The 109,024-nt window shown below is 70.5% G+C and carries 117 protein-coding genes, 1 tRNA gene and 2 pseudogenes (1 of these 120 only partly in view); 68 read left to right on the top strand and 52 right to left on the bottom strand.

The window, feature by feature from the left end; all coding sequences use genetic code 11:
• From KV102_RS09635 to KV102_RS09645, 3 genes are all read left to right on the top strand, one after another.
• A protein-coding gene (locus KV102_RS09635; protein WP_301021613.1) for a cell wall metabolism sensor histidine kinase WalK crosses the window boundary here: on the top strand, positions 1 to 203 show its final stretch. The gene continues 997 nt to the left of window position 1, outside the view; 203 of the gene's 1,200 nt are visible here — the last part of the coding sequence; its start codon lies beyond the left edge, outside the window; it ends in the stop codon at positions 201 to 203.
• Complete coding sequence (locus tag KV102_RS09640; protein WP_220343367.1) at positions 200 to 880, top strand: response regulator transcription factor; 681 nt, start codon at positions 200 to 202, stop codon at positions 878 to 880. The genes KV102_RS09635 and KV102_RS09640 overlap by 4 nt, the downstream gene beginning before the upstream one ends.
• A gap of 74 nt (positions 881 to 954) precedes the next feature.
• On the top strand, positions 955 to 1,752 hold the full coding sequence (locus KV102_RS09645) for a deoxyribonuclease IV (protein WP_220346042.1): 798 nt from the start codon (positions 955 to 957) through the stop codon (positions 1,750 to 1,752).
• Between the two features lie 10 nt (positions 1,753 to 1,762).
• Here KV102_RS09645 and KV102_RS09650 read toward each other — a convergent pair whose 3' ends face one another.
• Positions 1,763 to 2,344, bottom strand: coding sequence for a hypothetical protein (locus KV102_RS09650; RefSeq protein WP_220343369.1), 582 nt, complete (start codon positions 2,342 to 2,344; stop codon positions 1,763 to 1,765).
• A 228-nt stretch (positions 2,345 to 2,572) separates the two neighbouring features.
• Here KV102_RS09650 and KV102_RS09655 point away from each other — a divergent pair, with 228 nt between their 5' ends.
• Together KV102_RS09655 and KV102_RS09660 are read left to right on the top strand one after the other, a co-directional pair.
• Entirely contained in the window at positions 2,573 to 3,058 is a 486-nt protein-coding gene (locus tag KV102_RS09655) for a CarD family transcriptional regulator (RefSeq protein WP_220343370.1), read from the top strand.
• Positions 3,059 to 3,196: 138 nt separating this feature from the next.
• Complete coding sequence (locus KV102_RS09660) at positions 3,197 to 3,550, top strand: nitrite reductase (NAD(P)H) small subunit (protein WP_220343371.1); 354 nt, start codon at positions 3,197 to 3,199, stop codon at positions 3,548 to 3,550.
• On the opposite strand, the gene ispF is transcribed toward KV102_RS09660, so the two are convergent.
• From ispF to KV102_RS09675, 3 genes are all read right to left on the bottom strand, one after another.
• Positions 3,534 to 4,022 (bottom strand): 2-C-methyl-D-erythritol 2,4-cyclodiphosphate synthase, encoded by a 489-nt coding sequence (gene ispF / locus KV102_RS09665; protein WP_220343372.1) that lies wholly within the window; start codon positions 4,020 to 4,022, stop codon positions 3,534 to 3,536. The genes KV102_RS09660 and ispF overlap by 17 nt on opposite strands.
• Before the next feature lie 61 nt (positions 4,023 to 4,083).
• Entirely contained in the window at positions 4,084 to 4,302 is a 219-nt protein-coding gene (locus KV102_RS09670) for a hypothetical protein (RefSeq protein ID WP_220343373.1), read from the bottom strand.
• Between the two features lie 58 nt (positions 4,303 to 4,360).
• Entirely contained in the window at positions 4,361 to 5,608 is a 1,248-nt protein-coding gene (locus tag KV102_RS09675; protein ID WP_220346043.1) for a C39 family peptidase, read from the bottom strand.
• 46 nt (positions 5,609 to 5,654) lie between these two features.
• Here KV102_RS09675 and cysS point away from each other — a divergent pair, with 46 nt between their 5' ends.
• The 3 genes from cysS (at position 5,655) to KV102_RS09690 (ending at position 10,661) form a co-directional block, all read left to right on the top strand.
• A complete protein-coding gene (cysS, locus tag KV102_RS09680) occupies positions 5,655 to 7,115 on the top strand; it encodes a cysteine--tRNA ligase (RefSeq protein ID WP_220346044.1) in 1,461 nt (486 codons plus the stop codon).
• Positions 7,115 to 8,056 carry a 23S rRNA (guanosine(2251)-2'-O)-methyltransferase RlmB gene (gene rlmB / locus KV102_RS09685; RefSeq protein WP_220343376.1) on the top strand — a complete coding sequence of 314 codons (942 nt, stop codon included), beginning with the start codon at positions 7,115 to 7,117 and terminating at the stop codon, positions 8,054 to 8,056. The genes cysS and rlmB overlap by 1 nt, the downstream gene beginning before the upstream one ends.
• Before the next feature lie 61 nt (positions 8,057 to 8,117).
• A complete protein-coding gene (locus KV102_RS09690) occupies positions 8,118 to 10,661 on the top strand; it encodes a carboxylate--amine ligase/circularly permuted type 2 ATP-grasp protein (RefSeq protein WP_220346045.1) in 2,544 nt (847 codons plus the stop codon).
• An 87-nt stretch (positions 10,662 to 10,748) separates the two neighbouring features.
• Here the strand turns inward: KV102_RS09690 and KV102_RS09695 are convergent, their stop codons facing one another.
• Entirely contained in the window at positions 10,749 to 11,321 is a 573-nt protein-coding gene (locus KV102_RS09695) for a hypothetical protein (protein ID WP_220346046.1), read from the bottom strand.
• Between the two features lie 66 nt (positions 11,322 to 11,387).
• Between KV102_RS09695 and KV102_RS09700 the strand changes: the two genes are divergently transcribed.
• From KV102_RS09700 to KV102_RS09715, 4 genes are all read left to right on the top strand, one after another.
• A complete protein-coding gene (locus KV102_RS09700) occupies positions 11,388 to 12,326 on the top strand; it encodes an ABC transporter ATP-binding protein (protein WP_220346047.1) in 939 nt (312 codons plus the stop codon).
• Positions 12,323 to 13,114 carry an ABC transporter permease gene (locus KV102_RS09705; RefSeq protein ID WP_220346048.1) on the top strand — a complete coding sequence of 264 codons (792 nt, stop codon included), beginning with the start codon at positions 12,323 to 12,325 and terminating at the stop codon, positions 13,112 to 13,114. Before KV102_RS09700 ends, KV102_RS09705 begins: the two co-directional genes overlap by 4 nt.
• Positions 13,115 to 13,205: 91 nt before the next feature.
• Positions 13,206 to 13,622, top strand: coding sequence for a tetratricopeptide repeat protein (locus KV102_RS09710; protein WP_220343381.1), 417 nt, complete (start codon positions 13,206 to 13,208; stop codon positions 13,620 to 13,622).
• Between the two features lie 74 nt (positions 13,623 to 13,696).
• Positions 13,697 to 15,349 (top strand): FAD-binding dehydrogenase, encoded by a 1,653-nt coding sequence (locus KV102_RS09715; RefSeq protein WP_220343382.1) that lies wholly within the window; start codon positions 13,697 to 13,699, stop codon positions 15,347 to 15,349.
• On the opposite strand, the gene KV102_RS09720 is transcribed toward KV102_RS09715, so the two are convergent.
• Together KV102_RS09720 and KV102_RS09725 are read right to left on the bottom strand one after the other, a co-directional pair.
• On the bottom strand, positions 15,334 to 15,621 hold the full coding sequence (locus KV102_RS09720; RefSeq protein ID WP_220343383.1) for a hypothetical protein: 288 nt from the start codon (positions 15,619 to 15,621) through the stop codon (positions 15,334 to 15,336). The genes KV102_RS09715 and KV102_RS09720 overlap by 16 nt on opposite strands.
• Positions 15,622 to 15,701: 80 nt before the next feature.
• Complete coding sequence (locus KV102_RS09725; protein ID WP_220346049.1) at positions 15,702 to 16,925, bottom strand: DUF4032 domain-containing protein; 1,224 nt, start codon at positions 16,923 to 16,925, stop codon at positions 15,702 to 15,704.
• Positions 16,926 to 17,030: 105 nt separating this feature from the next.
• Between KV102_RS09725 and KV102_RS19565 the strand changes: the two genes are divergently transcribed.
• The 3 genes from KV102_RS19565 to KV102_RS09740 all read left to right on the top strand — a co-directional run bounded on the left by KV102_RS19565 (position 17,031) and on the right by KV102_RS09740 (position 20,976).
• Positions 17,031 to 18,917 (top strand): sensor histidine kinase, encoded by a 1,887-nt coding sequence (locus tag KV102_RS19565; RefSeq protein ID WP_220346050.1) that lies wholly within the window; start codon positions 17,031 to 17,033, stop codon positions 18,915 to 18,917.
• A complete protein-coding gene (locus KV102_RS09735) occupies positions 18,914 to 19,573 on the top strand; it encodes a response regulator transcription factor (RefSeq protein WP_220346051.1) in 660 nt (219 codons plus the stop codon). Before KV102_RS19565 ends, KV102_RS09735 begins: the two co-directional genes overlap by 4 nt.
• A 104-nt stretch (positions 19,574 to 19,677) precedes the next feature.
• On the top strand, positions 19,678 to 20,976 hold the full coding sequence (locus KV102_RS09740) for a hypothetical protein (RefSeq protein ID WP_220346052.1): 1,299 nt from the start codon (positions 19,678 to 19,680) through the stop codon (positions 20,974 to 20,976).
• A gap of 68 nt (positions 20,977 to 21,044) precedes the next feature.
• Here the strand turns inward: KV102_RS09740 and KV102_RS09745 are convergent, their stop codons facing one another.
• From KV102_RS09745 to KV102_RS09760, 4 genes are read right to left on the bottom strand one after another with little or no spacing between them, the layout of a single operon-like run.
• Positions 21,045 to 22,364, bottom strand: coding sequence for a D-arabinono-1,4-lactone oxidase (locus KV102_RS09745; RefSeq protein ID WP_220346053.1), 1,320 nt, complete (start codon positions 22,362 to 22,364; stop codon positions 21,045 to 21,047).
• Entirely contained in the window at positions 22,361 to 23,557 is a 1,197-nt protein-coding gene (locus tag KV102_RS09750) for an alanine racemase (RefSeq protein ID WP_308289440.1), read from the bottom strand. The genes KV102_RS09745 and KV102_RS09750 overlap by 4 nt, the downstream gene beginning before the upstream one ends.
• 59 nt (positions 23,558 to 23,616) lie before the next feature.
• A complete protein-coding gene (locus KV102_RS09755; protein WP_220343388.1) occupies positions 23,617 to 23,889 on the bottom strand; it encodes a DUF3618 domain-containing protein in 273 nt (90 codons plus the stop codon).
• Positions 23,879 to 24,289, bottom strand: a complete 411-nt coding sequence (locus KV102_RS09760) for a phage holin family protein (protein ID WP_220346054.1) — start codon at positions 24,287 to 24,289, stop codon at positions 23,879 to 23,881. Before KV102_RS09760 ends, KV102_RS09755 begins: the two co-directional genes overlap by 11 nt.
• Before the next feature lie 84 nt (positions 24,290 to 24,373).
• On the opposite strand from KV102_RS09760, the gene KV102_RS09765 reads away from it, so the two are divergent.
• Together KV102_RS09765 and KV102_RS09770 are read left to right on the top strand one after the other, a co-directional pair.
• Complete coding sequence (locus KV102_RS09765) at positions 24,374 to 24,913, top strand: DUF4203 domain-containing protein (RefSeq protein ID WP_220346055.1); 540 nt, start codon at positions 24,374 to 24,376, stop codon at positions 24,911 to 24,913.
• 122 nt (positions 24,914 to 25,035) lie between these two features.
• Positions 25,036 to 25,108 (top strand) — tRNA-Thr (locus KV102_RS09770).
• A 129-nt stretch (positions 25,109 to 25,237) separates the two neighbouring features.
• Here the strand turns inward: KV102_RS09770 and KV102_RS09775 are convergent.
• The 3 genes from KV102_RS09775 to KV102_RS09785 form a co-directional block, all read right to left on the bottom strand.
• On the bottom strand, positions 25,238 to 25,867 hold the full coding sequence (locus tag KV102_RS09775; protein ID WP_220346056.1) for a hypothetical protein: 630 nt from the start codon (positions 25,865 to 25,867) through the stop codon (positions 25,238 to 25,240).
• Positions 25,864 to 26,400, bottom strand: coding sequence for an RNA polymerase sigma factor (locus tag KV102_RS09780; RefSeq protein WP_220346057.1), 537 nt, complete (start codon positions 26,398 to 26,400; stop codon positions 25,864 to 25,866). Before KV102_RS09780 ends, KV102_RS09775 begins: the two co-directional genes overlap by 4 nt.
• Before the next feature lie 130 nt (positions 26,401 to 26,530).
• The gene (locus KV102_RS09785; RefSeq protein ID WP_308290285.1) at positions 26,531 to 26,911 is read right to left on the bottom strand and encodes an SRPBCC family protein; all 381 of its coding nucleotides are present in this window, start codon (positions 26,909 to 26,911) and stop codon (positions 26,531 to 26,533) included.
• Between the two features lie 221 nt (positions 26,912 to 27,132).
• Between KV102_RS09785 and KV102_RS09790 the strand changes: the two genes are divergently transcribed.
• The 5 genes from KV102_RS09790 to KV102_RS19110 all read left to right on the top strand — a co-directional run bounded on the left by KV102_RS09790 (position 27,133) and on the right by KV102_RS19110 (position 29,229).
• Positions 27,133 to 27,273 (top strand): hypothetical protein, encoded by a 141-nt coding sequence (locus KV102_RS09790; RefSeq protein ID WP_220346058.1) that lies wholly within the window; start codon positions 27,133 to 27,135, stop codon positions 27,271 to 27,273.
• 6 nt (positions 27,274 to 27,279) lie between these two features.
• The gene (locus KV102_RS09795) at positions 27,280 to 28,062 is read left to right on the top strand and encodes a polymorphic toxin-type HINT domain-containing protein (RefSeq protein WP_220346059.1); all 783 of its coding nucleotides are present in this window, start codon (positions 27,280 to 27,282) and stop codon (positions 28,060 to 28,062) included.
• Positions 28,059 to 28,334 carry a MafI family immunity protein gene (locus KV102_RS09800; RefSeq protein ID WP_220346060.1) on the top strand — a complete coding sequence of 92 codons (276 nt, stop codon included), beginning with the start codon at positions 28,059 to 28,061 and terminating at the stop codon, positions 28,332 to 28,334. The genes KV102_RS09795 and KV102_RS09800 overlap by 4 nt, the downstream gene beginning before the upstream one ends.
• A 158-nt stretch (positions 28,335 to 28,492) precedes the next feature.
• Positions 28,493 to 29,098: a colicin D domain-containing protein gene (locus KV102_RS19740; protein WP_374197356.1), complete on the top strand. Its 606-nt coding sequence runs from the start codon at positions 28,493 to 28,495 to the stop codon at positions 29,096 to 29,098.
• Positions 29,038 to 29,229, top strand: a complete 192-nt coding sequence (locus KV102_RS19110; RefSeq protein ID WP_255559651.1) for a hypothetical protein — start codon at positions 29,038 to 29,040, stop codon at positions 29,227 to 29,229. Before KV102_RS19740 ends, KV102_RS19110 begins: the two co-directional genes overlap by 61 nt.
• A gap of 12 nt (positions 29,230 to 29,241) precedes the next feature.
• Here the strand turns inward: KV102_RS19110 and KV102_RS19745 are convergent.
• A pseudogene (locus tag KV102_RS19745) lies at positions 29,242 to 29,346 on the bottom strand (helix-turn-helix domain-containing protein); the annotation flags it as partial.
• Between the two features lie 12 nt (positions 29,347 to 29,358).
• Positions 29,359 to 29,742 (bottom strand): annotated as a pseudogene (locus tag KV102_RS09815) (trypsin-like serine protease); the annotation flags it as partial.
• A 148-nt stretch (positions 29,743 to 29,890) separates the two neighbouring features.
• Between KV102_RS09815 and KV102_RS09820 the strand changes: the two are divergent.
• Complete coding sequence (locus KV102_RS09820) at positions 29,891 to 31,006, top strand: YbdK family carboxylate-amine ligase (protein WP_220346062.1); 1,116 nt, start codon at positions 29,891 to 29,893, stop codon at positions 31,004 to 31,006.
• 87 nt (positions 31,007 to 31,093) lie between these two features.
• On the opposite strand, the gene KV102_RS09825 is transcribed toward KV102_RS09820, so the two are convergent.
• Entirely contained in the window at positions 31,094 to 31,624 is a 531-nt protein-coding gene (locus KV102_RS09825; protein ID WP_220343410.1) for a hypothetical protein, read from the bottom strand.
• A gap of 121 nt (positions 31,625 to 31,745) precedes the next feature.
• On the opposite strand from KV102_RS09825, the gene KV102_RS09830 reads away from it, so the two are divergent.
• The 7 genes from KV102_RS09830 to KV102_RS09860 all read left to right on the top strand — a co-directional run bounded on the left by KV102_RS09830 (position 31,746) and on the right by KV102_RS09860 (position 38,271).
• The gene (locus KV102_RS09830) at positions 31,746 to 32,120 is read left to right on the top strand and encodes a hypothetical protein (protein ID WP_220346063.1); all 375 of its coding nucleotides are present in this window, start codon (positions 31,746 to 31,748) and stop codon (positions 32,118 to 32,120) included.
• A 149-nt stretch (positions 32,121 to 32,269) separates the two neighbouring features.
• Positions 32,270 to 33,580 carry an exo-beta-N-acetylmuramidase NamZ domain-containing protein gene (locus KV102_RS09835; protein WP_220346064.1) on the top strand — a complete coding sequence of 437 codons (1,311 nt, stop codon included), beginning with the start codon at positions 32,270 to 32,272 and terminating at the stop codon, positions 33,578 to 33,580.
• Between the two features lie 18 nt (positions 33,581 to 33,598).
• Positions 33,599 to 35,386 carry a serine hydrolase domain-containing protein gene (locus tag KV102_RS09840; protein ID WP_220346065.1) on the top strand — a complete coding sequence of 596 codons (1,788 nt, stop codon included), beginning with the start codon at positions 33,599 to 33,601 and terminating at the stop codon, positions 35,384 to 35,386.
• A gap of 351 nt (positions 35,387 to 35,737) precedes the next feature.
• The gene (locus tag KV102_RS09845) at positions 35,738 to 35,929 is read left to right on the top strand and encodes a hypothetical protein (protein ID WP_220346066.1); all 192 of its coding nucleotides are present in this window, start codon (positions 35,738 to 35,740) and stop codon (positions 35,927 to 35,929) included.
• A complete protein-coding gene (locus KV102_RS09850; protein ID WP_220346067.1) occupies positions 35,913 to 36,599 on the top strand; it encodes a molybdopterin-dependent oxidoreductase in 687 nt (228 codons plus the stop codon). Before KV102_RS09845 ends, KV102_RS09850 begins: the two co-directional genes overlap by 17 nt.
• Complete coding sequence (locus KV102_RS09855) at positions 36,592 to 37,227, top strand: cytochrome b/b6 domain-containing protein (RefSeq protein WP_308290286.1); 636 nt, start codon at positions 36,592 to 36,594, stop codon at positions 37,225 to 37,227. The genes KV102_RS09850 and KV102_RS09855 overlap by 8 nt, the downstream gene beginning before the upstream one ends.
• Before the next feature lie 42 nt (positions 37,228 to 37,269).
• The gene (locus tag KV102_RS09860) at positions 37,270 to 38,271 is read left to right on the top strand and encodes an alkaline phosphatase family protein (protein WP_220346068.1); all 1,002 of its coding nucleotides are present in this window, start codon (positions 37,270 to 37,272) and stop codon (positions 38,269 to 38,271) included.
• On the opposite strand, the gene KV102_RS09865 is transcribed toward KV102_RS09860, so the two are convergent.
• A complete protein-coding gene (locus KV102_RS09865; RefSeq protein ID WP_308290287.1) occupies positions 38,237 to 38,926 on the bottom strand; it encodes an HD domain-containing protein in 690 nt (229 codons plus the stop codon). The two genes, KV102_RS09860 and KV102_RS09865, sit on opposite strands and share 35 nt — an antisense overlap.
• An 86-nt stretch (positions 38,927 to 39,012) precedes the next feature.
• Between KV102_RS09865 and KV102_RS09870 the strand changes: the two genes are divergently transcribed.
• From KV102_RS09870 to KV102_RS09890, 5 genes are all read left to right on the top strand, one after another.
• Complete coding sequence (locus KV102_RS09870) at positions 39,013 to 40,344, top strand: FAD-binding oxidoreductase (RefSeq protein WP_220346070.1); 1,332 nt, start codon at positions 39,013 to 39,015, stop codon at positions 40,342 to 40,344.
• Between the two features lie 9 nt (positions 40,345 to 40,353).
• A complete protein-coding gene (locus KV102_RS09875) occupies positions 40,354 to 40,998 on the top strand; it encodes a bifunctional 2-polyprenyl-6-hydroxyphenol methylase/3-demethylubiquinol 3-O-methyltransferase UbiG (protein WP_220346071.1) in 645 nt (214 codons plus the stop codon).
• A gap of 118 nt (positions 40,999 to 41,116) precedes the next feature.
• Positions 41,117 to 42,496, top strand: a complete 1,380-nt coding sequence (locus KV102_RS09880; protein ID WP_255559649.1) for a glutamate decarboxylase — start codon at positions 41,117 to 41,119, stop codon at positions 42,494 to 42,496.
• Between the two features lie 8 nt (positions 42,497 to 42,504).
• The gene (locus KV102_RS09885) at positions 42,505 to 43,959 is read left to right on the top strand and encodes an amino acid permease (protein ID WP_255559648.1); all 1,455 of its coding nucleotides are present in this window, start codon (positions 42,505 to 42,507) and stop codon (positions 43,957 to 43,959) included.
• Complete coding sequence (locus tag KV102_RS09890; RefSeq protein ID WP_220346073.1) at positions 43,952 to 44,335, top strand: hypothetical protein; 384 nt, start codon at positions 43,952 to 43,954, stop codon at positions 44,333 to 44,335. Before KV102_RS09885 ends, KV102_RS09890 begins: the two co-directional genes overlap by 8 nt.
• On the opposite strand, the gene KV102_RS19570 is transcribed toward KV102_RS09890, so the two are convergent.
• Positions 44,320 to 45,537: an MFS transporter gene (locus KV102_RS19570; RefSeq protein WP_220346074.1), complete on the bottom strand. Its 1,218-nt coding sequence runs from the start codon at positions 45,535 to 45,537 to the stop codon at positions 44,320 to 44,322. The two genes, KV102_RS09890 and KV102_RS19570, sit on opposite strands and share 16 nt — an antisense overlap.
• Before the next feature lie 64 nt (positions 45,538 to 45,601).
• Complete coding sequence (locus tag KV102_RS19575) at positions 45,602 to 46,291, bottom strand: GlxA family transcriptional regulator (protein ID WP_220346075.1); 690 nt, start codon at positions 46,289 to 46,291, stop codon at positions 45,602 to 45,604.
• On the opposite strand from KV102_RS19575, the gene KV102_RS09905 reads away from it, so the two are divergent.
• Positions 46,250 to 46,411: a hypothetical protein gene (locus tag KV102_RS09905; protein WP_220346076.1), complete on the top strand. Its 162-nt coding sequence runs from the start codon at positions 46,250 to 46,252 to the stop codon at positions 46,409 to 46,411. The two genes, KV102_RS19575 and KV102_RS09905, sit on opposite strands and share 42 nt — an antisense overlap.
• 36 nt (positions 46,412 to 46,447) lie before the next feature.
• On the opposite strand, the gene KV102_RS09910 is transcribed toward KV102_RS09905, so the two are convergent.
• Positions 46,448 to 47,155 carry a sortase domain-bontaining protein gene (locus tag KV102_RS09910; RefSeq protein ID WP_220346077.1) on the bottom strand — a complete coding sequence of 236 codons (708 nt, stop codon included), beginning with the start codon at positions 47,153 to 47,155 and terminating at the stop codon, positions 46,448 to 46,450.
• Positions 47,156 to 47,191: 36 nt separating this feature from the next.
• Positions 47,192 to 50,647, bottom strand: a complete 3,456-nt coding sequence (locus KV102_RS09915) for a bifunctional proline dehydrogenase/L-glutamate gamma-semialdehyde dehydrogenase (RefSeq protein ID WP_220346078.1) — start codon at positions 50,645 to 50,647, stop codon at positions 47,192 to 47,194.
• Between the two features lie 121 nt (positions 50,648 to 50,768).
• On the opposite strand from KV102_RS09915, the gene KV102_RS09920 reads away from it, so the two are divergent.
• Positions 50,769 to 51,668: a LysR family transcriptional regulator gene (locus KV102_RS09920; RefSeq protein WP_220346079.1), complete on the top strand. Its 900-nt coding sequence runs from the start codon at positions 50,769 to 50,771 to the stop codon at positions 51,666 to 51,668.
• Between the two features lie 13 nt (positions 51,669 to 51,681).
• Here the strand turns inward: KV102_RS09920 and KV102_RS09925 are convergent, their stop codons facing one another.
• Positions 51,682 to 52,734, bottom strand: a complete 1,053-nt coding sequence (locus KV102_RS09925) for an ornithine cyclodeaminase (RefSeq protein WP_220343428.1) — start codon at positions 52,732 to 52,734, stop codon at positions 51,682 to 51,684.
• On the bottom strand, positions 52,731 to 53,600 hold the full coding sequence (gene ddaH, locus KV102_RS09930; protein ID WP_255560598.1) for a dimethylargininase: 870 nt from the start codon (positions 53,598 to 53,600) through the stop codon (positions 52,731 to 52,733). Before ddaH ends, KV102_RS09925 begins: the two co-directional genes overlap by 4 nt.
• Positions 53,601 to 53,880: 280 nt before the next feature.
• Here ddaH and KV102_RS09935 point away from each other — a divergent pair, with 280 nt between their 5' ends.
• From KV102_RS09935 to KV102_RS09945, 3 genes are all read left to right on the top strand, one after another.
• Positions 53,881 to 54,708 (top strand): hypothetical protein, encoded by an 828-nt coding sequence (locus tag KV102_RS09935; protein WP_220346080.1) that lies wholly within the window; start codon positions 53,881 to 53,883, stop codon positions 54,706 to 54,708.
• Between the two features lie 322 nt (positions 54,709 to 55,030).
• Positions 55,031 to 55,294: a hypothetical protein gene (locus KV102_RS09940; protein WP_220343430.1), complete on the top strand. Its 264-nt coding sequence runs from the start codon at positions 55,031 to 55,033 to the stop codon at positions 55,292 to 55,294.
• Between the two features lie 212 nt (positions 55,295 to 55,506).
• Positions 55,507 to 56,085, top strand: coding sequence for a hypothetical protein (locus tag KV102_RS09945; protein WP_220346081.1), 579 nt, complete (start codon positions 55,507 to 55,509; stop codon positions 56,083 to 56,085).
• A gap of 550 nt (positions 56,086 to 56,635) precedes the next feature.
• Here the strand turns inward: KV102_RS09945 and ppk2 are convergent.
• The 3 genes from ppk2 to KV102_RS09960 form a co-directional block, all read right to left on the bottom strand.
• Positions 56,636 to 57,529: a polyphosphate kinase 2 gene (ppk2, locus tag KV102_RS09950; RefSeq protein WP_220346082.1), complete on the bottom strand. Its 894-nt coding sequence runs from the start codon at positions 57,527 to 57,529 to the stop codon at positions 56,636 to 56,638.
• A gap of 22 nt (positions 57,530 to 57,551) precedes the next feature.
• The gene (locus tag KV102_RS09955; RefSeq protein ID WP_220346083.1) at positions 57,552 to 58,229 is read right to left on the bottom strand and encodes a GAF and ANTAR domain-containing protein; all 678 of its coding nucleotides are present in this window, start codon (positions 58,227 to 58,229) and stop codon (positions 57,552 to 57,554) included.
• Between the two features lie 61 nt (positions 58,230 to 58,290).
• Positions 58,291 to 59,493, bottom strand: a complete 1,203-nt coding sequence (locus KV102_RS09960) for an exonuclease domain-containing protein (protein ID WP_220346084.1) — start codon at positions 59,491 to 59,493, stop codon at positions 58,291 to 58,293.
• 114 nt (positions 59,494 to 59,607) lie between these two features.
• Between KV102_RS09960 and KV102_RS09965 the strand changes: the two genes are divergently transcribed.
• From KV102_RS09965 to KV102_RS09995, 7 genes are all read left to right on the top strand, one after another.
• A complete protein-coding gene (locus tag KV102_RS09965; RefSeq protein WP_220346085.1) occupies positions 59,608 to 61,410 on the top strand; it encodes an acyl-CoA dehydrogenase in 1,803 nt (600 codons plus the stop codon).
• Positions 61,411 to 61,454: 44 nt separating this feature from the next.
• Positions 61,455 to 62,093 (top strand): P1 family peptidase, encoded by a 639-nt coding sequence (locus KV102_RS09970; RefSeq protein WP_308290288.1) that lies wholly within the window; start codon positions 61,455 to 61,457, stop codon positions 62,091 to 62,093.
• 908 nt (positions 62,094 to 63,001) lie between these two features.
• Positions 63,002 to 63,982 (top strand): ABC transporter ATP-binding protein, encoded by a 981-nt coding sequence (locus tag KV102_RS09975; RefSeq protein WP_166138369.1) that lies wholly within the window; start codon positions 63,002 to 63,004, stop codon positions 63,980 to 63,982.
• Positions 63,979 to 64,788, top strand: a complete 810-nt coding sequence (locus KV102_RS09980; RefSeq protein WP_220343437.1) for an ABC transporter permease — start codon at positions 63,979 to 63,981, stop codon at positions 64,786 to 64,788. The genes KV102_RS09975 and KV102_RS09980 overlap by 4 nt, the downstream gene beginning before the upstream one ends.
• Before the next feature lie 17 nt (positions 64,789 to 64,805).
• Positions 64,806 to 65,885: a sensor histidine kinase gene (locus KV102_RS09985; protein WP_220346086.1), complete on the top strand. Its 1,080-nt coding sequence runs from the start codon at positions 64,806 to 64,808 to the stop codon at positions 65,883 to 65,885.
• Positions 65,882 to 66,556 carry a response regulator transcription factor gene (locus KV102_RS09990; protein WP_139105428.1) on the top strand — a complete coding sequence of 225 codons (675 nt, stop codon included), beginning with the start codon at positions 65,882 to 65,884 and terminating at the stop codon, positions 66,554 to 66,556. The genes KV102_RS09985 and KV102_RS09990 overlap by 4 nt, the downstream gene beginning before the upstream one ends.
• Before the next feature lie 330 nt (positions 66,557 to 66,886).
• A complete protein-coding gene (locus tag KV102_RS09995; protein WP_374197348.1) occupies positions 66,887 to 67,309 on the top strand; it encodes a P1 family peptidase in 423 nt (140 codons plus the stop codon).
• A gap of 6 nt (positions 67,310 to 67,315) precedes the next feature.
• Here KV102_RS09995 and KV102_RS10000 read toward each other — a convergent pair whose 3' ends face one another.
• Genes KV102_RS10000 through KV102_RS10010 form a run of 3 tightly spaced genes read right to left on the bottom strand, consistent with a single transcriptional unit; the run spans position 67,316 to position 69,029 of the window.
• A complete protein-coding gene (locus KV102_RS10000; protein WP_220343439.1) occupies positions 67,316 to 68,179 on the bottom strand; it encodes an SDR family oxidoreductase in 864 nt (287 codons plus the stop codon).
• A gap of 41 nt (positions 68,180 to 68,220) precedes the next feature.
• On the bottom strand, positions 68,221 to 68,562 hold the full coding sequence (locus KV102_RS10005; protein WP_220343440.1) for a hypothetical protein: 342 nt from the start codon (positions 68,560 to 68,562) through the stop codon (positions 68,221 to 68,223).
• A complete protein-coding gene (locus KV102_RS10010) occupies positions 68,559 to 69,029 on the bottom strand; it encodes a MarR family winged helix-turn-helix transcriptional regulator (protein WP_220343441.1) in 471 nt (156 codons plus the stop codon). The genes KV102_RS10005 and KV102_RS10010 overlap by 4 nt, the downstream gene beginning before the upstream one ends.
• A 146-nt stretch (positions 69,030 to 69,175) precedes the next feature.
• Here KV102_RS10010 and KV102_RS10015 point away from each other — a divergent pair, with 146 nt between their 5' ends.
• From KV102_RS10015 to KV102_RS10030, 4 genes are read left to right on the top strand one after another with little or no spacing between them, the layout of a single operon-like run.
• On the top strand, positions 69,176 to 70,108 hold the full coding sequence (locus KV102_RS10015) for a hypothetical protein (protein WP_220343442.1): 933 nt from the start codon (positions 69,176 to 69,178) through the stop codon (positions 70,106 to 70,108).
• Between the two features lie 14 nt (positions 70,109 to 70,122).
• Positions 70,123 to 70,284 carry a hypothetical protein gene (locus KV102_RS10020; RefSeq protein ID WP_220346088.1) on the top strand — a complete coding sequence of 54 codons (162 nt, stop codon included), beginning with the start codon at positions 70,123 to 70,125 and terminating at the stop codon, positions 70,282 to 70,284.
• Positions 70,281 to 70,442, top strand: coding sequence for a hypothetical protein (locus KV102_RS10025; protein WP_220343444.1), 162 nt, complete (start codon positions 70,281 to 70,283; stop codon positions 70,440 to 70,442). The genes KV102_RS10020 and KV102_RS10025 overlap by 4 nt, the downstream gene beginning before the upstream one ends.
• A complete protein-coding gene (locus tag KV102_RS10030) occupies positions 70,414 to 70,734 on the top strand; it encodes a hypothetical protein (RefSeq protein WP_220343445.1) in 321 nt (106 codons plus the stop codon). Before KV102_RS10025 ends, KV102_RS10030 begins: the two co-directional genes overlap by 29 nt.
• A 3-nt stretch (positions 70,735 to 70,737) precedes the next feature.
• On the opposite strand, the gene KV102_RS10035 is transcribed toward KV102_RS10030, so the two are convergent.
• The 5 genes from KV102_RS10035 to icmF form a co-directional block, all read right to left on the bottom strand.
• Entirely contained in the window at positions 70,738 to 72,081 is a 1,344-nt protein-coding gene (locus KV102_RS10035) for an anaerobic C4-dicarboxylate transporter family protein (protein WP_220343446.1), read from the bottom strand.
• 48 nt (positions 72,082 to 72,129) lie between these two features.
• Entirely contained in the window at positions 72,130 to 73,464 is a 1,335-nt protein-coding gene (locus KV102_RS10040) for a M20/M25/M40 family metallo-hydrolase (protein ID WP_220343447.1), read from the bottom strand.
• 58 nt (positions 73,465 to 73,522) lie between these two features.
• The gene (locus KV102_RS10045) at positions 73,523 to 74,317 is read right to left on the bottom strand and encodes a helical backbone metal receptor (protein ID WP_220346315.1); all 795 of its coding nucleotides are present in this window, start codon (positions 74,315 to 74,317) and stop codon (positions 73,523 to 73,525) included.
• Positions 74,314 to 75,063, bottom strand: a complete 750-nt coding sequence (locus KV102_RS10050; RefSeq protein ID WP_220346089.1) for an MSCRAMM family adhesin SdrC — start codon at positions 75,061 to 75,063, stop codon at positions 74,314 to 74,316. Before KV102_RS10050 ends, KV102_RS10045 begins: the two co-directional genes overlap by 4 nt.
• A 95-nt stretch (positions 75,064 to 75,158) precedes the next feature.
• The gene (gene icmF / locus KV102_RS10055) at positions 75,159 to 78,380 is read right to left on the bottom strand and encodes a fused isobutyryl-CoA mutase/GTPase IcmF (protein WP_220346090.1); all 3,222 of its coding nucleotides are present in this window, start codon (positions 78,378 to 78,380) and stop codon (positions 75,159 to 75,161) included.
• Between the two features lie 56 nt (positions 78,381 to 78,436).
• Between icmF and KV102_RS10060 the strand changes: the two genes are divergently transcribed.
• The 8 genes from KV102_RS10060 to KV102_RS10095 all read left to right on the top strand — a co-directional run bounded on the left by KV102_RS10060 (position 78,437) and on the right by KV102_RS10095 (position 83,489).
• Positions 78,437 to 78,970, top strand: coding sequence for a MarR family winged helix-turn-helix transcriptional regulator (locus tag KV102_RS10060; protein ID WP_220343450.1), 534 nt, complete (start codon positions 78,437 to 78,439; stop codon positions 78,968 to 78,970).
• Positions 78,971 to 79,132: 162 nt separating this feature from the next.
• Entirely contained in the window at positions 79,133 to 79,687 is a 555-nt protein-coding gene (locus KV102_RS10065) for a hypothetical protein (RefSeq protein WP_220343451.1), read from the top strand.
• A gap of 22 nt (positions 79,688 to 79,709) precedes the next feature.
• Positions 79,710 to 80,468 (top strand): MBL fold metallo-hydrolase, encoded by a 759-nt coding sequence (locus tag KV102_RS10070; protein ID WP_220346091.1) that lies wholly within the window; start codon positions 79,710 to 79,712, stop codon positions 80,466 to 80,468.
• 125 nt (positions 80,469 to 80,593) lie between these two features.
• A complete protein-coding gene (locus tag KV102_RS10075) occupies positions 80,594 to 81,409 on the top strand; it encodes a sigma-70 family RNA polymerase sigma factor (RefSeq protein ID WP_220346092.1) in 816 nt (271 codons plus the stop codon).
• Positions 81,410 to 81,420: 11 nt separating this feature from the next.
• On the top strand, positions 81,421 to 82,434 hold the full coding sequence (locus tag KV102_RS10080; protein ID WP_220346093.1) for a DNA topoisomerase IB: 1,014 nt from the start codon (positions 81,421 to 81,423) through the stop codon (positions 82,432 to 82,434).
• 24 nt (positions 82,435 to 82,458) lie between these two features.
• Positions 82,459 to 82,884, top strand: a complete 426-nt coding sequence (locus tag KV102_RS10085) for a ChaB family protein (RefSeq protein WP_220343455.1) — start codon at positions 82,459 to 82,461, stop codon at positions 82,882 to 82,884.
• Positions 82,885 to 82,923: 39 nt separating this feature from the next.
• Positions 82,924 to 83,214, top strand: a complete 291-nt coding sequence (locus KV102_RS10090; protein WP_220343456.1) for a hypothetical protein — start codon at positions 82,924 to 82,926, stop codon at positions 83,212 to 83,214.
• On the top strand, positions 83,214 to 83,489 hold the full coding sequence (locus KV102_RS10095; RefSeq protein ID WP_220343457.1) for a DUF4235 domain-containing protein: 276 nt from the start codon (positions 83,214 to 83,216) through the stop codon (positions 83,487 to 83,489). The genes KV102_RS10090 and KV102_RS10095 overlap by 1 nt, the downstream gene beginning before the upstream one ends.
• On the opposite strand, the gene KV102_RS10100 is transcribed toward KV102_RS10095, so the two are convergent.
• Both KV102_RS10100 and KV102_RS10105 read right to left on the bottom strand, forming a co-directional pair.
• Complete coding sequence (locus KV102_RS10100; RefSeq protein WP_220346094.1) at positions 83,464 to 84,447, bottom strand: glycosyltransferase; 984 nt, start codon at positions 84,445 to 84,447, stop codon at positions 83,464 to 83,466. The genes KV102_RS10095 and KV102_RS10100 overlap by 26 nt on opposite strands.
• Positions 84,435 to 85,739, bottom strand: coding sequence for a UDP-glucose/GDP-mannose dehydrogenase family protein (locus KV102_RS10105; RefSeq protein WP_220346095.1), 1,305 nt, complete (start codon positions 85,737 to 85,739; stop codon positions 84,435 to 84,437). The genes KV102_RS10100 and KV102_RS10105 overlap by 13 nt, the downstream gene beginning before the upstream one ends.
• 78 nt (positions 85,740 to 85,817) lie before the next feature.
• Here KV102_RS10105 and KV102_RS10110 point away from each other — a divergent pair, with 78 nt between their 5' ends.
• Complete coding sequence (locus KV102_RS10110) at positions 85,818 to 87,473, top strand: carbamoyltransferase C-terminal domain-containing protein (protein WP_220346096.1); 1,656 nt, start codon at positions 85,818 to 85,820, stop codon at positions 87,471 to 87,473.
• On the top strand, positions 87,470 to 89,011 hold the full coding sequence (locus tag KV102_RS19580) for an HAD-IIIA family hydrolase (RefSeq protein WP_308290289.1): 1,542 nt from the start codon (positions 87,470 to 87,472) through the stop codon (positions 89,009 to 89,011). The genes KV102_RS10110 and KV102_RS19580 overlap by 4 nt, the downstream gene beginning before the upstream one ends.
• On the opposite strand, the gene KV102_RS10120 is transcribed toward KV102_RS19580, so the two are convergent.
• From KV102_RS10120 to KV102_RS10150, 7 genes are read right to left on the bottom strand one after another with little or no spacing between them, the layout of a single operon-like run.
• Positions 88,914 to 89,990 (bottom strand): NAD-dependent epimerase/dehydratase family protein, encoded by a 1,077-nt coding sequence (locus tag KV102_RS10120; RefSeq protein ID WP_255560599.1) that lies wholly within the window; start codon positions 89,988 to 89,990, stop codon positions 88,914 to 88,916. The genes KV102_RS19580 and KV102_RS10120 overlap by 98 nt on opposite strands.
• Positions 89,987 to 90,988, bottom strand: a complete 1,002-nt coding sequence (locus KV102_RS10125) for a glycosyltransferase family 9 protein (RefSeq protein ID WP_220346097.1) — start codon at positions 90,986 to 90,988, stop codon at positions 89,987 to 89,989. Before KV102_RS10125 ends, KV102_RS10120 begins: the two co-directional genes overlap by 4 nt.
• Entirely contained in the window at positions 90,985 to 91,668 is a 684-nt protein-coding gene (locus tag KV102_RS10130) for an SDR family oxidoreductase (protein ID WP_220346098.1), read from the bottom strand. Before KV102_RS10130 ends, KV102_RS10125 begins: the two co-directional genes overlap by 4 nt.
• A gap of 36 nt (positions 91,669 to 91,704) precedes the next feature.
• Positions 91,705 to 93,090, bottom strand: a complete 1,386-nt coding sequence (locus tag KV102_RS10135) for a PfkB family carbohydrate kinase (protein WP_220346099.1) — start codon at positions 93,088 to 93,090, stop codon at positions 91,705 to 91,707.
• On the bottom strand, positions 93,087 to 93,686 hold the full coding sequence (locus KV102_RS10140; protein WP_220346100.1) for an SIS domain-containing protein: 600 nt from the start codon (positions 93,684 to 93,686) through the stop codon (positions 93,087 to 93,089). The genes KV102_RS10135 and KV102_RS10140 overlap by 4 nt, the downstream gene beginning before the upstream one ends.
• A complete protein-coding gene (locus KV102_RS10145; RefSeq protein WP_220346101.1) occupies positions 93,683 to 94,882 on the bottom strand; it encodes a glycosyltransferase in 1,200 nt (399 codons plus the stop codon). Before KV102_RS10145 ends, KV102_RS10140 begins: the two co-directional genes overlap by 4 nt.
• Positions 94,879 to 95,958 (bottom strand): glycosyltransferase family 9 protein, encoded by a 1,080-nt coding sequence (locus KV102_RS10150; RefSeq protein ID WP_220346102.1) that lies wholly within the window; start codon positions 95,956 to 95,958, stop codon positions 94,879 to 94,881. Before KV102_RS10150 ends, KV102_RS10145 begins: the two co-directional genes overlap by 4 nt.
• A 138-nt stretch (positions 95,959 to 96,096) precedes the next feature.
• Between KV102_RS10150 and KV102_RS10155 the strand changes: the two genes are divergently transcribed.
• Both KV102_RS10155 and KV102_RS10160 read left to right on the top strand, forming a co-directional pair.
• A complete protein-coding gene (locus tag KV102_RS10155) occupies positions 96,097 to 97,017 on the top strand; it encodes a glycosyltransferase family 2 protein (RefSeq protein ID WP_220343467.1) in 921 nt (306 codons plus the stop codon).
• Between the two features lie 102 nt (positions 97,018 to 97,119).
• Positions 97,120 to 97,854 carry a GAF and ANTAR domain-containing protein gene (locus KV102_RS10160; protein ID WP_220343468.1) on the top strand — a complete coding sequence of 245 codons (735 nt, stop codon included), beginning with the start codon at positions 97,120 to 97,122 and terminating at the stop codon, positions 97,852 to 97,854.
• Here the strand turns inward: KV102_RS10160 and KV102_RS10165 are convergent.
• The 5 genes from KV102_RS10165 to KV102_RS10185 all read right to left on the bottom strand — a co-directional run bounded on the left by KV102_RS10165 (position 97,810) and on the right by KV102_RS10185 (position 101,894).
• Positions 97,810 to 98,280 (bottom strand): DUF6328 family protein, encoded by a 471-nt coding sequence (locus KV102_RS10165; RefSeq protein ID WP_220343469.1) that lies wholly within the window; start codon positions 98,278 to 98,280, stop codon positions 97,810 to 97,812. The genes KV102_RS10160 and KV102_RS10165 overlap by 45 nt on opposite strands.
• A gap of 131 nt (positions 98,281 to 98,411) precedes the next feature.
• Positions 98,412 to 98,654: a CDGSH iron-sulfur domain-containing protein gene (locus tag KV102_RS10170; RefSeq protein ID WP_220343470.1), complete on the bottom strand. Its 243-nt coding sequence runs from the start codon at positions 98,652 to 98,654 to the stop codon at positions 98,412 to 98,414.
• Complete coding sequence (locus KV102_RS10175; RefSeq protein WP_220343471.1) at positions 98,651 to 99,679, bottom strand: iron-containing redox enzyme family protein; 1,029 nt, start codon at positions 99,677 to 99,679, stop codon at positions 98,651 to 98,653. The genes KV102_RS10170 and KV102_RS10175 overlap by 4 nt, the downstream gene beginning before the upstream one ends.
• 346 nt (positions 99,680 to 100,025) lie before the next feature.
• Positions 100,026 to 101,201 (bottom strand): AI-2E family transporter, encoded by a 1,176-nt coding sequence (locus KV102_RS10180; protein WP_220343472.1) that lies wholly within the window; start codon positions 101,199 to 101,201, stop codon positions 100,026 to 100,028.
• A gap of 18 nt (positions 101,202 to 101,219) precedes the next feature.
• Positions 101,220 to 101,894 carry a uracil-DNA glycosylase gene (locus KV102_RS10185; protein WP_308289437.1) on the bottom strand — a complete coding sequence of 225 codons (675 nt, stop codon included), beginning with the start codon at positions 101,892 to 101,894 and terminating at the stop codon, positions 101,220 to 101,222.
• A gap of 152 nt (positions 101,895 to 102,046) precedes the next feature.
• Between KV102_RS10185 and KV102_RS10190 the strand changes: the two genes are divergently transcribed.
• From KV102_RS10190 to KV102_RS10200, 3 genes are all read left to right on the top strand, one after another.
• Positions 102,047 to 102,553, top strand: coding sequence for an RNA polymerase sigma factor (locus KV102_RS10190; RefSeq protein WP_220343474.1), 507 nt, complete (start codon positions 102,047 to 102,049; stop codon positions 102,551 to 102,553).
• Complete coding sequence (locus tag KV102_RS10195; RefSeq protein ID WP_220343475.1) at positions 102,550 to 103,494, top strand: hypothetical protein; 945 nt, start codon at positions 102,550 to 102,552, stop codon at positions 103,492 to 103,494. The genes KV102_RS10190 and KV102_RS10195 overlap by 4 nt, the downstream gene beginning before the upstream one ends.
• A 98-nt stretch (positions 103,495 to 103,592) precedes the next feature.
• The gene (locus tag KV102_RS10200; RefSeq protein ID WP_220343476.1) at positions 103,593 to 104,801 is read left to right on the top strand and encodes an MFS transporter; all 1,209 of its coding nucleotides are present in this window, start codon (positions 103,593 to 103,595) and stop codon (positions 104,799 to 104,801) included.
• 4 nt (positions 104,802 to 104,805) lie between these two features.
• Here the strand turns inward: KV102_RS10200 and KV102_RS10205 are convergent, their stop codons facing one another.
• The 3 genes from KV102_RS10205 to KV102_RS10215 are packed head-to-tail and all read right to left on the bottom strand — an operon-like array spanning position 104,806 to position 107,994.
• Complete coding sequence (locus KV102_RS10205) at positions 104,806 to 105,396, bottom strand: GNAT family N-acetyltransferase (protein ID WP_220343477.1); 591 nt, start codon at positions 105,394 to 105,396, stop codon at positions 104,806 to 104,808.
• 52 nt (positions 105,397 to 105,448) lie between these two features.
• Positions 105,449 to 106,924: a trehalose-6-phosphate synthase gene (locus KV102_RS10210; protein ID WP_220343478.1), complete on the bottom strand. Its 1,476-nt coding sequence runs from the start codon at positions 106,922 to 106,924 to the stop codon at positions 105,449 to 105,451.
• Between the two features lie 53 nt (positions 106,925 to 106,977).
• Entirely contained in the window at positions 106,978 to 107,994 is a 1,017-nt protein-coding gene (locus KV102_RS10215; RefSeq protein ID WP_220343479.1) for a Gfo/Idh/MocA family protein, read from the bottom strand.
• A gap of 89 nt (positions 107,995 to 108,083) precedes the next feature.
• On the opposite strand from KV102_RS10215, the gene KV102_RS10220 reads away from it, so the two are divergent.
• Together KV102_RS10220 and KV102_RS10225 are read left to right on the top strand one after the other, a co-directional pair.
• Positions 108,084 to 108,437, top strand: a complete 354-nt coding sequence (locus tag KV102_RS10220) for a DUF3263 domain-containing protein (RefSeq protein WP_220343480.1) — start codon at positions 108,084 to 108,086, stop codon at positions 108,435 to 108,437.
• A 9-nt stretch (positions 108,438 to 108,446) separates the two neighbouring features.
• The gene (locus KV102_RS10225) at positions 108,447 to 108,995 is read left to right on the top strand and encodes a LytR C-terminal domain-containing protein (protein ID WP_220343481.1); all 549 of its coding nucleotides are present in this window, start codon (positions 108,447 to 108,449) and stop codon (positions 108,993 to 108,995) included.
• Positions 108,996 to 109,024 lie beyond the last annotated feature (29 nt).

The following is a 109,024-nucleotide window of genomic DNA, read 5'->3' on the forward strand; positions in this document are numbered from 1 at the left end:
CGGGGCTCGGCCTCTCGATCGTCAAGCACGTCGCCGCCAGCCACGCCGGTGCCGTCGAGGTGTGGAGCGAGCCCGGCCACGGCTCGTCGTTCACGCTGGTGCTCCCCGCCGCGGCCCGCACGCGCGACCTCGACGACGACGCATCCGCCTCGTCCGACGCCCAGACCCCGGTACGCCCGTCCGCCCAGGAGGCACGCCCATGACCCGAGTGCTCGTCGTCGAGGACGAGGAGAGCTACATCGATGCGCTGTCGTACGTGCTGCGCAAGGAGGGCTTCGAGGTGGCCGTCGCGACCGACGGCTACGCGGCGCTCGAGGAGTTCGACCGCACCGGAGCCGACATCGTCCTCCTCGACCTCATGCTCCCCGGCATCAGCGGGACCGAGGTGTGCCGCAAGCTCCGTGCGTCGTCGTCGGTGCCGGTGATCATGGTGAGCGCCAAGGACTCCGAGGTCGACAAGGTGGTCGGTCTCGAGCTCGGCGCCGACGACTACGTCACGAAGCCGTACAGCCCTCGCGAGCTGGTCGCCCGGATCCGGGCGGTCCTCCGCCGCGGCGCCGACCAGGGTGCCGCCGATGACACCGCCCTCGAGGTGGGCCGGGTCAGGATGGACGTCGACCGGCACGTGGTCACCGTCGACGGCGACGAGGTCCGGCTGCCCCTGAAGGAGTTCGAGCTGCTGGAGCTCTTTCTCCGCAACGTCGGGCGGGTGCTCACGCGGGGTCAGCTCATCGACCGCGTCTGGGGCTCGGACTACGTCGGCGACACCAAGACGCTCGACGTCCACGTCAAGCGGCTCCGCGCCAAGATCGAGCCCGATCCGTCACGCCCCTCGACGCTGGTGACGGTGCGAGGGCTGGGATACAAGTACGACGTCTAGGACGCCGATGGCCGGCGGCCGGCTGCTCTGCCGCACGAGGCGCGACGTCCGTGGTGGCCCCTAGGCTGATCGGCATGAAGACACGGATCGGGACCCACGTCGACCAGGCCCACCCCTTCGACGACGTCGACCGGGTCGGCGCCGACGTCGCCCAGATGTTCTTGGGCGACCCGCAGAGCTGGAAGTGGCCGAAGTACGAGTACGCCGGCGGCGCCGACGGGCTCCGTGACGACGCGGCGGCGCGAGACGTCCCGCTCTACGTCCACGCTCCCTACCTGCTCAACGTGGCGAGCCTCAACAACCGCGTGCGCATCCCCAGCCGCAAGCTCGTCCAGAACGCCGTCGACGGTGCCGCCGCGATCGGTGCCGCGGGGGTGATCCTCCACGGTGGCTACGTCGATTCCGAGGACGACCTCGACAAGGGGTTCGACAACTGGCGCAAGGCCGTCGAGGCGATCGACGCCAAGGTGCCGGTGCTCCTCGAGAACACCGCGGGGGGCGACTACTCGATGGCGCGACGGTTCGAGCGGATCGAGCGGACGTGGGAGGCGATCCAGGCCGGCGGTGCCGGAGACTCGTGGGGCTTCTGCCTCGACACCTGCCACGCCTGGGCGGGCGGCATCGAGCTCGAGGGCATCGTCGACCGGATCAAGGCGGTGACGGGCAGGATCGACCTCGTGCACTGCAACAACAGCCGCGACGCCTTCGACTCAGGAGCCGACCGCCACGCTCACCTGACGGCAGGGACGATCCCGCCGGAGCTGCTCGTGGACGTGGTCCGCTCGGCTGGTGCGCCGGTCATCATCGAGACCCACGCCGACGACCAGACCGGCGACGACATCGCGTGGCTCCGCGACCAGGTCGCGCAGTAGCGACCCGACCTCAGTCGGTGCCGGCGCCCTCGTCCTCTTCGCCGGGGGTGTCCTGGTCGACGGCCGAGGACGCCTTCGGCGTGGCGGGGCTGGTGGGGGTGCTCGCGCCCGGCTCGGCCACCGAGTCATACATCGGGATCCGGGTCACGATGGGGAGCTGCATGTCGACGTCACCGGCGTTGGCGAACGTGTAGGTGATCACGAGGAACTGGCCGGCGAAGAGCTCCGAGCCCTCGATGACCACCTGAGGCTTGGTGCCGAGCGTCTCCAGACGGCGGGCCGGGACCGGCACGGGACCGTCGAAGGTGACGTCGACCGGTGTGCCGTCGAGCGTGCTGACCTCGACCTCGACAAGCCGGTCGGCCTTCAGCGCCTGGTTGACCAGGCCGGCTGACAGCGTCCCGGAGCCGTCCTCGTTCTTCACGAAGAGCGCGTTGAGCACCTGGACGTCGCTCGAGCGGTCGTCGGTGCCGACGCTGGCCTCGTAGACGGAGTTGGTCTGTGCCTCGAAGCCGGTGCCACATCCTGCGAGGAGGACAGCGAGTCCGCCGACGACGGCGGTGGCGAGAGCACGGCGGGAGCGAGTGAGCACAGCCCGACCCTTTCTTCATTCCTACGAGCGCGACCAGGTGGTGCGCGGCGACGCACCCAGCGTATCCGCGGGCCGCCCGGGCCGTGCGACGAGGTCGTGCGGACACCCTCGACTGCCACTCCGGCGAGACTTTGTCAAGTCCCGATGAGGCTCCTGACCTGCAGAAACGATCCGGAGGGCTGTGGTTCCCCGTGTTACCCTAGTCACCTAAGAAAGGGCTATGGACATATGACTTTCACTGTTGGCGAAACGGTTGTCTACCCCAATCACGGTGCGGCGGTCATCGAGGACATCGAAGTCCGCACGATCAAGGGCGAAGAGCGTCAGTACCTCGTGCTGCGCATCGTCGCCCAGAACGATCTCGTCGTACGGGTGCCGGCGTGCAATCTCGACCTGGTCGGGGTGCGCGACGTGGTGGACAAGGAGGGGCTGGACCGGGTCTTCGGTGTGCTTCGGGCGGAGCACGCGGAGGAGCCGACCAACTGGTCCCGTCGTTACAAGGCCAATCTCGAGAAGCTGCACTCCGGTGACGTGATGAAGGTCGCCGAGGTCGTGCGTGACCTGTGGCGCCGCGAACGCGACCGGGGTCTCTCGGCAGGCGAGAAGCGGATGCTGGCCAAGGCGCGTCAGATCCTCGTCTCCGAGCTCGCGCTCGCCGAGAACACCAACGAGGACAAGGCCGAGACGCTGCTCGACGAGGTGCTCGCGTCCTGACCTGATCGTGGTCCTCGACCACTCGTGACGAAGCCGCTGCCGTGACTATGGCAGCGGCTTCGTCGTGCGACGGCGTTTCTTATTCCGGCTGTTGCGTGCCGTAACCGGTACGAAACCCGCGCTGCCTAGCGTCGCGGCATGGCGACGTCGGGCGGAGTGGCGACCTGGGTCAAGGTGTGCGACGCGGGAGAGCTCGTCGTGGGCATCGGTGTCTCCGCACTCGTCCGCGGCAAGCAGGTGGCGCTGTTCAAGACCGGTGAGCGAGAGCTTCGTGCCGTCGGCAACCGCGATCCCTACTCCGGGACCCAGACGATGGCCCGGGGCCTGGTCGTCGAGCGAGACGGGCGGACCCTCCTGGCCGCACCGGCGGGTCGAGAGCTGTTCGACCTCGAGACCGGCGTCTGCATCGACGACCCGATGACCAGACTCGCGCTCTATCCGGTGCGTCTCGTCAATGGATTTGCCGAGGTGTGCATCACCGTACGGGGATGACGATCGCCGTGGCGATCGCCGCGGCACCCTCTCCGCGCCCGGTGAGACCGAGCCCGTCGGTCGTCGTCCCGGACACGCTCACCGGCGCTCCGACGGCGTCCGAGAGCACCCGCTGCGCCTCGTCGCGCCGCGTCCCGACCTTGGGTCGGTTGCCGACGAGCTGGACGCTCACGTTGCCGATCGTGAACCCGGCGTCGACGACCCTGCGGGCGGTCTCGGTGACGAACGCGACGCCGGAGGCGCCGGCCCACTCCGGATCGGACGTCCCGTAGTTGCTCCCGAGGTCGCCGAGTCCCGACGCTGCGAGCAAGGCGTCGCACACGGCGTGAGCGACCACGTCGGCGTCGGAGTGCCCCGCGAGTCCTGCCGGTTCGTCGGGCCACAGCAGTCCGGCGCACCACATGGGTCGTCCGGCCTCGTACGCGTGGACGTCGGTGCCGGTGCCGACGCGGGGGATCGGGGAGTGCGCCATGGGGCCATCATCGCGCGCCGTCCGGTCGAGCGGGCGACCGGCGGGCCGCGCGCCCCTCGGGTCAGCCGGCCGAGAGGACCTCGGCCGCCGAGACCGCCCCGTGACGGTCCTGGATGACGTCGGCGAGACGCCGGATCTCGTCGTCGCTGATCTCGACGCCGACCTCCTCGACGCCGCGGCGCAGCTCGTCCTCGACCGTGCCCTCGGTCGCGCCGTCCTGCCACGAGGTCACGCGGTCGACGACGGCCTGGATGGCGGTGATCCTGTCCTGTTCAGTCATGGCCGATCGTTACCCACGCCGGCCGGCGCCATGCCCGTCGCGTCGTACCGGCTCGTCCTCACCAGCGGTGACCGGTGATCGTCGGCAGCGCCCTGCCCGTCCGGATCACGTAAGCCGTGCCGCCGCTGCCGCGCAGCCACGCCCGCTCGAGCTGGGCCCGGCGATACACGCGCCGGACGCTCGAGACCCGGGGAGCGGCAGGGTCGTTGACGATGACGTCACCCGTGGCGGTGAACCCGCGGATCACGAAGAGGTGGCCGGCGGTGGAGCGGATCGGCGCACCGGTCAGACCGCCACGGCCGAAGGCGACCGACACCACCAACGGGATCCCCGCCCTCACGAACGCCTCGGCGTCGCGCAGCGAGGACAGTCGCGCGACGAACGCGTCGGCACCCCGGGTGCCGGCATAAGCGGTGTTGAAGCCCCAGTTGCCCGTGCCCCCGTAGCGGACGTCGTACGTCCGGCGGGCGCCGTGCACGACGAAGCGTTGCCTGATCCCGCGTCGGACCCACGCGTACTGCGCCTTCGTCGGCCCTCTGCCCAGACTGCGCAGGACCATCGTGGTCGAGGTGGGGGAGCACCACGCGGCTCCGCCTCCGTCGTACTGGCGGTACTGACCGCGGTGCACCATCTGCGAGTACCGCGGGACGGCGAGCTCGACCGTCCGCCTCATCGTGGTCGCCGACACCGGTCTCGCCGACCTCGCCGCGGCCGACGCGACGGCGCCGACCGAGAGCAGGCGAGGCTTCGCCCTCGACCTCACCGGGCGGAGCAGGGTGACGCGCACCTGCCAGGCCGCGACGCGCGCGCTCCCGTTCGCCCGGACGGCATCGGTCACGACACGGGCGACGTCGTCGGACTGGGCCGGCCCCGACGTGCGGCGGACCGTGCTCTCCTTCTCTGCCCACCGTCCGAGGGTGTCCCAGCTCCCGGTGCGCCCGTTCGTCGTCCGCACCCGCACGGAGACGATCAGGGCGGACCTGCCGGGGGTGCGCGCGTTCCAGGACGGCACCACCTCGTCGGCACCGAAACCGGTCGACGACCAGGCCGAGGTCCAGCGGGCCTTCTCGTAGGTGCGCCCGGCGAGCCTGGTGCGGCCGGTTGCACGCGAGAACCGCACTGCGCCACCGCTGACGCTCGTGCCGGCGGTGCTCCCGGACGACAGCTGCCCCGAGGTCGTCCACCGCTGCGAGGCGATGCGCGGGGCCGCGGCCTGCGCCGCGGCGGTCATGGTGCCCGCCACCAGGCCGGCACTGGTCAGGGCGCCGGCGAGGACGAGCGAGGTACGAACCGTACGGTTGCGCATTGATCGATGCTAAGTCGGATCAGGGCAAGCCACTACTCTGGTCAGCGTGACCGTGCGCCTCTACGACTCTGCGACCATGCAGACCAACGCCCTCGAGCCCCTCGTCCCCGGACGGGTCGGCATCTATCACTGTGGGCTCACGGTCCAGGGCCCGCCACACCTCGGCCACATCCGCAAGGAGGTGGCCTTCGACGTGCTGCGGCGCTGGCTGACCCACGAGGGCCTCGAGGTCACGCTGGTCGCCAACGTCACCGACATCGACGACAAGATCCTCGTCAAGGGCGCCGAGCAGGACCGGCCGTGGTGGGCCGTCGCCTACGAGAACGAGCGCGCCCTGCACGCCGCCTACGACGTGCTGGGCTGCCTCCCGCCGACGTACGAGCCCCGCGCGACCGGGCACGTCCCCGAGATCATCGAGCTCGTGGAGACCCTGATCGACCGCGGCCACGCCTACGCCGCGCCAGACGGCTCGGGCGACGTCTACTTCGACGTGCGCTCGTGGCCCGACTACGGCGAGCTGTCGCACCAGAAGCTCGACGACATGCGCGACGCCGAGGACGCCGACCCGCGCGGCAAGCGCGACCCGCGCGACTTCGCGCTCTGGAAGGGGCACAAGGAGGGGGAGCCGGAGACGGCGTCGTGGCCCTCGCCGTGGGGTCGTGGCCGCCCCGGCTGGCACATCGAGTGCTCGGCGATGGCCACGAAGTACCTCGGCCCCGAGTTCGACATCCACGGTGGCGGCATCGACCTGCGCTTCCCCCACCACGAGAACGAGCTCGCTCAGGCCCGAGCGGCCGGCATGCCGTTCTCCCGGTCCTGGATGCACAACCAGCTCGTCCGCATCGGGGGCGAGAAGATGAGCAAGTCGGTCGGCAACTCCCTGCTGGTGAGCGAGGTGGTCAAGCGCTTCCGGCCGGTCGACGTGCGCTACTACCTGGTGGCCGCGCACTACCGCTCCGAGATCGACTACACCGAGGAGTCGCTCGCCGACGCTGCGACGACCTACCAGCGCATCGAGGGTTTCGTCCGCCGGGCGACCGAGGCGACAGGGGCCAGCACCGACCTGCGCGAGCTCGGCGGTGCGGTCACGCCGGGCTTCGCGGAGGCGATGGACGACGACCTGGCGGTGCCCGCAGCGCTCGCCCAGGTCCAGGAGCTGGTCCGCGACGGCAACAAGCAGCTCGCGGCCGGCGACGAGCAGCGCTATGCCCTGGTGAGCACGCTCTCGGCGGTACGGCGCATGCTTGACGTGCTGGGGCTCGACCCGTACGCGTCGCAGTGGGACGACGGCGGAGACGGCGCCGGTGCGGCTCACGCCGCACTCGGGACGCTCGTCGAGGCGCTGCTGGAGCAGCGGGCGACCGCCCGGACAGAGAAGGACTTCGTCACCGCGGACCGTGTCCGCGACCAGCTGAAGGCAGCTGGGGTCGAGGTCGAGGACACCCCCGCAGGACCACGCTGGTCCGTCGGCGGGGACCACGCGACGAACAAGGGACCAGTGAGCTGATGGCCGGGAACAGCCAGCGCCGGGGCGCGATCAACAAGGGCAAGAAGGGTGCGTCGGTCGGGACCGGCGGCCACCGCCGCCGGGGTCTTGAGGGCAAGGGGCCGACCCCAAAGGCCGAGGAGCGACCCAACCACAAGAAGTACAAGATGGCGCGCGCCGCCGACAAGCGCCGTCAGCCCGCACCCCGCAAGCGCGGGGACTCCAGCGAGTGGGCAGCCGGACGCAACTCCGTGGTCGAGCTGCTGCGCGCCGACGTGCCGGTGAGCACGCTCTATGTCGCCGAGGGCATCGACCGCGACGACCGCATCACCGAGATCCTCGCGCTCGCCGTCGACAAGCGCCTGTCGATCCTGGACGCGACCAAGGCCGAGCTCGACCGGTTCACCGAAGGCGCGGTGCACCAGGGCGTCGCGGCCAAGCTCCCGCCCTACGAGTACGCGCACCCCGACGACCTGCTCGCCGCCGCCGAGGAGGCAGGTGAGGTGCCGCTGATCATCGTCGTCGACGGCATCACAGACCCGCGCAACCTGGGAGCGGTGATCCGCAGCGCCGCCGGCTTCGGCGCACACGGGGTGGTGATCCCGGAGCGGCGCACAGCATCCATGACGGCCTCGGCATGGAAGACGTCCGCCGGTGCCGCGGCAAGGGTGCCGGTGGCCCGGGCGACCAATCTCACACGGCAGCTCAAGGCGTACGCCGAGCAAGGCCTGATGATCGCCGGTCTCTCGGCCGACGGCGACGTCTCCCTGCCCGATCTCGACCTCGCCGACGGCCCGCTCGTCCTGGTGGTCGGGAGCGAGGGCAAGGGCCTCTCCCGCTTGGTGTCGGAGACGTGCGACGTGCTCGTGTCGATCCCGATGGCGTCGTCGCTGGAGTCGCTGAACGCGGGCGTCGCAGCCGGCATCGCGTTGTACGCGATCGACCAGCGTCGGCAGGTTTAGCGACGGTCCGCTCGGGCAACGGCAATCGTTGTCGCTCGTCTGGAACCCGTACGTTTAAGGGATGACTGCTGAGCTGACACTAGGGGCCGAAGAAGAGCTTCATCTGATCGACCGCGAGAGCCGGACGCTGTCGCCATCCGCGCCGCGGCTGCTGTCCCGGCTGCCGGGTGAGAACTTCTCGGCCGAGCTCCAGCGGTCGACGATCGAGACCAACACCAACGTGGTGACGGGTCTCGCCGGGCTTCGCGAGGAGCTCATCTCCTTGCGCAAGCAGCTGATCACGGTCGCCGAGTCAGAGGGAATCGGCGTCGCCGCCGTCGGCACGGCCCCGCGGTCCTCCTACGACGAGGACTTCGGGCTGACCGCCACCGGCCGGTTCGGCCGGATGCAGCAGGAGTACCGGTTGCTCGTCAACGAGCAGCTCATCTGCGGGACGCAGATCCACGTCGGCGTCTCCGACCGTGACGTCGCCATCGACATCGCGCAGCGGATCGGCCGCGACCTGCCGACCCTGCTCGCGCTCTCGGCCAGCTCGCCCTACTGGAACGAGCAGGACACCGGCTACGCGAGCATGCGCACGATCCTCTGGGGGCGCTGGCCCACCACCGGGGCCCTGCCACCGCTCGGGTCGGCGAAGGAGTACGAGGCGCTCCTCAACGACCTGGTCGCGAGCGGCGTGATCGCCGACGCCAAGATGGCCTACTTCGACGTCCGTCCGTCGTCGCACGCGCCGACGCTCGAGCTGCGGGTGGCCGACGCGTGCCCGGTGGTGGACGACGCGATCTTGATCGCCGGTCTCTTCCGCGCGATGGTGCGGGCCGCCGAGCTCGACATCGAGCGCGGTGTTCCGTACACGCCGGTGCCAGCGCCGTTGCAGCGCGCGGCAACCTGGCAGGCTGCCCGCGCGGGCCTGGCGGGCAGCCTGCTCGATCCGAGCACGCACGCCGAGCGGGTCCCCGCCCCGGGCGTGGTCCGGTCGCTGATCGAGCGACTGCGCCCGGCGCTGGAGGAGCTCGGCGACTACGACGAGGTCTCCGAGCTCGCCGCGCGGACCCTGGCGCAGGGCACCTCGGCGGACCGTCAGCGTGCCGCCTTCGCCGAGAGCGGGTCGCTGGACGACGTCATGGACCAGGTCGTCGCCGAGACGCACGGTCCGCCGTCGGGGCTGCCGCCGGAGGTTCCGGCACTGCGGTCCTACCCGGCCCGTGCCGGTGACGAGGTGATCGGGCTCGGGTCGCGTCCGCGGCCCGTCTACAGCGACGTGATGGCCTACATCCGCGACCGGAGCCGCGAGGACCTCGAGAAGCTCCAGCACCAGCGCGACACCTGGTCGGACGACGAGGGCCTCACGGTCGTCCTCGACGGCGAGACCAACCGGTTCGAGGTCGACCTGGTGCCGCGGATCATCAACGCCCACGAGTGGGAGATGCTCAGCGAGGGCCTCGAGCAGCGCGCTCGCGCACTGGAGATGTTCCTCCAGGACGTGTACGGCCCGGGTCGGGCGCTCGCTCACGGCGTCGTGACCGAAGCCGATCTCCACTCCTGCCCGGGGTGGCGCGAGGACGGGACCCGGTTGCCGCAGGCGGTGGTGCGGGCGCCGATCATGGGCTTCGACCTGGTGCGCAACGACCGCGGCGAATGGCAGGTGCTCGAGGACAACCTGCGCAACCCCAGCGGCCTGGCCTATGCGGCCGCGGCGCGGGAGATGCTCGACACGGTGGTCCCGGACATGCCGCGACCGGCCGGCCTCGTCGATCCTCGTGCGTCGCTGCCGATGGTCGGCCAGACGTTGCGGACCTGCGTCGAGCGTGCCGGTGTCGGCGCGGGGGACGAGGGCGCCCTCGTCCTGCTCGCGACCGGACCGTCCAGCGTCTCGTGGTACGAGCACCAGCGTCTCGCCAAGGAGGGCGGTCTCGTCCTGGCGACGAGCGAGGACCTCGTCGTCCGTGAAGGCCGCGTACGCCTCGTCGACGGTGACCGCGCGGTCGACGGGATCTACGTCCGGCTGGACGAGGAGCTCGGCGAGCTGACGACGGATGACGGTCGAACGCTCGGTGCCGACATCATCGACGTGGCCGCGTCGGGAGCCGTGGTGCTCGCGAACGCTCCGGGCAACGGGGTTGCCGACGACAAGGCGACCTACCGCGTGGTCCCCGAGCTCATCGGCTACTACCTCGACGAGCGTCCGCTCATCGAGTCGGTGCCGACGTACCGCACCGATGACGACGACGAGCGGCAGATCGTCCTCGAGCGGGTCGACGAGCTGGTCACCAAGCCCGTCGACGGCTACGGCGGTCACGGCGTGCTCGTCGGTCCGCTCGCCTCGCAGGGCGAGATCGTGCGGCGGCGCAAGGAGATCGCCCGTGACACCGAGGGCTGGGTCGCGCAGGAGACGGTCGCGCTCAGCTCGCACCCGACGCTCGACCACGGCCGGCTGGAGCCGCGCCACGTCGATCTGCGCGTGTTCGTGCACGTGACCGGCACCGAGCCGGGTCAGGTCAAGGCCGTCCCGGTCGCGCTGACCCGCGTCGCCGGCCCCGGCAGCCTCATCGTCAACAGCTCGCAGGGCGGCAGCGCCAAGGACACCTGGATCATCCAGGACTGACCCGACACCCGCCGTCACGACGCGAGGCCCCGACCACCTGGTGGTCGGGGCCTCGCGTGCGTCGGCCGTACGGGGTGGTGCGGGCGGTCAGCGCCGGCGACCGGCAGAGGCGATCGCGGTGCCCAGGAGCAGTGCGGCGATCGTGGGGAAGAGCACGAAGCCGTAGAGCGGCAGGTTGACCAGCGGCTGCGAATAGAGCCAGTCCCAGTCACGGATCTCAGCGGCGGCACGGAAGATCTCCTCGCGCGCCAGGACGATCACAGCGGCGGGGACGGCGCCGTACAGGACAGCGGCGATCATCGGTCCGACCGGTGACAGCCGTCCCGCCGCGGCGGTCAGGAGCAGGAGGAGGCCGGAGACGGCCGCGACCGCGAACGGCCACGTCTCCCCGTCGCTGAAGGAGCGGAAGTTGGTCGCATCGAACCAGTAGCGGCCGAACGCCCAGTCGAAGCCCACGATCGCGACCGGGGGCAGGAGGAGTCCCGCCAGGAGGCTCACGACGTGGCGGGCTGCCCCGCCGCGGCGGGGGGTGTCGTCCCCGTCGGTGGACGAGGATCCGGAGGAGGACGGGCCGTAGGGGTCGGCGTCGTAGGAACGTGAGTCGGAGGTGGGGATCGGCTTCGTAGGGCTCGCTTGGGGGCGATCGACCGGTTGGCTCATGACCGGCGAGCCTAGACCCCGAGGGGGTGGTCGGCCGACCACCGACGTCGGATACCGTGGTCGGCGATGATCTCCGTCGACCGTCTCACCAAGACCTTCGGCACCGTTCGCGCTGTGGACGACCTCACCTTCGAGGTCCGGCCAGGCGCGGTCACCGGGTTCCTCGGACCCAACGGAGCCGGCAAGACCACCACGCTGCGGATGCTCCTCGGCCTCGTGGCGCCCACGTCCGGAAGCGCGACGATCGACGGTCGGCGCTACGCCGACCTCGAGCGTCCCGGCCGGGTTGTCGGGGCCGCGCTGGAGGCCGCGAGCTTCCATCCGGGCCGGACGGCGCTCGACCACCTGCGGGTGTTCGCACCGTCGATGGGTGTGTCCGACGCCCGGTGCCGCGAGCTGCTCGCCATGGTCGGCCTCGCGGACGCGGCCGACCGCCGCGTCGGCGGGTTCTCCCTCGGCATGCGCCAGCGGCTCGCGCTCGGGACCACGCTGCTGGGCGACCCGCCCGTTCTCATCCTCGACGAGCCGGCCAACGGCCTCGACCCCGGCGGCATCCGGTGGCTCCGCGAGCTGTTGCGGTTCTTCGCCGGAGAGGGCCGTACGGTTCTCGTCTCGAGCCACGTGCTGTCGGAGGTCCAGCAGACCGTCGACGACGTGGTGATCATCGCGCAGGGCAGACTCGTGCACGCCTCCCCGCTGGCCGAGCTGGCGGCGATGGCGGTGCGGCACGTCGAGGTCGTCTCCCCTGATTCCGAGGCGCTGCGTGCGGTCCTCGACGACCGAGGGTGGTCGTACGCCCCGGCGTCACGCGAAGGCGTTCGCGGCTTCGACGTCTCCCAGGTGAGCGCGGCGGAGGTCGGTGCGGCCGCGTTCGGCGCCGGCGTCGAGCTGCACACGCTGACACAGCGCGAGGTCGAGCTGGAGGACGTGTTCCTGTCGCTCACCGGCCAGGACGGCACGCCCACCTCGACCGGCGCTCCCGCGGCTGCGGAGGTGGCCGCATGAGGGCCGCGCTCACCTCCGAGCTCCGGAAGTGGACGACCACCCGCCTCTGGTGGGTGCTGCTCGTGATCATGGCCGCCTACATGGCCTTCCTCGCGGTGGTGATGGCGTTCTCGCTCACGCTCGCGCCGACAGGAGGGACGGCGCCTGTCGGGGGTGTGGACGCGGCGCTGACCGTCTATACGCTCGGCAACGGGCTCGGATACGTCTTCCCCCTGCTCGCCGGGGCCATGTCGATGACGTCGGAGTTCCGCTACCAGACGATCACGCCATCGCTGCTCGGCGATCCTCGCCGCGGTGTCTTCCTCGGCGCCAAGCTCGTGTCGGCCGCCGTCATCGGACTCGCGTTCGGTGTGGTCGGCACGGCGGCCAGCGTGGCGGGCGGCGCGCCGATCCTCTCCCTGCGCGGTGACGGCGCGTTCCTGACGGAGGGAGACGTCCTCGCTCCGGTCGCCCTGTCGGTCGTGGCGCTGGCGATCTGGGCGTTCGTCGGCGTCGGGGTCGGGAGCCTCATCACCAACCAGGTCGCGGCCATCGTGGTCGTGCTCGCGTTCACCCAGTTCGTAGAGCCGATCCTCCGCGTCGGGTTCAGTGCTGTCGACGCGCTCGAGGGTGTGGCGAAGTTCCTCCCGGGCGCGGCGTCGGAGGCCTTGGTGGGAGCGAGCACCTACGCGTCGTTGGGCATGTCGGAGCTGCTCGACCGCTGGGCGGGCGCGCTGGTGTTCCTCGCGTACGGCGTCGTGCTCGCCGCGATCGGTCGATGGACGACGCTCCGGCGCGACATCACCTGAGGGACCAGGAGCTCGGCGTAGCCTCGGGAATGACGCCGCGTGTCGCGCCGTTGGGAGGGGTGACACCGACGCCTCGAGGAGGTGCGCCAGCATGACCGAGGACTTCCGTCCCCTGACCATCAAGCCGATCTTCAACGATGCGATGATCGCCGAGATGCCGCTGTACGACCGCTTCCGCCACGCGGAGGAGATGGTGGCCAACCGCCATCCGCGCGAAGCGATCAAGATGCTGACCGGTGTCGTCGACGAAGCCCCCGACAGCGCGGCCGCCTGGGAGCTGTTGGGGCGTGCCTACTTCGCCGCGGCGCTGCTCCGGCCGGCCGAGGACGCGTTCCGTCGCCTCATCGAGCTCGAGCCCGCGAGCGGATGGGCGCACGTGGCGCTCGGTCTGACCCTGGACCGTCAGTCGCGGCACCGCGAAGGAGCGACCTACCACCGGATGGCGGCCGTGCTCGATCCCGATCAGGACCGGCGACCCAAGCTGGTCGCCACCGACGGTCGCGCCTGAGCGGTCGCTAGCGGCGGTCGCGTGATCGTCAGCGACGTCCCGCCGACCCATATCTCGACCGTACGATGAGCAGCATGGATGCTGATGTGATCGTCGTCGGGGCGGGTCTGGCCGGGCTCGCCGCCACCGCGGAGCTGGTCGACGCGGGGAAGCGGGTGATCCTCGTCGACCAAGAGTCCGAGGCCAACCTCGGCGGCCAGGCGTTCTGGTCGTTTGGCGGACTCTTCTTCGTCGACACCCCTGAGCAGCGCCGCATGGGCATCAAGGACTCTCACGAGCTGGCGCTCCAGGACTGGATGGGCAACGCCGGCTTCGACCGGCCCGAGGACACCTGGCCGCGACGGTGGGCGGAGGCGTACGTCGACTTCGCCGCGGGCGAGAAGCGGGCGTGGCTTCGCGCGCAGGGCCTCAAGATCTTCCCCGTCGTCGGCTGGGCGGAGCGAGGTGGCTATGGCGCGGTGGGCCCCGGCAACTCGGTGCCGCGCTTCCACATCACCTGGGGCACCGGTCCTGGAGTGGTGGAGCCGTTCGAGCGACGGGTCCGGGACGGAGTGGCCAAGGGTCTGGTCACCTTCCGGTTCCGTCACCGCGTCGACGGTCTGACCATCACCGACGGTGCCGTCACCGGGATCACCGGTGCCGTCCTCGCCCCCGACGGAGCCCCTCGTGGCGTGGCCAGCAACCGCACCGTGGACGGTGACTTCGCACTGTCCGCCCAGGCCGTGGTGGTGACCTCCGGCGGGATCGGCGGCAACCACGAGCTGGTCCGCAGGACGTGGCCGACCGAACGGCTGGGCAACCCGCCGGAGGACATGCTCACCGGTGTCCCCGCCTACGTCGACGGGCGCATGCAGCAGATCGCGATCGAGTCCGGCGCGCACATGATCAACCCCGACCGCGGCTGGCACTACGTCGAGGGCATCAAGAACTGGGACCCGATCTGGCCCGGTCACGGCATCCGCATCCTGCCCGGCCCGTCGTCGCTGTGGTTCGACGCGCGCGGCAACCGCCTCCCTGTGCCTCTCTATCCGGGGTTCGACACCCTGGGCACGCTGGAGCACCTGCGGACCACCGGCTACGACCACAGCTGGTTCGTGCTGACGCAGAAGATCATCGAGAAGGAGTTCGCGCTGTCGGGGTCGGAGCAGAACCCCGACCTCACCGGACGCGACGTCCGTGCGGTGCTGTCACGGGTGCGGCCCGGCGCTCCTGCGCCGGTGGAGGCGTTCAAGCAGCGGGGCGAGGACTTCGTCGTCGCCGACACGCTCGAGGACCTCGTCGACGGGATGAACAAGTTGACGCCCGAGCCGTTGCTCGAGCCGGCCGCGATGCGGCGGCAGATCGAGGCGCGCGACCGCGAGATCGACAACCCGTTCGGCAAGGACATGCAGGTCGTCGCGCTGCGCGGAGCTCGGGCGTACCGCGGCGACAGGCTGATCCGTACGGCGGCGCCGCACCGCATCCTCGACCCCGCAGCCGGACCGCTGATCGCGGTCCGGCTGCGGGTCATCACGCGCAAGACGCTGGGCGGTCTGGAGACCGACCTCGAGGCGCGCGTCCTGCGTGAGGACGGCTCCGTGCTGGAGGGCCTGTACGCCGCCGGCGAGGTCGCCGGGTTCGGCGGAGGTGGCGTGCACGGCTACCGCGCGCTCGAGGGCACCTTCCTCGGAGGGTGCCTCTTCTCCGGGCGTACGGCCGGCCGTGCTGCCGCTCAGGCGGTGGGCTGATCGCCCGTGTCGGGGTCGACGTCTCCGGAGAGGTTCTCCGGGTCGACCTCACCCGCAGGGGTGACGTCGGTCGGCTCGGCGTCCTCGGGGACGTCGGCGAGGTCGTCGACAGGGCCGACCGCTCCGTCACCGCGCTGGACGACCTCGGTCTCGTCCATGTTGCCGTGCGTACGGACGGTGTCGGGGGTGGAGTTCACCGCGAGGACCGACGGGTCGACGTCGTCGACCGTGGGGCGGTGGCTCTCTCGGTCAGGGCTGTCGGGACGTGTCATCGCTGCTCCTTCATGACGGGGGGACGGCCGCACAGGTACCCGCCGTCGTGCGACGTATGCGTCGGCGTCCCCGCGCGACGTCACGGGGAGGTGGCGCCTCCCGACGCGGCGCGGATGGTGGCCGCCTGGCCCGCGAGCTGGGTACCTACGTAGTCCTCCGCGGCCTCGAAGATCTCGACCTCGTGCCCCGCCTGCTGCGAGAGGTGCCACCGGTGGACCAGCACGTCGTGGAAGAACTCCGCCGGCTCGACGACGTCGCGGTACTCGTCGGGGATCATCCGCGTGAGCGGCTCCCACACCTCGGTGAGCCAGCGGTGCGCGACGACCATCGCGTCCTCCTGCTGAAGCTGGTGCGCACCGGTGAAGGCGTCGAGGTCGTTGAGCAGGCGCCGGGCCTGCGCCTCCTCGAGGTCGAGGCCGGTCAAGCCCTGCAGTCGTCGGGCGTGGTGGTCGGGCTCGACGACCTTGGGTTGGATGCGGACGCTGTCACCGTCCCAGTCGGTGACGATGTCGAGCTCGTCGACGTCGAATCCGAGCTGGTTGAGCTGCTCGATGCGCTGCTCGATGCGCCACATGTCGTCGAGGCCGAACTCCTCCACGCCGGTCAGCGCCTCCCAGAGCTCCCCGTACCGTTCGACGATGTGGTCGACCAGTGCGTGCGGGTCGACGCTGGGGTCGAGCAGCCCGCCGGCCTGCAGGTCGAGCAGCTCTCCGAAGGTGTTCGTACGGACCAGGTCGAGGTCCTCGCCGCGCTGCCCGTCGGACAGGGTGTCGTGCAACGCGCCGGTCTCGGCGTCGACGAGGTACGCCGCGAACTCGCCGGCGCTGCGGCGGAACAGCGTGTTGGACAACGAGCAGTCCCCCCAGAAGAACCCGTCCACGTGCAGACGTACGAGCAGGACGACCAGCGCGTCGATGACGGCGTCGAGCGTGTTCTCGGACAACGGGTGCTCGAACAGCGAGCGGTACGGGAGGGAGTGCGGGAGGTGCGCCGTCACCAGCGCCGCCCCCAGCGGCGAACCGTCCCTGGCCGTCCGCCCGGTCACCACCGCGACCGGCTCCACCGTCGGGAGGTCGAGGCGTACGAGGTGGCGGAGCAGCCCGTACTCGCGGCGCGCGTAGTGCTCGGTCGTCTCCTTCACGACGAGCACGGCGCCGTCGACGCGGACGAAGCGCACGACGTGTCGGTGGATGCCGCGCGGCAGGGACACATCGAGGTCTTCTGGCCAGTCGATCAGCGGTTCGCGCCACGGTAGCGAGACGAGTCCGCTTCGGGGCCGTGCGGAGAGGACGTGGACCGGCATGCGCCTAGCCTCGCGGGACGGAACGCTCGAAGCCAGTCGAAACCCCCGAGAAGACGTTTGCACGTTCCGCTGTCGTGGCCCTCGGACTCTCCTACGATCCCAGGCATGCGTACGGCGGTCGTGCCCTTCTGGCGTGCGTGGTTGCCGGTCGTCTGCGCGATGTGGGCCGTTGGATGGCTCTGGGGCGGCCCGCTCGAGCAGGCGGTGATCGTCCCGCTGGTCGCTGTGGGCTCGTACGTGGGCGTGCGACGGGTCGTGCCCGGCGCGCTCATCGTGCTGCTGGCCGAGGTCGCCGTCGTCGTGATGGGCATCCCGCCCGACAACCCTGCCGTCCTCCTCGCCGGGATCACCGTCACGTTCCTTCTTGGCCGCCTGACCACGGTCCGGGCGGGCCTGCCGGTCATCGGGTGCTTCCTGGTGGCGATCGCGGCGAGCGAGATGCCGTTCGCCGGTCACGTGATCGGGATGGCGGTCCAGCTCGTCGTCTGGGGCCTCGGCGTCGCCTTGCGGCACGCCGACCGCACGGTCGACGAGGCGCGCTCGCGGTCGCGCGCATGGCGGGCCGGCGACATGGAGACCTGGGTGTCCCGGGTCGTCGCGGCAGAACGGCGCCGGATGGAGCTCGACGTCCTGGCGACGCTGTGCGGATCGGTCGCCGCGATCAGGGAGATCGTGCTTGCCACGGGGGGACGGGTCGACGTCGCCGCTCTGCGGAGCGTGCACGGGCTCGCTCAGTCCACGATCGGGGACCTCCGTACGCTGCTCGTCTCCCTCCGGTCGCCCGAACCCGCCACCCCCGCGGGCGCCGATCCGACGGGCGATCGTGGGCGGCACGGGCGAGCACGACTGCGAGCCGACATCGCGCTGACGCTTGCGGTGGCAGCCGTCGCCGCGATGGACACCGTCATCGTCGGACGCGTCATCCCCGACGCCGGGCTGATGGCGTGGCTCGGACTCGTCTGCGTCGTCGCGCTGCCGTGGCGGAGCGTCTCGCCCGGCCGTGCGTGCCTGGGGGCGACTGTCCCCTTCGTCGTCGCCGCGGTGGCCGGGACGGAGCTCGTGCTCGGCCTCGCCACGCTGACCACCCTGGGGCTGCTCGCCTGGTCCGCCGTGGCCGCGGAGGACCGTCGGACGTGGGCGGCGTGCGCGCTCCTGGGCGTGACCGTCGTGCTCGCGCCCACGCATCCGGACTCGCTCTATCCTCTCGTCACGGGGTCGCTCGTCGCGTTCGTGGCGGTCGCGTCGTTCGTGTGGCACCACGTGGTGCAGGACAGAGATCACGCGACGTCGACGGCACGGGCGTACGAGGAAGCGGTGTGGGGACAGGCCGAGCCGATGCTCGTCGCAGTCGGGCGCGGCCTGGCCCGTGACCTTCACGACGACGTGAGCCGGATGATCGGCGTCGTCGCCGTCCACGCCGAAGCAGCCGTGGCCCTCGCCGAGACCGACCCCGCCCGCGCGCAGCGGTCGATGGATGTGGTCATGGATGCGGCCTCGCGGGCCGACGTCGAGCTCGAGCGGCTGTGCCGGGTGCTGTACGACGAGGGGCCGGGCGAGGGTGATCCCTGGGACCGCCTCCTCGCCGACGCGGACGCCCTCGGACTGCAGGTCGAAGCCCGGATCGAGGTGCCCGTCGCCGAGCGTGCGGCGACGACCGCAGCCCGCCACGTCGTCGCCGAGGCGCTCGCCAACGCCGCCAAGCACGCCCCTGGTGCCCGCGTCTCGCTGCGGGTGCGTCGCATCGGCGGTGAGGTGTGTGTCACCGTCGTCGACGACGGGGGACACCGGCCTCGCAGCGAGCCGCCAGGAACGGGGTTCGGGCTGCTGACGCAGGCCGAGCTCGTCGAACGGGCTGGTGGGCGGCTGTGGGCCGCACCCGCCGGCACCGGCTTCTCGGTGCGTGCACGGATCCCGATACACGCGCAGGCCCTGGGTGAGCCTGCGACGCCGCACGCGGTCGTCCGACCGACGCCTGAGGAGATCGGACGGTGATCCGTGTCGTGCTCGCCGACGACCACGAGGTCGTGCGCTCGGGTCTCGCCGCGATCTTGTCGGTGGAGCCTGGCATCGAGGTCGTCGCCGAGGTGGGCGACGGGCACGAGGCAGCGCGGGCCTCGCGCGAGCTCGACGCGGACGTGGTCCTGATGGACGTGGAGATGCCCGGCACGGGAGGCATCGAGGGGGTCACACTGACAGCGCGCGCCAACCCGCGGACGAAGGTCGTCATGCTCACGACGTTCGACCTCGACGAGCATGTCGGGGCGGCCCTCGGTGCCGGGGCAGTCGGCTACCTCCTCAAGACGGCCGGGCGCGCGGAACTCGTCGCTGCCGTACGTCAGGCCCATGCCGGCGCATTGTCGCTCGACAGCGAGATCACCCGCCGCCTCGTCGGCCGGTTCATGCGCACGGCGCGCCCGACCGGCACGCCGAGCCCGTTGGACGACCTGACTGAGCGTGAGCTCGAGGTGTTCGGGCTGATGTCGCGCGGGCTGACGAACGCCGAGATCGCCGTGGCGCTCACGGTGAGCGAGCTGACGGTGAAGTCGCACGTCGCCCGGATCCTCGCCAAGACAGGGCTGCGAGACCGCGTCCAGGCGGTGGTGCTCGCCTACGAATCAGGATTCTTGGAGCCCCGCGCGGACCTCTGAACCGTCCGGCAGGAGGAGAGGGCTACTCCGACCGGACGATGTGGCGGTGGTGGGCGGCGGGTCATCGTGGGACCCGACCCACAACCACACCTGGAGGAACAACGATGCGTGCCCTGACGACGATCGCGGCCCTGGCGTTGGCGGCCGGCGCGTTAACCGCAACACCTGCCTCGGCCTCGGCGACGCCCGCAGTGAACCAGTCCGCTGTCGCCCCGGCCGCCGTCGGCGCGACCGGCACGCTCGTCTACATCAAGGCGCACAACGTCTGGATCTCCACCGCCGACGGTCGGCGCCACCACCGGGTGACCACGGACGGCACCGCCGGCTCGCCGTACTCGTCCCCGTCGATGTCCGACGCAGGCATCGTCGCTGTGTCGAAGGGCTACTCGATCGTTCGGATGCGCCAGAACGGCGTCGTCCTCAACCGGATCGACCCGCCCCCGCTCCCCGGGTCGGCGGGAAGCCCTGTCGACGGCGTCCCCGACAGCGTCATCTCTCCCGACGGCAGCACGATCGCCTGGTCGGTGTCGGCGTACCAGTGTCCGGTCGGGGTGAGCTGCGGGATCCGCTCGGCGACCGGCTACACCGCGGCCGGCAGGTATCAGTCGGCCGGGCGGAGCACGTACTTCCGGAACCCGTCCTGGGTGAGCGGCACCCGCACGCTGCAGGGCGGCGGCTACGGCTCTCACGTCATGCTGCACGACCTCACGACGACCCCGAAGCTGTGGTTCAACGACGACGACGTGTTCGCCGCCTCGACGGATCTCGGGGACTCGGAGCTGAGCCGAGACGGCAAGTACCTCGCGGCCGTCCGCGGGTACGGCGACTCGACGCAGATCGCCTGGTACACCGTCCGAGGGAACGCGAGGACGGGAACGCCTCCGGCGCCGCCGACCGCGCTGTGCAACACGAACGAGGCTGCGGGGTTCGCCGGTCCGACCTTCAGCCCGGACAGCCAGGGCCTCGCGTGGGAGGAGCCGGACGGCATCTGGGTCAAGCGAGGTCTGAGCTCGTGCGACACGCCGCAGCCGTCACTCCTGATCGTGGGTGGATCCCAGCCGCACTGGTCGCCCGCGTCGCTGAACCCACCGGCGGTGGCGAAGCCGGCGCCGCCGAAGCCGAAGACGTTCGTGGTCACGAAGAAGCCGCGGGTCAAGGGCAAGGCGAAGGTCGGCAAGAAGGTGTCGGTCACCGCGGGCACGTGGTCGCCACGTCCGACGAAGGTCACCTACCGCTGGTACCGGGGTGCGAAGGCCATCAAGGGCAAGGCCGGTGCGAAGCGGGTCTACAAGCTCAAGAAGGCTGACCGTGGCAAGAGGCTGCGGGTGAAGGTCACTGTGAAGCGCTCCGGCTACAAGTCGACGTCGGTCTGGTCCACGCGAACCGCGAAGGTGAGGCGCTGACCGTCGCGCCCGAGACGTCGGCCGACGTGTGGCCTCAGCCGAGGCGACACGTCGGCCGACGTGCGTCCTCAGCCGAGGACCCCGGCGAGGTGCGCGGTGGCGAACGTCCGCTGCGGGTCGAGCCGGTCGCGTACGGAGCGGAAGTCGTCGAAGCGCGGATAGCGGGCGCGCAACGTGTCGGGCTCGAGGGTGTGCAGCTTGCCCCAGTGCGGCCGGCCCTCGTGCTCGCCGAAGATCGCCTCGACGCCCTCGAAATAGCGGCGGTAGTCCATCTGGTGGTACTGGTGGACGGCGACGTAGGCGTTGGCCCGCTCGTAGCCCGTCGACAGCCAGATGTCGTCCGGAGCGGCGAAGCGCACCTCGATCGGGAACGACACCGTCTCGCCAGACCGGTTGACCCATCTGTCGATCTCACTCAGCACGGCAGGCAGCGCGGCGCGCGGCACGGCGTACTCCATCTCTCGGAACCGCACGCGGCGCGGAGAGATGAAGACCGCGGGCGCCCGGTCGGTGTACTCGCGGGCGCCGAGGGCGCGGCCGGAGAGCGCGTTGAGCCGCGGGATCCACCGCGGCTGATGGGTCCCGATGCGGTTGACGACCTCGAAGAGCCCGTTGGACAGCACCTCGTCGTCGATGAGGAAGCGCGCCTTGGACAGCGGCTGACGCTCGGTGCCCTCAGGGACACGGTTGTTGCGCTTGACCAGCGCGCGGTCGGTGTGCGGGAACCAGTAGAACTCGAAGTGGTCGTTGTCCTCGACGAGCGCGTCGAGCCCGGCGACCACGTCGGGGAGACGCATCGGCTCCTCCCGGGCGCGTAGGAGGAACGACGGGACGCAGGCGAAGGTCAGCGACGTGATGATGCCGAGCGCGCCGAGACCGACGCGTGCGGCGCCGAACAGCTCGTGGTCGTCGGGGCTCACGGTCAGGACGGTGCCGTCGCCGGTGACGATCTCCAGACCTGCGATCGCGCCCGCGATGCCGGTGAGTCGCGCCCCTGTGCCGTGGGTGCCGGTGGAGGTGGCGCCTGACACCGTCTGCGGGTCGACGTCGCCCATGTTGGGGAGCGCGAGGCCGATCTGGTCGAGCGCGCGGTTGAGGTCGCGGAGCCTCATGCCGGCGCCCACGGTCACGTGTCCGGTGCCGCGGTCGACACGCTGGATGCCGGCGATGCGGTCCATCCGAAGCATCACGCCGTCGGTGGCCGCGATCGAGGTGAACGAGTGCGCGGCGCCGACCGCCTTGACGCGCTGTCCTCGCGCGGCGGCGGAGCGTACGACCTCGGCGACCTCGGCGGTCGAGCGCGGGCGGACGACGTCGGCGGGCTCCGCGCTCGCGCAGCGGCCCCAGTTGGTCCAGCGAGCAGCGGTGTGCTGGGAGGTCGTGGTCATCCGAAGTTCTTCCCTTCGCCGCGGTAGGTCGGCAGCACCTCGACGGTCGCCGCGCCATGGGTCGACTCCTCGGTGTGGACGAGGTGCACGGCGTCGAACCGCTCGCACATCTCGCCGGCCTTCGCGTGCCGCATGAAGACGCGGTCGCCGAGCCGAAGACTGCGGGCGACCGGCCCACGGACGGGGGTCTGCACCTCTCCTGCGCCTTCGGTGCCGATCAGCGACAGACCCTCGGGCCAGGCGGGCGTGGGCAACCGGCTCTTGCCGGCAGCACCCGAGGCGGCGTACCCGCCGGAGAAGAGCGTGGCGATGTCGGGCGTCGGCTTGCGGACCACCGACAGCGCGTAGAACGCCGCGGGAGTCGACTCGAAGGCGTCGTAGGAGTCGAACAGCGTCGGCATGAACAGGCCCGAGCCCGAGGTGAGCTCGGTGATGTAGGGGTCGTCGCGCATGACCTCGAGGCTCCCGGTGCCGCCGGCGTTGACGAAGCGGAGGTCGGTGGTCTCGCGGATGCTCTCGACGATGCGCGCGCGGCGTTCGGCGATGTCGGCGGCGCTGCGAACCTTGACGAAGCGGACGGCGGGGGAGCTGTCGGGGAGGCCGGCGATCTGCGCGTCGTAGAACATCAGGCCGACCAGCTCGTAGCCCGGCCGAGCGGTGATCGCCCGGGCGAGCGCGATCGCGTCACCCGGGCTGTGGATCGGCGACCGACGAGCACCGAGGTGCACCCGGCGGAACGGCTCCAGCGACGAGTCCACGTCGATGCAGACGCGGATCCGGGGGCGGGCGGTGCCCACGACGGCGTCGATGTGGTCGAGGTGCGCGAGCGAGTCGACCATCACGGTGATCGCTGTCGAGCGGTGCTCCTTCGCGACGAGGTCGTGGAGGCCGGCGCGATGCACCGTGGGATAGGCGAGCAGCAGGTCCGTGTGTCCCTCGTCGGCGAGCCAGATCGACTCGTCGAGGCTGTAGGACATGACTCCCGCGTAGCCGTCGTGGGCGAGGGTGCGGTCGAGGATCTCGCGGACACGCAGGGACTTCGACGCCACACGCACAGGAACACCGCCGGCTCGGCGTACGAGCTCGGCGGTGTTGTGCGCGAGCGCGGCCCCGTCGACCACCGCGTACGGGGTCTCGAGGTCGCGCGTCAGGCGCTCCAGTCGCTCCATGTTGGGCAAGCGTCCAATAGCCACGGCACCAGTATGCGCCAGGAACGTGACTTTGGACACCCGACCAGGAGGACTCCTCAGATTCAGCTCCGGCGCTTCCTCCACACCCGCGCCACGATCAGCAGCAGCACGCCGCCGACGATGATCGCCGGGAGCTGCGGGTTGTCGCGCGCATTCTGCTTGACGTACTCGAGCCGTTGCTCCGCCTCGGACTTCACCTCGGACTTGACCTCGTCGACGCGGGCCTTGGCCTGCTTCTTGACGTCCAGGCGGTCGGTCAGCTGCTCAACCGTACGGCCGAGGTCTTCGCGGGTCTCTTCGATCTCGCGCTGGATGTCGTTGGGATCAGTGCTCACGGTTGCGCGCCTCCTTCACCTCGGCGATGTCGGCCTTGACGTTCTCCACGGCATGCTCGGGAACTGGTGATCCCACCTGCTGCAGCTTCTTCTTGCCCAGCAGCGCGAGCACGGCCGCGATGATGAAGAGCACGACGGCGACGATCAGTGCGGCGAGCCACAGGTCCATCACCAGGGCCAGGGCCGCGATGATGGCGGTGAAGAGGGCGGCGAGGCCGTACAGCGCGAGAAGCCCGGCGGCGCCAATACCTCCGAGCCCTACGCCGGCCTTCGTGCCCTTGTCCTTGAGCTCGGCCTGCGCGAGGCGCATCTCGTCACGCACGAGGCGAGAGGTCTGCTCGGACAGGTCGCGGACGAGATCGGCGATCGACTCGTCGGCCCGCGAATCAGGTTGTGTCATTTGGGGTGCTCCCCTCTGTCGGTCATGCCACACAGGTGCCCTTCCGCGGGGCGTACATGCGCACGGCGTCCTAGGCTCGCGGGCATGGATGCTGGTGGAGTGAACGAGTCGGTGCTCGCGTTGATCCTGATCGGCCTCGGGGCGATCCTGGTCTTTTGGGGAGGCGCCGCGCTGCGAGCACTGATTGCCCTGGCGGGCGCGTTCATCGGCTTCTTCCTCGGCGCGGAGATCGTGCAGGAGCGAGTCGGGGGCGAGCTGCTCGGCACCCCCGGCGGGTGGATCGCCGCGGTCGTCGGCGCGCTGGTGCTCGGCATCCTCGCGTACGTCTGGTACTGGCTCGGCGTGGTGATCTGGGTCGGCGCGATGGGGTACGTGCTCGGCGTCTCGGTCGCCGCCGTGTTCGGTGCGGACGACAGCTGGGTCCTCACCACGGTGGGTCTGGTCGTCGCCGCGGTGCTCGTCGTGATCGCGATCGCCATGTCACTCCCATCCCTGCTGCTCGTGATCGCGAGCGCCTGGTCGGGCGCCATCCTGGTGGTGATCGGCGTGATGCTGCTGGTCGGTGAGATCAGCGAGCGCCAGATCAACCGGGCGTTCACTGCCGTCGAGCCGGCATGGCCCTGATACGCCGCAGCCATCGGGCTTTTCGTCGTGGGTCTCCTGGCCCAGCTGGGGATGACCTCGCGGCGTCGGTCGGAGAGCGTCGACAGTTAGGATGGGCCCGGCTCCGGAGGTCGCGGGGCCCTGCCGGTGTAGCTCAGTTGGTAGAGCGCCTCACTTGTAATGAGGATGTCGCGGGTTCGACTCCTGTCACCGGCTCTGGGTGTTCTGCAGGTCAGGCAGGGTTGGACCACGATGCGGACATCATCCGTAGAGTGAGGGTCCCCTTCAGTTTCGGCATCGGACCACCGTATTGCAGTCGTTCTCAACTCGTCGCGAGTCCGCTCGTCAACTTCCAGTGCCGGACACCGCGGTGCAGGGTCGTACCGGTCCGGCGGTCACGTCGAAGTCGGACCTGCTGCTGAATCCCCCTTCGGTGATGCCGTCCTCGGTCGGCAGAGAGGCGGGCGGCGGTACGTCCTCACCCGAGACAGACATGACGAAGATCTCGCCGTCGCGCACGGTGCCGGGTGGGAGAGTCACGCGCAGCCCGTCCGAACCGATCGAGATCGACATTCCGGAGAGCCGTCGGTCTACTGGTGCGTACCGCCCTGGCGCGCACACCTGCTTGTCGGGCAGGTATGTGATGTCTGCTGTCACCTTGTGCTTCGCCAGCTCACGCTCGAGTCCGTTGGCGTTCTCGAGTCGTCGGACTTCCACGGTGATCGTGCCGGAGTTTCCTTCCTGCACGGAATACGCCGCCGTGGTGCCGAGCCCGGGGACCACCACGACCATCGTGGCGGCGGCGATTGCGGCGGCCGCTCCGAGCATCAGCCGCGGCCGCCGTGAGCGTGAGAGCCAGGCCTGCGGTTCGGGGGCGGTGCCGGGGCGGCTGGCCAGGATCGCGTCCAGCGTCGATGCCGACCACTCGGCGTCAAGGGGGCGGACCTCAGGGCGGAGTCGTTCGAGCGTGTTCATGAGAGCTCCTGCGCAGGAATGTGCTGGGGGTCCGAGTCGGTCGATCCGGATGTGCGCGGTGGTTCGAGGGCGGCACGAGCCCGGCTGAGTCGCCGACGAAACGCCGCGGGCTTGATGCCCAGGACCGTTGCTGCCTGATCGTTCGTGAGCCCGTCCCAGCTGACGAGGAGCAGCGCCTCGCGGTGTTGGTCGTCGAGCCTGGCGAGTCGTTCGAGTGCCTCACGTCGTGTGATCGCCGCCTCGGCAGTAGCGGTCGCGTGAGACGCGACCCCGTCAAGAAGTGCGATCCGCTCCGTCAGGGCCCGGCTGCGGCGGGTGGCGCGAGCCCGGTTCTGGATCACCTTGCGCGCCGTCACCAGGAGCCACGCGATCGGCGGAGCGGAGATGTCGTCCCAGCGGCGCCACGCGATCATGAAGGTCTCTGCCACGACGTCATGGGCAGCCTCGACTCCGACATGGCGGCGAGCAAAGGCGAGCACATGAGGCGCCTCCGCGTGCCACATCTCCGTGAACCGCTCCTGGGGATCGTTCATACCTTGAAGTGTCCGGGGCCCGACCTTTGTGACGCCACGTTGAAACAAACGCCGCGCGAACCGCGCTGCACGGCAGAGGCCGTCCCCCCGGATCCGGGGGGACGGCCTCCCTGTCAGTACCCAGCGCCGCTCAGTGGCGGTGCGTCTCGTCCAACGGGTCGACGTCGCCGGTCGGCTTCACGTCGCCCCGCCATGCGCCGGTCTCGGCGCCGCGGGACTCGATGAACTCCTTGAAGCGCTTGAGGTCTCCCTCGACGCGACGCTCGACGATGTTCAGCATGTCGCCGGTCTTCTCGACGATGCCCTCGGGCTTGTACTCCATCTGGAGCGTGACCTTCGTCGAGCGGCCCATCTCGTCGGGCACGAACGACACGGTGCCGTCGACGGCGCGCCACGTGACGCGGGCGTCGGGCGTCTGGTCGACGATCTCGGCATCCCACTCGCGGGTGACGCCGGCGATCTCTGCCTTCCAGTGCAGACGCTTGTCATCGAGCTGGGTGACCGACTCCACGCCCTACATGAAACGGGGGAAAGACTCGAACTGCGTCCACTGGTCGTACGCGCTGCGGACCGGGACGTCGACGTCGATGGTCTTCTGGATGGTGCTCATGTCGGTTGTTGCTCCCTTCTCTCGGGTGTTCAGGGGAAGCACCCGCCGAGGGCAGCGCTACACGTGAGTCAGGCTGCGGTGCATGCGACGATGACGCTCCCGCACATCTCGAAGGGGCGCCCGTGTCGCGAGGACGTGTTGTTGTTCCGGCGGTTGCTCTCGCGGTCGCGATGTCCGGCTGCGGCGGTGACCCGTACGTCGCCGTCGAAGAAGGATTCAGAGACTGGCTCCTCGCCGTGGACCAGCGCGACGAGGCCGCGTGAGAGCACGTGACGGACGAGTACCGTCGCGCGCTGTCAGCCGTATCGACATCGAATGCTCAGGAAACCGAGTGCCGTTCGCGCAAGTCGATCGAAGACGTTACGGTCGGCGACCTGGTCATGGCGTCTGACCCGCAAACCGACGAGCAGGCCCCACGCCGGGTCGAGGCCGTCCACGTCCACAAGGACACCGTCACCGACATCAAGGTCGACGGAGAGGTCATCACCACGACCGAGGACCATCCCTTCTGGTCGGTCGACAGCCAGACCTTCGAACGTGCCGACGAGCTGACCCTGGGCGAGCGGGTGCTGAGCGCCGATGGGAAGAAGCGAGCCGTCAGCGGCGTGGTGGGTGCGCGGGCAGGACGCCGGGCGCTGGCCTACAACTTGTCGATTCAGGGAATCCACACCTACCATGTCGGTGCGCTCGACGTGTTGGTGCACAACATGTGCGCGACCGGTGGCGCCGCAAAGTCCGCGGACGAGTTCGTCGACCTAGCGTCAGCGTCGCGTCGTAGTCACATCCTTGACGGCCACCGCTACGGCGGGGAGGCCGGCAATACCTGGTTCCCCAAGGGCTGGTCGGACGACAAGATCATGCACTCGATTTCGGACATCGCGACCGATCCATCGCTCAACTGGGTTCAGCAAACGGGTCGAGCAGGCGCAGCTGTCACGCGTGGCGGTTCGCCAGTCAGATACACCGTCGAAGGCGTGCGAGACGGCGTAAAGATGCGGGGCGTCCTCGAACCTGGCGGCGAGGGCATCATCACCGGGTTCCCGATTCCATGACCACGACACCGACTCCAGAGGAGATGACCGTCCGTCTCCACAAGGCGATGGACGCAGCCGTTGGGCTCACCCCGGACGACATCAGCAACGTGCAGTCGCTGATCGACGTGGGTGAGTGGCTCGTCGCCTACGAGACGCTATGCACGCAGATCTACGAATGGGAGATAGGGCTCGAGGTCGACGTGATTCGTGACCTCGAGGGTCTCGGCGCGTTCCTCGGCGCTCGCCGCGAACTCACCGATCATCTGTGGGAGGACGCCGCCGATGCGTAGCAGGGCCGGGACCCTGGTGGCTGCGGTGATCGCCGCCGTCCTGGCTGTGCTTGCAGTTCCAATTCCCAACGCCGTCGGTCGCCGTAGCTCCAGGAGGGGCTCTAGCCGCCTTCGCCTATGACGGCACCCGAGTCTCCCAGTCGTTCGGCGACATCACGATGGAGCGCGGGCCTCCCCGGGCGTACGACCGGCACACCACTTACGAGGCCGTCGACCGCTGGTCGCCCGGCGCTTCGGCGCGCTCCGCCGTAAGCCCGAGCCAGGCCTACACCGACTACGACAGCCACGTGCGGCTTGCGCCCGGTGACGGCAGCGGCGCAACGGTCCAGGAGCAAGCTGGGGGCGGGCGCAGGGAACTGACGCCCATCCTACGATCCGGTGTTGCCGCAAACGGCGCAGGTGATGTCAGCACGGTCCTGCTCCGCAGTCCGACCCAACTCCAGAAGAAGTTCAATCACGCTGGGGTTTTCGGCGTCACCGGCAACTACAGCAAGGGCAACGCCGCCAAGTTCAGTTCCGCGATGCACGAACACATGAACGCCGGTGGTACGCAGAGCATCGTGGGCACCTACCGCAACGCGCCAGCGACGCACTACTTGGATCCGGCATCAGCCCTCAACGTCGTGTCAGATCTGGGTGGCAACTTCGTCACCGCGTACCGCCTCGGGTACCCAAGATTTCGATCGAGCTGTCAGCCGACGAGGTGCTGGTTCTCTTCGAATGGCTGCATCGCATCAGCGAGACTTCGCAGGTCACCTTCGTAGATCAGGCCGAGCAGCGGGCGGCCTGGGACCTCGAGGCCGCATTGGAGTCGGCAAACCCGACGCTTTTCGCGGGCGACTATCTCCAACGGTTGAAGGCCGCTCGCGACCGCATCAGAGACCCCGATGAATGACCTGACGGTGACGTTGAAGGTCTCGGCGACGCGGATGACGGCTTCGAGACCGAGGGCGACCTTGGAGTTCTCGTAGCGGGAGACCTGACGGGCGTCGGAGCCGACCTTCTCGGCGAGTGCGGCCTGGGATCAGCAAGCCTTGATGGCGTTCAGTTGGCCGGTGGCCACCATGCGGCGGTCGTCGTACAGGTAGCGGTGTCCGCCGGGCCCGTTGGTCACCTCGTATGCGCCGTACCCCACGGAAGTGAACCGCTGGTTGCGGGGAAGGTCAGCGAACGAGCCGGCCTCGGGCAGTTGGGCGGGCGTGATCCCCGTGACCGGCGCGTCGAAGACGACGACGGCGATGTCGTGTGCGTCGCTCTGGTTGCCCGGATAGAGGGGGTCTCCGTGGAAGGTGCCTGCGTAGAGCTGGTCGCCGTCCTCGTAGTCGCTGTCGAACGTCACCGCGACACGCTCGCCCTCGGTGCCGCAGTGAGCGGCGGTGAGGAAGACGGTCGGCGAGATCAGCGTGCCGGAGCAGTAGGTCCAGGTGCCGGACCTCCACCTTCACTCCGGGTGCGGGACGCGTCAAGAGAAGGACGAGCCGATCGTCGGCGGTTGCGGGCGGCTGACGGGGGTACCTCTCATCAGGAAGTCCGTACGCATCAGGGGGAGGCCCTCAGTGGCTCGTCGTTCGCCAGAGATCAGCGGCCTCGAGTGGCACCCGGGGGGCGAGTTCTCCCTTGGTGGTGAGGACGAGCTGTTCCTCGTCGACCAGCGAGGGTTGATGCTCGGACCGGCTGCGGAGGCGGTGATGTCCACCCTCTCCGCACGCGGAGCTCACGGCACCCTCAAGGGCGAGATCTTCGTCGACGAGATCGAGCTGGAGACGCCCATCTGCTCGGATGCCGAGGGAGTCCACCGGTCGCTTCAACGGCTGCGAAGCTCACTGGTCACCGAGGGCGTGCGACCGATGGCGGTCGGCCTCCACCCGAGCGCCGGCTTCGGCGCGGCGGACCTCGCGGCGTCCCCCCGGTACGACCGGATCGGCGGCGAGTTCGCCGGCCTGCTGCGCACGCCGACCGCGGCCTTCCAGGTGCACGTCGGCGCGCCGGATCCGGCCACCGCCCTGAAGGTCTACCGCGGGCTCCGCAACCGCCTGTCCGTCTTCCGCGCGCTCGCCGCAGGATCGCCGTACTGGCACGCCCACGACTCCGGACTCGCCTGCGTCCGTCCAGCCATCCTCAGGTCGTACCCCCGGACGACCATGCCGCCCGCGCTCCCCACCTGGGAGGCATACGTCGAGGCGATCGAGCTCGCCGTGTGGGCGCACGAGGTGCCCGACTACAGCTATGTGTGCTGGGAGCTCCGGCCCCAACCGCGACTCGGGACGATCGAGGTGCGGGTCATGGACGCGCAGTCGTCGCTCGCCCGCGCCGCCGGACTGACCGCCCTGGTGCAGGGGCTGGCACGCCATGCCGTGGAGTCGCCTGATCTTCAGGACCTGCCGGACGAGGTCGTCCTCGCCAATGACCTCCGCGCGTGCCGCTACGGGCTCGAGGCGTCGGTCGTCGATGCGGACGGGTCACGACGACCCATGCGTGAAATTGCGGCACGCGCGCTCGACGACGCACGCAAGCATCTGACTCCTGACGGTTTGGACGGACTCCTCGACGCGGTGCAGGCGATCCTCGTCGAGCCCCCTGAGTACGTCCGCCAGCGGGCCTTGTACGAGCGAGACGGGATGCCGGCCCTGCTGGCCGACCTCGCCGCGCGTACGGCAAACGTCGACTGCTGAAAGGTTCGGGGACGGCCGCCCGGTCACGAGTGAGGGCGGCTCAGTGGCGGTGGCCTGGTCCGGCGGGTCGACGTCGACCGTCGGCTTCTAACGGCAATTGAACGAGTCGTCGCGGCTCCAGTCGGCGCGGTCGATGCCGTTGACCTCCACCACGACCATCTCCGGCTTGTCCGTATCCTCGCACGTCATCTGAATCCACCAGCGCGCGGCATCCTCGGCCAGCGCATCGAGGTCGGCGTCTGACCAGCCGCCATCCGTGGTCAGGCTCACGCGCACATCGTCGCTATTCATCGCCTTCATGCCGTCGTAGAAGCAGGACCAGTGCGTGTACGCGGCATCGCACATCGACTTAAGTGGCCGCCCGCCCTCCGCCTCGATGCCGATCCGTTCGATCTCTGCGACGTCGATGTCGTCAGAATCTTCAGTATCGTCGTCGGGTTCCTTGGTTGCCTCGGTCTTCTGGGCCGTCTTTTCGGGGCTCGGGCTTGCCGAGGTCGTCGTTTCCGACTTTGTTGTCTTCGCATCCCCCGTCCCGGCATCGTCGGCGGCTGACCCACAGCCAGCAATCAGAACGCACGACAACCCGATTGTGGCGATCGTCCTGCTGATTACGCCCATGACACTCCTCCCCCTCGTGTGAGCCACCTTCCTTCACTGTCACACGGGGCGGACACGGAGGTGCGACCATGACGCTTCACCACCTGGAAGGGTCGCCGTGGCGCGAGTCCATGTTGTTCCCGTGTTCACCCTCGCGGTCCTGATGTCCGGCTGCGGCGGTGACCCGTACGTCGCTGTCGAAGCGGGATTCAGAGATTGGCTCGTCGCCGTGCACCAGCGCGACGCAGCCGCCTGCGGCCACATGACGGACGATTACCGCCGCGAGCTGGCAGCCGCGTCGACGTCGAAACCTCAGGCAGCCGACTGTGGTCGCGCATTGGCAGCGTTGGCTTCGAACGCGGCGACGGCACTGCCGCCTGCTGAGGCCGAGGTGGACATCCCTGTGTGGGATCCGTCCGGCGAGGCGCTCGTGCAGGCGAAGAACGGGTCACGAGTCCTCGGGTTTTGGATGCAGGAGCAGGACGGCCGTTGGTTGGTGTCGGGATCGACGCAGTGAGTCGGTGCATGTTCGCCGCCCGAACGCTGACCTCTTGACCCGATAACGACGCGCCCACTACGTTCGCGCCAGTTGATGAAAATCCTGTTCTGCTCTCGCTCTTCCTGATGGAAACCGTTTTCTCACCACCCACAAGCAGGGGAGAAACCATGCGACGTAGGGATGTTCTCGCAGGCATGCTGGGGGTGGCCAGCGTGCCGGTCCTCGGCGGTGCGGCCAACGCAGCAGCGAGTGCGACCGTCGCTGCCAAGCCGGTGGGTCACGGGAGGGGCCGGCAGGTTCGTACCGGCTTCGAGACCCTGGCTGCCGCCGGCTTCCGTGAGCTGCGCGGGCAGCGGGTCGGGGTGATCTCCAACCCGACCGGCGTCCTGCGCGACCTGACGCACGAGGTCGACGTGTTCGCGGACAGCCCACAGGTCGACATCGTCGCCGTCTTCGGTCCCGAGCACGGCTTCCGCGGCGTCTCGCAGGCCGGCCAGGGCGAGGACTTCTTCATCGACGCCAAGACCGGCCTGCCGGTCTACAACGCCTACAACGACGCCGCCCGGATGTCCGACCAGTTCGCGGCAGCCGGCATCGACACCGTCGTCTTCGACATCCAGGACGTCGGGGCCCGCTTCTACACCTACATCTGGACGATGTACCTCGCCATGGAGGCGGCCGCCGAGCTCGACCTTCGGTTCGTCGTCCTCGACCGCCCCAACCCGATCACCGGCCTGCAGGCCGAGGGGCCGGTGCTCCACCCGGAGCATTCGACCTTCGTCGGGCTCAAGCCGATCAGCCAGCAGCACGGCATGACCGTCGGCGAGCTCGCGCAGTACTTCAACGGGGAGTTCCTCCCGCCCGCGATCGGCAAGCAGGTCGACCTGACCGTCGTTCCGATGAAGAACTGGTCCCGCGACATGTGGTATGAGGAGACCGGCCTGCCGTGGGTCCTGCCGTCGCCCAACATGCCGACGGTGGACACGGCGGTCGTCTACCCCGGTACGGCGCTGTTCGAGGCCACCGCACTCTCCGAGGGACGCGGCACGACCCGCCCGTTCGAGCTGATCGGTGCACCCGGCATCGACCACCGCTGGGCCGAGGCGCTCAACGCCCGCGAGCTGCCCGGTGTGCGCTTCCGCGAGGCGTACTTCACGCCGACGATCTCCAAGCAGGCCAACAAGGTCTGCGGCGGTGTCCAGGTGTACGTCGAGGACCGCGACGCCTTCGACCCGATCACCACGGGTCTGGCGATGATCGTCACCCAGCGCCAGGAGTTCCCCGACTACCGCTGGCGGAGCCAGGACGTCACCTCGTTCTGGCTCGACAAGCTCACCGGCTCCGACCGTGCGCGCCTCGTCATCGACGCCGGTGGGGACGTCGACGAGATCGTCGCCGGTTGGCAGGACGAGCTCGCCGAGTTCCGGCGGACGCGCAAGAAGTACCTCATCTACCACCAGGTGCGGGGCCGTCGGTAGCAGGACGGAGGGGGAGCGATGCGTCGTACACGTCGGACCAGCTGGGGTGTGGCACTCGCGGCGGCGGTCGTCGTCGGATCCTTCGCCGCGCCGGCGGGAGCGGTCGACCCGCCAGGGCACGAGACCGGGCCGCCGACCGTGACCGGCGAGGACGTCCGGTTCTCACCGCCTCGGACCCTGCGCGCGGGCTCACCCGAGAAGGCAGGCCTGCTCCCCGAGCACATCGCCCGGATCATGCCCGACCTGGCCGCGTACCTGGGCACCACGCCCGAGAACCCGAACTTCCCCATGTATGCCGGAGCGGTCGCGCTCGTCGCCAAGGACGGCGTCGTCGTCGAGCACGGCGCGGTGGGCGACGCGGTGCGCTATGCGAGCGCCGACGGCACCGAGCTTCCCGAGGCCCAGCAGATCGCGATGAGCGAGGACACGATCTTCGACCTCGCCTCCATCACGAAGCTCTTCACCGTCGTCGTGACGCTCCAGCTGGTGGACCAGGGTGTCGTGGGTCTCGACACCCCGGTGGCCGACTACGTCCCCGAGTTCGCGCAGAACGGCAAGGGCGACGTCACGGTGAGGCACCTGCTGACCCACACCTCCGGTCTGCCGGCATGGATCAACCTGTACTCGGCGTACCCGACGCCGCAGGCGCGCATCGCCGCTGTCTACGCGCGGCCCCTCGTGACTCCGCCGGGCACGGCGTACGTCTACTCCGACCTCGGTCTGATCACGCTGGGCAAGCTCGCCGAACGCGTCACCGGCCAGACGCTCGACCAGCTCGTCGCCCAGCGCATCACTGAGCCGTTGGGCATGACCGACACCATGTTCAACCCGCCCGCGTCGCTGCGTCCCCGGATCGCGGCCACCGAGGACATGACGTCGATCGGCCGCGGCATGGTCCACGGCGAGGTGCACGACGAGAACGCGTGGTCGCTGGGCGGCGTTGCGGGCCACGCCGGGCTGTTCTCCACCGCCGGCGACCTCGCCGTCTTCGGTCAGATGCTGCTGAACGGCGGCCGGTACGGCAAGGAGCGGATCCTCTCCCAGGGCATCATGCGCGAGGCGATCACCGACCAGAACGTCGGCATCCCGCCCGCGATCACCTCCCGCCGCGGTCTCGGGTTCGAGCTCAACCAGTCCTTCTACATGGCCTCGCTCGACTCGCCGGTGACCTTCGGGCACACCGGGTTCACCGGCACCTCGCTGGTCCTCGACCCGTTGTCGCGGTCGCTCGTCGTCCTGCTCACCAACCGCGTCCACCCCAACCGTGCGTGGGGCTCGAACAACGGTGCTCGGCAGTCTGTGGCCCGCAACATGGGCCGCGCCATCCCCGTACGGCCGGCCGTCGGTCGTACGTCGTGGTTCGCCGGGCGACCGAGCGCCACGACGCACACGCTGACCGCGCCCCTGTCGCGGCCGGCAAAGGACTGGGCATGGTTGACGTTCCGGCTCTGGTACGACACCGAGGCCGGGTACGACGTGGGGCAGCTCGAGGCGTCCACCGACGGCGGTACGACCTGGCAGCTGGTGCCGTTCGACCTCAGGGCGGGCAAGAGCCGCTGGTCCACCGACGGCACGTTCTCCGGATTCGAAGGACGCCAGTGGTTGAAGGCGGACGCTGCCCTGCCCGCGGGCGCGACCCACGTCCGCTGGAGCTACACCGGCCTGCGAGCAACCCCGTCGCGCGGGCGGGGCGTGTACGTCGACGGTGTCATGGCGCGGGATCTCGGTGGGGCGCTGTTCAACGGCCAACGGCGGTCCGACGCTGCCCGCTTCGTCGCGGACGGCTGGGTGGAGTCGAGGAACTGACTCTCGATCAGCGCTGTCCTCCGGTGAGGGCCGCGAGTCGCCGGCCTGGACCGAGACGAAGTCCCGCGACGACGCCACCAGTGCCTGGACGACGCTCAGCCAACGATACGTCTCCGGACTCAACAGCAACCTCGCGCTGATCGAACCCTCCGACGGGCCGATCGCCGTCCAGTTGGCGAACCTGTGAGGTCGCATGGTGACTTCGACAATGAGCAGTAGAAACCTCAGCGCGAGGTGCGACGAGTCTCGCTGAGGCGATCGACTCCCTGCTCAACGATCCCACCGAGGCGGATCGGGCGGCCGGCGTGAGACGCCCTGTACGCCGTCACACACGCGTGGTTGAGTTGTCCTATGGCCAAGCCGCTGTGGGTCGTCGCTGGTGTCCTCATCGTTCTCGTGGGGCTGGTGTGGACCCTGCAGGGGGTGGGCGTCATCGAGGGCAGCGTGATGAGCAATACGACGACGTGGTCGATCATCGGCCCGATCGTCCTGCTCGCCGGCGCCCTGCTCATGGTGGTCGGTGTCCGTGGACGCAAGTCCTGAAGGCGCACCTGTCGGCCGCCGTGCGGTGCTCGGCCTGATCGGTCTGGGCGCCCTCGGGGTGATCACGGGCAGCAAGGTTCAGGCGGGGTTGAGCGAGCTGCTCGCTCCGGTCCAGCTGCGCGACCCGACCGGGTTCACGTCGATGGTTCCGCTCGGCAACACGTGGCGCTACTACTCCGTCACGGGTGAGGTCGAGCCGCGCGCCGCCGAGTCGTACACGCTCAAGGTCTCCGGCCTGGTCGACCGCCCGGCCACCTACTCGTACGCCGACCTCGAGGCGCTCCCGCAGCTGTCGTTCACCGACACCTTCCAGTGCGTGACCGGGTGGCACGTTCCCGATGTGCCGTGGCGAGGCCTGCGGGTCGCCGACCTGCTCGAACGGGCGGCGCCGACCGACGAGGCCGTCGGGGTGCGCTTCCGGTCCTTCGACGGCGTCTACTCGGTGAACATGACGCTCGACCAGGCCCGTGCGGACGACGTGATCGTGGCGCTGCGGATGTACGGCAAGCCGGTCACCCACGACCACGGTGGGCCGGTGCGGATCTACTCAGGGTCGATGTACGGCTACAAGAGCACCAAGTGGCTGTCCGAGATCGAGGTGACGCCGGACAACCGCCCGGGCTACTGGGAGGACCGCGGGTATCCACTGAACGGGATCATCGGTGAGTGACACCCTGCGCCGTTTCGCGCCCGCGGAGCAGTTGGTCCACAAACTGGTGGCGATCCTCATGGGCATCTGCCTCGTCACCGCGGCGATCCTCTACAACGGCACGCTGGCGATGGGCGTCGGATACCGCCACGTCGTCGAGCTGGTCCACGTCTGGAGTGGCCTCGCGCTCCCCGTCCCGATGCTCGTCGGCGCGGTGTCGGCCGCGTACAGGCTGGACGTACGACGCCTGAACCGGTTCACGCCGAACGACTGGCGGTGGCTACGCACGCGTACGCGCCGCGACGGCACGATCCCGGTCGGCAAGTTCAACGCAGGACAGAAGATCAACTCGTGGCTCGTGGCCGGCGCGACCGGGGTCCTGCTCGGCACAGGAGTCCTCATGTACTGGACCGGGCTCGTCCGGCTGTCCTGGCGCTCGGGCGCGACGTTCGTCCACGACTGGACGGCCCTGATGCTCGGGATCCTCGTGATCGGCCACATCGTCTACGCGCTCAAGGACCCCGAGGCCCGCCGCGGGATGCGCACCGGTCGGGTCTCCCGCAGCTGGGCCCAGGACGAGCATGCCGCGTGGCTGGACGAGATAGCCGAGGAGCCGGGTGCGTCCGAGGCCCATCAGTCGCAGAATTGAGACTTCCCGCACAGGATCTGACCAAGGACTGGGGGATTTCCAATGATCCGCCGTCGTGCAGCAGTCGTCTCATACGCCGGGCTGGCCGTCGTCGGTCTGCTGACCGCACCCGCCGCAACCGCCGCCCGCGACTCCCCGGACGACCCGGTGAACCGTGTCGTCGCGATCTCGATGGACGGCCTGAATCCCAGGGCGATCCGTGTGCTGGGCCGGTCCCGCACTCCGAACTTCCACCGGATGATGCGGCAAGGAGCGTCCACCTTGAACGCCCGTACCGCTCGCGAGCTGACCCTGACCCTGCCGAACCACACAGGCATGCTGACCGGCCGGCGGATCGACGCGCGCCGCGGCGGGCACGGGGTCTCGGTCAACACCGACACCGGCACGACCGTGCACCGCGCCGCGGGCCGATACGTCCCAAGCGTGTTCGACGTCGTGCACGACCACGGCCGTTCGACGGCACTCTTCACCGCGAAGACGAAGTTCGCGCTCTTCCAGCGCAGCTGGGGGCCCAAGATCGACCGTTTCACCGTCGACACCGACAACGCCCGACTGGTGAGAAACGTGACGGCCTCGCTGCGGCGGTCGCCTCGGACCTTCACCTTCGTCCACCTGTCGCTGCCCGACCAGGCGGGCCACGCCCGCGGCTTCATGAGTGCGGCCTACCTGCGGGCGGTCCGACGGGCCGACCGGTTGCTCGGACGGATCCTTTCGACCGTCCGTTCCCGGCCGGCGCTGCGGAAGCACACCCTGGTCGCCCTCACCGCCGACCACGGCGGCTCGGGTGCCACGCACGCCGACGCTCGTAGGGTGGCCAACTACCGGGTGCCGTTCCTGGTGTGGGGTCCGGGCGTCGCCGCCGGGCGGAACCTGTACGGCCTCAGCCGTGGTTACCGAGGCCCCGGCTCGGCCCGCACGACCTACCGCGGGCGTCAGCCGATCCGCAATGGCGACCTCGCCAACCTGGTGACCGACGTCCTCGATCTGCCTCGAGTCCCCGGGTCGACGTTCAACCGCCGTCAGCGCCTCGACGCGTTCCGCTGACCTCGGGGCCGTCGTCCTCGGACGCCTCGCCGCGGATCCACCCGCGGCGCAGGCCCTCGTCCACGAGCATGCCGGTCGCATCACCGAGGGCGGTGGATCCAGCGACGACCCCCGACTCGCGTGCGCGGATCGTGGCGAGGTTCGCGCCGGGCATCCGCCACGTCCCGCCCTCGTTGAACCAGTTGAGCACCATCGGCTCCAGCCGGTCGATCGCCTTGGCAAAGCGCGCCTCCGGTGTCGCGCCGGCCTCGAACTCGTCCCACAGCATTCGGATGTCCTGTGCCTGGTCGGCGGGCAGCAGTGGGAACAGCCGGTCGGCCGCCGATTCCTCACGCTCCCGCTGATCGAGGCGCGAGGCCGCGTCGAAGACGGGGCTGTCTCCGGCGTAGATCTCGACCAGGTCGTGGATGATGACGAGCCTCAGCGTGTGACCGACGTCGATCGGCTCGGTCGCGTGCTCCGCGAGCAGCATGACCATCAGTGCGAGGTGCCACGAGTGCTCGGCGTCGTTCTCCCGTCGATCAGCCGCCGCCAACGGCGAGGCACGAACGATCGTCTTGAGCTTGTCGGCCTCGGCGATGAAGGCAAGCTGCGCTGAGAGGCGGTCGTCGATCCCGTCCGGGAACGGGTTGCCCGTGATGATGAGGTCGTCCACCACTCGACACTCTCACGCGATGAGTTGCGCCGTCGTCGTCGGTCAGTGCTCTCAGGAACGAACGGGAGAGTGCGAGGAGCGAACCGATGGCGACCACCCGGAGACAGTCGACCCCGATCTCTGACACCGAGGTCCTGCGACCAGGCGACGACGGGTACGACGGTGCGCGTCAGGTCTGGAACGCGATGGTGGACCACCGGCCCGCGATGATCGTGCCCTGCCGTACGCCCGAAGACGTCGCCGCGGCCATCGAGCACGCCCGTCAGGAGGGCCTGGAGATCGGTGTCCGGTGCGGTGGCCACAGCGTGATCGGGCACGCGGTGCCCGACGGGGGACTGATGATCGACCTGACGCCGATGGGCGCCGTCCGTGTGGATCCGGACCGCCGACGAGCGTGGGTGCAGGGCGGCGCGCTGCTCGGCGCGCTCGACGCGGCCACCCAGCCGTACGCGCTCGCGACCACCGCCGGCAACGTCAGCCACACCGGCGTCGGCGGACTGACGCTGGGTGGCGGCATGGGGTGGCTCGCCCGTCAGTACGGCCTGGCCTGCGACAACGTCGTGTCGTTCGAGCTGGTCACGGCCGGCGGTGACATCGTCCGGGCGTCGGCCGAGGAGGAGCCGGAGCTGTTCTGGGGGCTTCGCGGTGGTGGTGGCAACTTCGGTGTCGTGACGGAGTTCGAGTTCGAGCTGCATGAGACAGGGACCCGGGCGCTCACCGTGGAGCTCGACTTCCCCGCTTCGGGTGCGGCACCCGCCGTCGCGCAGTGGCGCGACCTGAGCGCGACCGCGCCGCGGCAGGCGACGTACACGGCCGACATCGCAGGTGGTGTCGTGACGCTCGGCTTCGTCTGGATCGGTGACCCCGAGGAGGGGCGAGCGCACGCACGCGTCCTCGATGCGCTCGACACGCCCCTCGAGCGACGTGTCGACGAGCTGTCCTACATCGACCTTCAGCGCATCGGCGACTCCGTCGAAGGCCACTCGTTGCGGCGCTACTGGAAGGGGCACTACTTCCGAGAGCTCACCGATGCCGCGATCGAGGTCCTGGTGGCGCAAGACCCCGCCGTCGCGGCGAGTCTCCAAGCCTACGGCGGCGCGATCGCGGACGTGGCCGACGACGCGACCGCCTACAGCCAGCGCGGTACGGCGTTCGAGTACGTCGCCGCGGTCCGGTGGACCGATCCCACCGAGGACGAGGCGCGGATGCAGTCCGCGCGCGACGCGGGTGCGCGCCTGGAGCACTTCGCCAGCGGGGTCTACGTCAACGTGCTCAGCGACGACGGAGCCGCCGGCGTACGACGGGCGTACCCACCCGCGAAGCTCGCCCGGCTCACTGCCCTCAAGGACGCCTTCGACCCCGACAACGTCTTCCATCTCAACCAGAACATCCCGCCCTCCGGGAGCACGGCGACCTAGGATCCCAAGGTGGCCGAACCCGACTTCCTCACCCGCACGCGGACCTCGTACGACGCGCTCGCCGACGAGTATGCGACGTGGGTCCGCGAGCTGGCGACCAGTCCGTGGGACGACGCCGTGCTCGGCGTGTTCGCCCGACACGTCGCGGGGCGCGGGCGTGTGCTCGACGCGGGCTGTGGCGAGGGCCGCATCACCGCGCAGCTCGCCTCGTTCGAGGTCGATGCGCACGGGATCGACCTCAGTGCGGAGATGATCCGCAACGCGCGGGACGTCCACCCGAACCTGCGCTTCGAGGTCGGGTCGCTGACGGACCTGCGCTTCGACGACGAGTCGTACGTCGGCGTGGTCGCCTGGTACTCGCTGATCCATGTCCCGCCTGAGGCGCTGCCCGGTGCTGTCGCGGAGCTCGTTCGAGTGCTCGAGCCCGGCGGCTGGCTGCTCGCTGCGTTCCAGACCGATGCCGAGACCTTCCGTCCGAACCAGCTCAGGGACATCGCGGTGTCGCTCGAGTTCCACCGGCCAGACCCGGCCGCATTCGGCACGCTGCTGGACAGCCACGGTCTCGACGTTGATGCGACCACGGTCCGTGCCGCCGATGTCGAGGCAGGCGAGCGCACTCGCCAGGCGTACGTGCTGGCTCGCCGACGCACCTGACTTCCAGGCTGCACTGTGCGAAGGGCTGTGTTAGGACCGTAGAGCGACCGCTTCGACGAAGTGCCTCCCCCGGGTCCGGTTTCGTTGCGCTGAGTTCAGCGCGCAGTCTGGAGGAATGATGGCAGAACCAGAGGTGGGAACCCGCGAGGTCAACCCGTTGTTCGCACGTCCGGGGGAGCAGACGACCTACTCCCGCACGGCGCTGCAGGACGACCCGATGCTTCCGGAGACGGCTTATCAGATCGTGCACGACGAGGTCATGCTCGACGGCAACGCACGACTCAACCTGGCGACGTTCGTGGGCACCTGGATGGGCCCGTACGCCGAGAAGCTGTACTCGGAGACGTTCGACAAGAACATGATCGACAAGGACGAGTACCCGGCGACCGCGGCGATCGAGGAACGCTGCTGGCGGATGGTCGCCGACCTGTGGAACGCGCCTGACCCCGCCAACTCGATCGGCACCTCCACGATCGGCTCGTCCGAGGCCTGCATGCTCGCCGGTCTGGCGTTCAAGCGGCGCTGGCAGAACGCTCGCAAGGCCGCGGGCAAGCCGGCTGCTACGCCGAATCTCGTGATGAGCTCGGCGGTCCAGGTGGTGTGGGAGAAGTTCTGCAACTACTGGGACGTCGAGGCGCGCTACGTCCCGATCTCCGAGGAGCACAAGACCCTCGACGGACACGACCTCGACAAGTACGTCGACGAGAACACGATCGGCGTGGTCGTCATCATGGGTGTCACGTACACGGGCATGTACGAGCCGGTGACGAAGGTGGCGGCGGCGCTCGACGAGATCCAGAAGAGCACCGGTCTCGACGTCCCGATCCACGTGGACGGCGCCTCCGGCGGGATGATCGCCCCGTTCCTGCAGGAGGATCTCCAGTGGGACTTCCGCGTCGACCGGGTGCACTCGATCAACACCTCGGGTCACAAGTACGGTCTCGTCTACCCGGGGCTCGGCTGGGTCGTCTGGCGCTCGCGCGACCTCCTGCCCGACGACTTGATCTTCTACGTGAGCTATCTCGGCGGCGATATGCCGACGTTCGCGCTGAACTTCTCACGTCCGGGTGCGCAGGTCCTCCTGCAGTACTTCAACTTCCTGCGCCTGGGCCGCAACGGCTACACGGCCGTGCAGCAAGCCTCGCAGGACACCGCGAAGCACCTCGCCGAGGGGATCGCGCAGCACGGCGCGTTCGAGCTGTGGAACGACGGCAGCGACATCCCCGTCTTCGCGTGGCGGCTCAGGGAGGGCCACACCGACAACTGGACGCTGTACGACCTGTCGGACCGCTTGCGCACGTACGGGTGGCAGGTCCCGGCGTACCCGATGCCCGACAACCTGTCCGACCTCACCGTCCAGCGCATCGTCGTCCGCAACGGGCTGAGCATCGACCTGGCCGACAAGCTGCTCGGTGACATCGCCTCGGCCACCAAGGACCTCGACAGCCTGCCCGCCCCGATCCCCCACGCTGTGTCGAAGCAGCAGTTCCACCACTGAGGGGCATGATGAGCGACACGCGAAGCACGCCCGGGCAGAGGGCCGCCAAGGTCTACCTCTCGATGTTCCAGGTCTCGATCTTGACGGTCGTCGCCGTCGCCAGCCTGCGCAGCCTGCCGGCGATGTCGGGGTACGGGCTGGGAAGCATCACGCTCTACCTGATCCCTGCGCTGCTGTTCCTGGTGCCGACCGCGCTGGTGGCGGCAGAGCTCGCCACCGGGTGGCGCGGCGGGGTCTACGCATGGGTGCGCGAGGCGTTCGGCAACAGGTGGGGCTTTCAGGCGATCTGGCTCCAGTGGGTCCAGAACGTCGTCTGGTACCCCGTCCAGCTCGCTTTCATCGCCGCCAGCATCGCGTTCGTGTTCGGAGACAACGACCTGGCCAACTCCGGCATCTACACGGCGATCGTCATCGTCGTCTTCTACTGGATCTGCACCCTGCTGAACCTTCGTGGAGGCGGGCTCTTCGCGAAGGTCGGCTCATGGGGTGGACTCATCGGCACCCTGATCCCCGGGGTCATCCTCATCGTGCTCGGGGCGGTGTGGCTGATCGCCGGCAACAAGAGCCAGGTCCCGATGGAGACGAGCGACGTCATCCCGCCGTTCACCGGTCTCGCGAGCATCGTGCTGATCGTCAGCAACTTCCTCGCCTACGCGGGCATGGAGGTCAACGCCGTCCATGCGAACGACATGAAGCGACCGGGCAAGGAGTATCCGCGGTCGATCTTCATCGCGGCCGGTCTGATCCTTCTCGTCTTCATCCTGCCGACCCTCGCCATCGCTTTCGTCGTCCCGAAGAGCCAGCTCGGGCTGACGACCGGGATCAACATCGCGTTCCAGGCGTACTTCGACCACTGGAGCATCGGCTGGGCGACCGCGATCATCTCCGCGGCGATCGCACTGGGTGCGCTCGCATCGGTCGTCACGTGGATCGCCGGTCCGAGCAAAGGGCTGCTCGCAGCCGGTCGGACGGGCTTGCTGCCACCGTGGCTGCAGAAGGAGAACAAGGCCGGCGTGCAGATCGGGATCCTCATCTCACAGGGCGTGATCGTGACGATCCTCGCCGGGCTGTTCGTGGTGATCCCCAACGTCAGCGCGGCGTTCTTCACGCTGGTCGACATGGCAGCGGCGCTCTACCTGATCATGTACATGCTGATGTTCGCCTCCGCGATCACGCTGCGGAAGAAGGCACCGAACGTCAAGCGCGACTACCGGGTGCCGCTCATGCCGCTGGTCGCGGGGGTCGGGTTCTTCGCGTCTTTGGCGGCATTCCTGCTGGGATTCATCCCGCCGTCCGGCCTGGCGGGGATCCCGTCCAGCGCATACCCGTGGGTGATGGGCGCCGTGATCATCGTCCTGGGCGTCCCGCCGCTGCTCTTCTACGCGTTCCGAAAACCTGCCTGGGATCAGCGCGACGAGCATGAGAAGGGGCAGGCCACGGCGGGAGGGGACAGCCATGCGTGATCTGCTGAGGAGAGGCGCGCTGCTGGTCGCCGTCGTGGGACTGGCCGCGGGGTGCGGGTCGACGAACGAGGACACGGCGGACGGGTTGGCCTCTGACTTCACCAAGGCTGCCGTCGACTCGGGGGTGGCGCCGGAGATGACGCCCGAGCTGGCCAAGTCGCTCTACGGCGACGATGGCGGTGCGGTCTGCGCGGCGCTGGACGACCAGCCGGACGACGTCGCCCTGCCGTGGGCGTGGACGCGGACGCACCGGATGCCGAGCGAGCACGTGGAGGACCTCGTCGAGTACGACCGTGTTGTGGTCGAGGTCTACTGCCCCGACAAGGAGGCGACGTTCAATGCCCTCCTTGACGACCTCAACTACGACCCTGACTGAGGGCGGCGACGCCCGTCGAGCACCCCTGAGAGCGCCAGCAGGGTGATGCCCGCGAGCGGGACGACGAGCAGACCGACACGCAGGCTGGTGGCGTCGGCGATGAGACCGACGAGCGGCGGCGACACCAGGAAGCCGATCCGCATCAACCACGTCAGCAGCGTGAGACCGGTGCCGGGCTTGAACCCCGGCAGCTCGTCGGCACCGTGCATCGCCGCCGGGAACACGGTGGCGACACCGAAGCCGGCCGCTGCGAAGCCTGCGATGGTCCCCGGCACGGTGGGGAGCGCCAGAGCAGCGCCCATGCCCACGGTGGTGATGAGGCCTCCGACCCGCACGACGGCACGCTGCCCGAACCTGTCGACGAGACGGTCGCCGAGCACACGGCCGACGAACTGTGCGCCGACCAGCGCGACGTACCCGAACGCCGCGATCGACCCGGGGGCTCCGAGCGAGTCGCTCAGGTAGACCGCGGCCCACGTGCTACCCGCGTCCTCGACGAGGGCGTCCGCGACGCCGAGGAGGACGAGCGCGCCGAGCACCAGGAGCGTGCGGGGAGTGGGGCCGCCCCCGCGGGAGAGGCGTCGCACCGCGGAGGCGGCGCCCGCCTCGGTGGGCTCGAGAGGGTCCGCCTCCGGGCCGCGGAGGAGGAAGGGGAACGCCGCGACCGCGACGAGGGCGAACAGCGCGGAGGACAGCCCGAGGTGCACCGCGCGCGAGAGGCCCAGCGCGACCGCCCCGGCACCCATGAGGCCGCCGAGCACCGCGCCCGCGGACCACACCGCGTGGAAGGAGTTCAGGATCGAGCGGCCGTAACGCCGTTGCACCCGCAGCCCGTGCGCGTTCTGCGCCACGTCGGTGATGGCATCCATCGCCCCGAGGAGGAACAGCGCTGCCGCGAACGACGCGAGGGTGGGGGCGAGACCGATCCCGAACGCGCCGATCCCGGTGAGGATGGTGCCGACGACGGCGACCCGGGACGACCGGAAGCGGCGGATAAGCACGCCGGCCGCCAGGCCCGCCACCAGCGAGCCCACGGGCAGGGCGGCGATCGCGAAGCCGTACGAGGCGTTCGTGAGCTCGAGGTCGTCTTTGACGCCGGGATAGCGCGGGAGCACGTTCGCGAAGATCGCCCCGTTCGTGAGGAACAGCACGGCCACGGCGGTGCGGGCGCGACGCAGGGTCGGGTCGAGGGTCGCGGTCACCGGACGACGATAGGTCATGCGTCCGTCGGGGTCGCCCGCATTCCGTACGCTTTGCGCCGTGCGCTCAGGCATGCGCCCGTGCGTGCGCACGGCGGTAGGCCGACGGTGTCGTGCCGTAGTGGCGTACGAACGACTGCCGCAGCATCTCCGCCGAGCCGAAGCCGCACCGTCGGGCGACGACCGAGAGCGGCTCGGACGTCTCTTCGAGCAGGTGTGATGCGGCCTCCAGCCGCACCGTACGGACATAGCGTGCGGGTGTCGTCCCCAGCTCCGAGGCGAACACCCGAGCGAGGTGTCGCACGCTCACGCCCGCCACGTCGGCGAGCGCCGTGCTGTCGGCTGGAGCGGCCGGATCGGTTGTCACGTACGCGGTGACACGGCGGAGGACCGGACTGTCGGGTGCCGGCGCAGAGGTGTGGATGCTCATCTGCGCCTGGCTACCGGGACGCTGCAGATACGTGACCAGGTAGCGCGCGACCTGCCGAGCGAGCTCAGCGCCGTGGTCCTCCTCGATGAACGCCAGCGTCAGGTCGGGTGCGCTGGTGACTCCGGCAGCGGTGGCGATGGATCCGTCGCGGATGAAGATGGGCTCCGCATCGACGACGACGGACGGATGGTGCCGCGCCAGTCGTGCGGCGAACTGCCAGTGGGTCGTCCGTACCTCACCGCGGTGTTCCTCGTCGCTGGGCTCGTCGGCGCGTACGCCAGCCCGGTGCTCGCCGGCACCGTCGCCGGGGTCGGGCTGATCGGGCACGCCGCCTGGGACGCCGTCCACTGGCACGAGGATGCCGTCGTCAGCAGGCCCTTCGCGGAGTGGTGCGGGACGCTCGACCTGGTGCTCGGGGTCGGCGTGCTGGTGATCGTGCTGCGCTGAGGACGGAGCCCGCCGCTTGATGCCGCGCCGGTGAGCTCAGGAGGCCGAGGTGCGGACGAGCACGCCGATCTTGTCGATGCGGTGCTCGGGGTTGTCGAAGGCGTCGGACCAGTAGTTGCCCTGCGCGTGGTCCTCTGGCGTCGCGCAGGTCGACAGCGTGATGAAAGCACGGCGCGGCTCACGACCGGGTTGCCCGGGGACGGCTGCCCGCTGCTCGGCGAGGGAGCGGGCGGAGCGGAAGGACGTCGAGCGGGTGCGGACGATCTCGTACGTCCATCGGGTCCCGCCGGCGGTCACGTGCACCCGGTCACCGCGATCCAGGTCCGGAAGGTCGAGGAAGGCGCGCGTCGACGACAACCGGTGCGCGGTGACCTGGTAGTTGCCCACACCGCCGGGGCCGGCGCCGCCGCGAGGCCCGTGCGGACTCGCCGCGCGACCGCGGTTCTGGATGCGGGTCCCGGCGGCGTCGTCGGTCCGACCCCGGTACGCGACGACACGGAGACCGTCGACGCCGATCGCGGGCATCGAGAGGACGGCGTCGCGGGGAGGGTTCGCCGGCGTCGCAGGTCTGGCCTCGACGGGCTCGGTCGGCGCTACGGGCGGCGTCGCAGGCGACGTTGCTCGCTCGGTCGTCGAAGTGGGGGCACTCTGTGGTGGCGACGGTGTGCGCGTCTCCTGGGAAACACCGCACCCGGTGACGACCAGGCCGGCGCCTCCTGCGAGCAGGACGACGAGTCGACGCATCTCTCGACGGTACCCGCGCACTGTGGCGCGGGCGCCCTACACCGTCGGCAGCACCTGCTCCGTCAGTCCGTCGAGCGTGCCGAACCGGTGGGCGGTCATGCTCACGGCCTGCTCGTGCAGGAACGGCAGCAGCTCGACCCGCCCCGCCTCGGTCACCGCGTGCCCGTAGACGGCGAGGTCCGGTCGACCGCCCGTCGCCCGTGCCAGGGCTGCCGCGTCGCCACCGACGAGCCGGACCCGCCCGGACGGGAGCTCGGCGGCACGCGCGAACCACGCGTCCTCCGGCTCCACGACGACCGAGGCTCGTGCACGTCCGAACGCGGCGCGTACGGCGTCCGGCAGCGGCACAGCGGAGCTGGCCGAGATGGTCGACCCGGTCAGGGCGCCCGCGGCGACGACACGGATCAGCTCGACCAACGGCCGCGACCCGTCGTAGCGCACGGTGACGGGCACGGGCAGGTGGCGCAGGACGTTGCGCTCGAACGGGATGCCGGTGACATCGGTCGGGCTCCCGAGCTCGGTACGCCACGCGGCTGCGTCGCTGCGCAGCGCACGCTCGAGCGTGCGGAGGTCGTGCACAGCGGCACCCGCGGCGCCGGCCGACTCGAGGAACGGCCGCTGCACGTCGAGCACGGGGTCGGTCGCCGTGGCCTCGGCCGGCTCCCAGTCGACGAGCCCGTGGAGGTAGCTCGGGCCGCCGGCCTTCGTCCCGGCACCGACCGCCGAGCGCTTCCAGCCGCCGAACGGCTGTCGCCGTACGATCGCGCCGGTGATGCCGCGGTTGACGTAGAGGTTTCCGGCCTGCACACCGTCGACCCAGGTGGCGATCTCGTGCGGGTCGAGCGAGTGGATGCCCGCGGTGAGGCCGTACGAGGGGGCGTTCTGCAGAGCGATCGCCTCCTCGAGCGTCGCAGCCGTCATGATGCCGAGGACCGGCCCGAAGAACTCGACCAGATGGGTCTGTGAGCCCGGCGCGACGCCGACCTTCACTCCCGGCGACCAGAGCCGGCCACCGCCGTCGGGCTGGTCGGCGTCGAGCTGATGGGGCTCGACGAGCCACGACTCACCGGTCTCGAGCGAGGTGAGCGCGTCACGAAGCTTGCCGTGGACCGGCTCGATCACCGGGCCGACCTGGCTGGTGGCGTCGGTGGGGTAGCCGACCTTGAGGGAGCGGACGGCGTCGGCGAGCTGGTCGCGGAACCGGCGTGAGGTGGCGATCGGACCGACCAGGATGGCCAGCGAGGCCGCTGAGCACTTCTGTCCGGCGTGCCCGAACGCCGAGGCGACCAGGTCCTTGACCGCGAGGTCGAGGTCGGCGCTCGGGGTGACGATGATTGCGTTCTTGCCGCTCGTCTCGGCGAGCAGCGGCAGGTCGGGCCGGAACGTCCGGAACAGCTCGGCCGTCTCGTACGCACCGGTGAGGATGAGCCGGTCCACCCGCGGGTCCGAGACGAGGCGCCGCCCCAGGTCGGACTCCTCGACGTGGGCGAGGTGGAGGACGTCACGGGGGACCCCGGCGGCCCACAGCGCCTCGACGACCAGTGACCCGCACCGCTGGGCCTGGGGTGCCGGCTTCACGACCACCGACGAGCCCGACGCGAGAGCCGCGAGCATCGACCCCGCGGGGATGGCGACGGGGAAGTTCCACGGGGGCGTGACGACGGTGAGGCGCACAGGCACCGGCCGGGCACCATCGGTACGGTCGAGCATCGCGGCCGACTCGGCATAGAACCGGGCGAAGTCGATCGCCTCCGACACCTCCGGGTCTGCCTGGTCGATCGTCTTGCCGCACTCGGCCGCCATCACCTCGACGAGGTCGGCGCGACGGCGCTCGAGCTCGGCAGCGGCCTGCCGCAGCACCTCCGCACGTCCGTCGCCGCCGAGCGAGGACCACGCCGGCTGCGCGCCGACGGCCGCGGCGACGATGCTCTCCAGTGCCTCCGGCGACGTCACCGTGTGGTCGCGGACGAGGTCCTCGCCGCGGGTGGTCGTGGTGGCACGGTCGAGGATGTCGCGTGCCCACTCGCGGTTGCCCGGGAGTGCGGGGTCGGTGTCAGGGGTGTTCTCGAAGCCGGCGGGCGGTACGGGGACGCTGTCGGTACGGCGGTCCTGACGGCGGTTCGGCTCCGGGACCGTCGCGTCGAGCGCCCGGAGCGAGGCGAGGAACCGCGCCCGCTCGCGCGCGAAGAGCCGTTCGTCGCTGTCCAGGTCGAACACCGCGGACATGAAGTTCTCCTGGCTCGCGCCCTCCTCGAGGCGCCGCACCAGGTACGCGATCGCCGTGTCGAACTCCGAGGCGCGTACCACCGGCGTGTAGAGGAGCAGGTCACCGACGGTACGGCGGACGGCCTCGGCCTGGCCCTGGGCCATGCCGAGCAGCATCTCGAAGTCGACGCCGTCACGGACGCCGCGACGACCGGCGAGCAGCCACGCGAACGCGATGTCGAACAGGTTGTGCCCGGCCACACCGAGCCGGACGTTCGCGATGTGGTCGGGGTGGAGGGCGTAGTCGAGGATCCGCTTGTAGTGCGTGTCGGTCTCCTGCTTGGAGCCCCAGGTCGCGAGCGGCCAGTCGCGTACGGACGCCTCGACGGTCTCCATCGGGAGGTTCGCTCCCTTGACGAGCCTGACCTTGATCCCCGCGCCGCCGCGCGCTCGCCGAGCCGCGGCCCAGTCCTGGAGGTGCGCCATCGTCGCGAGCGTGTCGGGCAGGTAGGCCTGGAGCACGATCCCGCCCTCGAGGTCCAGCAGCTCGGGCTCGTCGAGGAGGCGGGTGAAGACGGCGACCGTCAGGTCGAGGTCACGGTACTCCTCCATGTCGAGGTTGATGAACTTCTGCGGGGACGCCGCGGCGGCACGCCGGTAGAGGGGACGGAGCTGTTCGACGACGTGGTCGACCGTCTCGTCGAACGCGAACGGGGAGTGCGGTGCCACCGTCGAGGAGACCTTGATCGACACGTAGTCGACGTCGTCGCGGGCCAGGAGACGGTGCGTCCCGTCCAGTCGACGGGCTGCCTCGCGCTCGCCGAGGACCGCCTCGCCGAGGAGGTTCACGTTGAGCCGCACTCCACGGCTGCGGATCCGGGAGATGGCCGGGCCGAGCCGGCGGTCGGAGGCGTCGACGACGAGATGGCCGACCATCGCGCGCAGGACGCGGCGGACGACCGGGATCACCAGCCCGGGGGCGACCCGCGCCGCGACGGCACCCGCCTTGACCGCTGTGCGCAGGTGCAGGGGAAGGAAGCGCGGCAGGTCGCCCGCGAGGTCGGCGAAGGCCTGCGCGGCCACGCGAGGGTCTTCGGGCCGGATCACGCCGTCGACGAAGCCGACGGCGAACGGCAGGCCCTTGGGGTCCTTCAGCACGGCCGCGAGCTGCTCGGCGGACCGGTCGGCCGGGATGTCCCTCGCGGTGTCCAGCCACTGCCGTACGAGGGACTCGACCTCGTCGGAGAGGTCGGTGGCGAGAGCGTCAGTCTCAGTGGTCGAGGTCATGAGGTTTCGCCGTCCCAGGGTCGTCGAGCGTGTCGTGTTCAGTGTGCGCTCGGGGTGTCGTTAGGTAAAGTGACGATTCTTGATGATGATCCGTCAAGATCTCTGATGAAAGGCGGGCGTCGTGCTCGAGGTTCGGCGGCTCCGTCTCCTCCGGGAGCTGGCCCTGCGCGGGACCCTCGCCCGCGTCGCCGAGGCGCTGCACCAGAGCCCTTCGTCGGTCTCCCAGCAGCTGACCCAGCTCGAGCGCGAGGTCGGCGTCCCGCTGCTCTTCAAGTCCGGTCGCGGCGTGCGCCTGACGCCGCAGGCCGAGATCCTCGTCGAGCACACCGAGGCGATGCTCGCGCGGCTGGAGCGGGCGGAGTCCGATGTCGCGGCCTCCCTCGAGCGCCCGTCCGGTTCGGTGCGGGTGGCCGTCTTCCAGTCCGCGGCGCTCGCCCTGCTTCCCGCGGCCCTCACGTGGCTGGACGCCGAGCACTCCGATCTCCGCGTCACGGTCGTCCAGCGGGAGCCCGAGACCGCTCTCGCGGAGACCTGGGCACGTGACTTCGACCTGGTCGTCGCCGAGGAGTACCCGCACCACGCTGCACCGCGTCATCCGGGCCTCGACCGGCTGCCGCTCACGACCGACACGCTCTGGCTCGCCGTCTCGCCCGATGCTGCCGAGCACCGCCGGATCGAGCGCATCGAGGACGCGGCGCACGTGCCGTGGGTGATGGAGCCCGTCGGAGCGGCGTCGCGGCACTGGGCCGAGCAGGCGTGCCGACGTGCGGGCTTCGAGCCCGACGTACGGTTCGAGACCGCCGATCTCCAGGCGCACCTGCGGCTGGTGCAGTCCGGTCACGCGGTCGCCCTGCTCCCCGACATCCTCTGGAAGGGGCTGCCCGCACCGGCGCGGCTGTGCCCCCTCCCGGACGACCCGCAACGCTCGATCTTCACGTCCGCGCGGCTCTCGGCGGCGTCGAGTCCTGGCATCGCCTCGTGCCGGCGTGCCCTCGCGTACGCCGCCGAGTCGCCGCGCTGACGCCACCGTCGCCTCAGTGCACGGCGGCGACCGGCTCGCGCACCTGCGCCGGCGTCACCATCGCGAAGAGGTCCTTGGGATCGCTCGGCTCGGCGACGAGGTCGAGCGCCGCCTCGTACGAGGTGCCGCGGACGGCATCGCGGACGAAGCGCAGCGCGGTGAAGTCCTCGATCGCAAAGCCGACGGAGTCGAAGACGGTGATCTCGTCGGCCGACGTACGACCCAGGGCCTCTCCGGCGACGACCGTCCACAGCTCGGTGACCGGGAACTCAGGACCGAAGGCCTGGATCTCACCCTCGACACGGGTCTGCTCCGGATACTCCACGAACACCGACGCGCGTTCGAGGATGGCCTGGTCGAGCTCGGTCTTGCCCGGGCAGTCACCGCCGATCGCGTTGATGTGGACCCCGGGGGCCACATCGGCGTCGCGGAGCACGGTCGCGTTGGTCTTGTCAGCGGTGCACGTGGTGATCACGTCGGCGCCGAGGACGGCGTCGGCGGCGCTGCTCGCGACGGTCACCTCGAAGCCGAGCGGCTCGAGGTTGCGGACGAGCTTCTGCATCGCGGCCGAGTCGGTGTCCCAGATCCTGAGCCGGTCGATGCCCAGGGCCGCCCGGAACCCGAGCGCCTGGAACTCCGCCTGCGACCCCGTCCCGATCATCGCCATCGTGGAGGCGTCGCGACGGGCGAGCCAGCGCGCCGCCATCGCCGACGTGGCCGCCGTCCGGAGGGCCGTGAGCAGCGTCATCTCGGCGATGAACGTCGGGTATCCATTGTCGACCTGTGCGAGCACACCGAAGGCGGTGACGGTCTGGAAGCCCCGCAGGGGGTTCTTCGGGTGCCCGTTGACGTACTTGAAGCCGTACTCGTCGCCGTCGCTGGTCGGCATCAGCTCCATCACGCCCTCGCGGGTGTGAACGGCGTGGCGGGGCGACTTGTCGAACTGCGGCCAGCGGCGGAAGTCGCCCTCCAGTGCCGTCACCATGTCGCCGATGATCTGCTCGGCGCCCTGCTCGGCGATCCAGCGGCGCATGCCGGGGACGTCGACGAACGAGACGGTGGTCATGCGCGTACCTCCAAGGTGCAGCACTTCACGCTTCCGCCGCCCTTGAGCAGCTCGCTCAGGTCGACGCCGATCGGGTTGAAGCCCCTCTCCCGCAGGCGCTCGTGCAGGTGCACGGCCTTGTCGGTCAGGACCACGTTGTAGCCGTCGGAGACGGCGTTGAGGCCGAGCACCTCGGCGTCGGCCGTGGTCGCGACGATGGCGTCGGGGAACAGCTGACGCAGGATCGCGTTGCTCGCGGGGCTGAAGGCGGGCGGGTAGTAGGCGATCGTCTGGTCGTCGATCGCCGCGAGGGCCGTGTCGAGGTGATAGAACCGGGCGTCGACCAGTTCCAGCGAGATCACCGGTGCGCCGAAGAACTCACGGGCCTCGTGGTGGGCGGCCACTGACGTACGGAAGCCGGTGCCGGCGAGGATCAGGCGTCCGACGACGAGGAAGTCGCCCTCACCCTCGTTCTGCGAGGCCGCCTGGATGGTCGGTCGGAGCCCGGCCTCGTCGAACCATGCGTGATAGGCCGCACCCTCCGGCTGACGCTCGGCGAACGTGAAGCTGGCCGCCATGGCCTTGCCGTCGTAGACCACCCCGCCGTTGGCCGCGTACACCATGTCCGGGAGTCCCTCCACCGGCTGGATCAGCTCGACGCGGTGGCCGAGGCTCTCGTAGGTGGCGCGCAGCACCTCCCACTGGGCCACCGCCAGGTCGGTGTCGACCGGCTTGGTGGGATCCATCCACGGGTTGATCGCATAGGTCACGTCGAAGTGCTCTGGTCGGCACATGAGAAACCGGCGAGGGATGGCCTCGCCGGCCGTCGTCGAGCTGACCGCGTGCTCCGCCGGCGAGGGCAGCGGAGCGCGGGTGGTGATCGTCATCGAGTACCTCCGTGTCATCGGTGACTCGAAGGTATGTCGACAAGCGTTCCGCCAGTGGGCCGCATTCGTTGCGAAGATCAGGCCCCGACCAGCGATCTGTTGTGGGGGAGGCGCGGATTCGTCAGCGGGTCTCGTGCAGCCGACCCGCGAGGGCGCCCTCGACGACGGCGACCGTGACACGGCGGCACCGGGGGCGGCCGTCGGGACCCTGATCGCTCTTCCCTGCGTCCGCTATTGCATATTGATCCGGTCAATTGATCTCGGCTGAGGTGGCAGTCTCATGAGACAGGCGTATCTGTCCCACCCGGTCTGGCCGCGTTTCGATGCTGGGCAGCGGTGGCTGAGCCCGGAAGAGCTGAAGGAGATTTCGTCTCGCGGTTGGGGGTTGATTCTCGAGCTGCCCTGGGGGGCAACATCGCTCGAACCGCTCCTTCCGCTCGCCCGGACACTGCGCGATCTGGTCCTGAGGGGCGGGTCTGGCGTCGACCTGTCAATGCTCGACGAGTTTCGTCAGTTCGAGCTCCTTCAACTTGACCAGGAGCTCGAGTCTGCGGGTCCGGTCGATCTTTCGGGGCTCACAAATCTCACCGAACTGACTGGACGGGCAGATGTCGTTGTTACAGGTGTCTCGGCACCTCGACTGGCGCACCTTGAGGTGCTGGAAGGTCGGCCCGATCTCCTTGAACGTGTCACGGGGGCGCTTCGTTGGCTGCGTGTTGACTCATCGCCTGTCGCGGGGTTGCCGCGGATGGGTGTAGGGGCCACTGTGATCTTCGGCAGTGACGAGGTCGCGGACTTCTGTTTCGAGATGGACGATGCCGCTGAGAAGGGCGAAACCATCGGGCTTCTCGAGTCTGCTCTCGACGTGGTTCTGGAGGATCCCAAAGGCGCTGACCGCGGCGAGGTGCTGGTTGCGGTCGCAGCGGCTGCCCTCGTGGCGCTGTCAGCGGGGAACACAGTTGAGCTGGACGAGTTTGACGTCAACGGGCCCGAACGCTGGAGTCCGTCTGACCTGAGTCCTCCTCCGGGGCTCACGGCGGATGCGGTCCGTCTGCTCGGAATCGTCGCTCAGCCGCTCGAGCTCCATCCGTGGGTGGACCCGCTCTGAGGTCTCAACCACTAGAGCAGACCACTGATCGACCCCTTGCAAGACCCTGCCAAGATGTCGGCATCGTCGGCGGCCTGTGGTTGATGGGCCCCCGCCGCGACAACGGCGCAGTAGGCACGGCTGCTCCACGACGTATCGCATCCCAGGGCGGACGACATTGACGAAGTATGGTGCTCAACTCCTCGATCCGGAGATCGCTCGGGCCACTGCTCGCGCCATAGTTGGTGATCGGCCCCTCATCGTGGAATCCGAGAGACGGAGGCGTGGCCTAGCCCTCACGATGAGCCGCAAGCAAGCCCCGGTCGAGCCTCTCCGGAGGGAGATGGCCTTCATCGAGCTCTCGGGAGCCGGCCTGTTCGAGCTTGCGATCGAGGGTGGATTCGGTCTCATCGAGATCGATGACTGCGTGGATTCGTGGGACGAAGTATTCCGCCTCATGGTGCGCCTCTCTGTTTCCTATTTCGATGGTGAAGGTGAATGGTGCGCGATACGGCCGATTCGCGGTCGGACTAGGCACGGCTTGCGGCTCGCAGTGGAAGGCGATTCCTACCTTCTGGAAGGGCCCACGTTCGAGACGTCGTCATGATGAGGCGCTGCCGTGACGCGAACGAGCGCGACCGGACGGGCAGCCCTTCGCCGGGTTGACTCGACTCGGCACTGAGGCTCGAACCATGTTGGCGAACGCCGGGACGCGGTGCGCCTCCGGGATAACTTGTGCGAACGTTGTTCGTCCTCGTTCCCCGGACTCGTCTCGGATGTCGCTGCACGCAATGAAATAAGGGAAAGCAGGGAAGTGGTATGTGGACTGTTGAAGAGCGCGACGCGTTTGTCAGGTCGGGTGAGAAGTTGGCGCGCGCGATCCTCGAGTACACCGAGTCGATGTCGAACCTCACGTCAAGCTCGGAAACTCGCGAGGCCTTCTCTTTCGACGACCCGCTTGTCCATGCCATTGAGGGGTACTCGGATGCGCTATCGGATTATGCCAATACTGTTCCTCCCTTCGCCGCCGAGGATGAGGACGAATTTCACGCGCCCGGAATCGACATGTTTGATCCCGCGGAGTCGTCGACCCAGATCTCAGTTATCGCGAGAACCGACTACTCCGTCGTTGACCGAGAGGCGTTCGAAGGTGGTGCTCCTCCGCTGGTGGGGGTAGGGATAGACAACGGAGATCCAGTTGGGTTGGGTGAGGTGTTCCTGCGGTACGCCGAGTCGGGAGGCTCGTGGTTCTCCGTGGAGGCGCAAGGCCTCGAACGAGCGGCGTGGTCTGCTGTCGTCATCGGCACCGGGGAGTTGGAACGATGCTCCACGGACGAATGGTTAGAGCGTCTTCGTGATCTCACCGGGAACAAGCCAGTCTTCGTCGCGGAAGGCTGACGCAGACGGCGCGGCGAGCAAACGGTGAGGTGCTCCTCGAAGTGCGGATGACGTCTCCGCCGACATCTGGGCGACGCGCTAGAGCGGGGTGTCTCAGTGCCGACCCACAGGCTTCTGGGCGTGGTCGCTGCTCATGCCGGGGACGAAGATGAGGCGGAAGATCATTTCTTGGCCATCTCACACTGTCCGAGGATCCCGAGCTCGCAGCGGAAATCTTCCTCGACCTCGCGTTGGACGGGAACGTGCGAGGTGCGCGCGGGTATGCCTTGGCGCAACGAATGCTGGGCAACGATGCACTCGCCGAGGCAGCGCTGCGTGACTGTGTCTGGACGCTCTGGAGGCGGCTGACGATCTTGTGAGACTGCTCGTCGAAACTGGACGGGAGAGCGAAGCTCGCGATCTGATCGACTCGCTTACGGACGAGTACTCAGACGAATGGGCACAGGAAATCTTGGCGAGTGCATTTCCGGCGGCTTCCGGTACGGACGAGGCCTCATCGTGACGTCCACGGGCGGTCGCAAGAGATCTGCCCGGCAGGAGCCCCCGGCGCTCAGTCGCCGACCGACTCCTTGCCGCGACGGACGAGCTTGGGGTCCGGATAGCCGACGACCGCGGTGTCCTTGTCCTCGTAGTCGAACTGGCTCAGGAAGAAGCGCATGGCGTTGATGCGACCGCGCTTCTTGTCGTTGCTCTTGATCGCGGTCCAGGGGGAGACGTCGGTGTCGGTGTGCCGCATCATCGCCTCCTTCGCGTCGCTGTAGTCGTCCCACCGGTCGAGCGACTCGATGTCCATCGGGGACAGCTTCCACCGGCGTACGGGGTCGATCTGGCGGATGGCGAAGCGCGTCCGCTGCTCGTGCTGGGTCACCGAGAACCACAGCTTGGTGAGCGACACCCCGCTGTCGATCAGCATCTGCTCGAAGAGCGGCGCCTGGCGCATGAAGCGCTCGTACTCGACGTCGGTGCAGAAGCCCATGACCTTCTCGACCCCCGCCCGGTTGTACCAGGAGCGGTCGAACATGACGATCTCGCCGGAGGTCGGCAACCGCTCGACGTAGCGCTGGAAGTACCACTGGCCACGCTCGGTCTCCGTCGGTCGGGTGAGGGCGACCACACGTGCACTGCGGGGGTTGAGGTGCTCGGTGAAGCGCTTGATGGTGCCGCCCTTGCCGGCGGCGTCACGGCCCTCGAAGAGGATGACGTGCTTGGTGCCGCTGTCCTGGGCCCAGTATTGGAACTTGAGGAGCTCGACCTGCAGGCGGTACTTCTCCGCCTCGTAGTGGTCGCGGTCCATCCGTGTCGTGTATGGGTAGTCCTCGCGCCAGGTCTCGATCGGGTGGCCGCCGGGATCGATGAGATCCGGGTCCGAGCCATGGCCGTCGTGCCTGACCGTGTAGCCCGCGACGACCAGGTCCTCGAGGTACTCGCGGAAGTTCTGGATCATGATGCCCCCGTCCGGTGTGCGACTAGCTGCTCGGCAGCTCTCGTCGCTCGACGATCTGCTCGGCGATCTCGCGCAGACGCGTGTTGGAATCCTGGGAGTAGCGCTTGAGGATCGCGAACGCCGTCACCGGGTCGACACCGAACCGCTCCATGATGATGCCCTCCGCCTGGCCGATGACGGTGCGCGTGTCGAGCGCGGCGCTCAGCGACTCGATCGTGCGGGCGGCGGCGAGCGCCGCGGACGCGTGGGCCGAGAACGACAGCAGCAGTGCGGCGTCGGTGTCCTTGAACTGGTTGGTGCGAGAACCGTACAGGTTGAGAGCGCCGATCCTCCTGCCGTCGGCCTGGAGGTCGGCCGCCACGATGCTCTGGATGCCGACGCTGCATGCCCGTGGACCCCACTCCGGCCAGCGCGGGTCGGAGTCGAGATCGTTGGCGATGACGACGTGCTGCTCGGTGACCGCATCGACGCACGGACCCTGGCCGAGCGCGTACTGCAGCGAGTCCAGCTCGGTCACGATCTCGTGCGTCGGCCCGACGGTCTCGAGCTCGCCGCGCGAACGGATGAGCGTGACCCCCGCCTGGTCGGCGTCGAAGAGGAGTCGGGCGGACTGCGTCACCTTCTCGATCGACGGCTCCAGGCCCCGGATGCTGCTGAGCTCGCGCACGACCGTGCTCACGATCTCATTGTGCTCTGCCATCGGACGTCCTCCTCGAAGCCGATGGTGCAGCCTAACCCCCGGTGTCCGGGTGCGCCGAGGGTCAGCGGTCGAGGTGGCGTGCGAACTCCTCCACGGTGATCACCGGGATGCCGTATCCGCGTGCCTTCTTGGCCTTGACCGACATCGTGCACGAGTCGGCGGCCACCACCACGTCGACCTCGGTCGTGACGCCGTCGAGGACCTGCAACCCGGCCGCCGTGGCGCGCCGGGCCCAGGCGTCGTGCGGCTCGGACATCTCACCGGTGAAGACCACCCGGGCGCTGCGCGGGAGCGCGAACGGGGCGACGATCATCGGCACGGCCGCGCCGGCCAGGGCAGCGTCGAGGTCGGACCCGTCGAGGCCGAGAGCGTCGGCGACGCGCTCGAGCTCTCGTCGTTCAGCGTCGGTGCAGGTCCGGTCGCGGGTGGCGAGCCGGGCGAGAGCACGGAGGTAGTCGCGGTGCATGCGAGTGACATCCGAGGCTCCCAGACCGAGCGAGCGAGAGACCGCCGCCAGCATGGCCGGGGCGTCGGCCGCCAGCTCGTGGTCCGTCAGCGCTCGGTCGAGCACCGCGAGGTACGGGTCGGCGAGGTCCGACGCCGAGTCTCGCGGGAGGTCGCCGACGAGGCCGGCCATGAAGCCGGTCGGGCGCGCGGCCGAGGCATCGTCGGGGCGCGGCACCGCGCGGAACCGCCGCGGTGCGATCTCGGGCCACGCGACGTCGCGCGCCCGGTCGACGACGTCGTGCCAGGGAGGTGGTGTCCCGACGCGACGGAGGTAGTGGGCGAGCAGCGCGGCGGTCGCGCGGGTGTCGGCCGCGGCGGCGTGCCATCCGTCGAGAGGGACCCCCGCCGCAGCGCAGCAGTCTCCGAGCGAGCGTCCCGTGCCCGGGAGAAGGTCGGCACTCAGGGTCATCGTGCACAGTCCGGCGTCGTGAGCCACGGGAAAGACGAGCCCCATCCGGTCGAACTCCGCCACGAGGAACGTCAGGTCGAACGGGAGGTTGTGGGCGACGAGCGTGCGGCCGCGGAGGAGCGACACCAGGTGCGCGGCGACCTCGGAGAACCGCGGTGCGCGCACGGCGTCGACGGCACGGATGCCGTGGATGCGCTGGGGTCCGAGGTCTCGCTCGGGGTTGACCAGAGTGGACCACTCGTGCTCGACCCGGCCGTCGGCATCGACGAGGACGACGGCGACCTCGGCCACGCGGTGGTGGAACGCCGGACTGAGCCCGGTCGTCTCGGTGTCGATCACGGCGTACATAGCACCTCGCGCTCCTGGGTCGTGATCAGCAACCTAGCCGTCGGCACCGACAGGAGAGCGTCCGCCTGAGACCGGGCTCACACGCTGACTAAGCGAGCGCTTAGTATCAGCCGCATGGCCGATTCCCGGATCCTCTCGCGGCGCGACCTCGAGTTCCTCCTGCACGAGTGGCTCGACGTCGAAGAGCTCACGTCTCGAGAGCGGTACGCCGAGCACGACCGCGACACGTTCGACGCGGTTCTCGCGCTGTCGGAGACGATCGCGACGGAGAAGTTCGCCCCGCTCAGCCGCGCTCTCGACATCGAGGAGCCCAGCGTCGGCGCGGACGGCCACGTCGAGATGCTTCCCGGCGTGGCGGAGGCCCTCTCGGCGTACAACGCCGCCGGGTTCCCGGGCCTGGCCTTCGACGCCGAGCACGGTGGTCTCCAGCTGCCCTTCACCCTCCAGCGGGCGTCGGCGATGTGGTTCCAGGCGGCGAGCGTCGGCGTCCACTCCTACCCCTCGCTCGCGGCGGGCAACGCGCACCTGATCCTGACCTACGGCACGCCCGAGCAGATCGAGACGTACGCGAAGCCGGTGATCGAGGGCCGCTGGTACGGGACGATGTGCCTGTCGGAGCCGCAGGCCGGCTCCTCGCTCACCGACATCACCACCCGTGCGGTGCCGCAGGACGACGGTTCCTACCGGGTCACCGGGACCAAGATGTGGATCTCGGGTGGTGACCACGAGCTCGGCGAGAACATCGTGCACCTGGTCCTCGCCAAGACACCCGGGGCGCCGCCCGGCGTCCGCGGTATCTCCCTCTTCATCGTCCCGAAGCACCTTCCGGACGCGGCGGGCGAGGCTGGCGAGCGCAACGACGTCGCGCTGGTCGGCCTCAACCACAAGATGGGCTTCCGCGGCACGACCAACACGCTGCTGAACTTCGGCGAGGGCTTCGCCGAGCCAGGCGGGCAGGCGGGGGCGATCGGCTTCCTCGTGGGCGAGGAGCACCGCGGCCTCGCCGCCATGTTCCACATGATGAACGCGGCCCGGATCGGTGTCGGCGCTGGTGCGGTCGCGCTCGGCTACACGGGCTACCTCCATGCGCTCGACTACGCGAAGACGCGGACCCAGGGGCGCCCGGTCGGCGCCAAGGACGCGCTCGCGCCGCCGGTGCCGATCATCGAGCACGCCGACGTCCGCCGCATGCTCCTTGCGTCGAAGGCGTACGTCGAGGGCGGACTCGCCCTCGTCCTCTACTGCGCCCGGCTCGTCGACGAGGAGGCGACCGGGCCCGACGCCGAGGCGCGGGCACGCGCGCACACGCTGCTGGAGGTTCTGACCCCCATCGCCAAGTCCTGGCCGTCGCAGTGGTGCCTCGCGGCCAACGATCTCGCGATCCAGGTGCACGGGGGCTACGGATACACCCGCGACTACCCGGTGGAGCAGCTCTATCGCGACAACCGGCTCAACCCGATTCACGAGGGGACCCACGGCATCCAGGCGCTCGACCTGCTCGGCCGCAAGGTCGTCGCCGACGGCGGCGCGGGCCTCGCTCTGCTCGCGGCGACGATCGGCGCGTCGGTTGCCCAGGCCCGCAAGGCGGGAGGAGACGCCGCCTCGTACGCCGACGCCCTGGAGCCGGTGCTCGGGCGGCTGGTCGAGGTGACGCGCACCGCCTGGGCCCAGGGCGACGCTGCGGTGGCGTTGGCGAACGCGTCGGCCTACCTGGAGGCGGCGGGTCACGTCGTCGTGGCCTGGATCTGGCTGGAGCAGCTGCTCGCGGCCGGTGATGGGCAGAACGTGTTCTACGAGGGGAAGCGTGCCGCGGCCCGCTACTTCTTCACCTACGAGCTGCCCACGGTCGGGCCGCGCCTCGACCTCGTCGCCTCGGGCGACCGTACGACGCTCGACCTCGACGTCGCGTCGCTCTGACGCGGCCGCGTCGATTCGTGCTCTGACGCGGTAGCGTCCACATCGTGCGCGTCGACGAGCTGCCGCTCACCCTCGGCCCCCATCCACGGGGCCGGTACGGAGCGATCACCGACGTCGAGGGCGTGCGCGTCGGGCACGCGACGATCGCCCGCGGGGACCTGCGGACCGGGGTGACCGCGATCGTGCCGGACGCGCTCGGGCCGTCGCGTCGCCGGCTGCCCGCCGGGCTGTCGGTGGGCAACGGGTTCGGCAAGCTCGTCGGGGCCACCCAGCTGCTCGAGCTCGGGGCGCTCGAGACGCCGGTGCTGCTCACCAGCACGCTCTCGGTGTTCCGGGTGGCCGACGCGCTGGTCGCCCACGTCCTGGCGTGTCCCGGCTACGAGGACGTCGCCACGCTCAACCCTGTCGTCGGCGAGACGAACGACGGCCACCTCTCCGATGTCCGCGCCCGCGCGGTCGGCGCCGAGCAGGTCGAGGAGGCTCTCGGGTCGGCGCACGGTGGGCGCGTCGTCGAGGGGTGCGTCGGAGCCGGGACGGGCACGACGGCGCTCGGCTACAAGGGAGGGATCGGCACCTCGTCTCGCCTGGTCGAGCTCGCGGGACGCACCGTCACGGTCGGCGCGCTCGTGCAGTCCAACATGGACGGCACGCCGGGTGCTCTGGGGTACTTCCAGGTGCGTTGACCTACACGTTAGCGCAGGTCAGGTGGGCCGTCGGCGTCCTCAGCGGGCGTTCAGAGGCATAGGGGCGCATTCGAATTTGTAGCGTATAGCCGCATGGATAGTCGCATGGCGCTCAAGGCCCGACGTCATGCATCCTCCCGCTGGTCGGCTGAGTGGAGGCGCCCGTCCTGCCAGCCGGTCACACGACATCCCTGACTGATGCGTTGAGCGCTGAACCGTCGCATCGATAGTCGCATCGTGACCCCGCGTCGGGTGATCCAGTGCGGGTCTAGCGTCGCTTGCCGAGCCCGGGCGAGCCGCCCTGCTCGATACGCCGGACGCCCCCGAAGAGGTTGCGGGCCGAGCTGACGCCGGTCAAGTCCCGCGTAGTGACCGAACCCGAGATCGGAGCTGATGACCTGCCCGCGCTGACTGCCTGACACCTCATCGAGGAGAACGCTGCCGACGCTGTCGTTGGCGCGGAATGGAGACGGCCCAACCCGGGCCGCGCCGCACAGCGCAACGGCTACCGCCATCGCGCCTTAGACACCCGTGTCGGCACCCACCTTGTGGCTGCGTTAGCTGCCCGACCATCTTGGTCTACAGGAGGCGGACGACGGTTTCGCCGTACGCCGCCACAGCTGCGCCCGCGAGGCCGTGGCCGGCGGGACCTGTTCGGCCTGGGCGAGGATCTGCGCGACCACACCCAGGTGCTCCAGCGGATCGCCCTGGGGCGCACCTACCTGACTGCGCCGAAGGTCACCACGGTCATGGCGTGGCCGTCGCGTGGCCGTCGCAGGGCCGGTCCAGGGACCTGGTCGGGTTCGTCTGCACTGCTTACAGTCTCCAGGGACCTCTGCCCGGGGGCAGAGGTCGGGTTCTGCCTCCGGGCCGATGTGCCGAGGGTCCCCGCGACATGGAATGGGGGCATGCAACCAACACCCATGCGCCACGCCACCGAGCACATCTCTGGGCCGGTCGTCACCGTGCGCGGACTGACCAAGTCGTACGGCGGACGAGTCGTCGTCGACAATCTCGACCTGCACGTGGGGGCTGGTGAGATCGTCGGTCTCATCGGCGCCAACGGTGCCGGCAAGACCACCACCGTCGAGTGCCTGCAGGGCCTGCGGACGCCCGACTCCGGGGTGATCCGGGTCCTCGGCCTGGACCCGGTCAAGCAGGCCGATCGCCTGCGCCTGCAGGTGGGCAGCCAGCTGCAGAGCTCTGGGTTGCCCGACCGGCTGCGGGTCACCGAGGCGGTGGACCTGTTCGCCGGCCCGCACGCCCAGGACCGGGACCGGCTGCTCGAGCAGTTCGGCCTCGGGCGGCTGCGTCGCTCCCCGTTCGCGGGGCTGAGCGGGGGAGAGCGGCAGCGGTTGTTCCTCGTGCTCGCGCTGCTCAACCGGCCGCGCCTGGTCATCCTCGACGAGCTCACCCAGGGCCTGGACCCCGCCGCACGGCGTGAGGTGTGGTCCGCCGTTGCGCAGCTGCGTGACGAGGGCACCACCGTCATGCTCGTGACGCACGAGCTCGACGAGGCGGAGGCACTGTGCGAGCGTGTCGTCGCCATGCGGCAGGGGCGGGTGCTCGACCAGGGCACGCCCGCCGAGCTGGTCGCCCGCCACGCCCCTGGAGTCACGGTCCGCTTCGGCCTTCCGGGTGCCGGGGGTTCGGCGATCCGCGGCGAGCTCGATCGACTTCCCGGCGTACACCGGGTGAGCCAGGAGCGCGACCAGGTCGCGATCGAGGGCGCGCGCGAGGCCATCGCCCACGTGGGGGCCTGGCTCGTCGCGAGCGGACACCCCGTGCCGGTCGATCTCCGGGTCGACATCCCCGATCTCGAGTCGGCGCTGCTGACCCTGCTCGACCAGTCCACCGATCTCCCCGAGACCAGGAAGGTCGCATCATGAGCACGTTCGTCCCCATCCAGCCGGACACTGCCGGCGCCGATCCGCGCTCCACCGCCGGGCCCGCGCCCAAGCACCGCTCGGCCACCCGCCGACTCGTCACCACCGAGCTCCGGCTGCTCAGCCGCGAGCCGTTCGCCCTGACCTTCGTGCTGGTGTTCCCGATCGTCTCCATGCTGATCATCGGCGGCTCGTTCGGGACCCAGCCCGACGACGCCTTCCCGGTGAACCCGTCGCACTGGTACGTCGCTTCCTACTTCACCGTGGTGATCGGGGCGACCGGACTGATCATGCTGCCGGTGCACATCGCCACCTACCGGGAGCGAGGAGTGCTGCGCCGGTTCGCGGCGTCGGGGTTCCCACGGTGGTCGTTCGCGTTGGCCCAGCTCATGGTCGGCCTCACCGCGATCGCGATCTCGGGTGCGCTCCTGCTGGCCGTCGCCGCACCGGTCTACGGCATCCCGAGCGTCGAGGACCCGGTGCGGGTCGTGGCCGGCGTGGTCGTTGCCTCCGTGGCGTTCGCCAGCATCGGGGTGCTGCTCGGGACGATGCTGCCCTCGGCGCGGGCGGCACAGGCCGTCGGGCTGCTGCTGTTCTTCCCCTCCTTCCTGCTCGGTGTCGGCGGCCCACCGCCGGCGGTGATGTCGGATGCGCTGCGGGAGATCTCCGAGCGGCTGCCGCTGTCGCTGGCCAACCAGGCGATCCGGGAACCGTGGCTCGGGATCGGCGACGCCACGGTCGCCCTGGTGGCCGTCACCGTGATCGCGGTCGGCGCCATGGCCCTGGCGGCACGGCGCAGCGCCCTGTGACGTCTAGGGTCGCTCCTATGACGGAGTGGGGAACGCGAGCCGCGGCACCTGCCGCGCTCGCGTTCTTCGCGCTCCTGGGAGTGCTGATGACGCGCCAGTCGACCCCGGTGGCGCTGTGGTCGGCCGCGGGCATCGTCGCTGCGGCGCTGGCGCTGGCGAAGTGGGCGCCGTCGGGCTGGCGGCTCGCGGCGGGGTTGGTCATCCCGATCGCGGGGCTGGTGGTGCTCGGTCACGAGCAGTCCTCCAACCTGTCCTGGATGGGGCTGTGCGTCATCGCCGCCTGGGCCGCGCTGTCGTCTGCGTTGCCGGTGGCCCTGACCACGCTCGTCGTACTCCTCGCAGGACCCGTCGGGGAGTGGGCGATCCACCCCTCGGAACCCGGATGGGGTGCCTGGATCATCGGTACGGCGTTCACGACCATCGCCTGCGTGTTCGCCCGGCGACTGCGACTGACCGTGGTCGAGCTCAACCGCACCCGGGCCGAGCTGGCCGAGCGCAGCAGGGCCGAGGAGCGCAGCCGGATCGCCGATGAGGTGCACGACGTGATCGGCCACGCCCTGACCGTCTCGCTGCTGCACATCGGCAGCGCCCGGCTCGCACTCGACGACGAGCCCGAGGAGGCGCGCGCCTCCCTGGTCGAGGCGGAGAGGTTGGCCCGACAGAGCCTGGAGGAGGTCCGCGCCACCGTCGGCCTGATGCGCACCGACGACCCCGTCCGGATGGCGCCGCTGCCCGACGCCCGTGACATCGCCGACCTCGTGGACTCGTTCCGCCGAGCCGGCGCTGCCGTCGAGCTCAAGGTCGAGGGAGACCTTTCCTCTTTGGGATCCACCCGGGGACTGGCTGCCTACCGGATCGTCCAGGAGGCACTGACCAACGCCGCTCGGCACGCCGCCGGCGAGCCAGTCGCTGTCTGCGTGATCGCCGGCAAGGCAGACGTCACGGTGACGGTGCGCAACGGCGGGACGCCCGACCCCGCGGCCACCCCCGGTTCCGGCCTCGACGGCATGCGCGAGCGCGCCGAAAGCGTCGGTGGCCGACTCACCGCCGGTCCGGTCCCGCAGGGCTGGGTGGTCGAGGCGGTGCTGCCGTCATGACCCAGGAGGTGGTCCGGGTGCTCCTGGTCGATGACCAGGAGCTCGTCCGCACAGGGCTGCGCGGGATCCTGCGCTCCCGGTTCGGGTTCGAGATCGTCGGTGAGCTGGCGAGCGGCGAGGGCATCGTCGACGCGGTGGCGTCCCTGCGCCCCGACGTGGTGGTGATGGACGTGCGGATGCCCCGGGTCGACGGCGTCGCCGCGACCCGGTTGCTGGCCGACGTACCCGATGCGCCACCGGTGCTGGTGCTGACGACGTTCGAGGACGAGGAGGTGCTCGCCGGGGCGCTCCGCGCCGGGGCGGCCGGCTTCCTGCTCAAGTCTGTCCCGGCCGAGGACCTCCAGCGCGCTGTCCGGGCGGTCGCCGCCGGCGACTCGTGGCTGGACCCGGCCGTCACCGGCCGGGTGCTCACCGCCTACCGCGGAGCGCAGGCCCCACCGGTGTCCGGCGCGGCTGTCGAGACGCTCACGCCACGGGAGCGAGAGGTGCTCGCCCTGATCGGCGCCGGTCTCAACAACACCGAGATCGCCGCCAACCTGTTCCTCGGCGAGGGCACGATCAAGACCCACATCGGGCACATCTTCGCCAAGCTCGGCCTGCGCGACCGCGCTGCCGCCGTGGTCTTCGCCTTCGACCACGGGCTGGTCCAGCCGGGGCGCCGCTCCGGGTGAGGTTGGGCTTGGCCGCTGCCTGCACCGCTTTACGCCGCACGGGGGGTTAGCGCAGGTCAGGCTCCCCATCTGATCGGGGCGGCGATCGTGTGGTTGCTCATGCATGTCAGGTGTGAGCGGTCGACCACGTGAAGCGGCTCAACCCCGCCGGATGTCAGCCGTTCACCGGGATGCCCGTCAATGGGGCAGGGGGCGCACCTAGGGTGCATAGTCGCATCGTTAGTCGCATGGAGCTTGTTGGAGGGCATTCTGAACACCGCGTCTTCTCGTGAACCTGCAGGTCAGCACGAGGAAGCTGGTCAGAGGCTGCCCGCGGCCGTCCTCTGGGACATGGACGGCGTGCTCACCATCGCGGGCGTGCCGATGCCGTCCGCGGACCTGGTCGGCGCTCCTCCCGCCCAGACCGTCGGCAACTCCTGCATGATCGTGGTCGCGACCGACGCACCGCTCGACGCGCGCCAGCTCGGGCGGGTCGCCCGGCGTGCCGTCTTCGCGATGGCCCGCGTCGGCGCGGACTACGCCCAGGGGAGTGGCGACTACGCCCTGGCGTTCTCGGTCGGCACGGGCCACCCCCCTGCCGACGAGGCCCTCGACCCGATCTTGGGGTCGACGATGGACGCGGTCGAGGAAGCGCTGCTGAACTCGGTCCTCGCGGCGACCACCACGCAGGGACGACACGGCCGCACCGTGCTCGGAGTGCCCGGTGGTGCGGTCCGGGAGCGGCTGCGCCGCGCCGGCGTGGTGGTGGCGTGACGCCGCTCAGAACACCGGCTTGCCGCCGGTCACCCCGATGACGGTGCCTGTCACGTAGCTCGCGTCCGACGGCGAGGCGAGGAACACGAAGGCCGGTGCGACCTCGGCGGGCTGGCCGGCGCGCCCCAGCGGCGTGTCCTCGCCGAAGCTCTCGATCTTCTCGGTCGGCTGCGTGGCCGGCTGGAGCGGTGTCCAGATCGGGCCCGGCGCGACCGCGTTGACGCGGATGCCCTTCGGCCCGAGCGCCGAGGCGAGGTTGGCGGTGACGTTGTTGATCGCCGCCTTCGTCGCGGCGTAGTCGAGCAGCGCCGGCGACGGGTCGTACGCCTGGATCGAGGTGCAGTTGATGATGCTCGACCCCTCTCGCATCAACGGGACGGCGGCGCGGGTGATCCAGAACAGTGCATAGAGGTTGGTCTTGAAGACACGGTCGAGCTCGTCGTCGGCGATGCCGTCCAGGTCGTCGCCGGACCGGCGTGCCATCTGGAAGCCCGCGTTGTTGACCAGCACGTCGAGGGAGCCGAGCTCGTCGACGACCCGCTGCGGGAGGCTGCGCGCCGTCTCGCTGTCGGTGATGTCTCCTGGGAGGAGCTGCACCCGCCGTCCCTCGCGCTCGATCCAGGACGCGGTGTCCTCGGCGTCCTGCTTCTCCTCAGGCAGGTACGAGATCGCCACGTCGGCGCCCTCGCGGGCGTACGCGATGGCGACGGCACGCCCGATGCCGGAGTCGCCGCCGGTGATGAGGGCGCGCAGGCCCTTCAGTCGACCGGAGCCGCGGTAGGACTCCTCGCCGTGGTCCGGGACCGGGTCCATCGCCGCGGTCGAGCCTGGAGGGTCCTGCTGCTGGGCCGGGAAAGAGTTGTCGCTCATGGGTCTCCCGTACCCGCGAGTGGCGTCGGTATGCCTCAGCCTCAGCGCAGGAGCCAGACGAGTGCCGCGATCGTGGGCAGTGCAGCGACGGCGATCCACACGGGCGACCACAGCGAGCGCTGGAGGATCACCCGTACCCCGGCATACGTGATGGCGGCGATCACCCCGGACATCACGGTGATGGCGATGGCGTCACTGTGGCGGCCCTGGTTGTCGAGGACGAGGCCGAGACCGATGCAGCCGAAGACGCCGTGCACGGTGATCGCGAAGAACCCGATCGCCGCGACGCGGCGCTGGACGACCCGCAGCGCGCGCTGCTCGGCGTCACGCTGCTCGCGTGACTTCCGCGGCGTGGGGGCTGATGGCAGAGGACCTTGGGTCATGCGGGAGTGCTCCTGGAGGGGAAGGGGTCGGACGCGCGGTGCGCCGAGCTGATCAGGCGGTGGAGGAAGGCGTTGGCCTCGGTGAGCTCGCCGGTCGACATGCCGAGACGCTCGAGCATGGTGCCGGGAACGTCGACGGCCCGGGCGCGCAGCGCCCGTCCTCCGGACGTGAGCGAGATCGTCAGGGCGCGCTCGTCGTGCGGCGACCGCTCACGCGCCACCAGGCCCACGGCCTCGAGCCGCTTGACCAGCGGCGACGTGGTGGCCGGCTCGAGGTGGAGGGCGGCGCTGAGTTCTTTGAGCGATTGGCCGTCGCGTTCCCAGAGGGCCAGCATCACGAGGTACTGGGGGTGGCTGAGGCCGAGCGGCTCGAGCACAGGCCGGTAGGCCGCGACGACGGCGCGCGAGGCCACCGCGAGCGCGAAGCACACCTGGTGCTCGAGGGAGAGGGGGTCGTCCGCGTCCATGGTGATCAGTGTACGAACCGTTAGCGCACTCACAAAAATGCAGGCCTCGCTGTTCCCGCTGTCTGATCTGCGTGGATCTTGTCTCATATGGCATGGATCACCCTTATCGGGGTAGAAACGGGTAGAACCATCCGAGGGGAGATCACATGTCGAGCCAGGGAGTCCTGCGCCGTGCGTCCGTACGCATGGCCGGTGGCCTGAAGGATTTGCCGCGCAATGCCGCGTGGATTCTGTCGAAGACCGTCGACCTGGGTGGAGGTGTCCAGGACACCGCGACCAGCGTCGCCAACGGCTCCAAGCACGCGGTGGTGGACCAGACACGCCGCGCGACTGCCGCGGTGGCTGACAAGGTCCCCGGGACGGACTCCGTCGAGTCGAGGCTCGCGCGTGCGCACTCGGCGGTCGAGCGCGCACGCTCCGAGGAGCAGGACGCCCTCGTCCACGCCCAGGAGGCCAAGCAGCTCGCCGAGCAGGCGAGTGCTGCGGAGAAGGAGGCGCGCGACCGGAGCCGCGCCGCCAAGAAGGAGGCGGACGACCACGTCGGGCAGCGGGTCCGTGAGGCACGTCGCCGTGCGGACGAGATGGTCGAGTCCGTACGCCGTGAGGCTCAGGACGAGGCACGACAGCGCTACGAGAAGCTCCGTGAGGCGTTGGAGCGCGACGTCGAGCGGATCCGCGCGAAGGCCGACAGTGCCGCTGCCGACGCCCAGGCACGGATCGACGCGGCGCACTCGTCGATGAGTGAGGCCCGCCGCCTCGCCGACGAGGCCACCGAGGCGGCCGAGGAGGCCGCACGGAAAGCACGCGAAGAAGCCGACCGTCTCGTCGCCAAGGCGCAGGAGCAGGCCGGTGCGGCCGACCAGACGCGAGCCCGTGCCTCGGCCGCGCGGGACGCCGTCGTCACGACGACCGCGCGGGCGGTGCGTGCCGAGCAGACCCAGGAGCTGCCGACGAGCCTCCCGCGCCGTACCAAGGCCGAGCTCATCGAGCTCGCCACCTCGCTCGGCGTCGAGGACACGTCTCAGAAGACCAAGACGCAGCTCGTCAACGCCATCCGTCGCGCCTCGCGCAACCACTGAACGGAGAGATCCACGTGAAGTTCTTCCATCGCAAGACGCCCTTGCAGCGCGTTGTCGAGAAGATTCCCGGGGGCAGCGCCGTACGAGGTGGCGCCATCACGGCTGCCGGGCTGATCGGCTTGTCGGCGGTCAGCGCCGCGGTGAGCGCGATCCGTGACAGGCAGGGCAGCCGGTGAAGCTCCGGACGCTCGCGGTGTTCGGGATCGGCTACGTGTTGGGGACGAAGGCAGGCCGTGACCGCTACGAGCAGATCGTCGCGGCCGCCAGGCGTGCCGGACAACGGATCGAGCAGTACGGGGACCCTGATGGCGCAGGCGGGTCACGCGTCTCCTGACGGGGGTCCGACGCTCGCCGACGGGGCGGTCGTCAGGGCTCACGTGGTCGCGCGACTGCTGGGCGTACGGCTGCTCCGGCTGGACGCCACGGTCGTCGTCACCCCGCCCTCGGGACCGGGGACGAGCGATCCCGGGGGGCCGATCGTGCTCGGCACCACGGTGAGCCCACCCACCGAGATCACCCCGCTCACCTCGACCGCTCCGTCGACGGCCGTCGACGGAGGACTGCCCGAGGCCGAACGCCTCCTACGCCTGGCGCGTTCGGAGAGGTCCGGGCGCCGTCACCGCTGACCGTCAGACGAACAGCCTGGAGATCAGGAGCGCCGTCGGCACCGACACGACGGCGATCACCAGCGTCGGCAGGATGAACGAGTGGTTCAGGACGTACCGGCCGATCGTGGTCGAGCCGGTCTGGTCGATCTCCACCGCCGCGAGCTGCGACCCGTTGGCGGGGAGCGTCATGACGCCGCCCATCGCCGGGAGGTAGGCGGCCAACGTCGCGACCGGCACGCCCAGGCTGATCCCGAGCGGGATCATCGTGTTCACCGAGGCCGACTGGCTGGTGGTCGCCGCGGCCACCAGGAACAACCCGATCGCCAGGAACCACGGGGCCTCCTCGGCGATGTCGGTGAGGCCTCCGATCACGGTGTCCTCGTTCCCGGTGATGAACGTGTTCGCCAACCAGGCGATGCCGAGCAGGGCGATGATCGCCGTGAGGCCCGACTTCGTGAGCGGCGCGTCCAGGACGGCGCCGGGCCGCACCTTGCCGACGGCCATCACCGCGAGCGCGACGACGAGCATCACCATGATCAGCAGCGTCGTCAGCGACAGCGTCTCGGTGGTGCCGTCGACCTCGTACGTGGGGAGCAGCTCGTCGAACGCGCCGAGGAGCACGACCGCGAGGACTCCCGCGAAGAAGACGCCGGCTGCGCGCTTGGCCGTCGCAGGCACGTCGGCGCCCTTGTCCTCGCCCGTCTCGGAGGCCGGCGGTTCGATGAGGCCGGCAGCGAGACGTCGCTGGAACTCCGGGTCGTCGGCGAGATCGCGACCGACTCGGCTCTGCACGACCGCCGCCACGATGGTCCCGAGCAGCACGGCGGGGAAGGTGATGAGCAGGATCTCGCCCAGGCTCAGGGCGCCGTCCTCGTCGCCGGTCAGGCCGACGAACGCTGCCATCGCTGCGGCGACGGGGCTCGCTGCCAGCGCGAAGCCCGACACCGCGACCGACGTGGCGAGCGGACGCTCCGGACGGATGCCGCGCTCGTAAGAGACCTCGTAGATCACCGGCAGCAGCGGGAAGATGATGTTCCCCGTGCCCGACCCGGCGCAGAACGCGAACGTGATCAGCGGTGCGAGGTAGTTCACGAGCCTCGGACGTGAGCGGATCACCTTCTCGGCAAGGTGGACGAGGTAGTCGATGCCGCCGGCCGCCTGCATCGCCGATGCCGCCGTGATCACGGCGATGATGACGAGGATGGCGTCGCTCGGGATCTCGCCCGGTGGCGCACCGAACACGAACACGAGGACCAGGACGCCGACCGCACCCCAGAGGCCGAGGCCGACACCACCGAGGCGCACGCCCATGTAGATGGCGCCGACGACCACGAGCGCCTGCAGGATCAGGAGGAAGGTGTCCACGGCGTCCCCTTTCGAGCCTCTGCCGCTCTCGTACGGCCGGGCGAGCTGCTAGTGGGCGAGTGCTTCGAGGAGGAGGGCCTGCGCGAGCGCCATGCGCTCGATCTCCGAAGGGTCGACCGACTCGTCGGGGCCATGGATGTGGGCGTGCTCGGCGTCCTGGGCTCCGACCAGGACGAAGTCCGCCGTCGGAACGGCCTCGTGCAGCGTCTCGAGGAGCGGGATCGACCCGCCCGACCCGACGGTCTGGACGTCCGCGCCGTACGCGGTGGCGAGCGCCTCGCGCATCAAGCCGAAAGCCCGCCCGTCCGTCCCCTGCGAGAACGCAGGGCTCACCTTGTCCGCGTGCACGTCGACCCGCGCGTTCCAGGGTGCGACGGAGCGCAGGTGCGCCATCAGGGCGTCGACCGCGTCGCGGGGGTCCTGCCCGGGCGGGATGCGCATCCCCACCACCGCCCGCGCGCTCGGCTGCAGGACGTTCGACGCCCGGTCGACCGGCACCGCGTCCAGGCCGAGCACACTGACTGACGGCCGGGCCCACAGTCGCGAGGCGATCGTGCCCGTCCCTACCAGCCCGACGCCGTCAAGGACGCCGGCGTTGCGGCGCAGCATCTCCTCGGGATAGTCGGCGCCTTCCCAGTCTCCGGACGCGATGCCTTCCACGAGACAGTTCCCCTCCTCGTCGACCAGCGTCGCGAGCATGGTGATCAGCGCCATCAAGGCGTCGGGGGCTGCACCGCCGAAGAGACCCGAGTGCACCGGCTGCTCGAGCGTCCGCACCTCGACCACAGCCTTCACATGACCGCGCAGCCCCACGCTCAGCACCGGCTCGCCGACGGTGAGGTTGCCCATGTCGGCGACGATCATGGCGTCGGCCTCGACCCTGTCCGGATTGGCGGTGACCCAGGCCTCGAGGTGGCTGACGGTCTCCTCCTCACCCTCGACGATGAGACGGACGCCGACCGGCGGTCTCCCGTCGAACGCGGCGAGAGTCGCGAGGTGGATCGCGATGCCCGACTTGTCGTCGGCGGCGCCGCGGCCGTACAACCGGCCGTCGCGCCACGTCGGCGCGAACGGGTCGGTCTCCCAGCCCTGCTCGGGGGGAGCCGGCTGGACGTCGTAGTGGGCGTAGAGCACGACCGTGGGCCGTCCCTCGGGCGCCGGGATCTCCGCGGTCACCGCCGGGTAACCGCCGGGGATCTCGGTGATCATCGCTGGCACGCCGTACCGGCCGAACGCGTCGACGACGGACTGCGCCATGGAGTGCACAGGCTCGGGCGGGAAGCCCGGGAACGCGCACGAGGGGATGGCGACCATCGACTCCAGCTCGTCGCGGATGGCGGGCATCAGCGCGGCGATCGTCGTCCGCAGCGAAGAATCGTCCATGGCGCGAACGTAAACCGCGACCCGTCTCTCGGCGCGTCGAGCGCTCCGGCGGTGCGGGTCAGGCGGTCGCGGAGCGGGTCACGAGATCGGCCAGCGCCGTACGCGCCTCGAGCAGCGACGGCCCGTACCAGGTGAGGAGCCGACCGGGCACCAGTACGGTCGGCACACGGGTGAACGACTCGGGACCGTCGGACGGACCGAAGGGGTACGGCTCGTCGGGCAGCAGCACGACGTCGAGGTCGGCACGGTCGAGGTCTTCGAGCGGGACGTGCGGGTATCGGCCGTCGGCTTGCGCGTACGCGTGCTGCCAACCGAGCCGGGAGACCAGGTCACCGGTGAAGGTGTCGCGTCCGACGACCATCCAGGGGTCGCGCCAGACGGCGACTGCCGCGCGGAGCGCGGGGGCGCCGGTGGTGGGCCGCGAGGGAGCCGCCCACGCGGCTGCGACAGTGTCGAGCCAGCCGGGGACGCCCCAGCCCAGGGCCTCGGCGAACAGTCGCCGCATCGACGCGACCGCTTCGTCGACGGTCTGGATCCTGGTCACCCAGACGGCGACGCCCGCCTCGCGCAGACGTCGGACGTCGAGCTCGCGGTTCTCCTCCTGGTTGGCGACCACCAGGTCGGGAGAGAGGTCGGTGACCGCCCGAAGGTCAGGGTTCTTGGTGCCACGAACCCGGACGACGTCGAGGTCGGCGGGGTGGGTGCACCAGTCGGTCGCGCCCACCAAGGCGTCGCCGCGGGTCGCGGCGATCGCCTCGGTGAGCGACGGAACCAGTGAGACGACACGGCACGCGGTGCGCGGGTGCGCAACCGGGGTGCCGAGGTCGTCGCTGGTCCGGGCGTCCGTGGTCAGGCCTGGTGCCGGCCGTCGGCGTCGCGCTGACGCGGCCCGGTCTCGTCGGCCGGGACCTCGTAGGTCTCGGTCACCTCGACCGTCTCGTCGGTCGCGGCATCGGTGCGAGGGTCGGTCGTGCCGTCGGCGTGCGTGCCGGGCTCGGTCGTGCCGGTGGTGTAGGCACCGGCGTCGGTCGTGCTGTCGGCGTGCGTGCCGGTGTCGGCGGTGCCGTCGGCGTGCGTGCCGGGCTCAGTCGTGCCGGTGGTGTAGGCACCGGCGTCGGTCGTGCCGTCGGCGTGCGTGCCGGTGTCCGTGCCGGTGGTGTAGTCGCCCTGCGAGTCGGTGGTGTAGTCCCCGCTCGAGTCAGCGACGTAGTCCCCGCTCGCGCCCGCGGCGTAGGCGCCGGCCGGGCGGTCGTCGCGACCGCCGTCGGGATCGAGCTCGTCGGCCCTCGCGAGCTTCTCGTCGACCTCGGAGCGGGTGCGCTGCGCGTGCTCCTGGTGCTCACGCGCCTCACGCTCGCGCTGCTCGGCCGCGACCCGTGCCTCCTCGGCATCGGCGCGTGCTCGCGCCGCCTCGGCATCGCGACGGCTGGCTTCCAGCTGGGTGTCCTGCGCCTGCGCGCGGAGGGCATTGGCCTCCTCGCGCCGCTGTGCGGCTGCACGCTCGCGGCTCTTGCGCTGTGCGGCCAGGGCCGCCAGTGCGATCAACGCCACCACGACGACGGCGATGATGACCCAGACCCACCAGGGAATGTCATCCATGTCGAACTCCTCAAGCCGGGCCGCTCGGGGATGCGGCCGTACGTGTCCGGCACAGTACCCAGTTCTGCCCCCGTTCACCGGTTGCGAGCGCAGGCTCAGACGTTGCGCCGGTATTGGCCTCCGACCTCGAAGAACGCCTCCGTGACCTGCTGGAGCGAACACACCCGTGCCGCGTCCATCAGCACGTCGAACGCGTTCTCGTCCGACGCCGCGGCGTCCTTCAGCCGCGCCAACGCTGCCTGTGCCTCGTCGCGGTGTGTCTCCTGGAACGCGTGGACGCGGGCGAGCTGCGACCGCTTCTCGTCCTCGGTCGCGCGGGCGAGCTCGATCGGTCCGTGCTCCTCCCCGGCCCGCGGGTTGCGGAAGGTGTTCACACCGACGATCGGCAGGGAGCCGTCGTGCTTGCGGTGCTCGTACAGCATGGACTCGTCCTGGATGCGGCCACGCTGGTATCCGGTCTCCATCGCACCGAGCACGCCGCCGCGCTCGGTGATCCGGTCGAACTCCTCGAGCACGGCCTGCTCGACGAGGTCGGTCAGCTCCTCGATCACGTACGACCCCTGCTGCGGGTTCTCGTTCATCGCGAGACCCCACTCCTTGTTGATGATCATCTGGATCGCCAGCGCGCGGCGCACGGACTCCTCGGTCGGTGTCGTCACCGCCTCGTCGTAGGCGTTGGTGTGGAGGCTGTTGGCGTTGTCGTAGATCGCGATCAACGCCTGGAGCGTCGTCCGGATGTCGTTGAAGCTCATCTCCTGCGCGTGCAGGGACCGTCCCGAGGTCTGCACGTGGTACTTCAGCTTCTGCGAACGCTCGTTGGCGCCGTACCGCTCGCGCATGGCGACCGCCCAGATGCGGCGCGCCACGCGGCCGATCACGGAGTACTCCGGGTCCATCCCGTTGGAGAAGAAGAACGACAGGTTGGGTGCGAAGTCGTCGATGTCCATCCCGCGGGCGAGGTAGGCCTCGACGTAGGTGAAGCCGTTCGCGAGCGTGAACGCCAGCTGGCTCAGCGGGTTCGCCCCGGCCTCGGCGATGTGGTAGCCGGAGATCGACACGGAGTAGAAGTTGCGGACCTGGTGCTGGATGAACCACTCCTGGATGTCGGCCATCATCCGCAGGCTGAACTCCGTCGAGAACAGGCAGGTGTTCTGGCCCTGGTCCTCCTTGAGGATGTCCGCCTGGACCGTGCCGCGGACGTTACCGACGGCGTACGCGACGAGGTCGGCGTCCTCCTCCGGCGACGGTTCGCGTCCGTTCTCGTCGCGGAAGCGGTCGCGCTGCTGGTCGATGACGGTGTTGAGGAAGAACGCGAGCACCGTCGGGGCCGGGCCGTTGATCGTCATCGACACCGACGTGGAGGGGGAGACGAGGTCGAACCCGTCGTAAAGCACCTTCATGTCGTCCAGCGTCGCGACCGACACCCCCGAGGTCCCGACCTTGCCGTAGACGTCGGGCCGTTCGCCGGGATCGCGTCCGTACAGCGTGACCGAGTCGAACGCGGTCGAGAGCCGGGTCGCCTCGCCGTCGGACGACAGGAGCTTGAACCGGCGGTTGGTACGGAACGGATCGCCCTCGCCGGCGAACATGCGTGCCGGGTCCTCGCCGTCGCGCTTGAACGAGAAGACGCCCGCGGTGTAGGGGAAGTGGCCGGGCAGGTTCTCGCTGCGCCAGTAGCGCACGAGGTCGCCGTGGTCGGTCGTGCGGGGCAGTGCCACCCTCGGCACCCGCGTGCCGGACAAGGACTCACGGGCCAGTCGCGTGCGGAGCTCGCGGGCGCGCACGGTGACGACCTGCTCGTCGCCCTGGTACGACGCCACCACCGTCGGCCAGTCACGTATCCGGGCTCGCACCTCGTCGGGCAGTGTCGCCGCGGTCGTCTCCGCGAGCGAGCGGGCGTCGTCCGAGCCGAGCCCCGCCGCTGCCAGGTCCTGTGCCGCCGACTCGAGCGCCTGCGCGCGGCGGGCCGTGTCGGCGATGCGCTCGGTGGCGGCGTGGTAGTCGCGGACGGTCTCGGCGATCTCGGACAGGTAGCGAGAGCGGTTCGGGGGGACGATCGCGGCGAACCTGGTCGAGTGCCGCACGTCGACGCGGGGGAGCGCGCCCTCCTCGAGCGAGAGCCCTTGCTCGCCCAGGAGGCGCACGAGCTCTTGGAACAGCGCGGTCACGCCGTCGTCGTTGAAGGTCGCCGCGGACGTCCCGAACACAGGCATGTCGTCGGGTCGGCTGCCGAACGCCTCGCGGTTGCGCACCATCTGCCGCCCGACGTCGCGCAGGGCGTCGGCCGCGCCGCGGCGCTCGTACTTGTTGATCGCCACGACGTCGGCGAGGTCGAGCATGTCGATCTTCTCCAGCTGCGACGCGGCGCCGAACTCCGGCGTCATGACGTACAGGGAGGTGTCGACGAACGGCACGACCGCGGCGTCGCCCTGGCCGATGCCTGGAGTCTCGAGCACCACGAGGTCGTATCCCGCTGCCTTCACGACCGCGATGACGTCGTTCAGCGTGTCGGGGAGCTCGTGGGCCCCGCGCGTCGCGAGCGAGCGGAAGAACGTGTGGACGCCGTCGAGGGCGTTCATCCGAATCCGGTCACCGAGCAGCGCTCCTCCGCCTCGACGACGGGTCGGGTCGACCGCGAGCACGGCGATGCGGAGCTTGTCCTGCTGGTCGATGCGCAGGCGTCGGACCAGCTCGTCGGTGAGCGAGGACTTGCCCGAGCCGCCGGTGCCGGTGATGCCCAGAACAGGCGTGCTCGACGCCTCGGCCGCGGCGCGGACGGCGCGGGCGAGCGGACCGTCGAGCCGGCCCTGCTCGGCACCGGTGACAGCGCGCGCGAGCGACACCCGGTCACCCGCGAGCACGGCCTCAGGGTCGGGACGGTGCTGGTCCCACAGGTCGGCGCGGCAGGCCTCGACCACCTCGGCGATCATCCCGGGGAGGCCGAGGCGCTGCCCGTCCTCGGGAGAGAAGATCAGGACGCCGCTCTCACGCAGGCGGGCGATCTCGGAGGGGACGATGACGCCGCCTCCGCCGCCGAAGACCTTGACGTGCCCGGCGCCCCGCTCGGCGAGGAGCTGCACGAGGTACTCGAAGTACTCCACGTGGCCGCCCTGGTAGGAGGAGACCGCGACTCCGTGCGCGTCCTCCTCGATCGCGGCGTCCACGACCTCGACGACCGAACGGTTGTGACCGAGGTGGATCACCTCGCACCCCTGCGACTGCAGGATGCGGCGCATGATGTTGATCGAGGCGTCGTGGCCGTCGAAGAGGCTCGAGGCGGTGACGATCCGTACCCGCAGGGCATCCGCAGTTTCCATAGGACGTAAAATAGTTGGACTTCCTAGTAATGTCGAGTCTCGATAGGGTGAGGTCCATGCCAGGGCGACCCCGACTGCCGTTCGACCCCGTCGAGCGCGCCGGCGAGCTCTGGGAGAGCCACTTCGGTGACGCCACCGCCATGCGGCTCGCGACCTCGGTGATGCGGGTGCAGCAGCTGCTGCTCGCCGAGCTGGACGCGGCACTCAAGCCGTACGCCATCACGTTCGCGCGCTACGAGGTGCTGGTGCTGCTGACGTTCAGTCAGGCGGGCACGCTGCCGCTGAGCAAGATCGGCGAGCGGCTGATGGTGCACCCGACCTCGGTGACGAACGCGATCGATCGGCTCGAGGCCCAAGGGCTCGTCCTGCGTCAGACCGACCCCAGCGACCGGAGACGGACGCTGGCCTCCCTCACGCCGGCCGGTCGCGAGCTCGTCATCGAAGCGACGGCCGCCCTGACAGCGATCGACTTCGCCGTCGACGGTCTCACCGCACGCGAGCAGGACGACGCGTTCGCCCTGCTGCGGCGGCTGCGTTCGGCCGCCGGTGACTTCCCGGAGAAGGCGCCGGAGAGGTCAGTCAGCGGCTGAGCGACCGGCCCGCTCCACAGCCCGCGTGACCGGGCTGTCCAGCACCCTCGAGTGCAGGTTGACGCTTGATGCCGTGACGCACTAGGTTCGCCGCGGGTCGGCCGTCGTGCCGCACCGTTCGGGGGCTCGACGAGAGGTCGAGGTAGGGGTGACGGAGGCGACGTGAGGGTTGCACGAAAGAACGACCCTGTGACCCCGCTGGAGGCGCTCACCTTCGCCACCGCAGTCATCGGGCCGCCATGGGCGCTCGGCGTGCTCATCGCCTCGCTCTACGTCGCGGGACCGGCCTTTTTGCTCCTGCTGGTCCCGGTGGCGTTCCAGCCCGTCTCCCTGCTCGCCGGAGCGGCGGCCGTCGTCGCCGTCACCGCACTGGTCGTGCGGGTGCAGGACCGGTGGACGCGACCGGAGATCGCGCTCGTGTCCTCCGGGCTGTTCGCGGCGGCGTTGTGGTTCGCCCCCGTGGCGCTCGTGGGTGACCTTGATCCCGGCGCCGTGCTCGGACTGATCCTCGTCGTCCTGGCCGTCGCCTTCGGCCCGATCCCGCTGTGCTTCTGGTCGGCCACGCGTGCGGCGCGCTCGATGCGGATCGGGGTGCGCGACCCGGCGGCGGCGTCGTGGTTGCGTGATGCTGTCGCCTGGGGCATGTCTCGGTTCGAGATGATCCGCGCGCGGGCCCTGCGCCCCCCGGGCCTCGGGCAGGTCCGGGAACGGCGGTGACCGACGAGCGAGGAGAGTGCCGATGACGACGCCCTACACGATCACCCGCGTCGGCGACGCGTACCTCGTCTCGACACACGACGTGAACTGGGTGCTCGTCGAGGACGGGCACGACCTCACGCTCATCGACGGCGGCTATCCCGGGAACACCGTCGACGTGGAGCGCTCCATCCGCGATATCGGGCACCAGGTGCGCGACATCCGCGGGATCCTGCTCACCCACGCGCACGTCGACCACCTCGGTGGCGCGGCGCGTATCGCCTCCCGGCACTCGATCGACACGTGGACCGGGCCCGTCGAGGTCCCGCACGCGCGCCGCGACTACCTCCAGCAGCTGTCACCGGCGCGGCTCCCGCTGGTGCTGTGGCGTCGGGGCGCCCTCGGGTGGCTGCTCGACATCACCCGGCTCGGCGGCACCGACCGCGGCGGCATCGACCAGGTGGGCGCCTACGACGCATCCCGGCTCGACCTGCCCGGCTCGCCGGTGGCCGTACCGACACCCGGACACACCGACGGCCACACCTCGTACCTGATCCCCGGCTCGGGCGTCCTGGTGAGTGGTGACGCGCTGATCACAGGTCACCCCGTCTCGCGGCTCCGGGGGCCACAGCTGATCGTCCGCCCGTTCTCCCACGACCCCGGCGCGACGGTCGACTCGCTCGACGCGATCGCGAGCGTCGATGCCGGCACGCTCTTCCCCGGGCACGGCGCCGTATGGGCGGGGAGCATGCGGGACGCAGCCGGTCAGGCGCGGGCGACCGCCGGACCCTGGCGCCCCTGACATCGGGGGATCTACGCAGCCTGCTCAGGTCGACAGCAGTCGAGAAGACTGTTAGAAAGGACAGGCAGCCCTATTCAGTGGTCAAACAGCGCGCCACGTTCTCGCACTTGTGAACGGAGCGTGGCATGTCTGTTATCGCGACGACCCTCGACCGCCCGCACGCTCTTCCTCGCGATCTGAGCCGCGAAGAGCGCCGGACCGTGACCACCGAGCTGTGCGAAGCTCTTGCCGACTGCAACGAGGCCCACCGCGACCTGCTCCAGGCGCGTCTGGTCGAGGTCAACATGGGCGTGGCCCGTGCGGTCGCCTCCCAGTACCGCAACCGCGGTGTCGACCTCGACGATCTCGAGCAGGTCGCCTACGTCGGCCTGGCCAAGGCCGCCCGCGGGTTCGACCCCGCGCGTGGACACGACTTCCTCACCTACGCCGTCCCGACGATCCGCGGCGAAGTACGCCGCTGGTTCCGAGACAGCTGCTGGATGGTGCGTCCCGTACGGCGCGTCCAGGAGACCCGCGCCCAAGTCGTGGCCTGCGTCGAAGAGCTGGTCCAGACGCTCGGCGAGACCCCGACCCCAGAGGCTGTGGCACAGCACCTCGCGCTGCCGGTCGAGGAGGTCAACGAGGCGATGGCTGCCGACGGCTGCTACCACCCCTCCTCGCTGGACTCGCCCGGCATCAACGGCGTGGGGTCGCTCGCCGACGTCCTCGGCGAGACCGACGACGCGTTCGCGCGGGCCGAGGAGAAGGCCTCGCTCGCGCCGTTGGTGCGCAGGCTGAGCGACCGTGATCGCGAGACGCTGGCGTTGCGCTACTTCCACCAGTGGACCCAGGAGCAGATCGCGGGGCAGCTCGGCGTCACTCAGATGCAGGTCTCCCGGATCCTCAGTCGCATCGTCGCCCAGCTCCGCGAGCAGCTCGGCGACGGCACGCTGGCGGCGTAGCCGTCCATCGCATGAGGTTCCGTACGGTCTCGCGCAGCGAGCGTGGATGGAGCCGCCGACGGGTGGGTCAGGGGTTTCGGTACCTCGATGAGCAGGGGCACCCCCTTGGCGGGGAGGACCGGGCCCGCTGCGAGTCGCTCGCGATCCCGCCCGCGTGGGAGGACGTCTGGATCTGCCGGTGGCCCTCGGGGCACCTGCAGGCCACAGGCATCGATGCTGCCGGGCGGGTCCAGTACCTGTACCACCCGCTGTGGCGCGAGCGCATGGAGCGGCAGAAGCACGAGCGCGTGCTCGACGTCGCGCACCGCCTTCCCGAGGGCCGTGAGCGGGTGCTGCGCGACCTCGACGCGGCGGGCGTGCCCCGCGACAAGGCGCTGGGGGCGGCCTTCCGGCTCCTCGACCGCGGTCTCTTCCGGGTGGGCAACGACCGCTACGCCGCCAACGGAGGCGGGTACGGACTGGCCACCCTGCGCAAGGACCACGTCACGCTCCGCCGTGACAGGTCGACGATGGAGTTCGCCTACGAGGGCAAGGCCGGCGTCTCGCAACGCATCCAGGTCACCGACCCGCTCACCTACGAGGTGGTCGGGCCGATGCGTCGCCGCCGAGGCGGGGAGACGTTGCTGGCCTTCCAGGAGAGACGGCGTTGGACCGAGCTCTCCAGCCCCGACGTCAACGCGTACCTGCAGGAGCGGGTGTGTGCCGACATGACGGCGAAGGACTTCCGCACCTGGCACGCCACCGTCCTCGCCGCGGTGTCCCTCGCGTCGAAGGACGAGGCGTCGCGCACGGCGGCTGCACGGCGACGCGCGGTCGCCGCCACCATGCGTGAGGTCTCCGACGTGCTCGGCAACACGCCCACGGTCGCGAGGTCGTCGTACGTGAACCCTCGCGTGATCGAGCTCTTCGAGGACGGCGTGACCGTCGCGCCGACGCTGAGCATGCTCGGACCGCGGATCGACGAGGAGCGCGACCGCCCGACGCTGGAACGCGCCGTCCTCAGCCTGCTGACCGACGAAGCCTGACCGACGAACGAGGAGGAGCGCACCATGCCGAAGACACGCAAGGACGGACAGCCCCGCAAGGAGGAGCTCCCCGCCCCGATCCGCCGATCGAGCGCCAAGGCGCAGCGGACGTTCGCCAAGGCGCACGACTCCGCCGCGGAGGAGTACGGAGAGGGCCGACGGGCGCACCAGGTCGGGTACGCAGCGCTGAAGCACAGCTTCGAGAAGGTCGGCGACCACTGGGAGCCGAAGGACGACCGAGGGCCGTCGGACGCCCAGGCACGCGGCGGGCGCGGCACGAACCGTCCCACCGCCGGGGGTGTCGACGCCAACGCCAGCAAGAAGCACCTGTACGACCTGGCGCGCCGCCTCGACGTGTCCGGTCGCTCCCAGATGACCAAGGACGAGCTCGTCACAGCGATCCAGCGGGCGAACGACCGGGCGAACGCCGACGCGCGGGCCGGATCCTGACGCACGCATGGTTCCCGGGCTTCCGGGCACCCGCTGCACATGACTGCCACGATCGAGAAGGTGCAGGAGGAGACCGGCTTCGGGCTGCTCGGCCGGTCGGAGCAGGTACTGCCCGAGCAGCGGTGCGGGGTGAGGGTGGTGGCGACCGCTCAGACCGGTGACGATGGGGGCGCACGACCGAAGACCGAGCCCGAAGGCGACGACCCCGTCACCGACCCCCGGACCGACCCGCGCACGAACCCCGGTTCCCCGCGGCCCAACGAGCCGCAGCCGGAAGAACCGAACGAGCCCGGTCTCGCCCCAGGCGAGTCCGACGAGAGGAGCACGTGATGCCCAACGCTGCGAAGCTGGCGTACCGCCCCATCGGACTGATCTCCGGCATGGCCGGAGGCATGATCGCCGGGATGATCTTCAAGCAGGTCTGGAAGCGGATCTCCGACGAGGACGAGACGCCCGACCCGCTCGCGGAGTCCTCGTACGGCTGGCGGGAGCTCCTGCTCGCGTCGGCGATCCAGGGCATGATCTACGCGGTCGTGAAGGCCAGCATCGACCGGGCCGGTGCCCGCGGGTTCCAGCGGGTCACCGGAGCGTGGCCGGGCTCCTGACCCCGTCCGCGACGTCGTCCAGGACGGCCTCCCAGTCGGCGAGAAACCGTTCGAGGCCGAACCTCGCGCACGCACGTTCCCGCGCGGCCGCCCCGGTCTCCTCGGCGAGCATCGGCTCGGCGACGAACCGGGCGGCCGCGTCGCGCATCGCCCGCGGGTCGGCGGAGGTGACGCCGCCGTCGCCGACCGCGCGGGGTGCCTCCGTGCCCGCGAAGGCGACAACCGGCAGCCCGAGGAACATCGCCTCGATCAGCGACAGGCCGAGAGAGGTCCATCGCGCGGTGTGGACGTACACGCGCCGGCGGGCCACCTCGTCGTGCATGATGTCCTGCGGGAGGTCCTCGTACGTCCAGACCCGGCGGGCCCAGTCGGCCTCTGCGAGCGGCGTGACGCCCATCCCGAACACGTCGAGAGGAACCGACTCGGCGATGGTGGGGAGGAGGTCGGTCCCGAGCACCCGCGTGCGGCGCACCGGTTCGTTCATGACGACCGCCGCGCGAGGCCACTCCCCGGTGTAGCGGTGCCCGGGATCGACGACGCCGTGCTCGACGACGTGCGTCGGTGTCGTGCCGCAGTCCCAGTACGCACGGTTGAAAGGCGTGACATGGACGATCGGCACGTCGGGACGGTCCGCGAGCGGGTGGACGCTCCGGACGGCGTCGCCAGGGGGAGTGTTGTGCTCGACGTAGACCGCCGGGACGTCCTCGCCGGCACGCAGGCCGGTCCAGCTCCGCAGCAGCTGCTCCTCGTGCGGTCGTTGCAGGACCACGAGGTCGAACGGCGTCGTGGCGAGCTCGTCGGCGGTCACCTCCCGGACGGAGCCCGGCCAGTCCCACGTGCGTGCGCGCCCGCGTCCGTCGGCGTCGCGCTCGGCGTTGACGGGGACGAGGTACTCGTGGGGCCCCTGGAGGAACGACGTCGCCCACGAGCCGTGGACGTGCCAGATCAGGACGCGCATGCCGGCCTCCCCAGTCCGTGGAAGTCCCATCCCGCAGCTCGCCACTTGTCCGCGTCGAGGCAGGTCCGGCCGTCGACCACCACCGGAGCGGTGACCTCCTCGCGGAGCGCCACCGGGTCGAGCGCGGTGTAGTCGTCCCAGGCGGTGAGCACGGTGACGACGTCGGCGTCGGCGCAGGCCTCCTCGACGGAGGACGCGTACGTGAGGTGGTCGGCCACGCGTGCGGCCTGCGCGGCGGCACGCGGGTCGTGCACGCGGACCTCGGCACCGAGGCGGTGGAGGGTCGTCGCGACGTCGAGGGCGGGTGAGTCCCGGACGTCGTCGGAACCGGGCTTGAACGCGATCCCGAGGACTGCGACTCGTCGTCGCTCTCCCCACACGCCACGCACCAGGTCGACGGTACGGGCCCGCTGCCTCATGTTGACGAGGTCGACGTGGTGCAGGAGCGCGGCGGACTCCACGTCGAGCTCGTGCGCTCGCGCGACGAACGCGCGCGTGTCCTTGGGCAGGCAGCTCCCGCCGTAGCCGAGACCGGGCTGGAGGACGTCCGGGCCGATCCTGGGGTCGGCCGCCAGCACACGGACGAGGTCGTCGACGTCGGCGCCGGCACGCTCGCACACCTCGGCGAGGACGTTCACCACGGAGATGCGTGCCGCCAGCATGACGTTGGCCGAGACCTTGGCGAGCTCGGCGGTCCGCAGGTCGGTGCGGATGATCGGCGTCCCTTGACGCCCCCACCGCGCGTAGACCTCGGTGAGGACCGCGTACGCCGCGTCGTCGTGCACGCCGAGGACGAGCCGGTCGGGGTGGAGCGAGTCGTCGACCGCGTGCCCCTCGCGCAGGAACTCGGGGTTCCACGCGACGGAGACCGGCACGTCAGCCTCGCCGGCCATCAGCCCGGCCAGGTCGTCGGCGGTGCCGACGGGGACGGTGGAGCGTCCGACCACCAGGCACTCGCGGCTCGCGTGGCGGGCGACCTCGACCGCCGACGTACGCAGGGCGCTCAGGTCGGCGGCCCGTCCCCCGCGCTCCTGGGGTGTGCCGACGCAGAGGAAGTGGACCTCCGCGTCCGCGACGTCGGCGACGTCGTGGGTGAAGACGAGGCGTCCGCTGGCGACCCCGGAGCGGAGCAGGTCGGCGAGGCCCGGCTCATGGAACGGGACGCGCCCCTCGGCCAGTGCGGCGAGGCGCTCCCGATCGGCGTCGTACGCCACCACCTCGTGACCCGCCGCCGCGAGGCAGGCGGCGTGGGTCGCGCCCAGGTATCCCGTCCCGATCACCGATGTCTTCACGGCCAGGCGGTTCCCGGCACCCGGGTGGTTATGCGTGGAGAAGCGTTTCCCGGCCGTGGTTCGGGGAACCCGACCGCCATGAAGGTCCTCGGAGTGAACGCCCTCTTCCACGACCCCTCGGCAGCCCTCGTCGTCGACGGGTTCGTCGTCGCCGCCGCGGAGGAGGAGAGGTTCAGCCGCCGCAAGCACGGCAAGCGCCCGGTCCCGTTCGCCGCGTGGGAGCTGCCGGAGCAGGCGATGCGCTGGTGCCTTGCCCACGCGGGCCTGAGGCCGTCCGACCTGGACGCCGTCGCCTACGCCTACGACCCGGCACTGGCAGAGCCGATCGACGCGCTCGGTCTGCACGACCCGTCGGACGACCTGCGCCAGGCGTACGCCGACCGCGCCCCCGCCTTCCTGGCGGCCGCGCTCCCGGGGCTCGACCCCGACGACGTGCGCTTCGTGCCGCACCACGTCGCGCACGCCGCATCGGCCGGTCTGGCGCTGACCGACGGGCACGCCGACGTGCTCGTCCTCGACGGGCGTGGTGAGGCCACCAGCCACCTCGCCGGACGGTATGAGGGAGGGGTCCTCCACCCGCTCGCGGGGCAGCGGCTCCCGCACTCGCTGGGCCTGCTCTACGAGGACCTCACCGAGCACCTCGGCTTCCTCCGCAGCAGCGACGAGTACAAGGTCATGGCCCTCGCCTCGTACGGCACGCCGCGGCACGCCGACGCCCTGCGCGAGCGCGTCCACGCCGACGGCGAGGGCGGGTTCGTCACCGAGCGTGTCGACTGGTCGGCGATCGCGAAGCAGCGTGCCGCCGACGAGCCGTGGACCCGCGACCACGCCGACCTCGCCGCGAGCGCCCAGCGCGTGCTGGAGGACACGGTGATCGACCTCGCGCGGTGGCTGCACGGACAGACCGGCGGCGACCGCCTGGCGCTCGCCGGCGGTGTCGCCCTCAACTGTGTCGCCAACACCAGGATCTTCGCCGAGACGCCGTACGAGCACGTGCTGCCGCAGCCGGCAGCGGGCGACGCGGGCACGGCTCTCGGGGCGGCGCTGACCGTCGCGGCCGAGCACGGACCGACGCGACCTGTGCCCGGGGCCGACCTGGGGCGGCGGTTCGACGACGACGAGATCGAGCAGGCCCTGCGGGCCGCCCACTGGCCGGCGGAGCGGCCCGACGACCTGGCGGGCATGGTCGCCGACACGCTTGCCGAGGGCGGCATCGTCGCATGGTTCCAGGGGGCGAGCGAGTTCGGCCCGCGGGCGCTCGGACATCGTTCGCTGCTCGCTGACCCGCGCGACCCGCAGAACCTCGACCGTCTCAACGCGGTCAAGGGCAGGGAGAGCTTCCGCCCCGTGGCGCCGATGGTCCTGGAGGACCGGGCGCCCGACATCTTCACCCGGGGCCCGCTGCCGTCCCCGCACATGCTCTTCGTCCACGACGTCCGGCCGCCGTGGCGCGAGCGGATCCCGGCGGTCGTCCACGTCGACGGCACGGCACGCGTCCAGACGGTCGACCGGACGCGGACGCCGCGCCTCGCCGCGCTGCTCGAGGCCTTCGAGGAACGGACCGGCGTGCCCGTGCTCGTCAACACCAGCCTGAACACCGCCGGGCGGCCGATGGTCGACTCGCCGCGCGACGCGCTGGAGCTGTTCGGGTCGGCCCCGGTCTCGATGCTGGTGATGGGCCCGTACGTCCTCACGCGTCCGACACCGGACACCGCCGCACAGAGGGATCGGTGAGCGCCGTGCGGCAACCGGTCGTGGACACGACGGTCGTCGTCCCCACCGTCGGACGTCCGTCGCTCGCGCGCGTGCTCGCGACGTTCCTGGCGCCCCCGCGCCCGGGTGTGGCGGCCGTCGTGGTGGTGGATGATCGGCCGGCTGACGACGACCGTCCGTTGCAGGAGGTTGTAGCGGCGCTCCCGCCGGACGGGAGCCGGTCGTGGTTGAGCGTCGTCCGCTCGTACGGTCGTGGGCCCGCGGCGGCGCGCAACCTCGGCGCAGCGGAGGCCCGGACGACGTGGATCTCCTTCCTCGACGACGACGTCGAGCCGGAGGCGGCGTGGACCGCGCGCCTCGTCGAGGACCTCGACGGCCTCGCCCCGGACGTGGCGGGAACTCAAGGACGGGTCGAGGTCCCGCTGCCGACCGACCGACGGCCAGACGACTTCGCGCGCGCGACGGCCGGCCTCGCGACGGCGCGGTGGATCACCGCCGACATGACCTACCGACGCACAGCCTTCGTCGCCGTCGGAGGATTCGACGAGCGCTTCCCGCGGGCCTACCGAGAGGACGCCGACCTGGCGCTGCGGATGAGGGCGAACGGTGCGCAACTCGTGCGTGGTGCGCGCACCGTGGTGCACCCGGTGCGCGCCGAGCGCGCAGGGGTGAGCGTGCGTGCGCAGCGGGGCAATGCCGACGACCGGTTGATGCGTGCGCTGCACGGACCACGTTGGCGCACCCTCGCCGAGGCTCCACCGGGGCGGCTCGTCCGGCACGTCGCGATCACGGTGCTCGGCGCGGGCGGCGCGCTGGCCCTGGCAGCGGGGCGCCGACGCACAGCGGTGGCCGCCCTCGCGGGATGGGCGGCGGGCACGTCCGAGCTCTTCCTGGCGCGCTGGCTCCCCGGGTCGCGTTCACGCGCCGAGACGGTCCGCATGCTGTGGACCAGCGCCGTCATCCCGCCGACCGCGAGCTGGCACGCCCTGCGCGGAGCGGTCCTGCACCGTCGGGTGGAGGCCTGGCCGGAGCGTCGATGGCTGGTCCTCTTCGACCGCGACGGGACGCTGGTGCACGACGTCCCCTACAACGGGGACCCCGAGAAGGTCGAGCCGGTCGAGGGGGCCGCCGAGGCCCTGCAGAGGCTGCGCGGCGCCGGCGCGTACGTCGGGATCATCACCAACCAGTCAGGCGTCGGGCGGGGGTTCCTCGAGCGTGAGCAGGTCGACGCCGTGAACCGCCGGGTCGAGCAGCTGCTCGGGCCGTTCGACGTCGAGAAGATCTGCCCGCACGCCCCGGAGGACGGGTGCGCGTGCCGCAAACCCGCGCCGCGGATGGTGCTGGAGGCGTGCGCAGCGCTGGGCGTGCCCGTCGAGCGGTGCGTCGTGATCGGGGACATCGGTGCCGACGTCGAGGCGGCCCGGGCCGCGGGCGCGCGCGGGATCATGGTCCCGAACGACGTCACGCGTCCCGAGGAGGTCGCGGCAGCAGCGTTCGTACGACCAGATCTTCGCTGCGCGGTCGACGAGGTGCTGAAGTGGGTGGCGCAGGTGCGCTGACCTGCTCGCGGACCCAGGCGGCGGTCCGGGCGAGACCGTCGTCGAGGTCGACCTCGGGCTTCCAGCCCAAGGTCTCGCCGGCGCGCGTGATGTCGGGACAGCGCCGCGCCGGGTCGTCCTCCGGGAGGCCGACGTGCACGACCGGCGACCGGGAGCCGGTCACGGCGAGGACGCGCTGTGCCAGCTCCAGCACCGTGATCTCGTGCGGGTTGCCGATGTTGACCGGTCCGGGCTCGTCCGCCGTCGCCATCGCCACGAGCGCACGCACGGTGTCCTCGACGTAGCAGAACGACCGCGTCTGGGAGCCGTCCCCCTGGATGGTGAGCGGCTCGCCGCGCAGCGCCTGGGCCAGGAACGTCGACACCACCCGGCCGTCGTCGAGCCCCATCCGAGGACCGTAGGTGTTGAAGATGCGGACGACGCCGACGTCGAGGTCGAGCGAGCGCCGGAACGCGAACGCGGCAGCCTCCGAGAAGCGCTTGGCCTCGTCGTACACCGCGCGTGGCCCGATCGGGTTCACGTTGCCCCAGTAGGCCTCGTGCTGCGGGCTGACCTGCGCGTCGCCGTACACCTCCGACGTCGAGGCCAGCACGAAGCGCGCGCCGTCGGCGGCTGCGGCCTCGAGCGCGCGCAGCGTCCCGACGCTGCCCGTGCGCAGCGTGTGCACCGGCATCCGCAGGTAGTGCACGGGCGACGCCGTCGCCGCGAGGTGCATGACGACGTCCACGGCACCCTGCTCCGCACGGATCGCAGGGAGGTCGACCTCGACGACGTCGGTGATCAGGAGACGGAAGCGGGGGTTCGTGCCGGCACCGGCGACGTTGGCCGCCGACCCGGTGGACTCGTCGTCCACGCAGGTGACCCGGGCGCCGTGCGACAGCATCGCCTCGCACAGCGCGGAGCCGAGGAAGCCGGCTCCGCCGGTGACGAGCACGTGTGCGTCGTCGAGGTCGCGCTGCCGGGTCATCGGTTCCCTCATGCCTGCGGGGTACCCACGGACGGGGGGCGCATGCCCTGGGCGAGAGCGGCCTCCGCCGCCGCGACGACCTCGGCGGCCTCGATCGAGCCCAGCACGGGGTCGATCAGGGCACCGTGCGGATCCCCCTGGTAGGAGGCGCCGACGGTGTCTCCGCGCCAGAGGACACGGTGCGTACGCCCGGGGGGCGGACCCCACGTCGTGGGCGACGTGGGCCCGAACAGCGTGACGGACGGCGTGCCGAAGGCCGGGGCGAGGTGAGCCACGCCGGTGTCGGAGGAGAGCACCAGCCGGGCCGAGGCGACCAGGGCGGCCAGGTCGCGTACGTCGGTGGTGCCGGCGAGCACGGACTCCGGCGGCAGGGAGGCGCCGGCGGCCACCTCCCGGGCGAGCGTGCGCTCGGCGGGGGAACCGGTGACCACCACGTCGCCGTGGGCGGCCATCCGCGCGGCGACCTCCGCCCAGCGTTCCGCGGGCCACCGGCGGGACCCGGCCGCGGCTCCGGGATGCACGACCACCGCCGCGCGAGCCAAGGGCTCTGGCAGCTCTGGAGAGATGCGGGCGTCGTCGGGGTCGGCGCTGACCCCGAACGTCTCGCGGACGAGGCGGCACCACCGCGCGCGCTCGTGCTCCGTGTCGTCCCACACCGGCCCCACGGTTCCGGTGGTCACGTCCGCGAAGCCGACCAGGCGGCCCGGACGCGTCGCGCGGAGGAGCCGGTGGCTCTGCGGGCCCTTCCCGTGGAGGTTCACGGCCAGGTCCGCGCCGTGGACCGCCTCGGGAAGCGGATCGAGCCCCTGGTGGGCAACGACCGCGTCGACGAGTCCGGCGTCGCGGAGGAGCCCACCGACGTCGCGGGGACCGAGGAGGGTGACGGAGGCGTCGGGGAGAGCGCCGCGCAGTGCCCGGAGGGCGGGTACGGCGGCCAGGAGGTCGCCGAGCCCGAGTGCCCGCAGCACCACCACCCGCGTGGGGTGAGGTGCTGCGGGCGGCGGCGTCATGGCCACGAGGGCTCGACCGACGGTGTCACGACGAGCTCCCGGACCTCGCACCCGGCAGGCGTCTCCAGCGCGAAGAGCACGGCCCGCGCGACGTCCTCGGGTGCGTTGAGCATCGCGTCGGCTGGAGGCTTGTACTGCTCGGTGCGCCCGTCGAAGAATGCCGTCTGCATCCCGCCCGGGACGAGCATCGTCACACCGACGTCTCCGGCGAGCTCGGCGGCGAGTGCTCGGCTGAAGCCGACGACGCCGAACTTCGACGCGCAGTACGCCGTCGCATCGGGAAGGGCGCGCAGCCCGAGCGTCGAGGCGACCGTCACGATGCGACCCCGCTCGGTCCGCAGCGACGGCAGGGCGGCTCGGACGACGGCTGCCGTGCCGAGCAGGTTCACGGCGATCACGCGCTCCCAGTCCGCGAGCGGCACGTCCTCAAGCTTGCCGCAGGCGTCGGTGCCGGCGCATGTGACGACCCCGTGCAGACCGCCTGTGCGCTCGATCGCCTCCTCCACGGCCCGGGTCGCGGCGCCGGTGTCAGCCAGGTCGACCACGGTGTGGTCGTACGGCGAGTCGGGGGCGACCCGGTCGAGGACGTACGGTCGCCCGCCGGCCTTGTCGACCGCTGCGGCGACCGCCGCTCCGAGGCCCGAGGCGCCTCCGGTGACGAGAACGGTTCCTACACTCATCGCTTCTCCTCTCGTGGACGTTCGTCCGGATGCCGCTCAGGCGTTCCGGTTGGCGGCCGCGACCAGACCGGTCGTGGAGCGCCCGCTCAGGTAGGGGAGCACCATGCTCCGACCGCCCCACCGGTCCAGGACCTGCTGCTCGGGCAGCGGTCCGCCGGCGTAGTCGCCGCCCTTGACCCACAGGTCGGGTCGGATCTCCTGCAACGCGGCGTCCGGCCGGTCCTCCTCGAAGACGACGACGGCGTCCACGCAGGCCAGCGACGCGAGCACGCGCGCCCGGTCGCGGGCCGGGACCAGCGGTCGGCCCGGGCCCTTGAGCCCGCGGACGGAGGCGTCGGAGTTGAGCAGCACGACGAGGCAGTCACCCAGCCGGCGTGCAGCCTGGAGGGTGGCCACGTGGCCGGCGTGCAGCAGGTCGAAGCACCCGCCGGTGGCGACGACGACACCGCCGCCTGCGCGGACCCGGGCGACGGTGTCGCGCGCCGTGGAGCCGTCGTGGTGGGACGGGACGTCGTCCGAGGGTGTCGGAGTGGCGTCGGCGCCGTACGCCGTCGCCCCGCCCGCGGCGACGAAGCCTGCCGCCGCCCGGGCGGCGTGCTCGACGGCCTCGGACATCAGGTCACCCCGCGCGAGCCGTACGGTCGCCGAGGCAGCGAACCTGTCGCCAGCGCCGCACGTGTCCTCGCCTCGGACGGGGTCGACGACGAACACCGCGGGCGGCGCGTCGCCCTGGACCAGGAGCGCGCCGCGCTCCCCGAGCGTCACGGCGAGCGCGCGGGTGCCCAGCCGCTCGCGCACCCGGCGGGCGGCGTCTCCGACCTCGCCGATCCCTGTCGGCTCACTGCCGTCGAGCCGTGCCAGCTCGCTCTGGTTCGGCAGGCACAGCCACGTGTTGTCAGCCGGCCTCCCGCCACGCGGGTGCGGGTCCCAGACGACCGGGACCCGCTCGGCGGCCCGGGCGACGAGCTCCCGCAGAGCGGGAAGGGATGTCAGCCCGCGGCCGTAGTCGGCGACGAGCACGGCGTCGGCGGCACTCACGGCGGCCTCCAGGTCGGCGGGCGGCGTCTCCCAGCTGCCGCTCGTGCCGCCGGTGTCCAGCCGCACGAGCACCTGACCGGCGGCCAGGACGCGCCGCTTCACGGGCGTCCCCCCGTCGGACGGCAGGGCTACGACCTCCACCTCCGGCGGGAGAAGGGCACGAAGACGGTCGGCGTCGGCGTCGTTGCCGAGCGGTGTCGCGAGGACGACGCGCGCACCGTCGGAGGCGGCGAGGGCCGCGGCAAGCGCGGCGCCGCCGGGGCGCGGTCGCTCGACCGGGTCGTCGACGACGGCCACCGGTGCGTCGGGGGACAACCGCGAGGCCCGCCCGTCGAGGTCGACGTCGAGCATGGCCTCCCCGACGACCAGCACGCGCGGCGTCACCGCTGCGCCTCGTCGTCGACCCGGCCCGACGAGTCGCTCTCTGCGAGGCGCTCATCGAACGCCTCGCAGAGGAGGTGCAGCGCGACCAGGTGCATCTCCTGGACCGTGGCGGTCGACTTCGCGTCGATGGCCACCACCGCGTCCGCCACCTCGGCGAGGGGGTTCGGGGCGGGCCCGGTCAGGGCCCAGACGTCCAGACCGCAGGCCCGGGCGCGTTCAGCGGCCGCGACGACGTTGGGGCTGGCGCCGCTGGTCGAGAGCGCGACCAGGATGTCGCCCGGCCGACCGTGCGCCTCGACCTGTCGGGCGAACAGCTCCTCGGGCGGGTAGTCGTTGGTGATGGCGGTCAGGCTGGACGTCTCCGCGCTCAGGCAGATGGCCGAGAACGGACGGCGGTCACCCTGGTAGCGGCCGACGAGCTCAGCGGTCAGGTGCTGGGCCTGCGCGGCGCTCCCGCCGTTGCCGACCGCGAGGAGCCGCCCTCCGGAGGTCAGCATCGGGACCATCGCGGCGCCCCAGGACTCCAGGACCGCGCAGCCCTCGTCGAAGGTGTCGAGCGCCTCTCGCAGGTGGGCGACGTGATCGGTGGTCGTCATCGCGGGACCACCTCTCCACGGCCGGCGACGACCAGGGCCCGCAGCGCCTCCTCCGTCCGCCGGGAGACGTCCTCCCAGGCGTACGCCGCGGCGCGCGCCGCACCGGCGTGGCCGTAGGCCTCGCGTCGGGCCGGGTCGGCGAGGAGGCCCGCCAGCGCCTCGGCGAGCGCTGCCGGGTCGCGCGGCGGGACGAGCTCGCCGGTGACACCGGGCTCGATCGTGTCGAGGAGGCCGCCCACGGCCGTGCCCACGACAGGGCGCCCGCAGGCCATGGCCTCGAGCGGCACGATCCCGAACGGCTCGTACCAGGGTGTCGAGACCACGACGTCGGCGGCGGCGAACACCTCGGGCATCCGCTCTCGAGCGACGCCGCCGTGGAAGACGACGCGGTCCTCGACCTGGTGCTCGGCGGCGATGGAACGAAGTCGCTCGACCTCCGGGTCGAGGTCCAGCCCGTCGCGCGACGGGCCTCCGACGACGTGCAGCTCGACCTCGGGGAGCCGACCCAGGGCAGCGACGACGTCAGCGACTCCCTTGCGCTCGACGAGCCGCCCGACGCTGAGGATCCGCGGACGGATCGGCGACTCCGCCGGGCGGGGTCGGAAGAGACCGGTGTCGACGCCGCACGGGACCACGCGGACACGCGCCGGGTCCGCCCCCATCGCCACCAGCTCCCGCACCTCGTCGGTGCAGGTGGCGACGACGAGGTCCACCGAGCGACAGAGCTCCGCCTCGATGTCGAGGCGGGCGGGAGGGCTCGTGTCGGCGCTGCCCTGATGGCGACGTTTGACCGTGCCGAGCGCGTGGAAGGTCTGGGCCACCGGGATGCCGACGCGTCGCGCGGCCCACGTGGTGGCAGCGCCGCTCATCCAGAAGTGCGCGTGGACCACGTCCGGCGGGTCCTCGTCCCAGCGCTGGCCCAGGTAGGCGGCGAAGTCCTCCATGAACGGCCACAGGTCGTCCTTCGGCACTTCCGTAGGCGGGCCGGCAGGGACGTGCTCCACGACGTAGCCGCTCGGCGTGAGGACCCGGTCGGCGAGACGGGGCGAGTCACGGCGGGTGTAGACGACGACGTCGTTGCCACGTGCCGCCAGCCCGGCCGCGAGGGCGTCCACGTGAACGTTCTGACCGCCGGCGTCGACGCCTCCCAGCGTCGCCAGCGGACTCGCATGCTCCGAGACCATCGCGATCCTCATGCGTGTACCTCGTTTTTCCTAGGAGGGGGATTCGTCGCGGCGGATGAGGTGCCGCCGCCGTTCGTCCGTCGCAGCAGCTCTTCGAGCGCCTCCACGACGTCGGTAGCCGTCACCGACCCGAGGCAGGGGTGGTTCGGCACCGGGCACTGCACAGCCCGCGTCCCGCGGCACGGCGCCTGCTGATCACCCAGGACGGCGAGCGGGACACCGTACGGCGCCCACCGGCGCAACGGCACCGTCGGCGCGAAGAGCGAGACGACGGGTGTGCGGGTCGCGGCTGCGAGGTGGGCCGGTCCGGTGTTGGCCACCACGAGAGCGTCGGCACGTGACAGCAGGGCTGCCAGCTGCGCGAGGGTGGTCCGTCCACCGAGGTCGACTCCGCGCGACCCGGCGACGACGGCGGTGAGCTCGCGTTCGGAGGGGCTGCCCGAGACGAGGACACGGTGCCCCGCCTCGTCGAGCGCTCGGACGCAGTCGCGCCACCGCTGCGCGGGCCACGCCCGTGCGGGAGCACTCGTGCCAGGGTGGACGACGACGAACCGGCCTCGGTCGAGTCCTTCGGGGGCCGCAGCCGTGCGGACGCTGAGCAGGCCGTCGTCCCCGACGGGCAGCGCGAAGCCGGCCTGGGTCGCCAGGTGCAGCGCCCGCTCAGCCTCCGGCACGTCCCCGGGCGGCGCCACCCGGTCGTCGAGGAGCGAACCGGGGTAGTCCTCGCTGAAGGCACTGATCCGTCGCACCCCGGCCAGCCTCAACAGGAGTGCGGTCGGGAGGGCCGACTGGTGGAAGGACGTGAACACGACCGCATGGTCGTAGCGACCGGCGAGCATCGTGACGAGCGCGTCGGTCGAGGCCGGATCGACCGCAGGCGGGTCGGCGACGATCCACGGGCAGGACCAGGTGTGGACCTCGTCCACACCGGGAAGGAGACGAGCCGCGTCGGCTCCGGCCGGACCGGTGAGCAGATCGACGGTTCCGCGGGCGGCCATCGCTCGTACGGCCGGCCCGGCGACGAGGACGTCACCCGCACTGTCGAGCCGGACCGCGAGCAGTCTGGAACCGCCTCTGCTGTTGTCCATGGAGGCACGGTTCCCCGGAAGCCGACCGGAGAAACGGTTCTCGGACAAACGCTTCTCCGCGGTGGTCCGCGGCAGATGATCCACGGATCAACCGCCCGTGGATCGATTGCTGTGGTGACCGATGGGCACCGGCCAACCATGACCATGTCACCGGCAGCGCAGCAGCGCCCAGAGACCGACGACCGGGTCACGACCGTCGTAATCACCCGTGACGGCCGAGCCCGACTCGAGAGGTCCCTCGTCCACAACCAGCCCCCGCTCATCGTCGTCGACAACGGCTCGACCGACGGTTCCTCCGACAGGGCCCGTGAGCTCGTTCCCGAAGCACGGGTGATCGAGCTCGACGAGAACACCGGCGCTGTCGCGCGCAACGTCGGCACGCGGGCGGCCACGTCGCGCTACGTGGCGTTCGCCGACGACGACTCGTGGTGGGCTCCGGGCTCGTTGGCGCTCGCCGCCGACGTCATGGACGCCCACCCGTCGATCGGTCTCGTCGCAGCCCGCGTGCTCGTCGGCGAGGACGCGACGCCTGATCCGTTCTGCGACGCGCTGGCCCGCTCACCCCTTCCGCGGACGACCTCCGACCCCGGGACGACGGTGCTCGGGTTCATGGCCTGCGCCGCCGTCGTACGTCGCGACGCGCTCCTCGACGTCGGCGGCTTCGATCCCTTGGTGCAGATCTACGGCGAGGAGGAACGGGTGGCGCTGGACCTCGCCGACGCCGGACACCGTCTGTGCTACCTGGACGACGTCGTCGCCCGCCATGTGCCGGCCCCGGCCAAGGACACCCGCGGCCGCCGGCGACGCCTGGCCCGCAACGACGTCCTCACCGCGGTCATGCGGCTTCCGGCGCGCACCGTGGCGCGGAGGATCGTCCGGCACTCGCGCGCCGGGTGGGCAGAGGTCCTGGGGGTCGTCGACGCGCTCACCCGACTCCCTCAAGCCCTCGCCCTGCGCCGCCCTGTCTGCCCCGAGGTCGAGGTGCAGTCTCGGATCCTCGACCTTGCCGACCGCTCGGCCCTGCGACGGCCGCACCTGACACCGGCGCCGACCCGCTGACACCGCCGGCGAGCCGAGCGAGCGGCCGTCGTTGATCCCGACAACCGCCCGGGACTAGTGTGAGGGTCTCAGCAGTCTTCCTTCCGGAGATGGCGAGACCGTATGGCTGACGACGTCCTCGACCTTCAGGAGCTCACCGACCTCGCAGTCGAGCTGCACGCGGCGGACTCCCCTCGGGCGACCGCCGAGCAGGTCGTCAAGTACCTCTGCGAGCTCCTCGAGATGGACCACGCCGGGGTCGAGATGCTCCGCGCCGGCGGAAACTTCGAGACGGTCGCCGCCACGGCCGACGTCGTCCGTCGTGCCGACGAGCTGCAGCGCGAGCTGGACGAGGGGCCGTGGTACTCCGCGAGTCGAGACCGGACGCTCAGGTCGAACGATCTCGCGCACGAGGCGCGGTGGCCGCGGTGGTGCGCGGCGGTCACGGCGATGGACCTTGTGAGCCTTCTCGCGGTCAGCCTGGTCCACGACGGGCGTCGCATCGGCATGGTGTCGCTCTACTCCGAGAAGCCGCGGTTCTTCGACGACGACGACGAGGCCCTCGCGCACCTGCTCGCCCGGCATGCGGCGATCGCGTTGGCACGAGCCGAGCAGGAGGTCAACCTCACCATCGCCCTCGACGCACGCAAGCTCGTCGGCCAGGCGCAGGGCATCCTGATGGAGCGGTTCGGCCTCGACGAGCGACGGGCGTTCGAGGTGCTCAAGCGCTACTCCCAGCACCACAACCTCAAGCTGCGGTTCGTCGCCGAGCGGTTCGTCGCCACACGCAGGCTGCCGCCTGCTCCCGAGGCGTCAACGCGTACGCCGGTTGATCAGCGGCAGGCCCACCCAGAGTGATCCGAACACCACCGTGGAGGCGCCGAACGCCCACCACGCCCACACCGGTCCCACGACCACGTCGAACACCAGCCACATCACGCCGGAGACGGTGAAGGCGAAGGCCGTCAGGCCCAGGCTCGCGCACACGTGCGCCGCCGACACGAGCCACAGCCGCTGCCCCTTCCGGAACAGGGCGCGGTGGATGGCCACCGGCGCGACGAGCAGTGCCGTGGCGAGGACCGAGCCGGACAGGACCGCCAGGTAGACGAGCTCCTGGCCGTGAGACAGCTCGGCGAAGCGGTTCGTGAACACGACCGTGAGCAGGAACGCGGTGATGATCTGCACACCGGTCTGCACGACTCTCAGCTCTTGGAGGAGCTCACTCCAGTTGCGGGTCAGCCGCTCGTCGAGCGTCTCGCCCTGCACGCGCCTCTCTTCAGGCATGGAGGTCCTCGTCTCCGGGATCGTCGGTTCCCTCCACCCTGCGGGACGCGACCGGTTGGCGGCAAGGGCCGCGATGACTGTCGGCACGCGCTGCGGCGCCGAGTCGGCCGGGCCTCGTCGTGCGCGAGGTCTCACCGATCCGATCGAGGCAGCTTCCTGGGTGCGCCGGCGCCACGCGCGAGCTTGTGGGTGCCGTCGCACCAGGGCTCGCGTCCCGTCCGTCCGCACCGGCAGAAGGCGACCACAGGCCTGTCCACCGTCTGCTGCGCGTCGGTGACGACCACGTCGACCGCAGGGACGTCGCTGCGGATGAGGGCAGGGCCTCCCGGGCAGAGCACCACCTCGGGACGGGGCCGGCCGAGCGAGCCGCTCACCGGGCCGCCTCCAGCTGGTCGGGCGTGTGGGCGCCGTCCCAGCGGGCCATCAGGCTCTCGGACTGATAGCGGTCGAGGACGAGGCACGCGGCCGCACCGAAGACGACGTCGCGCACGGAGACGTCACCGGAGTCGACGAGCGTGCCGCAGATCTCGCGGGCGGCGAGCTGCTCGTGGACGGCGTCGGCCTCGACGTGCTCGTCGTAGTAGCGCGCAGCGTCGTCGCTGAACCCCGTACGACGGAGGCCAGCGGCGATCCTGCGGCAGGGGATGGAGCTCGTCGCCTCGAAGGCGGCGAGATGGCCCATCGCCACCCCGCGGAGGCGCCGGTGGAGGCACAAGAGCGACATGGCGTTCGTGGCGGCGAGGGTGGGTCCGTCGGCCTCCTCGATGTAGGCGCCGTACGCGTCGTCGAGCCCGGCCTCACGAAGGGTGACCGCGAACAGCTCGTGGTGCAGGAACCCGGGGCGTCCGCCGCCGTACTCGTCGTACTGCAGCTCCACCAGGTGAGCCTTGGCGGGACCGGTGAGTCGGGGGATGACGAACGTGTGGGGGTCGGACTCCTTGAGGTGGTAGATGCTGCGTTGACGCAGGAAGTCGCGCACGTGGTCGGGCGTCGCCTCCTTGCGGATGAAGCGGGACAGGTCCGGCCCCTCGTCGAAGCCGTCGGTGAGAGCAAAGATCTTGTCGGCGACGTCACCCTCGACCGCGAGGGTCCGGCTCACCCATCCCTCGGTCACGTCACGCAGCCACTGCTCGAACGGGCGCTCGAGCACCGTACGGAGGCCCGCGATCTCGGGAGCCCACTCCCACCGGTCATCGACGTCGTCGAAGCCACGGAAGCTCAGCTCGTAGATCATCCAGAGGCTCAGCTGGAGGTCCTCGTCGTGCAGCACCGAGTCGGGAGGAACCGACGAGGCGTGACCTTCCGTAGCGGTCTCGAGGTCGTCGATCTCCTCGACCCCGTCGAGGAGGAGGCGACGCAGGCGGGCGCTCAGCGGCCCGCGGGGTCGGGGAAGAAGCATCAGGCGGTCTCCTGCGTGGCTGTCAGTGTGGGTTCGCTGTCACTCGGGTCGCGTCACGGGGTCACCGTGGTGACGGCCGAGGCGAGCGTCGGGAGCGGAGCGCAACCGTGCGTGGTGACGGGTTGGAGCTCGCCGCGGCAGTTCCGCGGGATCCGTACATGGGCACACCTCCTGCGCCCTGAAGTACCCGGCAGCCGCTCCCCGCAAACGCTTCGCGGGGGTGCTCGCTCAGGGTGGGAGGAACGGAGAAGTCACCGCCACGAGAGTCGTACGCGTACCGAGCACGCCCTCGATTCTCCCACCCGCCGCAGGGGTGCGCAGACCGCCGCGGGCGCCTCGGCCACGCTCAGGCCGGTGTCGGCTCCGCTCCCGGGTCGCGCGGGGACGGGTCACCGGTGGCGGGCTCGCCGGGCGTCGCATCCCCCGGACCGGGGTCGTCCGGGGGATCCGACGGCTCCCCCGACCGCAGGGCGATCTGCTCGTTGACGTAGCGGAGCACCGCGGCGGCGGTCGCCACGGCCGGTACGGCGAGGAACGCGCCGGTGATCCCGAACAACGAGCTGCCGGCGGTGATCGCCAGCAGCACGATCGCCGCCTGCAGGTCCATCGCCTTGCCCTGGAGCCAGGGCGAGAGCACGTTGCCCTCGAGCTGCTGGACGGCGACGATCACCAGGAGCATGATGACGGCGTCGCGGAAGTCGTTGGTCACCAGCGTGACCAGCACGGCGAGCGCGCCGGTGACGAAGGCACCCACGATCGGGATGAACCCGCCGAAGAACACGATGACGGCGAGCGGCACCGCCAGGGGGACGTCGAGGACCACCAGCCCGATGCCGATGAACACCGCGTCGACGAACGAGACGAGCGCCTGGGTGCGGATGAACCCGCCGAGGGTGTCCCAGGCGCGGCTGCCGGCCTCGCTCAGGTGGGTCCCGGCGCGTCCTCCCAGGGTCCGGCGCATCCAGGGGAGGAACTTGTGGCCGTCCTTGACGAAGAAGAACGTCAGCATCAGCACCAGGACGGTGTTGACGAGCACGTTGGTCGCTGCGCCCAGGGTGGACAGCGCGCCGGCACTGATGACGTCGGCGCTGTCGCGGAGCTTGTCCTGCAGCGACTCGATCGCGTTGTCGAGCTGGTTCTCAGTGACCCCGAGCGGGCCATCCTGGACCCAGTCCTGGATCGCCTGCAGACCTCGCGCGCCCTCGGCGGCGATGTCCCCGACCTGTCCCGCGACCTGCGGCGCGAGGACGGCGACCACGCCGGTCAGGACCGCGAGGAAGCTCAGCACCACGATCACGGCTGCCACCGCCGCGGGCACCCCCCGCCCTCGCAGCCAGGCCGCCGGCGGCCCCAGGAGGGTGGTCACGATGAGGGCGAGCATGACCGGGTAGCCGATCATCCAGAACTTGCCGACGATCCAGCCCAGGATGTACAGGCCGATCGCGATGGCGATCAGCTGCCAGGACCATCGCGCGAGCGTGCTGTAGCCACTGGCGAGGACTGCGGAGCGGTCTCGGGTCACGGGATCGAGGCTAGGGCATCAGGGCAGTCGCCAGTCGACAGGCGCACTGCCGAGAGACGAGAGCGCCCCGTTGACCCGGCTGAACGGACGGGAGCCGAAGAAGCCTCGTGACGCCGAGAGCGGGCTCGGGTGCGGGGAGGCAACCACGGGGGTGTCTCCGAGCCACGGTTGCAGGGACTGGGCGTCACGGCCCCACAGCAGCGCGACCAGAGGCTGGTCCCGCGCGACGAGCGCCTTGATCGCCTGCTCGGTGACGGCCTCCCAGCCCTTGCCGCGGTGACTCGCGGGGCGACCAGGCTCGACGGTCAGGACCCTGTTGAGGAGGAGGACACCCTGCTTCGCCCACGGTGTCAGGTCGCCGGAGGTGGGCTCGGGGATGCCGAGGTCGGTCCGCATCTCGGCGAAGATGTTCATCAGGCTGCGCGGCACGGGCCGTACGTGGGGAGCGACCGAGAACGAGAGCCCGACGGCGTGCCCCGGTGTCGGGTAGGGGTCCTGTCCGACGACGAGCACCTTGACCGAGGCCATCGGCTCGGCGAAGGCGCGCAGCACCTTGCTTCCCTCGGGGAGGTAGCTTCGGCCGGCCGCGATCTCCGCCCGGAGGAAGTGCCCCATCGCTGTCACCTGCGGGGCGACGGGTTCGAGGGCCTCGGCCCAGTCGGGGGCGACGAGCTCGGTCAGGGGCGCTGGCACGGTCGCCAGCGTAGTGGTGTCACCGCAACGACAGGACGAGCACCGCCGTCCCGACTCAGGACGACCCCGCCGACGACGAGGTTGCGGGTCTCGCCGCGGGTCGGCTCCACCTGCAACACATCGGTCTCCATGAGCGTCCATGATGTGTGACCATGACGGGCTCTCCTCCGCTGACGGACGCCGACGCGTTCGTCCGCCAGCACGCCACGTGGCTGGTCCGTCTCGCCTACCTCCTCTCCGGCTCGCGCGAGGACGCGCTCGACCTCGCGCAGGAGACGTGCGAGAGGCTGTGGCGCTCGTGGCCGGTGGTCTCCGCCGCCGACGACCCGCAGGCGTACGTCGCCACGATCATGGCCAACCTCCAGCGCAGCCGTTGGCGGCGCCGCCGACCGCACGAGGTCACGTACGACGCTGCCCTCCACGTCGATCCCGGCAGCGGTGTCGGCATCGAGGATGTCGACGCGCTGCGGCGCGGCCTCGACCGGCTGACCGATCGACAACGCAAGGCGATCGTGCTCCGCTACTGGGTCGACCTCGACGACGCGACGATCGGCGAGGCGCTCGACTGCCGACCGGCGACCGTCCGCAGCCTGCTCGCGCGAGGCATCGCACGGTTGCGCGACGACCTCGCCGACCCCGACGAAGGGCCCACGGCATGAACGACGACGATCTTCGGCAACGCCTCGACGCCGTGGCGGACCGGGCTCCCGACGGAGACGAGCTGCTCGACCGCATCGCCGCGCGACGCCGTACCGGGCGGCTCCCCGGTCCTCCGCCGACCCGCAGCAGGAGGGTCGCCCCGCTGCTCGCGGCGGCGGCCTGCGCGGCACTGGTCCTCGCGGTCGCGTTCGTGCCGTCGCTCCTCGGGGGCTCGGCGAGCGACGACGATCTGTCGCGGCCCTCCGACGCCGGGCGTTCTGACACCGTGCCTTCGGCCGTCGCGACGCCCTCGGCTCTCCCGCTCGCGGAGATGATGGACCAGGGGGTCCGTCCGGTCGGACGGGGCCGCATCGTGATCGACGTCCCGGTGTCGTGGAGGTCGGTGCAGCCGCAGTGCGACGAACCCGTCGTCGACGGCTACTTCTTCACCGTCGGGGTCTTCCGCGCCTGTCACTCGTCCAGACCTGCCGGCATCACGACAGTGCAGCTCGACTCGCTGGTGGCGACCGGCGGGTCGTCGCGTGACCCCCGGCCGACGTCGCGCCTCGACGGAGTCCCCTACGGCGTGGCACGGTCGACCAGGGCGGGCGTCACGACGGCCGTCGTGGTCGTGCCCGCGCACGACGTCCGCCTCACGGTCCGCGGCCCCGCCGGCTCGGTCGAGCTGCTGATCTCGACGCTGCGCGTGCTGCCGCCCGACCAGGTCGCCGTCCCCCAGCTGGGCGCGGGAGTCAGTGGCGGGGCGGGCGGTCACTCCGCGCTGCCCACCGTGCGCGAGATGCGGCGCCGGCTCGCGCGTGTCGGCCTCGAGCTGGACGTGGTGACGCGGGACGGCGCGACCTCGACGCGCTTCGCGCAGGCGCGGGTCACCCCACGAGCGGGATCCGTCGTCGACGTCGGATCCTCGGTGCTCGTGGAGCTCGAGGGCGTCCCGCGTTAGCCCGCTGCGGCCGCCGGTTAGACTTGACGGGTTCAGGGTTCCTGGTGCGTTCTGGTGGAGGGTAGGCGCGCCAGTGTCGCCCTACCCTGAGGAACCCGTTGTCCCCGATCACCGCGTACCGTCGACTCTTCTCGCTCGTCGGCCCCGTGTACGTCCTCGTCGCCTTCCTGGGGCGGCTGCCGCTGGCCATGAGCCAGATGGGCACGCTCCTGCTCGTGTCGTCCGCGACCGGCGCCTACACCCTCGGCGGGCTCGCCGCGGGCGCCCTGGCCGTCGCCAACGCCGTCGGATCGCCGATCGCCGGTGCCCTCGCCGACCGCATCGGACAGCGTCCCGTCGTTCTTGCGCAGTCCTTCGTCGGTAGCGCCGGCCTCGCCGCGATCGTGATCCTCGCCCAGGGCGGAGCCGGCGGAGGCTGGCTGATCGCCGTCGCCGGGCTCACCGGCGCCGCGATGCCGCAGGTCGGCCCGCTGGCGCGTGTCCGCTGGCGGCCCATCACCGGCCGGGCGGGCCGCGAGTCGCCTCAGCTCGTGGACGCGGCATTCTCCTACGAGGGTGCGGCCGACGAGGCGTCGTTCGTCCTCGGCCCGGCACTCGTCGGTGCCGTCGCGGTGCTGATCGACCCCGCCGGCGCTCTGCTCGTGGCGGCCGGCCTGCTCGTGGTGTTCGGTGGATGGTTCGCCCTGCATCCGACGGCCGCGCTCGTGCGCGGGTCCAGGGTCGGGCACGCCGCGAAGGCCGGCATCGTGTCCGCGGCGTTCGTCATCCTGGTCGGGGCGCAGCTCCTGGTGGGCGTGCTGTTCGGGTCGATCCAGACCGGGGCGACGGCGCTCGCGACCGCCGAGGGCTTGCCCGGGGTGTCCGGGCTCATCCACGCGACGCTGGGGGTGGGTTCGGTCATGGCGGGTCTGTCGATGGCGTGGGTGCCGGCCCGGATCGGCTTCGACAAGCGCATCCTCGTCGCGGCGGCGGCGCTCGCCGTCCTCTCGGCGCCGCTCGTGCTCGTCTCGAGCATCGCCGGCATGGTCGCCGTCGTGCTGGTGCTCGGCTTCGCGGTCGCCCCGTACATGATCAGCAACTTCACCCTCTGCGAGCGCATCGTCCCCCTCAGCCGGGTCGGCCAGGCGATGACCCTGCTGGCCGGTGCCACCGGCATCGGGTACGCGATCGGGTCGACGGTCGCCGGGAGGCTCGCGGACCTCGGCGGCTACGCGCCCGCGCTCGGCGTCACCATCACCGCGGCGTGGCTCGCGCTGATCCTCGCCCTCGCCGGACAGCGCATCCTGGGCGCCGCCCCGCACCGCTGACGACTCAGCGGGTGAGTGCGCTCCGGAGCGTGTCGCGGACCTCGGGCCAATCGTCGTCGACGACGCTGTAGAGCACCGTGTTGCGCCACGACCCGTCCTTGCGGCGCTTGTGCTTGCGCAAGAGCCCTTCGCGGGTCGCCCCCAGTCGCGCGATCGCGGTCTGGGACTGCTCGTTGCGGTCGTCGGTCTCCCACGCGACGCGCACCGCGCCCAGCGTGTCGAAGGCGTGGGTCAGCAGCATGAGCTTCGCCTCGGTGTTGATGCCGGTGCGCTGAAACCGCTCCCCGAGCCAGGTGCCGCCGATGATCAGCGACCTGCGCTCGGGGCTGATCTCGTAGTACGTCGTAATCCCCGCCAGCTCCCCGGACTTCGTGTCGACCTGGGCCCAGGCGTTCGTGTCGGGCGTCGCGAGGTAGCGCGCGATCACCTCGGCGGCCTCAGCCTGCGTCGTAGGCCGGTCGAAGGACATCCACGAGAAGACGTCGTCGTCATCGGCGGCTGCCAGCACGCCCTGGGCGTGGTGCGGGCGCAGCTGCGTGAGGGTGACGTGATCGCCGAACATGTCCTGGGCTTCGTACCACTGACTCGGTCGCATGCGTCGACCCTAACGAAGAGCGCACCTCGGGAGGCGGGTCGACGTCTGGTCCTCAGCCGACCGGACGTGTCCTCTTGCCGTGAGGCTCGCGGATGGTCTCCAGGTCCTCGAGGAAGTTCTGGGCCCACTTGTCGATGTCGTGCTCCATGACCTGGCGGCGCATGGCACGCATCCGCTTCGCCTTCTCCCTCGGCGGGTCGGTGATGGCCTTGAGCATGGTGGCCTTCATGCCGTTGATGTCGTACGGGTTGACGAGGTAGGCCTGCTTGAGCTCGGCGGCGGCTCCGGCGAACTCACTCAGCACGAGCGCCCCGGTCTCCTCGTACCGGCAGGCGACGTACTCCTTCGCCACCAGGTTCATCCCGTCGCGCAGAGGCGTCACGACCATCACGTCGGCCGCGCGGTAGAGCGCCGCCATCTCGTCGCGCGGGTAGGAGGAGTGGAGGTAGGTGATCGGGGGCTGCCCGATGCGGCCGACGTCGCCGTTGATGCGTCCGACCAGGCGGTCGATCTCGTCGCGGAGGCGGCGGTACTGGTCGACCCGCTCTCGCGAGGGCGGTGCCACCTGGACGAACACCGCGTCCGCCGGGTCGAGGAGTCCTTCCTGGGCCAGCTCGCCAAAGGCGCGGAGCCGCTGGGGCATGCCCTTGGTGTAGTCGAGGCGGTCGACGCCGAGCAGCACGAACTTGGGGTTGCCGAGGCTGGCTCGGATCTCGTCGGCGCGCGCCTGGGTCGAGGGACGGCGGGCCAGCTCCTCGTAGGCGTTGGAATCGATCGAGATCGGGAACGCCTTGGCCATGACCGTGCGGCCGTCGTCGAGATAGATCGTGTCGCGGTGGGTCTTGTTGCCGACGCGCATGCGGACGAGGCGGACGAAGTTCTGGGCGGCGCCGGTCGTCTGGAAGCCGATCAGGTCCGCGCCGAGCAGGCCTTCGAGGATCCGTCGCCGCCACGGGAGCTGGGTGAAGAGCTCCGCCGGCGGGAACGGCACGTGCAGGAAGTAGCCGATCCGCAGGTCCGGCCGCAGCTCACGCAGCATCTGAGGGACGAGCTGGAGCTGGTAGTCCTGAACCCAGACGACCGCGTCCTTCTCGGCGATCGCCGCCGCGTACTCCGCGAAGCGGTGGTTGACGGCCACGTAGGAGTCCCACCACTCACGGTGGAACTCCGGGGTCGCGATGACGTCGTGGTAGAGCGGCCAGAGGGTGGCGTTGGACATCCCCTCGTAGTACTCCTCGACCTCCTGCGCCCTGATCGGGAGCGGAACCAGCTGGATGCCTTCGAGGTCGAACGGCTCGAGCTCCTCGTCGGCCGCACCGGTCCAGCCGATCCATGCTCCGCCCTGCTTGCGCAGGACGGGCTCGAGCGCGGTGACGAGGCCGCCGGGGGAGGTGCGCCAGGTGGTGGACCCGTCAGGCGTCTGCACGCGGTCGACCGGCAGGCGGTTGGCGACGACGACGAACGACGCTGAGTCCTCGTGTCCTCGCAGGCTCTTCGCTACCGGGCTCGAACCGCGCGCGTGACTCATGGGACGACCCTATCGGCGAATCCGCAGGGGCGGCAGACGACCAGGCACCGGGATCACCCGGTGGTCGCGCCGACCTGCTCCCGGATCTCGTCCATGATCGCGAGGATGTCCACCGTCTCGTCGAGCGGCAGCAGCGGCGACTCCGTCAGACCTTCGCGGAGGCAGCGGCCGACCTCGATGATCTCGTGGGCGTACCCCGCGCCGATGAGGGGCTCGGCGATCTCGTCGGCCTCCCAGTTCCGGGCGTAGGTGAACGACTGCGGGTGGTGGAACGGCGACGGGAGCTCCAGCCGCCCTCCGTCCCCGGCCACCGAGGCGCGGGTGTCGGGCCACCCGGTCTGGGTCCAGCTGATCGAGGCGATCGCGCCACCGTCGAAGCGCAGGGTCGCGCCCCCGGCGAGGTCGACGCCGAGGTCGCTCAGCGTGGCGACCGCCCGGACCTCGACGGGCCGGCCGAGGATCAGGTACGCGAACGTCAGCGGGTAGATGCCGACGTCCAGCAGAGCGCTGGCCCCGAGCGCGGGGTCCCACAGCCGCGCCTTGTCGCGGGGGGCGACGAAGCCGAGGTCGGCCCGGACGTGCGTGACCGTGCCGCACGCTCCTTCGGCGGCCATCGCGCGAAGCCGCCGGATGTTGGGGTTGGTCCGCATCCACATCGCCTCGGCGAAGAACAGCCCGCGTCGCCGGGCCTCGTCGACCAGGAGCCGGGCCGAGGGGGCGTCGAGCGTCAGCGCCTTCTCGCACAGCACCGCCTTGCCGGCCTCGAAGCACGCGAGCACGTCCTCGGTGTGGCGACCGTGCGGCGTGGCGACGTAGACCACGTCCACGTCGCCGTCGGCGAGCAGCTCGGCGTACGAGCCGTAGGACACCGGACTGGCCTTCTCGTCCGTGTACTGCTCGGCGAAGGCGCGCGCCGGCGGCAGCGAGCGCGAGCCGACCGCGTGCAGGACGGCGCCGTCGACGAGGGCCAGGTCGCGGGCGAACGAGTGGGCGATGTCACCGGTGGCGAGGATGCCCCAGCGCACGGGCGCCGGGGACTCGGCGGACGGGTGCTCGGCGGGAGACGTCATGCTCGCCATCATGGCGGGCAGGCCCGGCGGACCGCCACGCCGGGCGCGGGGAATCCCAACGGTGTCATTCGGCGACCTACGATGGGGGCATGGATCCCGCTCTCTCCTCCCACGATGCCCACGTCACCTCTGCGGACCAGACCGCGGACCAGACCGCGGACGAGACCGCGGACGAGACCGCGGACCGGGCTACGGGGCTGACCGCGCGAGAGGAGCGGGTGCTCGCCTTCGAGCGTGGGTGGTGGAAGTACGCGGGCGTCAAGGAGCAGGCGATCCGAGCGGAGTTCGGCCTCTCGGCGACCCGCTACTACCAGGTGCTCAACGCGCTGATCGACCGCGAGGACGCGCTCGCCCACGATCCCCTCCTGGTCAAGCGGCTTCGGCGGATGAGGGCGAGTCGGCGTCGTTCCCGCTCCGCCCGGCGCCTCGACGCCGATGCCTGAGGAGGACTCGTGACCGAGCCTCGCGTGGACGAACCCTCGACGGAGCCCCGTCCGCGGGTCGCCCAGCGCACGCGTGTCGCACCGCGGTCGATCCCGTCGGTGGCGCTGCTGGGCGCGCTGCTCCTGGTGGCCGTCGCGGCGATCGGCCTTCTCGTCGGCAACGGCGGGGACGACACTCCGACCGCCACCACGCCGTCTCCGACCGCCACCGCCGAGGCCACGCCCGAGCCGACGGCCGAGCCTGTGGCCACGGCAGCGCCGACCTCGGCCGCGCCGGCGACCGCGGAGGTCCCTCGGGCGTTCGTCGAGGTCTTCAACAACTCCGGCGCCACCGGACTCGCCGACTCCACCGCGGCGCGGGTCGAGGACGCCGGCTGGAAGGTCGTCGGGGTCGACAACTGGTACGGACGGATCCCCGAGAGCACCGTGTACTACCCCGCGAAGCTCAAGGAGCAGGCCGAGCGCCTCGCCGCCGACCTGAGGATCGACCGGGTCCGGCCGGCGGTCGAGCCGATGAAGTTCGACCGGCTCACCCTGATCCTGACAGGCGCACCGTAGCCGCACGCGTACTCCCTGGTCTCACTCAC

The sequence above is a fragment of the Mumia sp. zg.B53 genome, from assembly GCF_019550935.1.
GTDB lineage: Bacteria > Actinomycetota > Actinomycetes > Propionibacteriales > Nocardioidaceae > Mumia.

Bases quoted from the DNA above. Each gene is read 5' to 3' on its own strand.
- KV102_RS10015 (WP_220343442.1), top strand. From the start codon at position 69,176: ATGTCGAGCCAGGGAGTCCTGCGCCGTGCGTCCGTACGCATGGCCGGT.
- KV102_RS09860 (WP_220346068.1), top strand. From the start codon at position 37,270: ATGATCCGCCGTCGTGCAGCAGTCGTCTCATACGCCGGGCTGGCCGTC.
- KV102_RS10005 (WP_220343440.1), bottom strand. From the start codon at position 68,562: ATGACCCAAGGTCCTCTGCCATCAGCCCCCACGCCGCGGAAGTCACGC.
- icmF (WP_220346090.1), bottom strand. From the start codon at position 78,380: ATGGAAACTGCGGATGCCCTGCGGGTACGGATCGTCACCGCCTCGAGC.
- KV102_RS10110 (WP_220346096.1), top strand. From the start codon at position 85,818: ATGAAGGTCCTCGGAGTGAACGCCCTCTTCCACGACCCCTCGGCAGCC.
- KV102_RS09660 (WP_220343371.1), top strand. From the start codon at position 3,197: ATGGCGACGTCGGGCGGAGTGGCGACCTGGGTCAAGGTGTGCGACGCG.
- KV102_RS09840 (WP_220346065.1), top strand. From the start codon at position 33,599: ATGCGTCGTACACGTCGGACCAGCTGGGGTGTGGCACTCGCGGCGGCG.
- KV102_RS10060 (WP_220343450.1), top strand. From the start codon at position 78,437: ATGCCAGGGCGACCCCGACTGCCGTTCGACCCCGTCGAGCGCGCCGGC.
- KV102_RS09640 (WP_220343367.1), top strand. From the start codon at position 200: ATGACCCGAGTGCTCGTCGTCGAGGACGAGGAGAGCTACATCGATGCG.
- KV102_RS09720 (WP_220343383.1), bottom strand. From the start codon at position 15,621: ATGACACGTCCCGACAGCCCTGACCGAGAGAGCCACCGCCCCACGGTC.
- KV102_RS10160 (WP_220343468.1), top strand. From the start codon at position 97,120: ATGGCTGACGACGTCCTCGACCTTCAGGAGCTCACCGACCTCGCAGTC.
- KV102_RS10090 (WP_220343456.1), top strand. From the start codon at position 82,924: ATGACTGCCACGATCGAGAAGGTGCAGGAGGAGACCGGCTTCGGGCTG.
- KV102_RS10155 (WP_220343467.1), top strand. From the start codon at position 96,097: ATGACCATGTCACCGGCAGCGCAGCAGCGCCCAGAGACCGACGACCGG.
- KV102_RS10100 (WP_220346094.1), bottom strand. From the start codon at position 84,447: ATGCGCGTCCTGATCTGGCACGTCCACGGCTCGTGGGCGACGTCGTTC.
- KV102_RS09760 (WP_220346054.1), bottom strand. From the start codon at position 24,289: ATGACACAACCTGATTCGCGGGCCGACGAGTCGATCGCCGATCTCGTC.
- KV102_RS09890 (WP_220346073.1), top strand. From the start codon at position 43,952: ATGCGTGATCTGCTGAGGAGAGGCGCGCTGCTGGTCGCCGTCGTGGGA.
- KV102_RS10175 (WP_220343471.1), bottom strand. From the start codon at position 99,679: ATGCTTCTTCCCCGACCCCGCGGGCCGCTGAGCGCCCGCCTGCGTCGC.
- KV102_RS10050 (WP_220346089.1), bottom strand. From the start codon at position 75,063: ATGGATGACATTCCCTGGTGGGTCTGGGTCATCATCGCCGTCGTCGTG.
- KV102_RS10085 (WP_220343455.1), top strand. From the start codon at position 82,459: ATGCCGAAGACACGCAAGGACGGACAGCCCCGCAAGGAGGAGCTCCCC.
- KV102_RS10145 (WP_220346101.1), bottom strand. From the start codon at position 94,882: ATGAGGATCGCGATGGTCTCGGAGCATGCGAGTCCGCTGGCGACGCTG.
- KV102_RS10030 (WP_220343445.1), top strand. From the start codon at position 70,414: ATGGCGCAGGCGGGTCACGCGTCTCCTGACGGGGGTCCGACGCTCGCC.
- KV102_RS09780 (WP_220346057.1), bottom strand. From the start codon at position 26,400: ATGAACGATCCCCAGGAGCGGTTCACGGAGATGTGGCACGCGGAGGCG.
- KV102_RS09845 (WP_220346066.1), top strand. From the start codon at position 35,738: ATGGCCAAGCCGCTGTGGGTCGTCGCTGGTGTCCTCATCGTTCTCGTG.
- KV102_RS09945 (WP_220346081.1), top strand. From the start codon at position 55,507: ATGTGGACTGTTGAAGAGCGCGACGCGTTTGTCAGGTCGGGTGAGAAG.
- KV102_RS09935 (WP_220346080.1), top strand. From the start codon at position 53,881: ATGAGACAGGCGTATCTGTCCCACCCGGTCTGGCCGCGTTTCGATGCT.
- KV102_RS09870 (WP_220346070.1), top strand. From the start codon at position 39,013: ATGGCGACCACCCGGAGACAGTCGACCCCGATCTCTGACACCGAGGTC.
- KV102_RS09915 (WP_220346078.1), bottom strand. From the start codon at position 50,647: ATGACCTCGACCACTGAGACTGACGCTCTCGCCACCGACCTCTCCGAC.
- KV102_RS09655 (WP_220343370.1), top strand. From the start codon at position 2,573: ATGACTTTCACTGTTGGCGAAACGGTTGTCTACCCCAATCACGGTGCG.
- KV102_RS09725 (WP_220346049.1), bottom strand. From the start codon at position 16,925: ATGCCGGTCCACGTCCTCTCCGCACGGCCCCGAAGCGGACTCGTCTCG.
- KV102_RS10165 (WP_220343469.1), bottom strand. From the start codon at position 98,280: ATGCCTGAAGAGAGGCGCGTGCAGGGCGAGACGCTCGACGAGCGGCTG.
- KV102_RS09880 (WP_255559649.1), top strand. From the start codon at position 41,117: ATGGCAGAACCAGAGGTGGGAACCCGCGAGGTCAACCCGTTGTTCGCA.
- KV102_RS10125 (WP_220346097.1), bottom strand. From the start codon at position 90,988: ATGACGCCGCCGCCCGCAGCACCTCACCCCACGCGGGTGGTGGTGCTG.
- KV102_RS09995 (WP_374197348.1), top strand. From the start codon at position 66,887: ATGGACGGCGTGCTCACCATCGCGGGCGTGCCGATGCCGTCCGCGGAC.
- KV102_RS10210 (WP_220343478.1), bottom strand. From the start codon at position 106,924: ATGAGTCACGCGCGCGGTTCGAGCCCGGTAGCGAAGAGCCTGCGAGGA.
- KV102_RS09700 (WP_220346047.1), top strand. From the start codon at position 11,388: ATGATCTCCGTCGACCGTCTCACCAAGACCTTCGGCACCGTTCGCGCT.
- KV102_RS10220 (WP_220343480.1), top strand. From the start codon at position 108,084: ATGGATCCCGCTCTCTCCTCCCACGATGCCCACGTCACCTCTGCGGAC.
- KV102_RS09765 (WP_220346055.1), top strand. From the start codon at position 24,374: ATGGATGCTGGTGGAGTGAACGAGTCGGTGCTCGCGTTGATCCTGATC.
- KV102_RS09800 (WP_220346060.1), top strand. From the start codon at position 28,059: ATGACCACGACACCGACTCCAGAGGAGATGACCGTCCGTCTCCACAAG.
- KV102_RS09955 (WP_220346083.1), bottom strand. From the start codon at position 58,229: ATGGCAGAGCACAATGAGATCGTGAGCACGGTCGTGCGCGAGCTCAGC.
- KV102_RS09925 (WP_220343428.1), bottom strand. From the start codon at position 52,734: ATGACCACCGTCTCGTTCGTCGACGTCCCCGGCATGCGCCGCTGGATC.
- KV102_RS09705 (WP_220346048.1), top strand. From the start codon at position 12,323: ATGAGGGCCGCGCTCACCTCCGAGCTCCGGAAGTGGACGACCACCCGC.
- KV102_RS09675 (WP_220346043.1), bottom strand. From the start codon at position 5,608: ATGCGCAACCGTACGGTTCGTACCTCGCTCGTCCTCGCCGGCGCCCTG.
- KV102_RS09940 (WP_220343430.1), top strand. From the start codon at position 55,031: ATGGCCTTCATCGAGCTCTCGGGAGCCGGCCTGTTCGAGCTTGCGATC.
- KV102_RS10070 (WP_220346091.1), top strand. From the start codon at position 79,710: ATGACGACGCCCTACACGATCACCCGCGTCGGCGACGCGTACCTCGTC.
- KV102_RS09775 (WP_220346056.1), bottom strand. From the start codon at position 25,867: ATGAACACGCTCGAACGACTCCGCCCTGAGGTCCGCCCCCTTGACGCC.
- KV102_RS10040 (WP_220343447.1), bottom strand. From the start codon at position 73,464: ATGGACGATTCTTCGCTGCGGACGACGATCGCCGCGCTGATGCCCGCC.
- KV102_RS09975 (WP_166138369.1), top strand. From the start codon at position 63,002: ATGCAACCAACACCCATGCGCCACGCCACCGAGCACATCTCTGGGCCG.
- KV102_RS19740 (WP_374197356.1), top strand. From the start codon at position 28,493: ATGGAGCGCGGGCCTCCCCGGGCGTACGACCGGCACACCACTTACGAG.
- KV102_RS09985 (WP_220346086.1), top strand. From the start codon at position 64,806: ATGACGGAGTGGGGAACGCGAGCCGCGGCACCTGCCGCGCTCGCGTTC.
- KV102_RS09980 (WP_220343437.1), top strand. From the start codon at position 63,979: ATGAGCACGTTCGTCCCCATCCAGCCGGACACTGCCGGCGCCGATCCG.
- ddaH (WP_255560598.1), bottom strand. From the start codon at position 53,600: ATGACGATCACCACCCGCGCTCCGCTGCCCTCGCCGGCGGAGCACGCG.
- KV102_RS09910 (WP_220346077.1), bottom strand. From the start codon at position 47,155: ATGCGTCGACTCGTCGTCCTGCTCGCAGGAGGCGCCGGCCTGGTCGTC.
- KV102_RS10150 (WP_220346102.1), bottom strand. From the start codon at position 95,958: ATGGACAACAGCAGAGGCGGTTCCAGACTGCTCGCGGTCCGGCTCGAC.
- KV102_RS10205 (WP_220343477.1), bottom strand. From the start codon at position 105,396: ATGCGACCGAGTCAGTGGTACGAAGCCCAGGACATGTTCGGCGATCAC.
- KV102_RS09695 (WP_220346046.1), bottom strand. From the start codon at position 11,321: ATGAGCCAACCGGTCGATCGCCCCCAAGCGAGCCCTACGAAGCCGATC.
- KV102_RS10075 (WP_220346092.1), top strand. From the start codon at position 80,594: ATGTCTGTTATCGCGACGACCCTCGACCGCCCGCACGCTCTTCCTCGC.
- KV102_RS09670 (WP_220343373.1), bottom strand. From the start codon at position 4,302: ATGACTGAACAGGACAGGATCACCGCCATCCAGGCCGTCGTCGACCGC.
- KV102_RS10190 (WP_220343474.1), top strand. From the start codon at position 102,047: ATGACGGGCTCTCCTCCGCTGACGGACGCCGACGCGTTCGTCCGCCAG.
- KV102_RS09690 (WP_220346045.1), top strand. From the start codon at position 8,118: ATGACTGCTGAGCTGACACTAGGGGCCGAAGAAGAGCTTCATCTGATC.
- KV102_RS10080 (WP_220346093.1), top strand. From the start codon at position 81,421: ATGAGGTTCCGTACGGTCTCGCGCAGCGAGCGTGGATGGAGCCGCCGA.
- KV102_RS09965 (WP_220346085.1), top strand. From the start codon at position 59,608: ATGGCCGATTCCCGGATCCTCTCGCGGCGCGACCTCGAGTTCCTCCTG.
- ppk2 (WP_220346082.1), bottom strand. From the start codon at position 57,529: ATGATCCAGAACTTCCGCGAGTACCTCGAGGACCTGGTCGTCGCGGGC.
- KV102_RS09825 (WP_220343410.1), bottom strand. From the start codon at position 31,624: ATGGGCGTAATCAGCAGGACGATCGCCACAATCGGGTTGTCGTGCGTT.
- KV102_RS10095 (WP_220343457.1), top strand. From the start codon at position 83,214: ATGCCCAACGCTGCGAAGCTGGCGTACCGCCCCATCGGACTGATCTCC.
- KV102_RS09835 (WP_220346064.1), top strand. From the start codon at position 32,270: ATGCGACGTAGGGATGTTCTCGCAGGCATGCTGGGGGTGGCCAGCGTG.
- KV102_RS10000 (WP_220343439.1), bottom strand. From the start codon at position 68,179: ATGAGCGACAACTCTTTCCCGGCCCAGCAGCAGGACCCTCCAGGCTCG.
- KV102_RS10215 (WP_220343479.1), bottom strand. From the start codon at position 107,994: ATGACGTCTCCCGCCGAGCACCCGTCCGCCGAGTCCCCGGCGCCCGTG.
- KV102_RS10120 (WP_255560599.1), bottom strand. From the start codon at position 89,990: ATGAGGGAACCGATGACCCGGCAGCGCGACCTCGACGACGCACACGTG.
- KV102_RS10140 (WP_220346100.1), bottom strand. From the start codon at position 93,686: ATGACGACCACCGATCACGTCGCCCACCTGCGAGAGGCGCTCGACACC.
- KV102_RS09710 (WP_220343381.1), top strand. From the start codon at position 13,206: ATGACCGAGGACTTCCGTCCCCTGACCATCAAGCCGATCTTCAACGAT.
- KV102_RS09885 (WP_255559648.1), top strand. From the start codon at position 42,505: ATGAGCGACACGCGAAGCACGCCCGGGCAGAGGGCCGCCAAGGTCTAC.
- KV102_RS10195 (WP_220343475.1), top strand. From the start codon at position 102,550: ATGAACGACGACGATCTTCGGCAACGCCTCGACGCCGTGGCGGACCGG.
- KV102_RS10010 (WP_220343441.1), bottom strand. From the start codon at position 69,029: ATGGACGCGGACGACCCCCTCTCCCTCGAGCACCAGGTGTGCTTCGCG.
- ispF (WP_220343372.1), bottom strand. From the start codon at position 4,022: ATGGCGCACTCCCCGATCCCCCGCGTCGGCACCGGCACCGACGTCCAC.
- KV102_RS09745 (WP_220346053.1), bottom strand. From the start codon at position 22,364: ATGACCACGACCTCCCAGCACACCGCTGCTCGCTGGACCAACTGGGGC.
- KV102_RS19565 (WP_220346050.1), top strand. From the start codon at position 17,031: ATGCGTACGGCGGTCGTGCCCTTCTGGCGTGCGTGGTTGCCGGTCGTC.
- KV102_RS10130 (WP_220346098.1), bottom strand. From the start codon at position 91,668: ATGAGTGTAGGAACCGTTCTCGTCACCGGAGGCGCCTCGGGCCTCGGA.
- KV102_RS09715 (WP_220343382.1), top strand. From the start codon at position 13,697: ATGGATGCTGATGTGATCGTCGTCGGGGCGGGTCTGGCCGGGCTCGCC.
- KV102_RS09740 (WP_220346052.1), top strand. From the start codon at position 19,678: ATGCGTGCCCTGACGACGATCGCGGCCCTGGCGTTGGCGGCCGGCGCG.
- KV102_RS09960 (WP_220346084.1), bottom strand. From the start codon at position 59,493: ATGTACGCCGTGATCGACACCGAGACGACCGGGCTCAGTCCGGCGTTC.
- rlmB (WP_220343376.1), top strand. From the start codon at position 7,115: ATGGCCGGGAACAGCCAGCGCCGGGGCGCGATCAACAAGGGCAAGAAG.
- KV102_RS09990 (WP_139105428.1), top strand. From the start codon at position 65,882: ATGACCCAGGAGGTGGTCCGGGTGCTCCTGGTCGATGACCAGGAGCTC.
- KV102_RS09645 (WP_220346042.1), top strand. From the start codon at position 955: ATGAAGACACGGATCGGGACCCACGTCGACCAGGCCCACCCCTTCGAC.